This window comes from Paracoccus sp. (in: a-proteobacteria) (assembly GCF_030538755.1).
Lineage (GTDB): Bacteria > Pseudomonadota > Alphaproteobacteria > Rhodobacterales > Rhodobacteraceae > Paracoccus.
Genome location: NZ_JAUNTJ010000007.1, coordinates 1 through 110,348, shown reverse-complemented (window position 1 = coordinate 110,348; position 110,348 = coordinate 1). Strand labels below are relative to the sequence as shown.

The window sequence follows — 110,348 nt, the reverse complement described above, 5'->3', positions numbered from 1 at the left end:
GCTTTGCCCATCCGGTGACGGGGGCGCCTCTGGAATTTGACAGCCCGCTGCCCGCTGATATGGCTGCATTGCTGGCTGTGTTGCGCGAACCGGAACCATAACCGCCCTTCTGCGTTAAGAACCCACCCGCGAAAGTTGTTGTCATGGCCAATTATACCAGTCTTCCCGCACCCAGCCCCGAACAGGGGCTGAACCGCTATCTTCAGGAAATCCGGCGCTTTCCGCTGCTGGAACCGGAACAAGAATACATGCTGGCCAAGGCATGGGTCGATCACGAAGACAAGGACGCCGCGCACAAGCTGGTCACGTCGCACCTGCGGCTGGCGGCGAAAATCGCCATGGGCTATCGCGGCTATGGCCTGCCGCAAGCCGAGGTGATTTCCGAAGCGAACGTCGGTCTGATGCAGGCGGTCAAGCGGTTCGACCCGGAAAAGGGCTTTCGGCTGGCGACCTATGCGATGTGGTGGATCAGGGCCTCGATTCAGGAATATATCCTGCGGTCGTGGTCGCTGGTGAAGATGGGCACGACCAGTGCGCAGAAAAAGCTGTTCTTCAATCTGCGCAAGGCCAAATCCCGCATCGGCGCGCTGGAAGAAGGCGATCTGCGCCCCGAAAACGTCGCCCAGATCGCGCATGACCTGAACGTGACCGAGCAAGAGGTCATCGACATGAACCGCCGCCTGTCGGGCGGCGATGCCTCGCTGAACGCTCAGGTCGGGTCGGGGGATGGCGAATCGACCGCACAATGGCAGGACTGGCTGGAGGATGAAGACGCCAATCAGGCCGAATCCTATGCCGAAGCGGACGAGCTGGGCACCCGGCGCGAAATGCTGGTTCAGGCGATGGACGTGCTGACCGACCGCGAACGCGACATCCTGATGGAGCGCCGCCTGCGCGACGACCCGATGACGCTGGAGGACCTGTCCGGCCGCTATGACGTGTCGCGCGAACGCATCCGCCAGATCGAGGTTCGCGCCTTTGAAAAATTGCAGGACCGGATGCGCGTTCTGGCCCGCGACAAGGGCATGAGCGTTCCCGAATCCGACTGAGGTCGCGCCCGAAGGTGCGTATTTAAGCAAACAGGAAGCGGCTGGCGGCGCCCGATTGACCCCGCGCCTTGGCTGGTTATGGTCGGGGCGGGGTTGATGACGGGGCGAAAGACCTTGCGGGCATGACGGCGCTGACGGAATTCGAACGGCTGGAAGCGGCTGGCAACTGGCGCGTTACGCCAGAGGCGCGGGCGCGTGAGGTGGTGGTTTCCGTTGGTGATGCCACGCTGATCCTGAAAGACCCGAAATCCGAAACGCCGCTGTCGCATTGGTCTTTGCCTGCGGTGACTCGGCTGAACCCCGGTCGTTTGCCTGCTGTTTATGGCCCCGGTGGCGAAGGCCGCGATGAGCGGTTGGAAATCGACGATGAGCTGATGATCGGCGCGATCGAGCGGGTGCATAAAGCGATCGAGACGCGGCGCGCTCATCCGGGGCGGGTTCGCGGCGGTTTGACCGCGCTGGCAGCGGTGGCAATGCTGCTGGCAGCGGTGTTGTGGCTGCCAAATGCACTGGTGCGCCACGCCGCCCGGATCGCGCCGCCCGCGCAGGCTGCCGAAATCGGGCGCCAGGTTCTGACCGAGATCGAGCGATCCACCGGGGCGGCATGTCACCGCGATGGGGGTGATGCCGTTCTGGCACATCTGGGGCCGCGTCTGTTGGGGCAGCGCGCGCGTGTGCTGGTTGTGCCAGCGCAGATCACCGGCGCGCGGCGTTTGCCAGGCGAAATATTCGTGATCGGGAATAACGTGATCGCCGGGGATTCTTCGGTTGATGCGCTGGCCGGGCATCTGCTGGCCGCTGCGCTGGAAACTTCGGACCATGATGTGCTGTTGGAGACCTTGCAATATGCTGGCCCGCGGGCGGCGCTGATGCTGTTGACTTCGGGGCAATTGCCCAAGGGGGCGCTGGCCGGTTATGGCGAGCAGATCTTGTCGCGCCCTGCCCCGCGCCCCGATGATGAGATAATGCTTGCCGCGTTTACGGCGGCGGGCATTTCCAGCCAGCCCTATGCGCGATCATTGGACCCAAGCGGCGAAACGGTGCTGGGGCTGATCGAGGCTGATCCGATCCGGCCCGGCACGATTACCGTGCCGCTGTTGACCGAACCGCAGTGGCAGGGATTGCAGCAGATCTGCGGTTAAGGGTCACTGCGCCACTGCGCTGCGATAACCGCGCGCGCGCAAGTCGTTCAGCGCCGCGATCACGGATTGACGATCCCGCAGCGGACCGGCCAGAACCGCGACCGCCTCAGCCCCATTCACCCGAGATTTGCCACGGGACACGGGATAGCCGAACGAGCTCAGCCGGGTGATCGTCGCATCGGCGCTGGTCGGGTTGGTGAAGCGGCCAATCAGCACATAGCGGGCAGAGGCGGGCACCATTTCCGGGGCGCTCTGCTGCGGGCGCGGTTGCGGCGCCGGGGCTGGTTTGGCGGCTGCGCGTTGCGGCGCGGCCGTCTGGCGCGGCGGGGCTGATGGTGCAGGGCCAGCGGATGTGGCGGCGGGGTGCGCCGTTGTCGTGGGGGCAGCCGCCTGTGTGCGGGCGATGCGACTGGCGGTGGTGGGCATGGGTGCCAGTTCCGGCGCGGTCATGCCGGCGCAAAAGCCCTGCGTCACGTCATGACCCAACGTCGGCAAGCGCCGCCCCTGCCCCTGATAGCCCAGCAAATCGCAAAGACGGTCGTTCGGGCGCAGCCCGGCGGTCATATCGGCGCGCAGCGCGGGGGCGGCGGCGACCATCGCATCCAGTTCGGCCAAGGGGCCGCCAGAGGGGCGCGGTGCCGGGGCGGCAGGACGGATTTCTTCGCGCTGCGCACGATCATCCGTCAGTTCGCCATCGCGCAGGCCAGCCGCAAGCGTGGCCATCAGCCGTTGTTCGGGGCTGACCGGCGCGGGTTCGGGGATGCGGGGCAAACCCGCCGATACCACAGAAACCGTGCGGCGCATCGCGGTCGAGGGCGGGAAACCGCAAACGGGTTGGTCATCCGGTCCCAGCCGCGCGCGCCAGCGGCCATCCTGACGCTGAAAGACGCAGCCACGGCTGTCGATATATTGCGCACCGGCAAAATCAGGCGGCGGCATTTCGGCCGGGCGTGGTTCAGCCCAAGCCGCCACGCCCCAGCACACAGCCATTGCCGCCAAGATGATTCCGCACACACGCCCCAACACGCCCAGCCCACCTGATTCGTTCCACTTGGATCAGGCTTAGGGCAAAAGCGATAAGCAGGGGTTAACGCGGCCTATTTCGTGCCGAACATCCGGTCGCCCGCATCGCCCAGACCGGGCACGATATAGCCATGATCGTTCAGTTTTTCATCCAGAGCGGCTGTAAAGATCGGCACGTCCGGGTGGGCTTGCCGCATCCGCTCCACCCCCTCGGGCGCGGCCAGAAGGCACAGAAAACGCAGGTTTTTCGCCCCCTCGGCCTTGAGCATATCCAGCGCCGCAACCGAGGAATTTCCGGTGGCCAGCATCGGATCGACGACGATGGTCATGCGGGCATCAAGTTCTTTTGGAACTTTTGAGTAATATTTGACGGGTTGCAGCGTTTCCGGGTCGCGATACAGCCCGATAAAGCCGACGCGCGCCGCCGGGATCAGTTCCAAAATCCCGTCCAGCAGCCCGTTCCCCGCGCGCAAAATGGACACCAGCGCCAGCTTTTTGCCCTCGATCTGGGGGGCGTCCATGGCGCACATGGGGGTTTCGATGCGGGTGGTGGTCAGTTCCAGTTCGCGCGTGATCTCGTAGGCCAGCAGCAGGCTGATTTCGCGCAAAAGACGGCGAAAACCGCTGGTCGAAGTATCCTTTTGCCGCATGATGGTCAGCTTGTGCTGCACCAGCGGGTGGTCGATCACGGTCAGATGAGGGGTGGTCATTCGAACTCCTTTCGCAAGCGGTCGCGGGTGGCGGCATCACAGAAGGCCGCATCGGCAGCCCATTGATTGATCTGGCGAAATTCGGCCTCGGCCCAGCCAAAGGCGGTGGCCAGCCGGTCGTATTCATGCGCCATATCGGTGTGAAAGAACGGCGGATCGTCGGTCGATACGGTCACGCGCACCCCGGCATCGGCCAGCCGCGCGATGGGGTGCGCGGACCAGTCGGGGTAAAGGCCAAGGGCGATGTTCGACCCCGGACAGACTTCGAGCGTGATGCCCTGTTCCGCCAGATCGCGCACCAGCGCCGGGTCTTGAATGGCGCGCACCCCATGGCCGATACGGCTGACGCCAAGTGCCATCGCCTGCCGGATGCTGTCGGGGCCGCCCCATTCGCCCGCATGGCAGGTCAGCCCCAGCCCCGCCTCGCGCGCGCAATCAAAGCTCCATGCGAAATCAGTGGCCTGGCCGACGGTTTCCGCGCCCGCAAGCCCCAACCCGGCAACCCATCCGCCACAGGTTTCCGCCGCGCAGATCGCCGATTTCCGCGCGCGTTCGGGGCCGAAATGGCGGATCGGCGTCACGATGGCGCGGCTGTCGATGCCAAGGGCGCGCATCCGGTCGGCGGTTTCCTGCATCGCGGCCAGATAGTCGCGCCATGCCGACAGATCGGCCCCGCCGCAAAACTCGGGCGAGACGAAAAGTTCAGCATAGATCACCCCGTTTTCGGCGCAGTTTTCCAGCACAATGGCCAAAAGGCGGGCGTAATCCTGCGGGGTCTGGATCAGCGCGGTTGCGGCCTCGTAAACGCGCAGGAAATCGTTGAAATCCTGATAGCGATAATTGCCGCGATCATCTAAAATTGCAGGCAGATCGGCACGCTTTTCCGCCGCAAGGCCGCGGATAAAGGCCGGCGGGGCCGCGCCTTCCAGATGCAGGTGCAGCTCGATTTTCCTGACGCTTTTCACAGGAAAGACCGCCCATGCGCAGGCGCGGGCAGGCCCAGATGCGCCATGACCGAGGCCCCGATGTCGGCATAGCCCACCTGCCCGATGGCGCGTGCCCCGACGCCCGCACCCAGCACCGGCACCCTTTCGCGGGTGTGGTCGGTGCCGTGCCATGTCGGATCGTTGCCGTGATCGGCGGTGAAGATCGCCAGATCGCCGGGGCGCAGCGCCGCGATCAGCCGTCCGGCTACGGCGTCGAACCATTCCAGCGCCTGCGCATAGCCCTGCACGTCGCGGCGGTGGCCATAGAGAGTGTCAAACTCGACGAAATTGGCAAAGGTCAGGCTGCCGGGCGCGGCCTGATCGGCCAGCCGGATCAGATGATCGGCCAGATCGGCATCTGACCGGCCCTTATGCAACTGGCCGATGCCGCGATGGCTGAAAATATCGCCGATCTTGCCGATGGCGTGGGTTTCGCGCCCCGCCGCTGCGGCGATGTCCAGAATGGTGTCGCCGGGCGGCGCGATGGCGTAATCGTGCCGGTCGGGGGTGCGGCGAAAGGCACCGGGGGCACCTTCGAACGGGCGGGCGATGACGCGGCCGACGCGCATGGCGTGAACCGTGGGGGCCAGCGTTTCGCACAGGTGCAGCAGCCGCTCTAACCCAAAGCGATCCACATGCGCGGCGATCTGCAACACGCTGTCCACCGAGGTGTAGCAGATCGGCCAGCCGGTCCGCAGGTGCTCTTGGCCCAGGGTGTCGATCACCTCGGTCCCCGAGGCATAGCGGTTGCCCAGAATGCCCTCGGTCCCGGCCAGTTCGCAGATGCGCGCGGTCAGCTCGGGCGGAAAGGCGGGCCGGGTGTCGGGAAAGACGTGCCAATCCCACGGCACCGGCACCCCGGCGATTTCCCAATGGCCCGAGGGCGTGTCCTTGCCCATGGAAACCTCGGTCGCGGCCCCCCACAGCCCCTGCGGCGGCGCGCCAAGGCCGGGCGCATCGCCCCCCGAGGCCAGCCGGATCGCCGCGCCAAGGCCCAGCCGGTCGAGGTTGGGCATGTGCAGCGGGCGCGCCTGCGCGATATGGCCGATGGTGTTGGCACCAGTATCGGGGCGGCCATCGTTAAAGAACTGGTCGGCATCGGGTGCGCCGCCGATACCGGCAGAATCCATCACAACAAGGAATGCGCGGGTCATTGGTGTTGCTTTCATGGGGTTTGGGGCAGGCAGGAAACGGTCATGCCGTGATCCGGTCAAGGATCAGCGGCGCGGGCGGCACCGGGTCGGGCGACAGCCTATAGCATTCTTGCAGTTGCCGGGCAAAGCCCTGCGCCTTGGCAGCGGCATTGGTGCAGACGCAGCCAAGCGAGGCATCAGCCGCCACCACATCGCCAACGCGGGCAAGCTGCGTCAGGCTGGTGCCGTGCTCGATCCGGTCGCCGCTGCGCAGCCGCCCGCCGCCCATCTGCACCACCAGCTCGCCCAGGGCGCGGGTGTTGATCGCGGCAACATGGCCCGCTGCGGCAGGCGGAACCGGGTGCGGGCCGGCTTGCTTGAGATAGTTGTGCGGCGTGTCGATCAGATCGGCGGGGCCACCCAGGGCGGCGACCATCCGGGCAAAGCGTTCTGCCGTCTGACCGCTGCGAAGGCTGTCCATGATCCGCGCCTGCCCCGCCGCAGGCGTATCGGCAAGACTGCACAGGGCCAATGCCTCGCCACCCAGAATGCAGGTCAGTTGCATCAATTCGGGATGAGCGTTGTCGTCAGGGCGCGTCATCACCTCGATGGCCGCGCAAACCTCGACCGCGTTTCCGGCGCTGCGGGCCAGCGGGCTGCTCATATCGGTTATCAGCGCCATGGTGCGGCAACCCGCCCCCTGGGCGGTGTCAACCAGCGACCGGGCCAGCGCGCGCGCCGCGCCCTGATCGGGCATAAAGGCCCCGCTGCCGCATTTCACATCCAGCACCAGCGCATCCAGCCCCGCCGCCAGCTTTTTCGACAGGATCGAGGCGGTAATCAGGTCGATGCTTTCGACCGTGCCGGAAATATCGCGGATCGCATACAGGCGGCGGTCGGCGGGGGCAATGTCATCGGTGGCCCCGATGATGGCGCAGCCCGCCTGACGCAGCACATCGTTCAGCGTGGCGCGGTCGATATTGGTGCGATAGCCGGGGATGGCCTCCATCTTGTCCAGCGTGCCGCCGGTATGGCCCAGCCCCCGCCCCGAGATCATCGGCACATAGGCCCCACAGGCCGCCAGCGCAGGCGCAAGGATCAGGCTGACGGTATCGCCCACCCCGCCGGTGGAATGCTTGTCCACCACCGGGCCGGGCAGATCCCACGTCAGCACCTGCCCGGAATCGCGCATCGCCTGCGTCAGCGCCACGCGCCCCGCATCATCCAGCCCGCGCAGGAAAACCGCCATGGCAAAGGCCCCGGCCTGCGCGTCATCGACGCTGCCATCGGCCAGACCGCGCGCGAACCAGCGGGCATCCGCCGCATCCAGCCCGCGCCCGTCACGGATCGCGGCGATGATGCTGCGCGCATCGGTCATTATTCAGCGCCGCTCATATGCGCGACCTCGAACCGGCCGGGCAGCAGCTCGCTTATGGTGGTGGCCAGGGTCGCGCCGCCGGTGGTGGCCAGCAGCACGGGCGTATCGCCGCGCCCGAATTCGGCCAGCTTTTGCCGGCAACCGCCGCAGGGCGGGCATGGCGCCGGGGCGTCGGCGATCACGGCGACTTCGGTCAGTTCGGTTTCCCCCGCCGCGATCATGGCGGCGATGGCGCCTGCCTCGGCGCAGGTGCCTTCGGGATAGGCGACGTTTTCGACATTGCAACCGGCGTAAATGCGCCCCGAAGCGCCGCGCACCGCCGCGCCGACCTTGAAATTCGAATAGGGCGCATAAGCGACCTCGCGCACATTGCGTGCTGCATCCACAAGCGACATGACAAACCCCCGCTGTTCATCCCGCGATCTTGCGCCGCACACAAGCCGGGCGCAAGCGGCAGAGCCATATTCACGTCTGCGCCATTATCGTTTAACGGTGAACTATCGGCACAGCAGGAGGCGCAGATGGAAGATCGCGATCAGGACGTAAACCAGCATCCGGCGCTGAATTATCACGAATTTCCCCGACCCGGAAAGCTGGAAGTCCGCGCGACCAAGCCGATGGCCAACGGGCGCGATCTGGCACTGGCCTATTCGCCCGGCGTCGCCGAGGCCTGTCTGGAAATCAAGGCCAACCCCGCCGATGCCGCCCGCTATACCGCGCGGGGCAATCTGGTGGCCGTGGTGTCCAATGGCACCGCGGTTCTGGGGCTTGGCAATATCGGCGCTCTGGCCAGCAAACCCGTGATGGAGGGCAAGGCGGTTCTGTTCAAGAAATTCGCCAATATCGACTGTTTCGACATCGAGGTGAACGAATCCGATCCCGAAAAGCTGGCCGATATCGTCTGCGCGCTGGAACCGACCTTTGGTGCCATCAACCTTGAGGACATCAAGGCCCCCGACTGTTTCATCGTCGAAAAGCTGTGCCGTGAACGGATGAACATTCCGGTGTTCCACGACGATCAGCACGGCACCGCCATCGTCGTCGGCGCGGCGGCAACCAACGCGCTGCGCATCGCGCGCAAGCGGTTCGAGGACATCAAGATCGTTTCCACCGGCGGCGGCGCGGCGGGCATCGCCTGTCTGAACATGCTGCTGAAACTGGGGTTGCGGCGCGAAAACGTCTGGCTGTGCGATATTCACGGGCTGGTCTATCAGGGGCGCGAGGTGGACATGAACCCGCAAAAGGCCGCCTTCGCCCAGGCCACCGATCTGCGCACGCTGGATCAGGTGATCGAGGGGGCCGACATGTTCCTGGGCCTGTCCGGCCCCGGTGTGCTGAAACCGGAAATGGTGGCGAAAATGACCGACCGCCCCATCGTCTTTGCGCTGGCGAACCCGACGCCAGAAATCCTGCCCGATCAGGTGCGCGAGGTGGCCCCGACCGCCATCATCGCCACCGGGCGCAGCGACTTTCCCAATCAGGTCAATAATGTGCTGTGCTTTCCCTTCATCTTTCGCGGCGCGCTGGATGTGGGGGCGACGACCATCAACGACGAAATGCAGATCGCCTGTATCGAAGGCATCGCCGCACTGGCCCGCGCCACCACCAGCGCCGAGGCCGCCGCCGCCTATCGCGGCGAACGGATGAGCTTTGGTCCCGATTACCTGATCCCGAAACCCTTTGACCCGCGTCTGATCGGCGTGGTCTCCAGCGCCGTGGCCCGTGCGGCGATGGAAACCGGCGTGGCGACGCGCCCGATTGCGGATCTGGACGGTTACAAACGGCGGCTGGATGGCTCGGTCTTCCGGTCGGCGCTGATTATGCGCCCGGTGTTCGAGGCGGCGGCAACGGTCCACCGCCGCATCGTCTTTGCCGAGGGCGAGGACGAGCGCGTCCTGCGCGCCGCCAATGCCATGATCGAGGAAACCACCGATGTGCCGATCCTGATCGGCCGCCCCGAGGTGATCGCCACCCGCTGCGAACGCGCGGGCCTGCCGATCCGCCCCGGCACCGATTTTCAGGTGGTGAACCCCGAAAACGACCCGCGCTATCGCGATTATTGGGAAACCTATCATGGCCTGATGGCGCGGCGCGGCGTGACGCCCGACATCGCGCGGGCGATCATGCGCACCAACACCACCGCCATCGGCACGATCATGGTTCACCGCGGCGAGGCCGACAGCCTGATCTGCGGCACCTTTGGCCAATACAGCTGGCATCTGAAATATGTGCGCGAGGTTCTGGCGCGCGGCGGGCTGCATCCGGTCGGTGCGCTGTCGATGATTATTCTGGAAGACGGCCCACTGTTCATTGCCGACACGCAGGTGCATTACGACCCGACCCCCGCCGAGGTGATGGAGACCGTCATCGGTGCCGCGCGCCATGTGCGCCGCTTTGGCCTGACGCCGCGGATTGCCTTGTGCAGCCATTCGCAGTTCGGCAACCTCGACACCGAATCGGGCCGCAAGATGCGCGAGGCCATGGCCATGCTGGACGCGCGCGAGGTCGATTTCATGTTCGACGGCGAAATGCACGTCGATGCCGCGCTGGACCCGGCGGTGCGCGAACGCATCTTCCCCGGATCGCGGCTGGAGGGGCCGGCGAACGTGCTGGTCTTTGCCGGCACCGACGCCGCATCCGCCGTGCGCAACGCGCTGAAGATGAAGGCCAACGGGCTGGAGGTCGGGCCGATCCTGATGGGCATGGCCAACCGCGCCCATATCGTCACGCCGTCCATCACCGCGCGCGGCCTGCTGAACATGAGCGCGCTGGCCGGCACCCCGCTGGCGCATTACAGTTGATTGCGTCCCGCGACAGCCGGGGGGCCAGCCCCCCGGACCCCCCGGGATATTTGGAAACGAAAGACGGGCTGGCTATGGACAGGGGCGGTTCGCCGGGCCAAGACAGCGCCAAGTTTTGAAGGAGCGTTCCATGTCGCATTCTGCTGAGCCACGTCCGATGACTGCCCGTATCTCGGGTCCGCTGCGTGGGACGGCGCAGGTGCCCGGTGACAAGTCGATCAGCCATCGCGCCTTGATCCTGGGGGCGCTGTCGGTGGGCGAGACCCGGATCAGCGGCCTGCTGGAGGGGCAGGATGTGCTGGACACCGCCAAGGCCATGGCGGCATTCGGGGCGCAGGTGGAACGACTGGGGCCGGGCGAATGGTCGGTTCATGGCGTGGGTGTGGGCGGTTTTTCCGAACCGGCCAGTGTGATCGACTGTGGCAATTCCGGCACCGGGGTGCGGCTGATTATGGGGGCGATGGCCACGACGCCGATCACCGCCACCTTTACCGGCGATGCCAGCCTGTCACGGCGGCCGATGGCGCGGGTCACGGACCCTCTGACGCTGTTCGGCTGTCAGATCGACGCGCGCGAGGGCGGGCGGCTGCCGATCACCATTCGCGGTGTCTCGGACCCGGTTCCGGTGCGCTATCGCACGCCTGTCGCCAGTGCGCAGATCAAGTCGGCTGTTCTGCTGGCCGGGCTGAACGCGCCGGGTGAAACCGTCGTGATCGAGGCAGAACCGACGCGCGATCACTCGGAACGGATGCTGCGCGGTTTTGGTGCCGACATCCGCACCGAGACCACCGAGGAAGGTCATGTCATCACTCTGCGCGGTCGTCCCGAATTGCGGGCGCAGCGGGTGGCTGTGCCGCGCGATCCGTCTTCGGCGGCATTTCCGGTGGCGGCGGCGCTGATCGTGCCGGGATCAGAGGTGCGTGTGCCCGGCGTCAGCCGCAACCCCACGCGCGACGGGCTGTATATCACCCTGCGCGAGATGGGCGCCGACATCACCTTTGAAAACGAGCGCGAAGAAGGCGGCGAGCCGGTGGCCGATCTGCTGGTGCGCCATTCGCCGCTGAAGGGCGTTTCCGTTCCGGCAGAGCGCGCGGCCAGCATGATTGACGAATTCCCGATCCTGTCGGTCGTCGCGGCCTTTGCCCAAGGCGCGACGGTGATGAACGGCGTGGCCGAATTGCGGGTCAAGGAAAGCGACCGGATCGACGCCATGGCCGTGGGGCTGCGTACCAACGGGGTGCGGGTCGAGGATACGCCCGACAGCATGACCGTTCATGGCATGGATGCCGTGCCGGGCGGGGCGCAGGTGGAAACGCATCTGGATCACCGCATCGCCATGTCGTTTCTGGTGCTGGGTCTGGCCGCGCAAGCGCCGGTGACGGTCGATGACGGCAGCCCGATCGACACCTCTTTCCCCGATTTCCGGCCGCTGATGCAGGCTTTGGGCGCGGACCTGTAACCCACCTGTGACCCAAGGGTCGCAGGTCCATAGCATTTGAACGATTTCGGATGTGCTTTTCGCTGCGGCTTGCGCTAGGAACCGCTGCGGTGGGGCATGAAAGGATTCGGATGCAGCGCGTTCATGCTTGTCACGCGGCCCTTGTGGCTTGTCTTTTTGTTGCGGCCTGTGGTGGTGGCGGTGGGTCTTCGGTCACGCCGGTTGATCCGGTCGCGCCCAGCTTTAACGCGCTGATGGCAGAAAGCCGGGCGTTTTACGGCACCTATGCCGGCGACGGCAAACTGTCGGACAATCTGACCCCGCAGATGCCGGTGGCCGGAAATTTCAATTATCAGGGCACGGCCCTGCTGTGGACCGGCGACAAGATCAACAACACCTCGCTGGACACGCCGGATATGGATACGGTGGTCGCCGCCGGACGGTTGAGCGCAACCGCCGACATCGCCGGGAACAGCATCACCGGGCAGATCACTGACTTCAAATCCGCGACGGGGCAGCCGATGGTATCGGGCAGCGTCGGCGTTGGCGGCACGATCAGCGACAACAGCTATATCGGCACCCCGACCGGGCAGCTGAACATCGGCATCAACCGCTATAACGTCACGGGCGGTTCGGTGATCGGCCATTTCGTCGGCGATTATGCCAGGGGCACCGCTGGTATCGTCGCAGGCAATCTGAATGAGGGGGCCGAAACCTTCATGATGACCTACACGGGCGAACGGTAAGGATGACGGCCCGGCCTGTCGTTGCAGCGGCCTTTGCCGCAGCCCTTACCGCATGGGGCGGGACCGCGGCGGCGGATCAACTGCCCGGATGGGCCGCCGCCATGGCTTCGGGCAACGACCGGCTGGCGCTGTATGCGCTGGAACGCGCGCGTCCTGCCGGGTCGGAAATGTATCGCGCCAATATGGCCCGCCGCCTGGGTGCCCTGCACCCGGATGGTGGCGGCCTCGTATTGCTGGGGCGACAGGCGGATGTCTGGCCGATCCTGTCATGGTCGCGCAATTTCAACGGTGGCGTGCCGGGTTCGACGATCATGATCGGCGATCTGGAATGGACCATCGACGACGCCGACCGCGCGCGATCCGGCATCGTTATCGGCGGCGGCGCGGGGGCGGTGGCCCGGTTCAGCTATGCGCGCGGGTCGGTGCTGACGGCGGGGGTCAGCGCCTCGGTCAGCACCCTTGCGGGTGAGGGGATCAGCCGCAGCGAGGCGGGGGCCAGCCTGTGCGCCTCGCAGCATCTGCGCGGCTTTGTCTGGCTGGACGGCTGCGCGGCGCTGGTTGGCGCGCGGCAAAGCGGGCGCGATGACGTGGTGGAACGCAGTCTCAGCCTGACGCCGGTGGTGGTTACGCATCTGGGCAATGTCGATCAACAGTTTTCGGCCACGCTGCGGCGCAAAATGCGCAATGATTACAACCAGAACAGCCTGTCGGTGGATTGGACCGGCGCCATCCCCGATCTGGGCGCGCTGTCATTCGGGGTCGAGGGGGCGCAGCGCGTTCAGGGGCAGAACACGGTGCTTCGCGGGATGCGCGCGGGTCTGGCGCGGCCGGTTGCGGGGCGGATGATACGGGTGCAGGCGTCATGGTATGAGACCGGCGGCAGCGCCATCTTTGGCACCGCACGCACAGACCGTGTTGCCAGCCTGTCGGCGGAAACGGTTGCAACGCCCTGGCTGGCGGTATCGGCAACCATCGGGCGGCGCGATTCCAACTTTGACACCTATGACGAAATGCTGGGCGGCGTCGGGCTGCGCTGGTTGCGGCGTTAATCGGTCAGCCGAATGGCCGGGGCCGACCTTTGGCGCACCCGCTCATCCGCCTTGGCTTCGATATTATTGCCATCAGGATCAAGCAGATAAGCCGCGTAGCAACCGGGATGGTAATTGCGCAGCCCCGGCGCACCGTTATCGCGCCCGCCCGCCGCCAGACCAGCCGCATGGAACCGCTGCACCGCCGCACGATCAGCGGCCTGAAAGCACAAATGCACCAAAGACGGCGACTGCCCCGGCGCGCATCCCTCTATGAACAGCTCGTCAAGTTCCAGCCAGTCGCGCCCGCCCTGCATCTGATCCTGAAGCCCAAGCGCCTGAAAGACGGCCAGATAAAAATCGCAGGCGCGGTCAAAATCGGTGACGCGCAGGTGGATGTGGTCGATCAGACGACCCTGATGATACAGCATAACGCCCTCCCTTCGGGTTAACGCAGGCGAGGTGGGCAAGGTTCGATTGATAAAAGCAGTTCAGAACAGAAAATCGTCGGCGCCAAGCTGATCGACGGTCAGCCCGCGCAGCACCAGAACGTCTCCGTCAGGGTCGCGCAGTTCGACGTTATCGCCCACCTGCACCAGATTGCGTAAAACCAGATCCATATCGGTCAAGGTCGTGCTGCCACGCAGGACAATCTTTTCGCCCGACAGACCGGGGTTGAAATCGGTGATCGTATCGCGCCCGTCGCCCTTGCCGCGAAAGATAAAGTGATCCGCCCCCGGCCCGCCGGTATAGGTATCGTCGCCGCGCTTGCCATCGAACTGATCGCGGCCCCGGCCCCCGTGGAAATGGTTGTTCGCGGCATTGCCGATGAAACGGTCGTCGCCCGTGCCACCCTTGGCCGCCTCGATCAGCGAGCGGCGGTCACCGCCGACTTGCAGCGCGTTATAGATGTTCCCGGCGGCCTTGCGCCCCTCGCCCAGATCGGCCAGTTGCGCGGTGGCGAAGACGCTGCTGCTGCCGGGGCGCAGGTCGATACGCAGGCCGGCGGTAAAGGCCGACAGGTCGTAGGTATCGAACCCGCCGCCATCCCAGATCGTCGCAAAGATCGTATCGCCCGGACTGTCGATCGCCCGCTTGCCATTGACCCAGGTATCGCCCTGCCCCGGCTTCCAGCTATAGGTGGTGCGCCCGGCGTTGGTGGTGAAATCGGCACCATAGGCGTGCTGCAACGCCCGGATGTCCAGCATCATCCAGGTTTGCGCATGGTCGAATCGTGCATTGCCGCCGATGGATGCGGCCTTTTCCCCGGCGTAAGAGTTATAGCTCATCACCGTATATTCCATCGCATCCCATTTCGCGGGCAAAGCGCCGTGGCGGTCGCCATTGGGCATGGTCGAGATGTCGCGCGGATGTTTCAACCCGATGGCATGGCCGATTTCATGCAAGGTCACATAATGCGACAGGGTGCCGGGGCGGGCATCCTTGAACCAGCCGCTTTTGAACCAGACATCGCCCGCGCGGTCGTCGGGAATGGTGCCGCCGGGGTTGGCATAGCCGATCTCGCCATATTTCGGCATCGCGGTCTGACCAAAGCGGTAATGCGTGCTCAACGTCCCGCTGACCGGGGTGACAAGGGTGAAATCGGCGCGGGTAAAGCCTTCGACGCCAAAGCCTTGGCCACCAGGCGTCGCGCTCTCTAGCCCAAAGCGGACGGCGGTGCGGGTAGCGGCGGTGACGGGCTGAAACGTCGCCAGCTCGCCGGGGCGTCCGCCGCCGGGCAGGCTGTAATCGCTGCCGTAATTCGATGCCGAGGCCGCGAAACCATAGCTGAAATCGCGCCCGGCATAGCGCGCGCCAAAGGTCAGCCCGTCAATGCGCGCATCGCCTGACAGCGGAACATATCTGCCTGAAAAACCAGCCATGGCACACCCTGGAAAGAATCGCGCCACCCAGTCACGGCGGCCAGCGCGCGTTATCCCCTAAGGTGGCGCGTCCCGGCGGTCAAATCACGATCACAGGGGGAAAGTGGATCGTATCCTTGACGCACCGGGATCAGCTTGCCGGTGCTGTCACACCGGCAAACCCTTGGGGTGAGGGAGGTTGGGCGTTCCCCGGCGGGTGGCGATGATCGCGGCTGCGACCAGCATCCCCACCCCACCGGCGAACAGACAGGCCGGAAAAATCAGCGGGACGCCCAGGCCCGGCAGCACAGCACCCAGTGCCGCGCTGCCGCCTGACATCATCCCCAAAATGACCAGCACGATCATCATCGCCACAACATCCTTTCAGCGCAGCCAAACCGCTGCGCCCCCTGTTTTGCCGCCCCACAGCAAGCCGAAACCGAACTGCCCAGTCACGCTTTCGTAGTTAATGTTGTATAGCACCGCCTTGTCTTGGCAACGGAAACCAGTGTGCGTGGAGCGTAGCTTGCTCTGCATAAATGCACAGCGGGCGGGCGGCCTTGCAACGCTGTGCAAATTGAATTGCCCAATGGTTGCGATTTGCTGGAAAATTCACCTGAATCGTGCCAGATCCTACATGCCGTGCAGCGCCGCGCCTTTGGCCCTTGCCGTTTCGCACAGCGGCCGCCAAGACTGCCGCATCACCGCCGCCCCCGAGGGACCATGCCCACAAACAACTGGGACGAGATAAAGTCCGCGCTGTATGTCGCCCGGCATGGCGCCCTGACCCATGCCGCGCAAAGGCTGGGCGTGCATCACAGCACCGTCCTGCGCCATGTCGAGGCGCTGGAGCAGCGGTTGGGCACGCGGCTGTTCTATCGCCACAACCGCGGCTATACGCTGACCCCTGCCGGACGGCGTTTCATGGATGTGGCCGACCGGATGGAGCAGACCGCCGCCGAAATCGTCATGGCCGCCGAGCTGGAGCAGGATGTGCAGGGCGCGCTGGTGATGACGACCGTACCCATTCTCAGCGGTATCGTTGCCGATGCAGCGGATTATCTGCTGCGCGATCATCCCGGCCTGAGCGTGCGGGCCGTCACGGTAACGCAACTGCTGCGGCTGGAAATGGGCGAGGCCGACATCGCCTTGCGCCCCGGTCAACGCCCCGAGGAACAGGATTATGTCGTCACCCCGATGCCCCCGGTGGCCTTTGCGCTTTATGCCTCGCGCCTGTATCCCGAACGGCATCCGGGGCTGACCAACCGCCCGCTGAGCGCACAACGCTATATCAGCACCGAGGGCGAAGAATTGCGGGCCGATCACTATCGCTGGCTGTCAGATCATGTGCCGCCCGAACAGATCGTCGCAGTCAGCGCCGATCCGGCGACGCGGCTGCAAATTCTGGTGCGCGGGGCGGGCTGCGGCTTTTTGCCGGTCAGGACCGCGGATCGCGTCGGAACGCTGATCCAGCTTGCGCCGCCGCGCCGGGAATGGGCCTTGCCGATGTGGCTGCTGACGCATCGCGACACCCACCGCACGGCACGCGTTTCGGCGGCAGTGCGGGTTCTGAAACGCTGCATCCAGAACTATAGCCTGCCCCAGGATGACGGCTGACCCATGAAAACGCCGCCGGAAGCCCGGCGGCGTCGATGCGGTGGCGGTGGCGTCAGTCCTTGCCGTAGCCCGCGCCCTTCAGCACCCCGGCGATTTCGTCCAGGATCACCGGATCGTCGATGGTGGCGGGCATCTTGAATTCCTCGCCATCGGCGATCTTGGCCATGGTCGCACGCAGGATCTTGCCTGAACGGGTTTTCGGCAGGCGATCCACGATCAGCGCCGATTTGAAGGCGGCAACCGGGCCGATGCGGTCGCGCACCATCTTGACCACCTCTTTGATGACCTGATCTTCGGGCGTCGAGACCCCTTTCTTGAGGCACAGGAAGCCCAGCGGCATCTGCCCTTTCAGCGTGTCGGCCACACCGATCACCGCACATTCCGCCACGGCCGGATGGCTGGACAGCACCTCCTCCATCGCGCCGGTGGACAGGCGGTGGCCGGCGACGTTGATGACGTCATCGGTGCGCGCCATGATGTAGAGATAGCCGTCTTCGTCGATATAGCCCGCATCGCCGGTTTCGTAATAGCCGGGGAAATGCGACAGGTAGGATTTCCTGAAGCGATCCTCGGCGTTCCACAGCGTCGGCAAGGTGCCGGGCGGCAGCGGCATCTTGATCGCGATGGCACCCAGAACCCCGGCTTCGACCGGGTGGCCCGCTTCGTCCAGCACCTGCACATCATGGCCCGGCATCGGCACCGAGGGGCTGCCCTTTTTCACCGGCATCAGCTCGATCCCGAACGGGTTGGCCGCAATCGCCCAGCCGGTTTCAGTCTGCCACCAGTGGTCGATGACCGGCAGGTTCAGCTTGTCTTCCAGCCACTGGATCGTGTCGGGGTCGGCCCGTTCGCCAGCAAGAAAGATCGCCTGAAGGTTTTTCAGGTTATAATCCTTGATAAGCTCGCCATCGGGGTCTTCGCGCTTGACGGCGCGGATGGCGGTGGGGGCGGTGAAGAACGACTTGACCTTGTGGTTCTGGCACACCCGCCAGAATGTGCCCGCATCGGGGGTGCCGACCGGCTTGCCCTCGAACACGAGGGTCGTCGCCCCGGCGATCAGCGGGCCATAGCAGATATAGCTGTGCCCCACGACCCAGCCCACATCGGATGCGGCCCAGAACACATCGCCCGCATTGATGCCGTAGATGTTCGGCATGGTCCAGTTCAGCGCAACCAACTGCCCCGCCGTATGCCGCACCACGCCCTTGGGCTGGCCCGTCGTCCCCGAGGTATACAGCACATAGGCCGGATGGTTGCCCTCGACCGGAACGCAATCGGCAGGCTCGACGCCATACTGGAACGAGTGCCAGGCGACATCGCGCCCCTCGATCAGTTCGGCGACCTCTTGTTCGCGCTGAAAGACGACGCAGAAATCGGGCTTGTGCGTGGCCAGATCAATCGCCTTGTCCAGCAGCGGTTTATAGTGAACGACGCGCCCCGGTTCCAACCCGCAGGACGCCGCGATCAGCGCCTTGGGCTTGGCATCGTCGATCCGCACCGCCAGTTCATTCGCCGCAAAGCCGCCAAACACGACCGAGTGGATCGCGCCCAGCCGGGCACAGGCCAGCATCGCCTCGAGCGCCTCGGGGATCATCGGCATATAGATGATGACGCGATCGCCCTTTTCGATGCCCTTGGCGCGCAGCGCGCCCGCCAGGCTGGCCACGCGGTCACGCAATTCGCGATAGGTGATGCCGCGATAGGAATGCGTGATCGGGCTGTCGTGGATGATGGCAAGCTGGTCGCCGCGCCCTGCCTCGACATGGCGATCAACCGCGTTCCAGCAGGTGTTCACCATGGCGTCGGCAAACCATTCGCCCGCCGGTCCCTGATCGAAGAACGCTTTGCTGGGCGGCTTGATCCAGTCGATCCCCCCGGCCGCCTGCATCCAGAAATCTTCCGGGTTGGCTTTCCAGCTTTCGTAAACGTCTTTGTATGCCATGATATTCCCCCTCTACTTTTGCTTTTGTTACGGGGGCCGCGACGCTGGCGCAATGTTCTTGCACCCCCTGATGGCGATAACATTTGCTGCGATGCAGCATTTTTACCGTCGAGGGGCGAAAATCCGGCGATTTTCCGCGTGAATCGTCAATCGACCCTATGCGTCATCGGGTTCACCGGCACCGGCAGGCCGTTCAGAATGCGCAACTGACGTTCGACCTCGGAATTGATTTCGGCGCCCATCATCACCACCATGCTGGCGATCCACAGCCACATCATCAGCAGGATGACCGCCCCAAGCGAGCCATAGGTTTCGTTGTAATCCGCGAAATTCGCCGCATACCACGAAAACAGCATCGAGGCGACCATCAGCCCCAAAGCGGCAAAGATCGCGCCGGGTGAAATCCATTGCCAGCGGGAATCGGCCTTGTTCGGCCCCCAACGATACAGCGCCGACAGCGCCAGCATCAGCAGCGCCAGCATGATCGGCCAGCGCACGATGAACAGCGCCCATTCCGCCGCACGGGTCATCGGCACCCAGGCCAGAATCGCCGGGATGACGGCAATCACGCCGATCATCATCACGATCATCAGCATCCCGCCCAGGGTAAAGGCCATCGCGGTCAGGTTCAGCTTGATAAAGCTGCGGGTCTCGGCCTTGAAAAAGGCGACGTTCAGCGCCTCGATAATGGCCTTCATGCCGCCGTTGGCGGAATAGAACGCCATCCCAAGCGCGAAAAGGCTGGCAATCGACAGCGAAACAGCCGGCGCCGAGGTGATCTTTTCGACCTGCGTGGCAATGATGGCAATCGCGTCTTCGGGCAGAAAATCGCGCAGAAGGTCCAGATTTTCGCTGATCCTGACCGGATCGGCGAACAGGCCGAACAGCGACACCAGCGCCGTGATTGCCGGAAACAGCGCCAGCAGCCCGAAAAAGGTCACGCCGCCGGCGACCGACATCACGCGATCTTCGCCGATCTGGGCAAAAGTGCGCTTGCCCACCTGCCACCAATCGCCGCGCGTGAACTGCCACGGCGTCTGCGCGGCATCGGGCCGGGCGGGGGCGACGACCTGTCGCGGCAGCTTGTCGCTGCGGGTCGCGCGCTCCTCGGCCGAGCGGGCCCTGGTTTCGGCGCGCGTCTGTTCGCCCTTGCCGATGCCAAAGCGGTGCCGCGTGGCGTCATCCAGATCACCGAACAGCGCGCCGGTGACATCGGACCAATCTGACCTGCTGCTGCTCATGTTACAGGTTATGCGTGCGGCGGGCGGCATCATCGCGGCGGTGCGGGTCGGTGCCGTCGCGGTCGTGATTGCGGTCGCGCCCGTCGCGATCCAGAAACGACCGCACGACCTGCGCGGCATCGGAAAACTCGCGCATGATGCCGCCTGCCTGCGCGGCCACGCTGCGGAACCCGGCAAAGGCCGCCATCAGGCCATTCAGGCTGCCCGACACCTGATCGGCGCGCTGCGTCAGGCTTTGCGCCGCATTCGGGCGCGGGCCAAAGCGGTCGCGCGACGCCTGCGCCCGCATCCGCGCCACCTCGCGCGCATCGGCACGGGCCTGTTCGCGGACACGGCGGCGAATCGCCTCGCGTTCGTCGTCATCCAGATCGGCAAAGCCGGGGGCCACGCGGGGGCGGTGATAACGATCCGTCTCATCCGGGCCGCTGATAAGCCCCGCCACCTTGCGCGCCGCCAGAACCACGCCCGCCGTCGCCGCCGCAGCCATGATCGCCGCGCCGCCATAAACCACCACCTGCGAGGTCAGGCCCGGCTGCGGCCATTCGCGATCCCCATCAGGCGACACCTCACCCGAGGGCGGAATCCGCCGCGATTCCAGCCGATGGGCACCACGCGCGGCCTTGCCGATGGGCGGGCGCGGACCAAAGCGGGTGTGGCTGACTTCATGCGCTTCTTGACCGGGGGTATAGTTATCGCGATTGCTCATGGCTTTCCCTTTGGGTTGGGTTTCATCCCTAACCCCGCAAGGGTGCAAACTGTTCCGCAGATGTAACAAATCTTGCCCCCGTGCCGTGCGGGGTCTATCCCCGGCGCAACCCAAGGACAGGAGGCCCTGATGATCCCGCGCTATGCCCGCCCCGAGATGACCGCCATCTGGTCGCCGGAAACCAAGTTCCGCATCTGGTTCGAGATCGAAGCCCACGCCTGCGACGCACAGGCCGATCTGGGTGTGATCCCGCGCGAAAACGCCCAGGCCGTGTGGAAGGCGAAGGACGTCGAATTCGACGTGGCCCGCATCGACGAAATCGAGGCCGTGACCAAGCATGACGTCATCGCCTTTCTGACCCATCTGGCCGAACATGTCGGTTCGGAACAGGCCCGCTTCGTGCATCAGGGCATGACCAGTTCCGACGTGCTGGACACCACGCTGAACGTCCAGCTTGTGCGCGCCGCCGATATTTTGCTGGCCGACATGGATCGCGTGCTGGAGGCGCTGAAACGCCGCGCCTATGAACATAAAGACACGGTTCGCATTGGCCGCAGCCACGGCATTCACGCCGAACCCACCACGATGGGCCTGACCTTCGCCCGGTTCTACGCCGAAATGGCCCGCGGCAAGGCGAGGCTTCAGGCCGCGCGGGCCGAGGTGGCGACCGGCGCGATTTCCGGCGCGGTCGGCACCTTTGCCAATATTGATCCGGCGGTCGAAGAACATGTCTGCGCCCAGATGGGTCTGCGCCCGGAACCGATCAGCACGCAGGTGATCCCGCGCGACCGCCATGCGATGTTCTTTGCCACGCTGGGGGTGATCGCCTCGTCGATCGAAAACATCGCCATCGAGATCCGCCACATGCAGCGCACCGAAGTGCTTGAGGCCGAAGAATATTTCAGCCCCGGCCAGAAAGGTTCGTCGGCCATGCCGCACAAACGCAACCCGGTGCTGACCGAAAACCTGACGGGTCTGGCGCGGCTGGTGCGCATGGCCGTGGTGCCCGCGATGGAAAACGTCGCGCTGTGGCATGAACGCGATATTTCCCATTCCTCGGTCGAACGCGGAATCGCGCCCGATGCCACGATCACGCTGGATTTCGCACTGAACCGTCTGGCCGGCGTCATCGACAAGCTGGTCGTTTACCCCGAAAACATGCTGCGGAATATGAACAAGTTTAAGGGCCTGGTGATGAGCCAGCGCGTCCTGCTGGCGCTGACGCAGGCCGGGGTATCGCGCGAGGACGCCTATCGGCTGGTGCAGCGAAACGCCATGAAGGTCTGGGAACAGGGCGCTGATTTCAAAACCGAATTGCTGGCCGATGCCGAGGTGACGGCGGCGCTGTCCCCCGCCGAGATCGAGGAAAAATTCGATCTGGGCTATCACACCAAACATGTCGATACGATCTTCCGCCGCGTATTCGATGAAAATGCGGTGTAAAATTCTGCTGCGGCTAACCTGTCGTTAGCAAAGTTCTGCCATTGTTCCCCTGACGAGACAGATTCGGACGGACAGGGGAATGATGGCACATACGGCGCTTAACCCGCGGCAAAAGGCGGCGATCATCGTGCGGCTTTTGATGAACGGCGACGATGACATGAACCTGTCATCGCTGGACAAGGATCATCAAGCCGCGCTTGCGCAGGAAATGGCGGGCATGGACCTGATCGACCGCGCCACCCGCGACGCGGTGATCTCGGAATTCTGCGATTCGCTGGAATCGGTGGGCGTTACCTTTCCCGGCGGGCTGGATGGCACGCTGGATATGCTGGGCGGTTCGCTGTCGGATGACACGGCCAATCAGTTGCGCCGCATCGCCGCGCTGACCGGCAAGGGCGATCCCTGGGAACGCATCGCCGCGCTGTCGGTGGACAAGATCATCGCACTGGCCAATCAAGAGGCGGTGGAAATCGCCGCGCTGATGTTTTCCAAGCTGCCGGTCTCCAAGGCGTCCGAGGCGTTTACCGCGCTTGGCCCGACGCGGGCGCGGGCGGTGGCTCATGCCATGTCGATGACCGGCGGCGTCACGATCGAGGCGCTGCACCGCGTGGGTCAGGTGCTGCTGCGCGCCGCCGACGCCCTGCCCCGCCCCGCCATCGAAAAGCCCGCCGTTGACCGCGTGGGGGCGATCTTGAACTTTGCCAGCGCCGAAATTCGCGATTCCGTGCTGCAAGGGCTGGATGATGATGACGCCGATTTCGCCGTCGATGTGCGCAAGGCGATCTTTACCTTTGCGCATATTCCAACCCGTATCCAGCCGCGCGACGTGCCGCGCATCGTGCGCGAAATCGAAACGCCGGTCCTGCTGCGTGCCCTGGCCGGGGCAAGCGAAACCAATGCCGCATCGGCGGAATTCATCCTGTCGAACATCTCGCAGCGCATGGCCGAGGGGCTGCGCGACGAAATCGGCACCGTCGGCAAACAGAAGCAAAAAGACATCGAAGACGCGATGAGCGTGGTCGTCGCCGCCATCCGCGAGCTGGAGGCAGCGGGTGAACTGGTGATGGTGGTGCCCGATGATGAGGGCTGACAGATCTTGCATCCCGGCTTGTGAACCGCGACACATCGTCCCATGAACACCCGGATCGCCGCCTTTATCGTCTGCCTGTTCGCCGCCGTCCTGCTGGCCGATGCGATCTGGCTGGACGGCACATTGCCTGTCTATCTGATCCGGCAGATGGTCGCGCTGGTGGATTGGGTGGCGTTCTGGAACTGACCGCCCCGCCGGATTAACCAGCCGGACAGCTTTTCGATCAGACCGCGCACTGGCATTTGCATCCTGCGGCGAAGGGGGCTATCCAAAGCCAGCATCATCTGGGTGGGAGTTCAGTCATGGCAGTCAAGGTTGCAATCAACGGCTTCGGTCGCATCGGTCGGAACGTGCTGCGTGCGATCATCGAATCGGGCCGTACCGATATCGAGGTCGTTGCGATCAACGATCTGGGACCGGTCGAAACCAACGCGCATCTGCTGCGCTATGACAGCGTTCACGGTCGCTTTCCGGCCAAGGTCACGGTGTCTGGCGACACCATCGACGTGGGCCGTGGCCCGATCAAGGTTTCGGCCGAACGCAACCCCGCCGACCTGCCTTGGGGCGACGTGGATGTGGTGATGGAATGCACCGGCATCTTCACCAGCAAGGAAAAAGCCTCGGCGCACCTGCAAAACGGCGCGAAACGTGTGCTGATTTCGGCCCCCGGCGACAACGCCGACAAGACCATCGTGTTCGGCGTCAACGATGACACGCTGACCGGCAACGACATCGTGGTGTCGAATGCGTCCTGCACCACCAACTGCCTGTCTCCGGTGGCCAAGGTGCTGAACGACACCGTTGGCATCACCCGTGGCTTTATGACCACGATCCACAGCTATACCGGCGATCAGCCGACGCTGGACACCATGCACAAGGATCTGTATCGCGCCCGCGCCGCTGCGCTGTCGATGATCCCGACCTCGACTGGTGCGGCCAAGGCCGTTGGTCTGGTGCTGCCGGAACTCAAGGGCAAGCTGGACGGTGTGGCCATCCGCGTGCCGACGCCGAACGTCTCGGTCGTTGATCTGGTGTTCGAAGCCGGTCGCGATACTACGGTCGAAGAAATCAACGCCGCGATCAAGGCCGCAGCCGATGGCCCGATGAAGGGTATCCTCGGTTACACCGAAGAATCGCTGGTCTCGACCGATTTTAACCACGATCCGCATTCGTCGGTGTTCCACATGGACCAAACCAAGGTCATGGAAGGCAAACTGGTCCGCATCCTGACCTGGTATGACAACGAATGGGGCTTCTCGAACCGCATGTCCGACACCGCCGTGGCAATGGGCAAGCTGATCTGAGATCGCTTTGGAATCGACAAGGGCCGTCCGATTGGGCGGCCCTTTTGCTTTGGGGGCTGAAACTGATCGTGGCCCCGGCACATTGGTGCAAACCCGCACGGCCATCACGCAGATCAGCGCCGCTGTTGGGGACAGCTGCCCCGGTTCAGCCGCGGCGCTTGGGCTTGCTGCGATACAGGCGCCGCGAATTGGCGCGGGTGCGGCGGCCATAGGGGCGCAGCGCGTCGGACAGGATCTCGTCCGGCGCCTCGCCACGCCACATGGCATGATAGGCGGCCTGCGCCGATTCCATAACCGCCTGCTGTTTTTCCGTGACCATGCGCAACGGCTCGGTCGGGGATTGGGCGGTCAGGCCCATCATGCCCGCCATCCGCATGGCGATCACCGCCTGCGATTCGAAGCCGATCCGCGCCATCTGCGCCATCAGCATCAGATGTGCCGCCGGATTGGCGAAAGAGTTGAAGGATTTAAGCATATGCTGCCCCATAACCGCAGGCTGAACCAATCATTATAGTTTGCGACAGAATGTCACACAAGCAGAACCTTGGCCGTTCATCATGACACAGCGATCCGCTTGGCAATGCCGCATGTCGCGTTATACACCATCCCCATGAACAAATCACTGACGCTGACGGTTCCCGACGACTGGCATCTTCATCTGCGCGATGGGGCGATGCTGCACGCTGTTGCAGCCCATTCCGCTGGCTTTGGCCGTGCGATCATCATGCCGAATCTGGTGCCCCCGGTCGTCACAGGGGCGCAGGCCGCCGCCTATCGCGACCGGATTCTGGCCGCCCTACCGCCCGGCGCGCGGCTGCAACCGCAGATGACGCTGTATCTGACCGATTCGACCGATCCGGCTGATGTGGTGGCCGCGCATCAGGCAGGTCTCATCCGCGCCGTGAAACTGTATCCCGCAGGCGCGACCACCAACAGCGCCAGCGGCGTGACCGATTTCGACCGCGTGCGCCCCGTGCTGGAAGCCATGGCCCAGGCCGGGATTCCGCTGTGCGTTCATGGCGAAGTCACTGATCCGGCTGTCGATATTTTCGACCGCGAGGCCGTGTTCATCGACCGTGTGCTGGACCCGATCCGGCGCGCCACCCCCGGCCTGCGCGTGGTGATGGAACATATCACCACCGCCGAGGGCGTCGCCTATGCCCGCAGCGGCGGCGGCGATCTGGGCGCGACGATCACCACGCATCATCTGGTCATCAACCGCAACGCCATTCTGGCCGGGGGCATCCGGCCGCATTATTACTGCCTGCCGGTGGCCAAGCGTGAAACCCATCGTCTGGCGTTGCGACAGGCCGCGACCAGCGGCGAAGCGCGGTTCTTTCTGGGCACCGACAGCGCGCCGCATCCCGACAGCGCCAAGCTGCAACCCTGCGGTTGCGCCGGATGCTTTACGGCGCCCAACACCATGTCGATTCTGGCGCAGGTGTTCGAAGACGACGGCGCGCTTGACCGGCTTGAGGCGTTTACCAGCCTGAACGGCGCTGCCTTTTATGGCCTGCCGCCGAACGCGGGTAAAATCCGCCTGACCCGGCGCGATACCCCCGCCGAATACCCGGCGCAGATCACGGCGGGCGATGAAACCGTCACCGTCTTTGACCCCGGCTTTCCGCTTTACTGGCATCAGGAGGACGTATGAGCCTGCCCTACCCCTCGCGCGAGGAAATCGCCCGCCTGTCCGCCCGGATGTTGTTGGAAATCAAGGCGGTCGATTTCAACGCCGCGCAGCCCTTTACCTATGCGTCGGGCCTGAAGGGGCCGACCTATGTGGACTGTCGCCGCATCATCAGCTTTCCGCGGGTGCGTGCCACGCTGATGGATTTTCTGGCCGCAACCGTGCTGCGCGACGCCGGGTTCGAGGCGTTCGATAACGTCGCGGGCGGCGAAACGGCGGGCATCCCCTTTGCCGCCATGGTGGCCGAACGGCTGTCGCTGCCGATGACCTATGTTCGCAAGAAACCAAAGGGTTACGGTCGCAATGCCCGGATCGAGGGGGCCATGACCGAAGGTCAGCGCGTGTTGCTGGTCGAGGATCTGACCACCGACGGCGGCAGCAAGCTGTCTTTTGTCGATGCGATCCGCGAAACCGGGGCAACCTGCGCGCATACCGCCGTTATCTTTTATTACGGCATCTTCCCCGAAACCATCAACCGGCTGGGCGATCATGGCGTGACGCTGCACCATCTTTGCACCTGGTGGGACGTGCTGGCCGAGGCGCGGGCGCAAGCGTCTTTTGACGCCGCGACGCTGGATGAGGTCGAGGCGTTCCTGCGTAATCCGCGCGCGTGGCAGGCGGCGCATCCGTAACTTATCCACAGAACCGCCCCCCGCTATTTTTCGCCGCCGGATTCCCTCGGGCGGCAAAATGCGGTAGGCAGATGCTTTGCCAAGGGAACCCGCATGACCGAGATTCGCGCCCTCAGCCCCGCCCCGCAGCAGCCCGAGGCGGACCAGCAGACCGTGCCCTTCTCGATCGAGGCGGAACAGCAATTGCTGGGCGCCCTGCTGACCAATAACGACGTGTTCGACCGGATCAGCCAGACCATCAAGGCGGATCATTTCTATGAACCCGTCCACGCCCGCATCTTCGAGATTTGTTCCGAACGCATCCGCCGCAATGCGCTGGCCAGCCCGGTCACGATCAAGGCCTTTATGGAACAGGACGCCGGGCTAAAGGATCTGGGCGGCCCTGCCTATCTGGCGCGGATGGCGGCGGGCGCGATCAGCGCCTATGCCGCGCGCGACTATGCCCAGATGATCCGTGAATTCGCCCTGCGGCGCGAGCTGATTACACTGGGGCAGGATATTGCCGCGCGGGCGGGCACCGTGGCTGTCGATGACGACGCCGAAGAACAGATCAAGGCCGCCGAACAGACGCTTTACAAGCTGGGCGAACAAGGCGTGGCCGAGCGCGGGTTTCAAAGCTTTCTCAAGGCCGTTACCGGCGCGGTCGAGGCGGCAAACGCCGCCTATCAGCGCGATGGCGAGTTGTCGGGCATTTCGACCGGGCTGATTGATCTCGACAAAAAGATGGGCGGGCTGAACAATTCCGACCTGATTATTCTGGCCGGTCGTCCCTCGATGGGCAAAACCTCGCTGGCGACGAACATCGCCTTCAACGTCGCCAAGGCGCATCAGATGGGCGAAAAGCCCGATGGCACCACCGGCACCGTGGCGGGCGGGATCGTCGGTTTCTTTTCGCTGGAGATGTCGGCCGAACAGCTTGCCGCCCGGATTCTGTCCGAGGCGGCCGAGGTGCCGTCGGAACGCATCCGCCGCGGCGATATGGACGAATCCGAATTCCGCCGCTTTGTCGAGGCGGCGCACGCCTTGCAGAACTGCCCGCTGTATATCGACGACACCCCCGCCCTGCCGATCAACCAGCTTGCCGCCCGCGCGCGCAAGCTGAAACGCACGCATGGGCTGGACGTGCTGATGGTGGACTATCTGCAACTGCTCAAGGCGGCGTCGGCCAAGGACAGCCGGGTGAACGAGGTGTCGGAAATCACCCAGGGCCTGAAGGCCATCGCCAAGGAACTGAACATCCCCGTCATCGCCCTGTCGCAGCTAAGCCGTCAGGTCGAAAACCGCGAAGACAAGCGCCCACAACTGTCGGACCTGCGCGAATCCGGCTCGATCGAGCAGGACGCCGACATCGTGATGTTCGTTTTCCGCGAGGAATATTACCGCGAACGCGAAAAGCCGTCCGACAGCGATCTGGACGCCATGGCCAAGTGGCAGCAGATCATGGAGGCCGTCCATGGCAAGGCCGAGGTCATCATCGGCAAGCAGCGTCATGGCCCCATCGGCACCGTCGAACTGGCGTTCGAGGGGCAGTTCACGCGCTTTGGCAACCTTGCCCGCGAAAGCCAGTCGCAATGGTAAACCTGCCCGTGCCGGTGCTGACGGTGGGCCTGCTGATCGCGTCGAACGTCTTTATGACGGTCGCGTGGTATGGCCACCTGAAATTCAAGACGGCCCCCTTGCTGCTGGTGATTTTCGTCGGCTGGGGCATCGCGCTGTTCGAATATATGATGCGGGTGCCCGCCAACCGCATCGGCCACGGGCATTTCAGCGCCGCGCAGTTGAAAACCATCCAAGAGGTCGTCAGCCTGTCCGTTTTCGCTTTGTTTTCATGGCTTTATCTGGTCAAAAAGCTGGGCTGGCAGCATGGCGCCGGCTTTGCGCTGATCTGCCTTGGCGCATGGTTTGTGTTCCATGACCGGGATTAAGGCACCCTCGCTGCTGACGCTGGTGGCCATGGCCGGGCTGGGGGCACTGGCCACGAACATCTTTTTGCCGTCGCTGCCGCATATGGCGCAGGATTTCGGCACCGATTACGCCACGATCCAGCTTTCGGTGTCGGGTTATCTGGCGACCAGCGCGGTGCTGCAACTGATGATCGGGCCGATCAGCGACCGCTTTGGCCGCCGCCCGGTGATGATCGGCGCGCTGCTGATCTTTCTGCTGGCGACATGCGGCGCGCTGATGGCCACGAATATCTGGCTGTTTCTGCTGTTTCGGATGGCGCAGGCCGTTTCGGCGGCGGGCATGGTGCTGTCGCGCGCGGTGATCCGCGACCTGTCCGGGCCGGATCAGGCCGCCAGCCGCCTTGGCTATGTGACCATGGGCATGTCGGTGGTGCCGATGATGGCCCCCGCTTTGGGCGGCATTCTGGAAGAAAGCATCGGCTGGCACGGCAGTTTCGCCGTCATGCTGGGCGCGGGCGTCATCGTGCTGATTCTGGTCTGGACGGACCTCAGCGAAACCGCGCAGGGCGGAGGGATACCGCTGCGGCAGCAGATGGCGGGCTATCCGGTGCTGGCGCGCTCGGTTCGGTTCTGGGGCTATGCGCTGGCCGCGACCACATCTTCGGGCGCGTTCTTTGCCTATCTGGGCGGCGCGCCCTTCGTGGGGCAGGAAATCTATGGCCTGACGCCGGGGCAGTTGGGCTGGTGGTTCGGCGCGCCCTCGGTCGGCTATTTTCTTGGCAATTATATCTCGGGGCGCTGGTCGGTGCGGTTCGGGATCAACCTGATGGTGCTGGCCGGGTCGATCATCGTGGCCGCCGCGCTGCTGGTCGGGCTGGCACTGGATCTTTGGGGGCTGCGCACGCCGCTGGCCTTCTTTGGGCCGGTGGTGGTGATGGGGCTGGGCAACGGGCTGGTCCTGCCAAGCGCCAACGCCGGCATGATGAGCGTGCGCCCCGAACTGGCCGGCACCGCCTCGGGGCTTGGCGGCGCGATGGCGATTGCCGGCGGCGCGTTTCTGGCGGCACTGGCCGCACGGATGCTGGACAAAGAGGCAGGCGCCGCGCCGCTGCTGACGATCATGGTCGCCTCGGCGCTTGGCACCATCGTCGCCATCCTGTGGGGCATGGCGAGAGAGCGGCAAATTCTGCGGTCAGGCTGACCAAACCGGCGCGGATCAACCATTTCTTAGGCTTTATCGCCCAAAGATGGGCCATGATCGCGAATCTTGGGTCTTTTTTGTTAAGCATGATGGCGGTGATCGGTCTGGGCATCGCCCTGCTGATCCCGGCACCAACGCTGCGGCCCGCACTGGTGGGCTGTGCGCCTTCGGCTGCGCCCGCGCAGGCGTGGCCCGACCTGCCCCGGCTTGTCATGGCCAGCGGGGCGCAACCTCTTGCCGAGGATTGTTTGCAAAGGTTACAGCCGGATTTGCAAACCAAGGGGGCGATCATGGCCTTGCAAAAGATCTATGGCGGCGCGGCTTTGCGGGAAACGCGGGCGCGCGCCTCGCTGTCGCAACGCGCCTTTGCCGAACGGCTGGGGGTGTCGTTGCCCTATCTGTCGCAGATGGAAAACAACCATCGCCCGATTTCCGCCGGGGTTCTGCTGCGGCTGGCGCAGGAATTCGGCACCGATCTGGCCTCGCTGGCGGCAGGTGATGCGGAACGCATGGTCATCGACCTGCAAGAAGCACTGGCCGATCCCCTGTTCGACAGCGCCCCGCCCCTAGCCGATCTGCGGCTGGCGGCCACCAATACGCCGATGCTGTCGCGCGCCTTTCTGGACCTTTACCGCGCCCATCGTCAGGGGCAGGAACGGCTGGCCGCGCTGGACGAAGCCTTGGGCAACGCCGGGCAAAACGCCATGGCCACCCCGTGGGAGGAAGTGCGCGACTTTTTCCACTATTGCGACAACTATATCGACGCCGTGGACCGCGCGGCGGAACGCTTTGCCTGCCCCGACGGGCAGCGGGCCGACCCGTGGCAAACGGCGGTTCTTGCGCTGGCGGCGCATGGCATTCAGGTGCAACTGGCCGATCTGCCGCCGGGGGCCGTCTTTCGACGCGAGGGGCGGCAGATCATCATGAACGCGGCTGCCGATGCGCCCACCCGCAGCTTTCAACTGCTGCATCAGGTGGCACTGGAACAACAGCACGATCTGTTAGAGGCGACGCTGGATCTGGCCCGGTTTCGCAGCACAACGGCGCGGGATGTGGCGCGGCTGGGGCTGGCCAACTATTTCGCCGGAGCGGCGCTGATGCCCTATCGCAGCTTTCTGGCCGCGGCGCGGGCCGAACGGCACGATCTGGAGCGGCTGGCCTATCAGTTCGGCGCCTCGCTGGAGCAGGTGGCGCACCGCCTGTCCACGATGCAGCGCCCCGGCGACAAGGGCGTGCCGTTCTTTTTCGTGCGCGTCGATCAGGCGGGCACCATCACCAAGCGGCATTCGGCGACGCGGCTTCAGTTCGCGCGCTTTGGCGGGGCCTGTCCGCTGTGGAACGTGCATCAGGCGTTCGAACAGCCGGGCCGCTTTCTGCGGCAACTGGCGCAGACGCCCGATGGCGCGCGCTATCTGTTACTCGCGCGGGACGTGTCGAAACCGGCGGGGTCATTCGCCGCGCCGATCCGCCGTTTTGCCATCGGGCTGGGCTGCGAAATCAGCCACGCGGGCGCGATGGTGCAGGCCGACGGGCTGGATATGAGCAACCCGCGCGCCTTTGAACCCATTGGCATCTCATGCCGAATCTGCCCGCGCACCGACTGCCACCAACGCGCCGTGCCCCCCATCGACCGGCCGCTGCGGATACCAAACGACCGATCCGGCCCCCTGCCCTATGATATTTCCTAGGGATTTATCCACAATTTGGGCGAGAATCCGCCGGAACGGGCGCCTCTTTGCGCATCGGCAGACCGCCGGGACCAACGCATGTTGCTATTCAGGCACACATCCCTTTTATCCGTCTGAATATCGAACCAAAGGCGCGCAGGGAAACCGCGCCGCCGAACCTGGGGACGCCCTGATTTGCCCGGACGCATTCTGAACCGCCTGAATACCTCGCTTGAACGCTGGCTGCCCGAACAACGGCTGTTTCTTCGTTCCGACAACGCGACGCGCTTTGTCCGGCTGCGTCCGCTGACGCAAGTTGTTGCCTTTGGCGGCACGGCGCTGGTGTTCGGCTGGTCGATCTTTGCCAGTTCAATCCTTGTCATCGACGCCATCAGCGCCGGTTCATCGCGCGACGACATCCTGCGTGCGCAATCCGCGTTCGAGGATCGTCTGGATCAGCTGTCCGCCGAACGCGATGCCCGCGCGGCCGAAGCGGTGGCGGCACAGCGGCGGTTCGCAGTCGCGCTGGATCAGGTGTCGCAGATGCAGTCGCAACTGCTGTCCTCGGAAGAGCGCCGCCGCGAGCTGGAAACCGGCATGGGCGCGGTGCAGACCACCCTGCGCGATGCGATTGTGGAACGCGACAGCGCCCAGTCCGAGGCTCGCAACCTGACCGCCGCGATTGAGGAACAGAACGGCGCGCCCCTTGGCCAAGCCGGTCGCGCCAAGGAATTTTCGGTTGCGCTGGACATCCTGTCGGGCGAGTTGAAAACCGCCGCCGCCCAACGCAGCGATGCCGTGCAGCAGGCGCAGGATGCCCGCCTGACCGCCGAACAACTGGCCGTCGAGCGGGATCAGATTCTGGCCCGTCAGGACGAAATCTTTACCCAGCTTGAAGACGCCGTTGCCCTGTCGGTCGAGCCGCTGAACCGCGTGTTCCGGCAGGCTGGCATCGACCCCGACGAAGTGCTGCGGCTGGTGCGTCGCGGCTATTCCGGTCAGGGCGGCCCGCTGACGCCGATTTCCTATTCCAGCAGCGGCAATGCCGCAATCTCCGAAGGCGAAACCCGCGCCAACAAGATCCTGATTACGCTGGATCAGGCCAACACCTATCGCATCGCGCTGGAAAAGGTGCCGCTGGCGATGCCGGTGAAATCATCGTTCCGCTATACTTCGGGCTTTGGCCGCCGCTGGGGCCGTGCGCATGAAGGGATCGACATGGCCGGGCCGGTCGGCACCCCGATTCATTCGACCGCGGACGGCGTTGTGACCTTTGCAGGCTGGCAGGGGGCCTATGGCAACCTGATCAAGATCCAGCACGAACTTGGCACCGAAACCCGCTATGCCCATCTGAGCAAAATCAACGTGCGCGTCGGCCAAAGGGTGTCGCAAGGCGACCGGATTGGTGATATGGGCAATACTGGACGCTCGACCGGGCCGCATCTGCACTATGAGGTGCGCGTTAACGGGCGGGCCGTAAACCCCATGGAATTCATCAAGGCGGCAAGCAATGTTTTCTAAAACCCGAGTGACTGAAACCGGCAACCGCAGCCAGACCCCGGCGGAAACCCATGTTCCGCCGACGCCCGAACGTGCCGAAGCCCCGGCACCGCAGGCCCCGCGCAACCGGCAGGCGCCCTCGGTTCTGTCATCCGACCTGACCGTGACCGGCAACATCCGCACGCAGGGCGATATTCAGGTCGAAGGCACGGTCGAGGGCGACATCCGCGCCCATCAGCTGACCATCGGCGAAACCGCGACCGTCAAGGGCGAGGTTGTGGCAGATGAGGTTATCATCAACGGTCGGATCGTCGGCCGCGTTCGCGGGCTGAAGGTGCGCCTGTCGGCCACCGCCCGTGTCGAGGGCGACATCATCCACAAGACCATCGCCATCGAATCGGGCGCGCATTTCGAAGGCTCGGTTCAGCGGCAGGAAGACCCGCTGCAAGGCGGCAGCGCGAAAAAGTTGCCTCCGCCGTCGGCCAGCGACGCCGAATAAGAAAAGGGGCCGCAAGGCCCCTTTTTGTTGCGCCACGGAGTCGGTGCCTTGTCGTCGGCCCCTGCCCTGTTGCGGATCAATGTTCAGCGGCAACGATCTGTCTGGCCACCAGCCAGGAAACCGGCACCGACAGCACCGCGCCGACAGCAGCGCCAATGATAATCGGCCAGGCGCCGCTAAAGCCCGCGACCAGCACAACGATCACGCCGACACCGGCCAGCGTGCCCATGGCAATGCTCAGGATCAAAAGGAAAAGTCGCGGCATGGTGGCCCCCTTGGTTATGCGCTGTTGGCTTACAGCGATCACCCGCGCTGCGCCTTGATACCGATCAAACTTGCCGCAAAAGTGTGCAGTCGGGGCCACCCACAAGGAATTATCGCAGCCGAATGGCCGGAATCAGGGCGCGCAGGCGGCGCAGAAGGGCGTATCGGGCAGCAATTCCAGCCGGGCGGCGGCGATATCGTTGCCGCATTTGGTGCAGGCACCGTATTCACCCTCGGCGATGCGGTCCAGCGCGGCGTCGATGCGACGCACCTCGGCCTGTTCCTGATGACCAAGCGCCTGCAACACCTCGTCATCCTGCCGTTCGACCGCGCGTTCTTCCCAATCGGCGGGCGGCGTTTCGTCCAGCCGGTCCTCGATCTCGTTCAGATTCGACAGCAATTCGCGGCGGCGCGCGGTCAGTAGTTTGCGGGCGGCTTCGGGGGTCATGGCTGCTCCTGTTGGCAATTGACCAAGGTTAGATACGGGCGGTGCTGCGAACTTTGATATGGGTCAACATTGCACAAAAACTGGCAGAGGGTTGCCCCTCTGCCGCATTTTAACCACATATGGCGATCTTAGAAATGGATCGCGCGACCATAGGCATCCAGCACGGATTCGTGCATCATTTCCGACAGGGTGGGGTGCGGGAATACCGTTTCCATCAGATCCTGCTCGGTCGTTTCCAGCTTGCGACCGATGACATAGCCCTGAATCAGTTCCGTCACCTCGGCGCCGACCATATGCGCGCCCAGCAATTCGCCGGTTTTCGCGTCAAAGATGGTTTTCACCAGACCATCGGGTTCGCCCAAGGCAATCGCCTTGCCGTTGCCGATAAAGGGGAAGCGGCCAACCTTGATGTCATAGCCCGCCTCTTTCGCCTTGGCCTCGGTCAGGCCGACGCTGGCGACCTGCGGGTGGCAATAGGTGCAGCCCGCAATCGCCGACGGCTTGACCGGATGCGGATGCTGACCGGCGATCAGTTCGGCAACCATCACGCCTTCGTGGCTGGCCTTGTGCGCCAGCCAGGGCGCGCCCGCCACGTCGCCGATGGCGTAAACACCATCCACCCCGGTGCGGCAGTATTCATCAGTGACGATATGGCTGCGGTCCACCTTGATCCCCAAGGCCTCAAGCCCAAGGTTTTCGACATTGCCGACGATGCCGACAGCGGAAATCACCGTGTCGAAATCCTGCGTTTCGGTCTTGCCGCCGACCTCGATATGAGCGGTCACGGTGCTGCCCTTGCGGTCCAGCTTTTTGACCGTGGCCTTTTCGACGATCTTCATGCCCTGCTTGACGAACTGCTTTTTCGCAAAGGCGCTGATTTCGGCATCCTCGACCGGCAAAACGCGGTCCATCACCTCGACCACGGTGGTATCGGCGCCAAGGGTGTTAAAGAACGACGCGAATTCGATGCCAATCGCGCCCGAACCGATGACCAGCAGCTTTTTCGGCATATGCGGCGGCTTGAGCGCGTGTTTGTAGTTCCAGACCAGCTTGCCATCGGGTTCCAGCCCCGGCAGTTCGCGCGCGCGCGCGCCGGTGGCGATGATGATCGACTTGGCGGTGATGTCTTCGCTGCCCTTGTCGGTTTTCACGCTGATCTTGCCGGGGGCGACCAGCCTGGCCTCGCCCATGATGGTGGTGACTTTGTTCTTTTTGAACAGATGGCCGATGCCGCCCGACAGTTGCTTTGCCACCCCGCGCGAACGATCAACGACCTTGCCCAGATCAAAGCCGATCTTGTCGGCGGACAGGCCGAAATCCTTGGCGCGGTGCATCAGGTGGAACACCTCGGCCGAGCGCAGCATCGCCTTGGTCGGGATGCAGCCCCAGTTCAGGCAGATACCGCCCAGATGCTCGCGCTCGATACAGGCGACCTTCAGCCCCAGTTGCGCGCCGCGGATCGCGGCAACATAGCCGCCCGGCCCCGCCCCGATCACCATCATATCGAAATTCTGAGCCATGTCTTCGTCCCCCGGTTCAAAGATGGTTCAGCGTTAAATCAATTCTTACAGGTCATCAAGCGACAGCGTGCCCGACACCAGCGCCCCATATCCGCCCGCATCCATAAGCCGTTGTTCCGCATCCGCAGGGGCACGCCCCAGCGCGGCATTACGCCACGGGAAGCGGCCAAAGCGGGCAATGGTGTCGCGGTGCAGTTCCGCATGGCGCAGGTTTTCGCCGGGCATCCGTTCCGCGAACAGGGTGACGGCGCGGTTTTGCAGGTCAATATCCTCGGCATGTTCGAAGGGCATATAGAAAAACTGCCGCATCGGTTCGGGCGTCTGCATGTCGAACCCGGCGGCTATCGCGCGTTCGGCGATCTGCACCGCCAGATCATCGGTGGCAAAGGCGCGCGGGTCATCGCGGAACATGTTGCGCGGGAACTGATCGGTCAGGATCAGCGCGGCCAGCGCGCCCTCTGCCGTGGTTTCCCAGGTGCGGGTCAGCGACTCGGCATCGTGCCAGTCGGCCATAAAGCGTTCGCGGATGGTCTGATCCAGCGTGTCAGATTGCTGATACCAGCCTTTTGGCCCGATTTCCGCCCAGAAATCCAGAATCTGTCGCATGTGGTCTGGTGCATCCTCGCTTTCCGTGGCCGGATCGGGGTTATCCTCCAGCGCGACCTCAACCGCAACGCGCGTTGCCGTGGGCGAGATCACCGAATAGCTGCCCGCCGCCTCGATCGCGGCGCGGCGCGTCATCCGCCAGCCGGCATAACCCGCCAGCAGCGCCAGCAGCAGGCCCATATAGATCCAGAAGCCATCCGGCCCCGCCATCCCCATCAGCCAGCCGGTGATCGGCGGCCCCGACATCGCACCGACGCCGTTGATGAACAGCAGCCCCGCCGAAGCGGCGGCCATGTCGGCGGTATCCAGATAATCGTTGGTATAGGCCAGCAGCAGCGCATAGACCGGGTTGGCCACGCCGCCCAACACCGCGCCCGCCAGCGTCAGCCCCAGAATGCCCGGCCCGGTCAAGACCACCAGGACCACCGTCACCACCCCCAGCACCGCCAGCGCCAGCACCAGCACGCGCCGGTCCATCCGGTCCGACAGCCAGCCGACCGGGAATTGCAGCGCCAGCCCGCCGATATAGATGGCGGCGACAAAGGACGAAATCTCGGCCACGCTCATCCCTGTTGCGGTGCCCCAGACCGAGGCCATGCCGAACAGCGCCGAAAACACCCCGCCCATCAGAAAGATACCGACGCAACCCAAGGGCGAGGCGCGGAACAGCCGTCCAAAGGACATGCGCTGGATGGTCTGGAACTGCGGCGCGGGCGTGGCCGACAACAGGATCGGCGTAAAGGCCAGCGACACCAGCACCGAGGGGATGACGAACAGCATAAACCCGGCCGGGTCCGCCGCGTTCAGCAGCAGTTGCGCGGTGATGATGCCGACCATCTGCACGATCATATAGGCCGACAGCGCCTGGCCCCGGTTTTCGTTGGTGGCACTGGCGTTCAGCCAGCTTTCGGCGGTGATATAGACCCCGCAGAACGAAAACCCGATCAGGAACCGCAGCGCCGACCAGACGATCCAGTCCGGCGCCACCGGATAGAGGATCAGCACCGCCGAAATCATCGAGCCAAGCGCGGCAAAGACGCGCACATGCCCGACGCCCTGAATCAGCCGGGGCACCAGCAGGCTGCCCGCCAGAAAGCCGCCGAAATAGGCCGCCATGACGACCGACATGTAAAAGGTGCCGATCCCCTCGATCCCGCCGCGGATACCCAGCAGGGTACCCTGCATCCCGTTACCGACCATCAAAAGCAGAATACCCAGCAAAAGCGGCCAGGAGGTGCGCAGAACCGAAAGCATGTATCAGCCCCTTGTCAGGCGTTGCGGGTCGGGAATCAGCAGTGACGCATCCCCATAGCTGAAGAAACGATAGCCGTTCTCTACCGCGTGACGGTAAATTTTCCGTATCTTTTCCTGCCCCATCAGTGCCGATACCAGCATCAGCAGGGTCGATTTGGGCAGGTGAAAGTTGGTCATCAGCGCATCGGCCACGCGAAACCGATAGCCCGGATAGATAAAGATGTCGGTTTCCGCCGCAAAGGGCGCGACGGTGCCATCGGCGCGCGCAGCCGATTCGATCAGCCTCAGCGCCGTGGTGCCCACGGGAATGATCCGCCCGCCCGCCGCCCGCGCGGCATTGATCGCCTGCGCGGCCTGCGGCGTCACCTCGCCCCATTCGGCGTGCATCTTGTGGGTGGTGACGTCATCGACCTTGACGGGCAAAAACGTGCCCGCGCCGACATGCAGGGTGACATGGGTCATGCCAACACCGCGCGCGGCAATCGCATTCAGCAGCGGCTGGTCGAAATGCAGGCTGGCGGTGGGCGCGGCCACGGCGCCGGATCGCGCGGCCCAAACCGTCTGGTAATCGGTGCGGTCCTGATCGTCGGGCGCGCGCAGCGCCGCGATATAAGGCGGCAGAGGCATCTGCCCTGCCCGGTCCAGCGCCGCATCGAAATCGGCCCCCTGCGCGTCGAAATGCAGCGTTAGTTCGGCGTTTTCGATGCTGGCGACGGTGGCGGACAGGGCGTCGGAAAACCGGATCACCTCGCCCTGCCGCAGCTTGCGCAGCGGTTTGGCCAGCGCACGCCAGCCTGAGGCGGCGGGCTCCAGCAGCGTGACCTCGATCCGGGCCACCGCCTCGCCCTGCGGGGTCGTGCGGGTGCGGGTGCCGGTCAGCCGGGCCGGGATCACGCGGGTATCATTCAGCACCAGCAGATCGCCGGGGCGCAGGAAACCGGGCAGGTCGGCCACCCGCTGATCGGCAATGCCATCCCCCTGCGCCACCAGCAGCCGGGCCGAGGACCGGGGCCGCGCGGGTCGTGTGGCGATCAGCCCCTCGGGCAGATGAAAGTCGAAATCATCCAGCTTCATCCGGGTGTTTTCCGCATCGTGCCGGGCGAGGTCAAGCAGATGTGCTTTCAGATGGAATTTGTCGGGTTTACATTGCTGACTGTTATGGTAGGAATTTCTAATCGCAGGGAGCGCGCCATGATTATCTGTCACTGCACTGGCATCACCGACCACCAGATCCGCAGCGCCGTTGACTGGATGCGCGCATCGGATGCGGACACGATCATTACACCGGGCAAGATTTACCGCGCCCTTGGCTATCGCGCCGATTGCGGAGGCTGTTTACCGCTGTTTATGGACACTATGCGTGGATGCGATAATATAGGCGTCGCACCGCCAGTGTTGCGGACACATAAGTCACTTAAACAACGGAGCGATCCCCATGAAGGGCGACAGCAAGGTCATAGAGTATCTAAACGCCGCACTGCGGTCTGAGCTGACGGCCGTCAGCCAGTATTGGCTGCATTACCGGCTGCAAGAGGACTGGGGCTATGGCCACATCGCCGACAAGTCGCGGGCCGAATCCATCGAGGAAATGAACCACGCCGACCGCCTGATCCAGCGAATCATTTTCCTGGAAGGGCACCCGAATCTGCAAAAGCTGGACCCTCTGCGCATCGGGCAGAACCTGAAAGAAACGCTTGAGGCCGATCTGGCTGGCGAACACGACGCCCGCACCCTGTATATCGAAGCGCGCGAGCATTGCGAAAAGGTTGGCGATTACGTCAGCAAAGCCTTGTTCGAGGATCTGATCGCCGATGAGGAAGGTCACATCGACTTTCTGGAGACCCAGATCGACCTGCACGACACGCTGGGTGCCGAGAAATACGGCCTGCTCAACGCCAAACCGGCCAACCAGGCGGAATAATGGCGCTGCCGGACCGGGGGCCAGCCCCCGGACCCCCGGCGTATTTAAGCAAACAGGAAGGGGCTTGGCGGCCCCTTTTTTCATTTGAGCCAGTCGGCGGCCAGATCGGGCAGATCGTCGAAATGGTGCAGCAGGGCGTCGGGGGCAAGGCGTCTGATCGCCTCGCCTTCGGGACCGAATGTCACAAGGGCAACCGGCACTCTGGCAGCGGCGGCGGTTTTCCGGTCGGTTTCGGTATCGCCGACAAGAAAGGACTTTGCGCCGGGGCGGGCGCGATCGACTGCGGCCTGATAGGGCCGCGGGTCGGGCTTGCGCACCGGCAGCGTGTCGGCACCGATCAGGCTGGCGAAGGCCTGCCGGATACCCAGTTCACGCAGCAGGGTCTCAGCCAGCCCCTGGGGTTTGTTGGTGCAGACGGCCAATGTGTGGCCCTGCCCCGCCAGCCGTTCCAGCGCGCTTTCGACGCCGGGATAAAGGTGGGTATGGGTGGCAATGGCCGCGCCGTAATGGTCCAGCAGGCGGGGGAAATCCTGTTCCTCGGCATCGGGTGGCAGCAGCCAGCCTTGGGGAATGCGGGCGTAACCTGCCCGCAGCATCGCCCGCCCGCCGTGGAAGGCCGTCAGCGCATCTGCCACCGGGTCCAGCAGCGCCGGCAGGCCGCGCGCGGTAAAGCAGGCATTCGCCGCCGCGATCAGATCGCCCGAGGTATCGGCCAGCGTTCCGTCAAGGTCGAACACCACAACGCCCGTCATTTCCGTAACCTTCCGTCAAGATAAGTGATCGCTCGGGACTTTCGTCCCGTCGCCGCCGTGGTTAGAACGCCCGCGACAGAAGTTCAAACGGCGGGATAGTTGATGCGTGATAAACCTGTTGCACTGATCGTGCTGGCGGCGGGGCAAGGCAGCCGGATGCAATCCGATCTGCCCAAGGTGCTGCACCGGCTGGGCGCTGTGCCCTTGGTCGGGCATGCGCTGTCTGCTGGCCGCTCGCTGGGGCCGGAACAGGTGATCGTGGTCGCCGGTCATGGTGCCGATCTGGTCCGCAAGGCGGTGGCCAGGCTGGACCCGGATGCGCAGATCGCCTTGCAGGAACAGCAGCTTGGCACGGGCCATGCCGTGCAGCAGGCGATGCCCTTGCTGGAAGGGTTCGGCGGGCGGGTGATCGTGCTGTATGGCGACACCCCCTTTATCAGCCAGGATACGCTGGCCCGGCTGGCGGCGCATGATGCCGATGTCGTCGTGCTGGGGTTCGAGGCCGCCGATCCGGGCCGCTATGGCCGCCTGCTGGTTTCCGACAAGGGGCTGGAACGGATCGTCGAATACAAGGACGCGACCGAGGCAGAGCGCGACATTGCGCTGTGCAATTCCGGCGTGATGGCGCTGGACGCCGACTTGCTGCGGGCGCTGATCGGGCAGTTGCGGGCGGAAAACGCCGCCGGGGAATACTACCTGACCGATCTGGTCGCACTGGCCCGCGACGCCGGGCGGCAGGTCGATGTCGTCACCTGCGACGAGGCCGAGACACTGGGCATCAACACCCGAGCCGAGCTTGCCGCCGCCGAAACGGCATTTCAGACCCGCGCCCGCGCCGCCGCGATGGATAACGGCGTGACGCTGACCGATCCGGCCAGTGTGTGGTTCGCACAGGATACCGCCATCGGTCGCGATGCCGTCATCGGGCCGAATGTGGTGTTCGGGCCGGGGGTCACGGTGGAAAGTGGCGCGGAAATCCTGCCCTTCTGCCATCTGGAAGGCTGCCATGTCAGCGCCGGTGCCACGGTGGGGCCATTCGCGCGGCTGCGCCCCGGTGCGGAGCTGGGGGCCGATGTGCATGTCGGCAACTTTGTGGAAATCAAGAACTCGGTGCTGGACGAAGGCGTCAAGGTCGGCCATCTGACCTATCTGGGCGATGCCCATGTCGGCGAGGCGACCAATATCGGCGCGGGCACCGTCACCTGCAATTATGACGGTGTGGGCAAGCATCGCACCGAAATCGGCGCGCGCGCCTTTATCGGATCGGATACGATGCTGGTGGCGCCTGTGCGGGTCGGCGATGATGCGATGACCGGATCGGGCAGCACCATCACCGAAGACGTGCCGGATGGCGCATTGGCCATCGGCCGGGCGCGTCAGGTCAACAAACCGGGGCTGGCGCTGCGCCTGATGGCGGCGCTGCGGTTGAAAAAGGGTCAGTAACATGTGTGGTATCGTCGGCATTCTGGGCAATCACGAGGTCGCCCCGCAATTGGTCGAGGCGCTGAAACGGCTGGAATATCGCGGCTATGACAGCGCCGGGATCGCAACGCTGGACGACAGCGGCACGCTGGATCGCCGCCGCGCCGTGGGCAAGCTGGTCAACCTGTCCGACCGTCTGGTGCACCAGCCGCTGACCGGCCGCGCCGGGATCGGCCACACCCGTTGGGCCACCCACGGCCCCGCGACCGAAGGAAACGCCCACCCGCACCGTTTCGGCCCGGTCGCCGTGGTCCATAACGGGATCATCGAAAACTTTCGCGATCTGCGCGCGGAACTGGCCAGCCTCGGCATTCAGGCGCAGACCGAAACCGACACCGAAACCGTCGCGCTGCTGACCGGGCATCACATGGCGCAGGGCATGTCCCCGCTGGATGCCGCACGGGCCACGCTGGCACGGCTGCACGGGGCCTTTGCTCTGGCCTTTCTGTTCGATGGCCAGGGCGATCTGATGATCGTCGCCCGCAAAGGCAGCCCGCTGGCCATCGGCCATGGCCAAGGAGAAATGTTCGTCGGCTCTGATGCCATCGCGCTGGCCCCCTTTACCGACAAGATCACCTATCTCGAAGATGGCGATCACGCCGTGCTGACCCGCGCCGGGGCCGAGATTTACGATACCAACGGCAACCGCGCCAACCGCGACATGGCCCGCATCGACGTGGGCGCAACCGCCATCGACAAGGGCGGCTATCGCCACTTCATGGCCAAGGAAATCGCCCAGCAGCCCGCCGTTCTGGGCGATGTGCTGTCGCATTACGTCAAGGGTGACCGGATCGTGCTGCCCGATGCGGTCGATTTCACCAGCGTGGACCGGGTGATTCTGGTCGGCTGCGGCACGGCGCATCTGGCGGGGCATGTGGCGAAATACTGGTTCGAACAGATCGCCGGCCTGCCCTGCGACATCGACATCGCGTCCGAGTTCCGCTATCGCGAGCCGCCCCTGTCGGACCGCAGCTTTGCGATTTTCGTCAGCCAGTCGGGCGAAACCGCCGACACGCTGGCCGCGCTGCATTACGCACAAGACAAGGTGGCCAAGACATTGGGCGTGGTCAATGTCGGCACCTCGGCCATCGCGCGCGAATCCGACATCGCCCTGCCGACACTGGCCGGGATCGAGGTTTGCGTGGCCTCCTCCAAGGCGTTCACCTGCCAGTTGGCGGTGCTGGCGGTGCTGGCGCTCAAGGCGGCGGCGGATCGCGGCCGGCTGGACGATGCCGCACTGGCCGCCCATCTGGATGACCTGCGCGCCATCCCCGGCCTGCTGAATCAGGCACTGGCCGTAGCGGACGATTGCCGCGCACTGGCCGACTGGCTGGCCGAGGCGCAGGACGTTCTGTATCTGGGCCGCGGCGCGCTGTATCCGGTGGCACTGGAAGGCGCGCTCAAACTGAAAGAACTGTCCTATATCCACGCCGAGGGCTATGCCTCGGGCGAACTCAAGCACGGCCCCATCGCGCTGATCGACCGCAATGTGCCGGTGGTGGTGCTGGCCCCGCGCGACGCGCTGTTCGAAAAAACCGTGTCCAACATGCAAGAGGTCATGGCCCGCCACGGTCAGGTCTTGCTGATCTCTGACGCCGATGGCGTGGCCGAGGCGGGCCAGGGCGTCCACGCGGCAATCACCATGCCTGCGGGCGGCGGTGCCTTTGCGGCAATCCTTTACGCGGTGCCGATGCAATATCTGGCCTATTACACGGCCGTCGCCAAAGGCACCGATGTGGACCAGCCGCGCAATCTGGCCAAATCGGTGACGGTGGAATAAACCGCAAACCGGGCGCGGCCACAAAACCGCGCCCGGCTTCCTGTTTGCCCAAATACGCACCTTGGGGCACGCCGCGCTCCGCTTAACCCTTGGTTACTCCGGCTGGTGGCGTCACCACCCGCCCCCTGCCCCGCGACTCGCGCCAGGTGATATAGGTAATCGCCCCGATCATCAGCGCGCCACCAAAGATAACCCAGCCGTCCAGCGGCTCGTGAAAAACGAACCACCCCAGCAGCGCCGCCCAGATCAGTTGCAGAAACGTCACCGGCTGCGTCACGGTCAGCGGGGCTGCGGCAAAGGCGCGGGCCATCGTGTAATGCCCCAGCGTGGCGAAAACCGCGACCAGCCCCAGCCCGACGACCTGCATCAAGGTCGGCGGCACCCAGACCACAGCGGCCAGCGGGGCCAGACCAACCGTCACCGTCAGCGACAGCATCGCCACCACCACTGCCGGAGAAGCCAGCAAAGACAACCGCTTGGCGACCAGATATGAGGTGCCGAAACAAACCGCTGCCGCAATCTGCGCCAGATGGCCGGGGTCCAGCGTGCGGATGCCGGGGCGCAGTACGATCACCGCACCCAGAACCGCCACCGCAATCGCAGCGATACGGCGGGTCGAAATCCGCTCGCCCATGAACAGCGCCGCGCCGACCGTCACCACCACCGGGTTAAGGTATCCGATGGCCGTCACCTCGGCGACAGGAATGCGCGACATCGCATAAAACCACGCCAGAACCGCCGCCACATGCAGCGCCCCGCGCAACCCGAACAGCTGCCAGACCGAGGCGGAAAACCCGGCCCGCAGCGCCGGGGCCAATGCCGGGCCCAGAAAAACGATACCGAAACAGAACCGGATGAACGCCGCCTGCGCAGCAGGCAAGGCCCCGTCCAGCGCGCGCACGATGCCGCTGACGGCAACAAAGCTCAGCCCTGTCGCCACCATCCAGCCGATCCCGATCAGGTCGCGGCGCGTATTGCCCTGGTCCTGCACGGGCGCGACCTTGCAGGGAAACGGCACAGGCAGCAAGCCTCAGCCATTCAGGATCAGGGCCAGCGCAATCGACCACATCACCAGCCCGATCAACACGTCCAGCACCTGCCACGCGCGCGGACGTGCAAATAACGGCGCCAACCAGCGCGCACCATAACCCAATGAAAAGAAAAATAAAAACGACCCGCTCATGGCCCCGGCGGCAAAGGCACCCTTGTCAGCGAAGCGCGCCGAAACCGCCCCCAACAGCACCACCGTATCCAGATAGACATGCGGATTCAGCCAGGTCAGCGCCGCGACAGTCGCCAGCGCAGCCCCCAGACTGCCCGCACCACCCGCCGCCCTCAGCGCCGATTGCCCCGTCGCCGCCGCCCGAAAGGCGCGCGCCCCATACCAGATCAGAAACGCCGCGCCACCCCAACGCATCAACGGCAAAAACCACGGCACCGCCTGCGCCAATGCGCCCGCCCCGGCAACCCCGGCAGCAATCAGCAACGCATCGGAAACCGCACAGAACAGACAAACGGCAAAGACATGACTGCGCAGCAGCCCCTGCTTCAGCACAAAAGCGTTCTGCGCCCCGATGGCAACGATCAGCGACAGCCCCGTACCAAGCCCCGTGAAAAATGCCGGTCCCATATGCGATCCTCTCATCCGTCACTTGCCAGTCGCACAATCGGGCGATTTAATCCAATTAATATCCCTGACCCTGATTAAGCTAGCCTTATGCTCGACTACCCCGCCCTTGCCGCCCTCGCCCAGGTCATCCGCCGCGGCTCGTTCGAATCCGCAGCCGCCGCCCTGCATGTGACCCCCTCAGCCATTTCCCAGCGGATCAAAGGGTTAGAGGAAAAAATGGGCGCCGTCCTGATCCACCGCGGCCCGCCCGCCACCGGCACAGCGCAGGGGCTGCGGCTGATGCAGCATCTCGATCAGGTGCAACTGCTGGAACGGGGGCTGACCAACGACGCCAGCCCGGCCATCCTGCGCATCGCAGTCAACGCCGACAGCCTTGCGACCTGGTTCCCGCCAGTCCTCACCGCACTCGACGCGCTTTATGATCTGGTGATCGACGATCAGGACCACGCCCGCGACTGGCTGCGCAAAGGCGAGGTCTCAGCCGCCCTGACCTCCAGCCCCGATCCGGTGCCGGGCTGCGACGTCATCGCCTTGGGCAAAATGCGCTATCTGGCCATGGCCCGCCCGGATTTCATCGCCCGCCACTTCGCAGAGGGTGTCACCGCAGCAACACTCAGCAAGGCACCGACCGTGATCTTCAACGCCAAGGACAGCGCGCAATCGCAATGGGCCAAGGCCATGACAGGCGAAAAACCGCACCTGACCGGCCACCTGATCCCCTCGTCCGAAGCATTCGCCCGCGCCGTCGAACTGGGCCTCGGCTGGGGCATGATCCCCGAAGCGATGGCCAGCCCAAACCTGATCCCACTCGCCCCGCTGCCGCTGAATATCCCGCTTTACTGGCAGGTCCAGCGCGCCATGAAACCCGCCCTCGGCCCCCTGACCGCCGCCATCAAGAAAAAGGCCGCAGACTCGCTGCGACCCTAGGTATCTTTGGTCAGAAAATATCCCGGGGGTCTGGGGGCTGGCCCCCAGTCCCGGACGTGCCATCAAAGCTGCGCCGCAACCTCGTCCGACAGCTCAAAATTGCCGGTGACGTTCTGAACGTCGTCATCGTCCTCCAGCGCCTCGATCAGCTTCATCAGCTTTTGCGCGGTCTCAAGGTCGATCTCGGTCGGGGCCTGCGGCTTCCAGACCAGCTTGGCGGTCTCGGATTCGCCCAAAGCCGCCTCCAGCGCGGTGGATACCTCGTTCAGATCGGTGTCGGCACAGTAAATCCAATGCCCGTCCTCATCCGATTCGACATCCTCGGCCCCGGCCTCGATGGCGGCCATCATCACCGTATCGGCGTCGCCGGCACTGGCGGGATACATGATCTCACCCTTGCGGTCGAACATGAAGGCCACCGAACCCGATTGCCCCAGATCGCCGCCATGCTTGGTAAAATAGGACCGCACGTTCGAAGCGGTGCGGTTGCGGTTGTCGGTCATCGCCTCGACCATGATGGCGATGCCGTTGGGGCCGTAACCCTCATAACGGATCTCGTCATAGTTTTCCGCATCGCCGCCCAAGGATTTCTTGATCGCGCGGTCGATCACATCCTTGGGGACCGAATTCGACTTGGCCTCTTTCACGGCCAGCCGCAGGCGCGGGTTCTTTTCGGGGTCGGGGTCGCCCATCTTGGCGGCCACGGTAATTTCCTTGGCCAGCTTGGAAAACAGTTTCGATCGGATCGCATCCTGCCGCCCTTTGCGGTGCTGGATGTTGGCCCATTTGGAATGGCCTGCCATTGGTTCGTCCTTGCCATCATCATGGAAAATCGCGCTGTATTTAGCCAGACATGCGCCTTGCTGCAAGCAACCCTTTGTGGCCCGCGCGCGTTAAGCGCGATAACCCCTGACAACCGCACAGGAAAAACGCGCCATGACCACACCGCAGATCACCCTGTTCGCGATCTTTGGCGCCGTGATGATCCTGATGATCTGGGGCAAATGGCGCCACGACCTGATCGCCTTCGCCGGGCTGATGACCGGAGTCCTGACCGGAGTCGTCCCCGCAGGCGAGGCGTTCAGCGGCTTTGGCCATCCGGCCACCATGGTTGTGGCGCTGGTGCTGGTGGCCTCGGCGGGGCTGGTGCGGTCGGGGGCGGTGTCCTTGCTGACGAAATTCCTGTCGCGGCCGAACTGGCCGGTGACGCTGCATCTTGCCGTGATCGGCGGGGTCGGCACCGTGCTGTCGGGCTTTATGAACAACATCGCCGCTCTGGCGATTCTGATGCCGACCGATATGCAGGTGGCACGCAAGGCAGGGCGTGCCGCCGCGCTGACGCTGATGCCGCTGGCCTTCACCACGATTCTGGGCGGAATGCTGACCATGATCGGCACCCCGCCCAACCTGCTGGTGTCCGGCTTCCGCGAAGATGTCATCGGCGAGCCGTTCCGCATGTTCGACTTTCTGCCCGTAGGCGGGGCGGTTGCGGCGGCGGGGCTGATCTTTGTCGCCCTGATCGGCTGGCGTCTGATCCCCAGCCGCGCCACTGAAACCCCCGCCGCCGATGCCGAGGCAAAGGTGCGCGACTATATGGCCGAACTGGTTGTCCCCGAGGGATCGTCCGCCATCGGCAAGATGGTGGCCGAACTGGACAGCAACGCCGAAAAGGCAGACGTCGCCATTCTGGCCGTGCGCCGGGGCGACATGCGCCTGTCTGGCCTGACCCGCGCCATCACCCTGCAACAGGGCGACAGCCTGCTGGTCGAGGCCGCGCCGGCGGCGCTGGACGAATTCCGCTCGGACCTGCGGCTGGCCTTCCCCGACGGGCACGGCGACAGCATCCCCCGCGCCGGCGGCGAGGGGCAGTCGCTGGTCGAATGCGTCGTCCCCGAAAACGCGCGCGTCGTCGGCCACACCGCCCGCAGCCTGCGCCTGTCCAGCCAGTTCAACACCGTGCTGATGGGCATTCAGCGCCGGGGCCGCACCATCCGGCAGAACCTGCGGCAAGTCCGCATCGAGGCCGGCGACATTCTGCTGTTGCTGGTCCCCGAGGATCGCGACGAGGAAATCATCGCCGATCTGGGCTGCCTGCCGCTGGACGGCGCGTGGCTGACCGTGACCAAGGAAAACCGCATGTGGCTGGCGCTCGGGCTGTTTCTGGTGGCCATCGGCGCGACCTCGATGGGCTGGGTGACGATGCCTATCGCGCTTGGCTGCGTCACGGTCTGCTATGTGCTGTTCAAGATCCTGTCGCTGGACGAAATCTATACCCATATCGACTGGCCCGTGATCGTTCTGCTGGGCGCGATGATCCCGCTGGGGCTGGCGCTGGACACCACCGGAGGATCGGCGCTGCTGGCATCCGGGCTGGCGACGATCACGCAGGGCTATCCGGCATGGGTGGCGCTGGTCTTGCTGATGATTGCCACGATGATGCTGTCGGATGTGCTGAACAACAATGCCACCACCATTCTGGCCGCACCCGTCGGCATCCGCCTGGCCGAGCAGTTGAACGTGAACCCCGACGCCTTTCTGATGGGCGTGGCCGTGTCGGCATCCTGCGCGTTTCTGACACCTATCGGGCATCAGAACAACACGCTGATCCTTGGCCCCGGCGGCTATCGCTTTGGCGATTACTGGCGCATGGGCCTGCCGCTTGAGGTGCTGGTCATGGCCGTATCGGTGCCGATGCTGCTGATCGTCTGGCCGCTGTGACCGTCACGGATACAGTGGAAAAACGATTGGAATCATCACCGACCCGACAAGCGCCAGCAGGATATTCAGCGGCAGCCCGACCTTGATGAAGTCGGCAAAGCGATAGCCGCCCGGCCCGTAAACCAGCGTGTTGGTCTGGTATCCGATCGGCGTCGCGAACGCGGCCGAGGCCCCGAACATCACCGCCACGATCAGCGGGCGCGGATCAACGCCAAGCTGCGTTGCCAGCGAAATTGCCACCGGGGTCAGGATGATCGCCACGGCATTATTCGTCACCATTTCCGTCAGCACCGTGGACAGCAGATAGACGCACAGCACCAGCATCCACGGCGAAAGCTGCGTCATATAGGGGGCCACGCGCGTCACGATCAGTTCGACCGCGCCAGAATTTTCCAGCCCCGCGCCCACTGCCAGCATGGCAAAGATCAGCGCCAGCAACCGGCCATCGACGAATCCCAACGCCTCGTCCGCGTCGATGCAGCGGGTCGCCAGCACGATGGCCACGCCGATAAAGGACAGCAGCAGAATCGGCGCCATCTCCAGCGCGGAAAGGGTAACAACCCCCGCCAGCACCGCCACGACGATGGGCGCGTGGCTGCGGCGATAGGCGCGGTCGCTGGGGGCGCTGACCTCGACCATTTCCATGTCTTTGGACAGCCGCTGGATGTCGCCCGCCGCCCCTTCCAGCAGCAGCGTGTCGCCGACCCGCACCACCAGATCGTCCAGCTGCCGCCCGATGTTCTGGTTCTTGCGATGCGCCGCCAGCACATAAACGCCATAGCGCCGCCGCAGCCGCATCGACCCCAGACTGCGCCCGATCATGTGGCAACCGGGGGTAATCAGCACCTCGACCGTCGAGGTCTGGACGGATGACAGCTTGTCCGCGATACGCAGATCCTTGTTGTTTTGCAGGCCAAGGATTTCCGACATCGGCGTGCGCAGCACCACCCGGTCGCCCGCCTGCAAACGCACCGCATCCAGATCACGGCGCAGCGAATCGTCGCCCCGCAGCACGTCGATCACCCGCGCATTGTCGCGGTTAAAGATCAAGATTTCCGACAGCGCCTTGCCGACAAGCTGCGAATCTTCGGGGATGGCGACTTCGGTAAAGAACTTCATCCGCGCCCGGCTGCCCCCCAGCAGCGCCGCCATGGAATCGCGGTCGGGCAGCACACGGGGGGCCACGATCAGCAGATACAGAATGCCCACCGCCGCCATCGGCAAACCGACCGGAGTGATTTCGAAAATGGTAAAGTGGCGCTGCCCGGCATTGGCCGCAACCCCATCGACCAGCAGGTTGGTCGAGGTGCCGATCATCGTCATCGTGCCGCCCAGAATCGACAGATAAGACAGCGGAATCAGCATCTTGGATGGCGCCATCGACAATTCTTGCGCCAGCCGCATAAAGATCGGCATCATCACCACAACCAGCGGCGTATTGTTAACGAAAGCCGACAGGCTGCACACGACACAAGACACCATGGCCAGCGTGATCGCGGGGCGGGCCACGGCATGTTTCGCGGCCTTTTGCCCGACGTAATCCAGCGCCCCGGTTCGCACCAGGCCGCCCACGATGATGAACATGAACGCAATCGTCCAGGGGGCCGGGTTCGACAGCACGCCCGCGATCTGACCGGGGTTCAGGATACCCGTCGCCAGCAAGACAACCGCGCCCAAAATAGCCGTAACTTCAGGAGGATAGGTTTCGCGGATGAACAGGGTCAGCATCCCGCCAATCAGCAGTATCGTAAAGATCGCTGCGGTCAGGCCGGTCAATTCAAAACCAAACATCCAGTCCCATTCCTTCTGCCACGCCACGCCGGGCGTCAGGCCGAATTTTTCCCAACATCGCGTGTCATGCAAGTGCCATGCCGGTCACGGCAACACGGGCGAGGGCTGCAACCGGCCCCCGCTGCGCACCATGTGCATCGCCTTGGCCATCCCGCTGCGGTCATCGGTTTCAACCAGCACCCCGCTCAACGTTGCCTCACCCTCGGCGGGGGTAAAGCGGTCGCGCGACATGCCTGTCAGAAAGCGGCGCATCGGCTCGGCCTTGTCCATGCCGATAACGCTGTCATAATCGCCGCACATTCCCGCATCGGTCAGATAGCCGGTGCCGCGCGCCAGAACCTGCGCATCGGCGGTCGGCACATGGGTATGCGTGCCCACCACCAGACTGGCGCGCCCGTCGCAATAATGCCCCATCGCCATCTTTTCGCTGGTCGCCTCGGCGTGAATATCCAGCACGGCGGCCTGCACCAGCCCGCCCGAGGGATAGGCGCGCAGCACCTGATCGACGGCGCTGAACGGATCGTCAAAGGGGCGTTTCATGAACACCTGCCCCAGTGCCTGCAACACCAGCACCTTGCGCCCGCGCGCATCACTGAACACGCCATGCCCACGGCCCGGCGCCTCGCGCGAGAAATTCAACGGGCGGATAATGCGCGGTTCGCGATCAATAAAAGACAGCATATCCTTTTGATCGAAGGCGTGATCGCCCAGCGTCAGACAATCCGCGCCGGCATCCAGCAGCAGTTGCGCATGACCCGCGGTCAACCCCATGCCACCGCTGGCGTTTTCGCCGTTCACGATAACGAAATCCGCCCGCAGCCGCGCGCGCAGATCCGTCAGCCCTTCGGTGATGGCCCGACGCCCGGCCCGGCCCATCACATCGCCCAGAAAAAGAATTCTCATGCCCTTTGGGTAGGGCAAGCCACGGGCGCGCTCAAGTAAAAAACAGATAAAATGAAAAACTTTCAAATTCAATGTGTTAAGAAAATTTTTGCCGCTTCCGTGCAATATGGACAGGTGCAGCTTGCGATGCGGGGGGATCATGCGCCTGTTTGTTTTTCTGATTGCTCTTTTCACGGCTTCCGCCACATGGGCAGGCTGCACGCCCGGCGGCGCACCGACCTTGATCGCCGATCTGGGCCGCGCCACAAACGCGATGCGCGGCCAGACGGGCACCCGGCCACTGGCCATAGAAGCCGCCCTCAGCCGCGTGGCGCAGGATCACGCCTGCGATCTTGCCCGGCGCAGCACCGTCTCGCACCGCGACGGGTCGGGACGGCTGCCGATGCAGCGCCTGCGCCGTGCCGGGCTGACAGTGTGCTATTCTGCGGAAAACGTCGCCATGGGCACAGCCGACGCGGCGGGCACAGTGGCGGCATGGCAAACCTCGCCCGGCCACGCCCGCAACCAGCAAAGCGCCCGCGCCCGCGCCATGGGCGTCGGTGTCGCCCGTGGACAGGACGGACGGCTTTTATGGGTGGCGCTTTATGTGGCAGGCTGCGACCGGATGGCCTCGCAAAAGCGGATGATCTGGTGAAACGCCCGCCGATGGCGAGGGATTGTAGTTACAACATATGGCGCGGACAGAAACGAAACGCGCATTCGCCACGCTCTGCAAACGTGGGCCAAGCAAACTGAATATAGGAAAAGTGGTGCCCGGAGGCGGATTCGAACCACCGACACGCGGATTTTCAATCCGCTGCTCTACCAACTGAGCTATCCGGGCCGCCTTTGCGGTGAAGGGTGTTTACGGGCGGGGGCGGGCACTGTCCAGCCCCTTTCGACGGAAAATTATGTTAATCTGCCTCTTGATCCTCGGGGCGGTCGGCGGGCGGGCCGGGGATGACGTAATCGCCACGCAGCCAATGCGCCAGATCGACATCGGCGCAGCGTTTGGAACAAAACGGGCGATAGCGATCTTGTGCGGGCTTGCCGCAGATGGGGCATTTGATCGCCATCACATGCCCCGCGCCGCAGCGGCAAGCCGGGCCAACGGCAGGCGGTCGCGCTTGCGGTTCAGCTCGAACAGGCCCATCGCCGTCCAGCCCGACAGCACGGTTTCGGCAGCCTCGCCCTTGAACGAGGCGCGCAGCACCTGATCCAGAACCGCGCGGTCGCGTTTGGGCATCGGCGCAAAGTCGATCACCACCTGCCCGCCCAGTCCGCGCAGCCGCAACTGGCGCGGCAGATCACGGGCGACCGCGATATTCGCCTTGAGCGCAGCAGCGGGCGAGGTATCCGCGCCGGTGTTCACATCGACCGCGACCAGAGCGCGCGTCGGCTCGATCATGGCCGAAGCGCCGCCGGGCAACGAAATCTCGGCGTGCAGCAATGCGTCAACGGCATCCAGCACGCCATGCAGTTCGAACGCATTCTCGCCCTCGTCCACCTGATCCGGGGGCGGGTCGTTCCACTCCATCCAGGCCTGATCCCAAGGGGTGGTCGCGTCCAGCAACAGTTCGGGCGGACCGTCGCGATCCGCCAGCAACTGGTCGGCCAAATCCGCCAAGGGGGCGATGTCGTCACGGATTTCGTCATCGGCGGCATCGCCGCAGGCGCTGCGCAGGATCAGCCCGTGCGCGCGCCCGTCCAGCACCGATTCGCCCAGCGTGGTCAGCCGGTCGCGCAGATCGGGGTCGCGCAACCGGCGCGAGACGTTCACGCCGGGGGCCGCGGGGGTGACGATGCCAAACCGGCCTTTCAGCAACAGCCGGTTCGTCACCGGGATCGCCTTGCCGTCCTCGGCCGCACCTGTGACCTGCACAATGACGATCTGGCCTTCGCCGACACCCGCGCGGTCACGCAGCCAGCCGCGCGCGCCATCGGGCAGGCGCACGAAAACGCCGCCCTGCCCTTTCATCAGCCGTTCGACCTTGCCACGCAGGATCGCGCCGGGGGCCAGCGAGGCGACCGGGGCCGGGTCGGCGATCAGATCATGCAACTGCCCGTCGATCACCAGCGCCGCAGCTTCGGCACCGAACAGATGGCCCAGAACGATTTGACGGCCCTTCATCGCGGTTCTCCGATAATGCCGACGGCGCCCAGCAGCGCGGCCGTTTCTGACAGGGGCAAACCGACAACTGCGGTGAAAGACCCCTGAATCCATGGGATAAATTCGGCCGCCGCGCCCTGGATGGCATAGCCGCCCGCCTTGCCCTGCCAATCACCGGCAGCAATATAACGATCCAGCGCACGGGCATCCAGCGGGCGCATCCGCACCTGCGTTTCGACCAGACGTTCGCGCGTCACGCCGCCGTGGCGCAGCGCGACGGCGGTCAGCACGCGGTGACGCCGACCGGACATCAGGCGCATAAAGGCCCGCGCCTCGTCCTCGTCTTCGGGTTTTCCCAGAATGCGGCGCCCCACAGACACGGTTGTGTCGGCGCACAGCACCGCCTCGCCCTCGGACAGCGGCACGGCGGCGGCCTTTTCAGTGGCCATGCGGCGCACATAATCGCGTGCGGTTTCGCCGCGCAGGGGCGTTTCGTCGATGTCCGCCGGGCGGATCGCATCGGGGCGGATACCGATCTGCGCCAGCAGTTCCAGCCGCCGCGGACTGGCCGAGCCGAGAATCAGCCGGGGCCGCGCCGTGCCGGTCATTGCCGCGCCACCCGGATCACTTGAAGCGATAGTTGATGCGCCCCTTGGTCAGGTCATAGGTGTTCATTTCCACCTGCACCTTGTCGCCGGCCAGAACGCGGATGCGGTTTTTCCGCATCTTTCCTGCCATATGCGCGATGATTTCATGGCCATTCTCAAGCTCGACCTTGAACGTCGCATTCGGCAGGAGTTCCTTCACGACGCCGGGGAATTCGAGCATTTCTTCCTTGGCCATGGTCACTCCGTCAAAAATAACCCGCGCGTGGGCGGGGACGATGCTACATGCGGCGGCGGCGCGGTTTTTTCAAGGGAAAAGCGCGCCGCAGCGGCCAGACGCCGCAATATGGCCCCCAAAAGCGGCCAGATCAGGCCACGGCGGTGCGAAAACCGTCGGGTTGGGCCAGATCGCCGATTGGCGGCTCCTCCACCGGATACCCCACATCCGCGCCGCGTGACAGCGCCGCCAAAGCCTCGGTCGTGCTGTGTTCGGGCGGCAGGTTCAGATTCTCTGCCGCCGGGTCATGCAAGCGGATGGCATGGCAGCCTTCGGATTCGCCCAGCTTGCCATGGGCCAGAACCTGCCCCTGCCGGGTTTCAAGGCGCGCATCCAGCAGGCTGACGCGCGGCAGCGGCAGCAGCTTGCCGGGGTGCAGCGCGCGCAATTCGCCCAGCGACACCTTGCGGCGGCACAGGATGCCCAGCAGCTCGACCGGCGCATCCTGCATCGCCGCGCCCAGATCGGGGCCATCCGACGCAGGCTCAACCGCCGCCACCTTGGCCTGAGCCGTGATCCCCGCGCGCAGCGAGGGTTGCGGCGCGGGCAAGGCCCCTGCCGGGCGCTGTTGCGGCAAGGCGACGAAAACCCGCCCCTCGCGCCGGGCATCACCGGCACCGAACGTCACCGACATGCCCAGAGTGCGATAGCCGGTATCTTCCAGCATCAGCATCAGCGGGCGCGGGTCATCGAGGTGGCTGGCATAGGCAAAGCCGCGATAGCCCTCATACCCGTCCAGCGCCCCGATTTCGGTCTGCAATTCGGCCAGCAGCCGGTTCACGAAATCGGCGCAGATCATCGCATCGCTGCGGGTCGGGCGGCGGGTTTCGACCGGGCGCGTGGTCAGACGGCCCAGAGCCTGCACCTCGATCAGGGCGGTATAGCAGGCCGGGTCCATCGCCACGACGCCAACCACATCGCCCGGCCCGGCAACCACCGCCAGCAGCGCCGGTTCGGGCAGCAGTTCCGGCAATTCGGCCAGCGTCTGCGCCCCCGTCACCACGGAAACGGCGCGGGCGGGCAGATTATACAGTTCTTCGGCCGCGCGGCCCAAGGCCACCGCCGCCCCGCGCGCGGGGGTTTGCGGCAGGTTTTGCGGCATCCCCGGTGCCTGCCCGGCATCCACGCGCGAAACGTTGCGCCCCCGCAAAAGCCGCCGCAGGATCGCCCCCTGCGCCACATTGCCCTGTGCTGTCGAATCGTTTGTCATGGCCCGCCCGAATCTGTCGTCTGCGGGCAATCTTTCAGAAAGAGGTTTAGAATTGGTTACCCGCCCCCGTTCGCCGCATCCTCATCAGGCCGGCGCACCGGCGGACGGGCGGGCAGGCTGATGCGGAACGCCGCCCCGCCCTGCCCCGGCAAATAGTCGATGCTGCCGCCCAGTGCCTCCATGATCTCGCGGCAGATGGCCAGCCCCAGCCCCGCGCCACCCGCCCGCGCCGGATCGTTCAGCCGCGCGAATTTTTCAAAGATCAGCCCCTGCCGGTCGGATTCGATACCCGATCCGTTGTCGATAATGTCGATCTCTGGCCCCTGCCCCTGCGGCTTGCGGGCGCGGATCGTCAGCACCGGGCGTTCGGCGTCGCAATATTTCCGCGCGTTCGAGATGACGTTGATGATGACCTGCAACAGCCGGTCAGCGTCGGTGATAACCGGCATATGTTCCGCCAGAGGCTGCCGGTCGATCATAAAGCTGCGCTCGGGGCGGGTGGCGGATGCGGCGGCGACGGCGCGTTCGATCAGGTCGTGCAGGTTGCTGACCGAAACCGTCAGCGTGGCGCGGCCCGCCTCTAGCACGGACAGGTCCAGCAGGTCATCCAGCAGCCGGGTCAGGCGGGCGGCCTCGGCATGGATGATCCCGGCAAAGCGCACGCGGTCGGCGTCGGGCAGATCGTCGGTTTTCAGAATATCCGAAAACGCCCGGATCGAGGTCATCGGCGTGCGCAATTCATGGCTGATCTGGCCCAGAAAGGCGTCCTTTTGCACCGACAGCGCCGTCAGCTTTTCGTTGGCCTCGCGCAACTGGCCTGCCGTGCGTTCCAGTTCGGCACTGGCGATTTCCAGCCTGCGGGTTTCCTCTTGCGCGCGGCGGGCCTCGCCCGCGACCTGCATCAGATCGGCAACCGACAGCGCCGAGCCGCCCGCCACGCGGTCGATCATCGCATGGGCTGTGGCCGCGCCCACCGACCCGGCCAGACGCCGTTCCAGCCGGGTCAGGAAGCGCGCGGTCAGATCGGGCAGAAAGCCGGATTTGCCCTGCGCCGCCGCCTCGGTCTGGAAAAAGCGCAGCGCGGGGTCGGCGCCCCAGACATCGCGGGCCAGCGCCAGCAGCGGCTCGGCCCCGCCGGTGCGGGCGGCGGCATAGCGCGAGGTCGGCTCGACCGCGTGAACAAAGGACAGCGCCTGCATCCGTTCCACCGGACCGGGAATCACCGCCAGCGATACCGCCACGAAAACCAGCGTATTCAGCGACACCGACACAAAGATGCTGCCCGCCAGCGGGTCCACCCCCTCGGGCCAGACGGGTTGCGGCAGCAGGCCGATCGAGGGCAGGAACACCAGCGCCAGCCACAGCAGCGACCCCAGCCCGATGCCCGCATAGGCCCCCAGCCGGCTGGCGCCGCGCCACAGCAGGCCGCCGACCATCGCGGGCAGCACCTGCGCCATGCCGGTGAAGGCCACCAGCCCCATCGCCGCCAGCGCCGCCAGCCCGCCCGACGCCTGATGATAGGCCCAGCCCGCCACCATCATGCCGATGATCGCGATCCGCCGGGCGTTCAGCACGAAGGCGCGCAGATCCTGCGCGCCCGTCCCGCCTTGCCGCCGCAGGCCCAGCCACAGCGGCACCAGCCAGTGGTTGGAAATCATCGTCGCCAGCGCGATGACGCAGACCACCACCATCGAGGTCGCCGCCGAAAAGCCGCCCAGAAACACCAGCAACGCCAGCCAGTCATTGCCCTGCGACGCGGGCAGGGTCAGCACATACAGATCGGGGTTCGACCCCGGCGGCAGCAGGTCGCGCCCGACCAGCGCAATCGGCATGACGAACAGCGACATGGCCAGCAGATAGGCGGGGAACGCCCAGCCGGCCATGCGCAGCCGGTTTTCGTCGGCGGCCTCGACCACCATCACCTGAAACATGCGCGGCAAGGTCACGATGGCGGCACCCGACACGATAATCAGCGCCGTCCAGCGGTCGGGCCGCAGCAGCCAGCCCTGCGCCGTGGCGGGATCATCGCGGGCGGCGGCCAGCCGCGCGATGATGTCGCCCGGACCATCGGCCAGCCCCCAAACCACGAACACGCCCAGCGCCAGAAACGCCAGCAGCTTGACCACCGCTTCCAGCGCGATGGCGGTGACGACGCCGTGATGCCTTTCGTCGGCGTCCAGATGGCGGGTGCCGAACAGGATGGTGAACAGCGCCAGCCCGACCGCCAGCCACAGCGCGGTCAGCCCCGGTTCCGTCGTCTGATCGGTGGTAAACGCGGCGAAGGACAGGGTGACAGACTGCAATTGCAGTGCGACATAGGGCGTGGCCGCCACCACGGCCAGCGCCGTCACCATCGCCGCCAGCGGGTTCGATTTGCCGAACCGGGCCGAGATCAGGTCGGCGATCGAGGTGACATGATGTGTCCGCGCCACCCGCACCAGCCGCCGCAACCCCCACCACGCCCCGGCGAACACCACGGTCGGGCCAAGGTAGATGGTGGCGAACTCCAGCCCCGAGCGGCTGGCATAGCCGACGGCGCCGTAAAACGTCCAGGCGCTGCAATAGACCGACAGCGACAGCGTATAGACCAGCGGATGATCCAGCCAGCGCACACGCCCGCCCTGCGCGGCGCGGTCGGCGGCAAAGGCCACGCTGAACATCAGCGCGACATAGGCAAGGCAGGCCAGAACCAGCGCCTCAAACGGCATGGCGCGCCCCCCTTTGTCGCCGCTTATTCCTCATCGGGCATGTTCCCGAGGCGGGCGGCTTCGGCCTCGCGCACCGCGCGGTCGGCGCGGATCAGCGCGCGGTGCAGCAGCGCGATGGCCGCAACCAGCGCGGCCCACAGCACAAAGAACCAGATGGTGCCGCCCGCGAAACTGGCGCTGCCCGGGATCAGCCAGACCGGCAGGATCACCGCCAGAAAGGCCAGCACCGGCAAGACGCGGGCGGCGTCGCGCAGGCGGCGGCGGCGATAGGCGGTGTTTTCCAGAAACAGCGGCCCCTCAGGCATCGCGCCCCCCTGCCCCCTGTTCGCCCAGCAGGCGGCCGACCAGATCGCGCAATTCGTCATTGGCAAAGGGCTTGGCCAGATAGGCATCGGCCCCCGGCGCGCTGTTTTCCGGCTGGCCACGCGCCGTCAGCATCAGCACCCGCGTCGAGGCCAGATCCGCGTCGGCATCGGCGCGCAGACGGGCCAGCACCTCGGCCCCCGACAGGCCGGGCAGCATCAGGTCCAGAATGACCAGCCGCGGCCGGGTTGCGCGCAGCAGATCGTTCGCGCCCTCGCCGTCATGATGCTGCCGCACCCGCCAGCCCGCGCGCGACAGGATAAAGGTCAGGGCGACGGCGATATTGGTGTCATCCTCGACCAGCAGGATATCGATGGCCTGCGGCACGCTGCTATCCTCCTGCTTCCTCCGTGTTTTACTATGCGCGCGGCGATGCGGCCTGTCAAAGCGCGGGTTGCGCCCTGCGGTCAGATCGGGGCCAGAATCGACGGCTCGCGACGGGCGGGGCATGTGCCGCGCGGGCAGATGCGGCAGGTCGGGCCGATGCCGGTGACAGGGCCGGACGACGCCACGGCGGACGCGGGCGTGGGCAGAATCAGCATCTGCGCACGGGTCAGAACCGGGCCGTCCAGCCCGCGCGGCTGACTGCGCCGGGCATAGGAATAGGTGTCGAACCGCTGCCCCTCGGGCGCGTCAACGATGGCGCGGATGATGACATGCGGCTGCGCCAGCGCCTGATAGATCGGCAGCACCGCGCAATCGTCGCCCAGCCGGGCCAGCGGAAACCCCGGCGGAGGGCAACGCTGCACCAGCACGCCCGCCCCGTCACAGGCCAGCAGCCCCGCCTGCGCAAAGCCCGCAGGACGCAGCGCCAGCAGCCGGCGCATCACCAGATCGGGCGCGCAATCCAGCGCCACCGCCAGCGCGGGCAGATCGCCGTGATCGTCCAGCGCCGCCAGCAGCGCGGCATCCGGCAATGCCTCGCGGTCGCGGTGCTGATCGGCCAGATGCGCGCGGGCCATGGCGCGCGCCGCATCGGATGCCAGATCGGCACTGTCAGCAACCAGAGGCATTCCGGCAGCCATCCATGCCTCGACTTCTTCGGTGGGGGTAAAGGTGGCGCCCTCGGCCTCGAACGTGTCCAGATGCGCGGCGACGGCCTGCACGGTGGCCGACAGCCGGTCGCTGTCCTCTTGCAGATTGGCGCGGAAACGGGCGCCCCATTCGGCGGGCAGATCGCCGCCCTCGGCCAGAATCGAGGCCGACGCCCGCAGCGATGTGACCGCCGACAGCACTTCGTGCAGCGCGGCGGGCAGATAAGGGTCGTGCGACATGCGGTCGGACATGTGGATCAGCCGCCGCTCGATCAGGTCGGCGCGCTGCGACAGCCCGGTCAGCACAGCCGCCCAGCCGGGGAAGCGCGCCAGAAATTCGGCAGCCTGATCGACCTCGGCCGGGGTGCCGGGCTGGCGGGCAGCGGCTTCGCGCAGGGCGGCGATGCGGGCTTCTTCGCGGCCCGAGGCCAGCTCCTCGGGCGGGACATCCAGCGCCTGCGCCAGCCGCGCGATCAGATCGGCGCTGACGGGGCGGCGGTTGTGTTCGATCAGGTTCAGATAGGCCGCCGAAATCCCCGCCGCCCGCGCCACATCCGCCTGCCGCCGCGACAGCGACAGCCGCCGTTCGCGGATACGGGTGCCCGTCAGGCCAGAGGCGGCGGCGGGGCTGGCGGCAGGGCTGCGCATAGACATGCCGCATTCAAGCGCGCGCCGCGGCGCAGGTCAATTCACCCCGCCCCGCCGCGAAACATCACGCCGCGCTTTACCGTCGCGGCGTCGCGCGCTAGCGTCGCGGCCATGTTGCGATACCTGATCCGCCGCCTGATTTCCCTTGGCATCAGCCTGCTGGTGGCCTCGGCGCTGATTTTTTCGGTGGTGGCGCTGGTTCCCGGCGATCCGGCCAGCTTTATGCTGGGCACCGGCGCGCAGCCCGAAACGCTGGCCGCGCTGCGGGCGCAGATGGGCCTGGATCAGCCCTGGCCGGTGCGCTATGCCGCCTGGCTGGGCGGCGTGCTGAGCGGTGATCTGGGGCAAAGTTTCACCTATAAAACCCCCGTCGCCGGGCTGATCGCCGAGCGGTTGCAGGTGTCGCTGCCGCTGGCGCTGATGGCGCTGCTGCTGGCGGTGGCGATCGCCTTTCCCGCCGGCATGTATGCCGCCAGCCGCCGGGGCCGGGCCGGGGATGCGGCGGTGATCGGCGCAACGCAGGTGGGCATCGCGCTGCCGAATTTCTGGTTCGCCATGCTGCTGGTGCTGCTGTTCGCGGTGAACCTGCGGCTGCTGCCCGCCGGTGGCTTTCCGGGCTGGGGCAATCCCGCCGCTGCGCTGAAATCGCTGATCCTGCCCGCCGTGGCACTGGCGCTGCCACAGGCGGCGATTCTGGCGCGCGTGCTGCGGTCGGCCCTGATCGAGACGCTGGGGCAGGATTACATCCGCACGGCGCGGGCCAAGGGGCTGACGCGCGGCCAGACCCTGCGCCGCCACGGGCTGCGCAATGCGCTGATCCCGGTGCTGACGATCATGGGGATGCAGTTTTCCTTTCTGCTGGCCGGGGCGATCATCATTGAGAACGTGTTCTACCTGCCCGGCCTTGGGCGGCTGATCTTTCAGGCGATCACCCAGCGCGATCTGATCGTGGTGCAATCGGCGGTGCTGGTCATGGTGGCGGCGGTGATCCTTGTGACCTTCCTCGTCGATCTGGCCTATGCCGCCGTGGACCCAAGGCTGCGCGCGCGATGAGATGGGGGCTGATCCTTGGCGGCCTGCTGGCCGGGCTGGCGCTGATCGCGGCGGCGGTGTCGCTGGTCTGGACGCCGGGCGATGTCGCGGCGCTGAACATCGCCGGACGGCTGGCCCCGCCATCCGCCGCGCATGTCTTTGGCACCGATCATCTGGGGCGCGACATCCTGTCGATGGTGATGGTGGGGGCGCGCACCTCGATCGCGGTAGCGCTGGTTGCGGTGGGCATCGGCATGGGCGCGGGCGTGCCGCTGGGGCTGATCGCGGCGGCCAACCGGGGCGGCTGGCTGGACGAGGTGGTGATGCGGGGCAATGACCTGATCTTCGCCTTTCCCGCGCTGGTCATCGCCATCCTGCTGACCGCCGTTCTGGGGCCAGGCGCGGTGAATGCGATCATCGCCATCGGCATCTTTAACATCCCCGTCTTTGCGCGGGTGACGCGCGGCGGTGCCTTGCCGATCTGGGTGCTGGATTACATCCGCGCCGCGCAGGTGGCGGGCAAGGGCGCGACCCGGATCAGCGTGGAACATATCCTGCCCAATATCGCCAACCTGCTGATCGTGCAGGGCACCATCCAGTTCAGCCTTGGCATCCTGGCCGAGGCCGGCCTGTCCTATGTCGGCCTCGGCGCGCAGCCGCCCACCCCAAGCTGGGGCCGGATGCTGGCCGAGGCGCAGACCATGGTCACGCTGGCCCCGCATGTCGCGGTCATCCCCGGCCTGTGCATCGTGCTGACCGTTCTGGGGCTGAACCTGCTGGGCGACGGCTTGCGCGACTGGCTGGACCCAAGGCTGAGGGTGATGCGGTGATCGAGGTCTCCGATCTGGCCGTGACCATCGGCGATGCGCCAGTGCTGCGCGACGTGGACCTGCGGCTTGCGCCCGGCACCATCACCGGGCTGGTGGGGGAATCGGGCAGCGGCAAGTCGATGACGGCACTGGCGATCATGGGGCTGCTGCCGCATGGCGCGCGCGCCTCGGGCGCGGTGCGGCTGGACGGGCGCGATCTGCTGACCCTGCCCGAACGCGAGCTGTGCGCCCTGCGCGGGCGGCGCATCGGGATGATCTTTCAGGAACCGATGACGGCGCTGAATCCGCTGATGACCATCGGCGATCAGGTGGCCGAGGCGGCGCGTCTGCACGGCATGGACCGCGCGGCAGCCATGGCACGCGCACGCGAGCGGCTGGACCGGGTGGGGCTGACCGCGCCGCGCTTTCCGCTGAGCCTGTATCCGCATCAACTGTCGGGCGGGCAGCGTCAGCGGGTGGCCATTGCACTGGCCATTGCCGAGCGCCCTGATCTGCTGATCGCGGACGAGCCGACCACCGCGCTGGATGTGACGACGCAGGCGCAGATCCTCGACCTGCTGCGCGGGCTGGTGCGGGACGAAGGCATGGCGCTGCTGCTGGTCACGCATGATCTGGCCGTGGTGGCAGGCATGGCCGATCAGGTGGCGGTGATGCAGGCGGGCCGCATCGTCGAAACCGGCCCCGCCGAAACCGTGTTCCGCAACCAGAGCCACCCCTATACGCGCGCGCTGTTCGCGGCATCCAGCCATGTGCCGCACCGGGTGGCGGTGGCCCGCGATGCCGCGCCGGTGCTGCGGGTGCAGGATGCCGTGCGCGACTATGGCGGGCTGCGGGCGGTGGATGGCGTCAGCGTGAGTATCGCGGCGGGCGAAAGCGTCGGGCTGGTCGGCGGATCAGGCTGCGGAAAATCGACGCTGACGCGGCTGATACTGGGGCTGGACCCGCTGGCCGCAGGGCGCATCTGGCTGGGCGGGGACGAGGTGCGGGCCGGGCGCGCCATGCCCGCAGCGGTGCGCGCGCGGGTGCAGGTGGTGTTTCAGGACCCGTTCGGCAGCTTTAACCCTCGCTGGCGGGTCGAGCGGCTGGTGGCCGAGCCGTTTCATCTGGTGGGCCGCCCCGACGACTGGCGGCGGCGCGTGGGTGCCGCGCTGGAGGCGGTCGGGCTGTCGGCCCGCGACGGGCGCAAATACATCCACGAATTTTCGGGCGGCCAGCGGCAGCGGATCGCGATTGCCCGTGCCTTGATTATTCATCCAAAGCTGATCGTGCTGGACGAGGCAGTTTCGGCGCTGGATGTGCAGGTGCGGGCCAAGGTGCTGGATCTGCTGGCGGATCTGCGCGCCAGCCACGGGCTGTCTTATCTGTTCATCAGCCATGACCTGTCGGTGGTGCGCGGCATCACCGACAGGGTGCTGGTGATGGACGCCGGGCGCATCGTCGAAACAGGCGACACCGCAGCGGTGATGGACGCGCCGCAGCATCCGGTCACGCAGGCTTTGATGGCAGCGGTGCCGCAGATCCCTGCCGATTGGCGGGTGTAAACGATGGACGGTGGCGCGTGATGGCACGGCCGAATGCGTATTTGGGCAAACAGGAAGCGGACGATGGACAAGGCATGGTTTGACACGGCGCAATATCTGATCGGCGGGCACTGGCTGGACGCGGGGGCGCATCTGCCGGTGGTGAACCCCTCGACGGGCGAAACGATGGGGCGGATCGCCCGCTGCGGCGCGCCCGAGGTTGATGCGGCGGTGGCTGCGGCAGAGGCTGCGTTGGCCGGCGAATGGGGCGCGATGACGGCGGCGGAACGCGGGCGCGTGCTGACCCGCATCGGGATACTGGTCGCGCAGCGGGCCGAGGAGCTGGCCCAGATGGAAGCTCTGGACGTGGGCAAGCCCTTGCGGCAGGCGCGGGCCGACGCCCTTGCCCTGGCGCGCTATTGCGAGTTTTACGGCGGCGCGGCCGACAAGCTGATGGGCGAGACCATCCCCTATCAGAACGGCTATACCGTCTATACCCTGCGTGAGCCGCATGGGGTGACGGGCCATATCATCCCTTGGAACTATCCGATGCAGATCATCGGGCGGTCCGTCGGCGCGGCACTGGCCATGGGCAATGCGGCGGTGCTGAAACCGGCCGAGGACGCCTCGCTGACGGCACTGGCCTTTGGCCGCATCGCGGTTGAGGCGGGCCTGCCCGCCGGGGCGCTGAACATCGTGCCGGGCCTGGGTGCCGACGCCGGGGCGGCGCTGTCGGCGCATCCGGGCGTGCGGCATCTGTCCTTTACCGGCTCGGTCGGGGTGGGGCGGCTGATCCAGGAAACGGCGGCGCGCCATATCGTGCCGGTCACGCTGGAACTGGGCGGCAAGTCGCCGCAGATCGTGTTCGATGACGCTGATCTGGACCGGGCCTTGCCGTTTCTGGTCAATGCGGGGGTGCAGAACGCCGGGCAGACCTGTTCCGCCGCCAGCCGGATTCTGGTGCAGCGCGGGGTTTACGATCAGGTCGTGGCGCGCATGGCCAAGGCCTATGGCGCGCTGCGGGTCGGGCCTGCCGTCGATGATTACGAGGTCGGCCCGCTGATTTCCGCCCGCCAGCGTCAGGTGGTGGCCGGCTATCTGGACCGGGGCGGCGATCTGACCGTGGCGGCGCAAGGTCGCATGGTCGAAGGCGCGCCCGAGGGCGGGTTCTATGTGCCGCCCACCCTGCTGACCGGCGCCGCGCCCGATCACCCGCTGGCGCAAGAGGAAATCTTTGGTCCGGTGCAGGTTGTCATCCCCTTTGCCGACGAGGCCGAGGCCGTACAGATCGCCAATGGCACCGCATATGGCCTTGTTGTCGGGGTCTGGACGGAAAACGGCAGCCGGGCCATGCGGCTGGCGCGGGCGGTGCGCTCTGGTCAGGTGTTTCTGAACAACTATGGCGCAGGCGGCGGGGTCGAGCTGCCCTTTGGCGGCAGCGGCCTGTCGGGGCACGGGCGCGAAAAAGGGTTCGAGGCACTGTATGGTTTTTCGGTGCTGAAAACCGTTGCGGCCTGGCACGGATAGGCGCCGCCCTGCCCCAAGATGCGTATTTGGACAAACAGGAAGCCCGCTGTCAGTGCGGGATTTCCATCTTGCCGCGCAGGGGGATGTCGTCGGCGGGGGTGACGTTGTGGCGTTCGATCATGCGGTGGACATGTGGGTCGCCGTCGCCACGGTGCAGGGCGCGCAGGGACTCGGTCACTTCGGCGTCGGTTTTGGTGCGTCGCAGGTTGTGGCGGACGTATTCGTCCCATGTGGCGATGTGATAGCTTTCCGACCACATGGCCGGGTTTTCCAGATCGCGCAGCAAGGCCCAGTTGCGCGCCCCGTCGCGGCGGCGGATGGCGCGGCGCAGACGCATCAGGCGCAGGAACTCGGGCACGTCGGGCTGGTCGATCTGGTAATCGACCATCACCATGATCGGCCCCGACCTGCCCCGCAGATCAAGGCTGAGCTGCGGTTCCTGAAAGCGGTTCGCCGGGTCCAGATCGACGGCGCCGAATTCGGGCGCGGTGAACCAGAACCCGATCAGCGCCCCCAGTGCCAGCAGCCCCGCCGCCGACAGGAATGCGGTTTCGATCCCGTAAACGCCCGCCGTCATGCCCCAGACCCACGCCCCGGCGGCCATGCCCCCGAACACCGCCGTCTGATACATGGCCAGCGCGCGGGCCACGACCCAGCGCGGTGTGGACAGTTGCACGGTGACGTTGAACAGCGACAGCGCCAGCACCCATGAGGCCCCGGCGGGCAGCATCGCGGCGGCCTGCACCCAGATCGAATCGCTCAGCCCCAGCGTCGCCACCGCCAGCGCGAATCCGGCAAAGGCGGTGCGGATCACGTTTTCATTGTTGAACCGCGCCCGGATGCGCGGGTTCAGCAGCGCGCCGCCGATGGCTCCGATCCCGTAACAGCCCAGCAGCGCGCCCAGCACCAGCGAGCCGCCCTCGGGGTGGCGGGCGGCGACCAGCGGCAGCAGCGCCAGCACTGCGATGGCCGCAAAACCGAACAGCGCCCCGCGCGCGATGACCCGCATCAGGTTCGGCGACAGCGCGACATAGCGCAGCCCGGCGCCAACGGCGGCAAAGAACGGTTCCGGCGTCATGGTGCGCGGCACGGCTTGCGGACGCCAGCGGATCAGCGCCCCGATCAGCGGCAGATAGCTGAGCGCGTTGATGACAAAGGCCACCGGCGCACCAAAGGCCGCGGTGATGAACCCGCCCGCCGCCGGACCGACGCTGCGCATCAGATTGAACCCGACCGAGTTCAGCGACACCGCCGCAGGCAGATCGCGCCGGGGCACCAGATCGCCCTGCGACGCCTGCCACGGCGGGTTATAGACCGCCTGCCCCGCCCCGATCAGAAAGGTAAAGCCCAACAGCATCCACGGCGTAACCCCGCCATGCCATGCCACCACCGCCAGCAGGATCGACACCAGCGCCATGAACCCCTGCGCCAGCAACAGCAGCCGCCTGCGGTCAAAGATGTCGGCCAGCGCGCCCGACACCAGCGCCAGCGCCATGATCGGCAAGGTGTTCGACGCCTGCACCAGCGCGATCAGCGTGGCGCTGTCGGTCAGTTGCGTCATCAGCCATGCCGCCCCCACCGCCTGCACCATACCGCCGAAGTTAGAGACCAGCGTCGCCCCCCACAGGTTGCGAAAGGCCGGATAGCGCAGCGGCGCAAGAGCAGAGGCACGTTCAGTCATGGCGCGACGTTAGGCCGCAGCGCGGCGGGCTGCAACGCCCTTGAGCCACCGAAGATTCGCCTTCGCTGCGCCGCAATAACCGGGATATGTTTCGCATAAAGGCAATCATTCGCAGAATATTCCGGCAAGGTGGCCGCAAGACCGAATATCCTTCGATAAACCTGCCTGCGACACTCTGTCTTTGGAATTTCATTTCAGCACGTTCGGCTATCCTTTCGGGAACAACAGGGAAAGGTGCAAGCCATGAAGATCGTCATTCTGGGTGCCGGCGTCATCGGCGTGACCTCGGCCTGGTATCTGGCCCGCGCTGGTCACGATGTCACCGTGATCGACCGCCAGACCGGCCCGGCACTGGAAACCAGCTTTGCCAACGCGGGCGAGGTGTCGCCGGGCTATTCCTCGCCCTGGGCCGCGCCGGGTGTGCCGATGAAGGCGCTGAAATGGATGTTCCAGCGCCATGCGCCGCTGGTCGTGCAACCCAAACTGGACCGGCAGCGGATCGGCTGGATGATGCAGATGCTGGCCAACTGCACCACATCTGCCTATCAGATCAACAAAAGCCGCATGGTTCGACTGGCCGAATACAGCCGCGACTGTCTGGGCGAATTGCGCGCCGAAACCGGCATTTCCTATGATGAACGGACGCAAGGCACCTTGCAACTGTTCCGCAGCCAGAAACAGGTCGATGCCGCCGCCAAAGACATCGAGGTTCTGCGCGCCGATGGCGTCCCGTTTCAGATGCTGGACCGCGCCGGTTGCATCGCCGCCGAACCGGGGCTGGCGGATGCGGCGAACCTGATCGCGGGCGGGCTGCGCCTGCCGGGGGACGAGACCGGCGATTGCTTCAAATTCACCAACCGCCTGGCCGAAATGGCCACGGCGGCAGGCGTAACCTTTCGCTGGGGCGTCGATATTCAGGCACTCGAAGCGACAGGCGACCGCATCACCGCCGTGCGCACAGGCGAGGGCCGGATCACCGCCGACCGCTATGTGCTGGCGCTTGGCAGCTATTCCCCGCTGATGGTGCGGCGCTTCGGGATCAAACTGCCGGTCTATCCGCTGAAAGGCTATTCGCTGACCATCGACATCCACGACCAGACGCGCGCGCCGGTTTCGACCGTAATGGACGAAACCTACAAGGTCGCGATCACCCGCCTTGGCGACCGCATCCGCGTAGGCGGGCTGGCCGAAATCGCCGGCTTCGACCTCAGCCTGAACCCGCGCCGCCGCGAAACGCTGGCGCTGTCAGTGGGCGAGATGTTCGGCGGGGCGGGCGACCTGAACACCGCCGCCTTCTGGACAGGACTGCGCCCGATGACCCCAGACGGGACGCCGATCGTGGGTGCCACGCCGATCGGCAACCTGTTCCTGAACACCGGCCACGGCACCTTGGGCTGGACCATGGCCGCCGGGTCGGGCCGCCTGCTGGCCGACCTGATCTCGGGCCGGGCAACCGACATTCGCGCCGACGATCTGGGCTATGCGCGCTATCAACGCGGCAACCGCCTGACTGCCGCACCGGCACGGCAACCGGCACACGCCTGACCCATCCCCAAAACAAACAAACCCCGCAGCATGACCTGCGGGGCCTCGGGCGACAAATGGCTTCCTGTTTGCCCAAATACGCCCCTTGGGGCACGAGTTTGCAAAACAAAAACCCCGCAGATTTCTCTGCGGGGCCTCTCGTCCGGCTATCGCGCCAATCAGGCGGCTTTTTCGCCCTTGCGACGACGCAGCATCGCGGTGGCGCCAACAGCGCCCAGCAGCAGCAGGCCGGTGGCCGGCAGCGGGATCGGAGCCACTTCGAAGGTGACATCCGGGTTCATCTGCGACTGTGCAGCCGTGGTCGGCACCAGCAGCGAATCCCATTGCAGCAGCAGGGTTTGCGTCAGCGGGTTGCCGCCGCCAAAGCTCGTGGCCAGCGTGTTGTTCCCGGCGCCAAGGCCAGCGGTGGCCAGCACGGCATTGGTGGCGGTATCCAGCCACGAAACCGTCAGGCCGGTGAACAGGCTGGCACCATAATTGGTCAGGGCCAGTTCGCCAACACCACTGCCCGAGGTCAGAATGGTGAAATCGGCGCTGATCTGGCCGGGACCAGTCAGAGTGCCGGGCGCACCAGCCAGCCACAGATCCATGGTGCCGGAAAAGACACCCGATTGCGTGACGGTGTAGGAACCGCCGTCAACGATGGTCTGGGTTGCAGCCTGAGCAGCAGGCGCAGCAACAGCCAGAGTCACTGCAGTAGCAGCAGCAAAAGCAGAGAATTTCAGTTTTTCGAACATGGGGACCCCCTTAAGCGAACATTGCGCGTCCGTATGCAGCACTTTAATAAACTGTTATGTATTTGGGAAGTGGACAGTGTAAGAATTGGTTAATTTGTGCAAGCTATTGATCTTGAGCAGCTTTAATTTTCACCTGACGAATAGCGCATACATATATGCACGTCAGGCAAAAAAAAGCCCCGCAGATTGCTCTGCGGGGCTTCTTTTCAGTGCGGCCTTAAATCAGGCAGCCTGCGCGCCTTTACGGCGGCGCAGCATCGCGGTGGCACCGACAGCGCCGACCAGCAGCAGGCCGGTGGCCGGCAGCGGAACCGGGGCAACGTCGAAGGTGACGTTCGGGTTCAGCGCCGACTGGGCGACCGTGGTCGGAACGCTCAGCGAGCTCCAGCTCAGAACCAGGGTCTGGGCCAGCGAGCCGGGACCGAAGGTCGAGGACAGAACGTTGTTGCCAGCGGTCAGCGCCGTGCTGGACAGCAGGGCGTTGGTCGCGCTGTCAACCCAGGATGCCGTCAGGCCGGTGAACAGGCTGGCGGCATAGTTGGTCAGCGCCAGCTCGGCCAGCGCGCTGCCCGAGGTCAGCACGGTGAAATCGGCACGGATGCTGTCCGGGCCGGTCAGCGTGCCCAGCGAGCCAGCCAGCGTCAGGTCCATGACACCCGCATAGGTGTCGGATCCGGTGACGGTGTAGGAACCACCGTCAACCATGTCGTAGGTTGCTGCATATGCCTGCGGCGCGGCCACTGCCAGCGTAACGGCAGCGACGGCACCCAGGGCCGCAGCTTTCAGATTGTCGAACATTGAAGACTCCTTCAAATAGCACACAAGACGTTCGCGCAGCTAATTTAACGGATTAACCAAACGTCAGAAAGCGAAAGTTAACCATCATAGGCTGATTTTAGCAAACCACTGTTATTGCGTCATTTTTATTTTGTTACAGGAAAACCTCAGGTATTTGTGCAATATGTCACATCAACTGATGGTTGTTAATAGCTGATATTTGATGCGACTCAAATCCGCTGCGCCGCAGCATGAGTTGCATCTTGACCGGCGCAGGCATCGCGCTATCCTGTCTGGACGGTCGCGGCGATGGCGTCGCCGCATCCTTGGCCGATCCGTCCTGCACGCCGGGAAGTCTTGCGGGGCTTCCTTGCGGCCCCGAATGTCAGGGGGACCGCGATGGAGCGTCCGCAGAACTATCGTTTCCACAATGGCCACAAGGCACCTCTGCCCTTTACGGCAGACGAATACGACACGCGGCTGGCCGGGCTGCGCGCCGCGATGGATCAGGCCGGGGTGCAGGCGGTCGTGCTGACCTCGATGCAGAACATCGCCTATTATTCCGGCTTTCTCTATTGCAGCTTTGGCCGCCCCTATGGGCTGGTGGTGACACCTGACACCAGCGTGACCATCAGCGCCGGCATCGACGCGGGCCAGCCGTGGCGGCGCTGCCATGGTGACAACATCACCTTTACCGACTGGGGGCGCGATAACTTCTGGCTTACGGTGGCCGGGATCACCGGCACCGGCAAGCATATCGGGTTCGAGGCCGATCACCTGACCATCGAACGCCACGCCCAGATGCAGGCGGCGCTGAACCCGGCGCAACTGACCGACATCGCCCCCGCCACCATGCGCCAGCGGATGCTGAAATCTCCGGCGGAAATCGCACTGATCCGCGCCGGGGCCGGGGTGGCGGATGTGGGCGGCTATGCGATCCGCGATGCGGTGCGGGCGGGCGCGCGCGAAATCGACGTGGCCATCGCCGGGCGCGACGCGATGGAGCTGGAAATCAGCCGCCGCTTTCCCGATGCGGAATACCGTGACACATGGGTCTGGTTCCAGTCGGGCATCAACACCGATGGCGCGCATAACCCCGTCACCTCGCGCAGGCTGGAACGCGGCGACATTCTGTCGCTGAACACCTTTCCGATGATCTCGGGCTATTACACTGCGCTGGAACGCACGATGTTCGTCGAAACCGTCGATGACGCCTCGCTGGCGATCTGGCAGGCCAATGTCGCCGCGCATGAATACGGCATCAGCCTGCTGAAACCCGGTGTTTCCTGCGCCGAGGTGACGGCCAAAATCAACGCCTTCTTTGCCGAACGCGACCTGTTGCAATACCGCACCTTTGGCTATGGCCATTCCTTCGGGGTGCTGTCGCATTACTATGGCCGCGAAGCCGGGCTGGAGCTGCGCGAGGACATCGACACCGTTCTGCGCCCCGGCATGGTCATCAGCATGGAGCCGATGCTGACCATCGCCAACGGCCAGCCCGGCGCGGGCGGATACCGGGAACATGACATTCTGGTCATCACCGAGGATGGCAACGAAAACATCACCGGCTATCCCTATGGTCCCGATTTCAACGTCGTGGGCTGATGAAAGGCCCCGCCCCCGGTTGCAGGGGGCGGGGCGTAAATCTGAAACGAAACACTAAATACAGGTCACGGACTGCGATCAGGCGCGGTTTACCAGCCGCACGATCAACAGCAGGATGACGGCGCCGATGGTCGAAAAGATGATCGCGCCCAGAACCCCGCCCAATGCGACGCTGCCGATGCCGATGGCCGGAAACAGGAACCCGGCGATCACCGCGCCGATGATGCCGACGACGATATTCATCAGCACGCCCTGCCCGTGGCCCTTGACGATCTGACCGGCCAGCCAGCCTGCAATAGCACCGATAATCAGCGCAACGATAAGAGTGGTCATAGTGCTTACCCCTTTGAAAAGCCGCCGATGCGCGGCCCCAGATACAGGGCTAACGAGCCGTCCGGCGGCAAAGTTCCGCCAATAAACAAACATGAAACAAACATGCAGCCGCGCCACAGGCCGGAAACGAATTAACCACCTCACGAAATCGAGGGGTTGACGATCAGACCCCGCATTATGCTGATGGGCACCGGCTTGAACACCGCGCGGCTGGTGCTGATGCGGTTTTCGCGATATTTCGCTGACCTATGATTGCCGCGGGCGGTTCTGCCGCCGTCCGCCGCCGATACAAGGAAGACACAAGATGCGCCTCGCGCCCCTCTGCCTTGCCATGACCCTGGGTCTGGCTGCCTGCGGCTCACCCGACAGCCGCAACCCCTCGACCGGCTCGGCCGAACCTGCTGCCGCGCCCGCGTCCGAACTGTGGATGTATCAGGCCCGCACCGATGTCGGCCCGCAAGGGGAACCGATCGAAATCTCGGCCGTGCGTCAGGGCTATCTGAACGAACGCAACCGCCGTCAGCAGGTGGCCTATAACGGCCCCGAACCCAAGGATACCATCGTCGTCGATCCCTATGCCCGTGTGCTGTATCACGTTCTGGGCAACGGTCAGGCGATGCGCTTTGGCGTGGCCGTGGGCCGTGCCGGTCGCGGCTTCGCGGGCGAGGCGACGATCCGCCGCAAGGCCGCATGGCCCAGCTGGACGCCGACCGCCAACATGGTCCGCACCGAACCGGAACTGTATTACGACGTCCGCCACGGCCTGCCGGGCGGCCTGCAAAACCCGCTGGGCGCGCGCGCGCTGTATCTGTATCAGGGCGGCACCGACACGATGTATCGCATCCACGGCACCATGGACCCGTCCTCGATCGGCAAGGCCACCTCGGCGGGCTGCATCCGCCTGTTCCAGCAGGACATCATGGACCTGTATGACGAACTGCCGCTGGGTGCCCCGGTCAAGGTGCGCAGCCAGGCCGAAAGCCTGCGTCTGGAAGGCCCGATGATCGAGACCCCGCAGGGCTATATGGTTCCGGCCCCGCAGGCCCCGGTTCAGGCCGCCCCGGCAACCGCGCCCGTGCAGGCCAGTGCCAGCACCACGATCAACCCCTACGCCGGCTCGCCGGTCGAAAGCGCCGTGCCCTCGCGGTTCTAAGCGCGCTTTTGCCGCAACGAAATCCAAAGCCCCGGCCCTCTGGCCGGGGCTTTGACGTTGCAATCACGGGGCGGCTGACGCACATTCGCGCCAGATTGCAGATGTGCAGCGGGGCAAATCATGCCAAACTATTCCAAGGCAGAACAAAAGCTTTTGTCGGAAAGCGACCGGGCGCTGACCGCCCGCAGCCGTGGTTCGGACCTGACGCAGATGGCCGATGCGGCGCTGATGGAACTGATCGCCGAACTCGATACCGCGCGCAAGGATGCGGGCCAGCCGGGCGGCCCCGGAAACCGCAACCGCTATGACCTGCTGAACGCCGCGCTGCGCCGCTGCAATGACGAACGCCGCGCGCGCGGTCTGAAACCCGATGGCAGCAAACCGGCCCGCGCCGCGGCCAAGACAACCGCGCCTGTCAGGCCGGGGGCAGCAGGACCGGCAGCCCACCCCACCGGCAAGCCCGCGCCGGCCAAGGGGCGCAACGCCACCAAGCGCGGCGGCCAGCCGCGCAAGGATGGCCAGCCCGTGGACAAACGCACCGGCCCGCGCCGCATCCCCAAGGCCAAGCCGCCGGTAGCCTCTGCCGCTGCGGTGGCGACACCGGCACCCGCCGCCCCAGCAGCAGCCGTTGCCCCGGCGCAGGCCCCCGGCACCGCCAAGCCCACCAAGGGGCCAAAGCCCGACAAGGCCGCGCTGAGGGCGCAGCGCAAGGCCGACAAACAGGCCGCGAAAGAGGCAGAAAAAGCCGCGCGCAAGGCAGAACGCAAAGCCGCAAAAGAGGCCGAAAAGGCTGCGCGCAAGGCCGAACGTCAGGCCGCCCGCAAGGCGGAAAGGCAGGCAGCCAAGGGCAAAAAGGCCAAAGACGCCTGACCTGCCCCGCGCCTTGCCGCCGTGATGCGGTTTCCAAGGCCGGGCGCGGGTGCTATGGACGGCGCATATCCTTGGGGGTTGTCGTGCTGCGCCGCTGTCTTTCGCTGATCTTCGCCTGCGTGATGCTGGCCGCCCCCGCGCAGGCCCGCCCGGCGGTGGATGCGATCCACGGCCGCCCGCCCCCCATCCTGCACGACAAGGTCCGCTGCACCGACGATGGCCGCGACTGCATCCGGCTGGAGCATTACGTTCTGGACGTCTGCACCATGATCGAGCGGAACGCCGCCGATCATCAGCTGGACCCGAACTTTCTGGCCCGCCTGCTGTGGAAGGAAAGCCGGTTCGAGCCGTCCGCCGTCAGCCCGGCGGGCGCGCAGGGGATCGCGCAGTTCATGCCCGGCACCGCGCGGCTGTATCGTCTGGACGATCCCTTCAACCCGGCGCAGGCTATTGCAAAATCGGCGTGGTATCTGCGCTATCTGACCGACATGTTCGGCAATGTCGGGCTGGCCGCCGTGGCCTATAACGGCGGAGAAAACCGGGCGCAGCGGTTCATCAATGAAATGACCGTGCTGCCCTATGAGACGCAGGATTACGTTCAGTCGATCACCGGCCATAACGCCTGGGCCTGGCGCGACAATCCGCCCGGCGGCGACGCGCTGAAGCTGGCGCTGGATGACGCGCTGCCCTTTCACGATGCCTGCGTCAAGCTGGCCGGCAACCGCAGCCTGCGCGAATTTACCGTGCCGCAGAGGGTGTTTCCGTGGGGCGTTCTGGTCGCCTCGCATCCCACGCAATCCGGCGCACAGCAGCAGGTGCAGCGGCTGAACCGGACGCTGCGCCCGATCCTTGGCGGGCAGCAGGTCGGCTTTGTCCGCCGCCCGCTGCGCAACGGCACGCGCCCGGTGTTCACCGCGCAGGTCGGCTTTCAGTCGCGCGGTGAGGCCGGGGCCTTTTGCAACCGGCTGCGGGCGGCAGGTGGCACCTGCATCGTGCTGCGGAATTAAGTTGCGCCCAAAGGCCGGGGGTTTCACCCCCGGACCCCCAGGATATTTTCGGACCAAAGATGAGGGGGGGCGGGGGTCAGAGGAAGCTTTGTGGGTCGATGTCCACGGACAGGCGCAGGTTTGTTGGGGGTTTGTGCGGGGCCAGCCATGTTGCGATGGCGGATTGCAGCGGGGCCTGACGTGGGGCGCGGATCAGCATCCGCATCCGGTGGCGGCCTCGGATACGGGCGATGGGGGCGGGGGCCGGGCCCCACAGTTCCGCGCCTGCGGCGTGGATCGGGGTGGCGGCGCCCGCCAGCTTTTGCGCAAAGGCGGCGACGGTTTCCAGGTCGGGGTGTGACAGGATGATGCCTGCCAGCCGCCCGAACGGCGGCATTCCGGCGGCTTGGCGGCCTGCGGCCTCGGCGTTCCAGAAATCTTCGTCGCGGCCAGACAGGATGGCACGGATCACCGGGTGGTCGGGCTGATGCGTTTGCAGCAGGGCGACGCCGGGCCGGTCGCCCGATTGCCGCCCCGCCCGGCCCGCCACCTGCCGCATCAGTTGGAACGAGCGTTCCGCCGCGCGCAGGTCGGCCCCTTGCAGGCCAAGGTCGGCGTCGATCACCCCGACCAGCGTCAGGTCGGGGAAGTTGTGCCCCTTGGCCACGATCTGGGTGCCGATAATGATGTCGGTGCCGCCATTGCCGATCTGGGCAATCGTTTCTTTCAGCGCGCGGGCCGAGTGGAACAGGTCCGAGGACAGCACCGTGGCACGGGCTTCGGGGAAGGTGGCAGCGACCTCTTCGGCCAGACGCTCGACTCCGGGGCCGAGGGCGGCCATCCGCCCCTCGACCCCGCAAGAGGGGCAGGCGGTGGGAATCGGGCGGGTTTCGCCGCATTGGTGGCAGACGAGGCGGTTCTGAAAGCGATGTTCCACCATCCGCGCATCGCAGTGATCGCAGCCGACCTGCTGGCCGCAGGCACGGCAGACGGTGACGGGCGCATAGCCGCGCCGGTTCAGGAACAGCAGCGACTGTTCCCCCCGCGCCAGCCGCTGCGTCACCGCCGCCGCCAGCGCGGGCGAGATCCAGCGCCCGCCCGGCATATCCTGCGCGCGCAGGTCGATGGCGGCCATATCCGGAAGGTCGGCATCACCATAGCGGGTGGTCAGGTCCAGCCGCGCATATTTGCCCTGCGCCGCGTTGACCCAGCTTTCCAGCGACGGTGTGGCCGATGCCAGCACCACCTGCGCGCCCGACAGGCTGGCCCGCAGCACCGCCATGTCGCGGGCGCTGTAATAGACGGTATCTTCCTGTTTATAGCTGGAATCATGTTCCTCATCGACGACGATCAGGCCAAGGTCGCGGAACGGCAGGAACAGGGACGAGCGCGCCCCCACCACCATCTGCACCTGCCCGCTGGCCGCCATATGCCACAGCCGCCGCCGTTCCGACGTGGTGATGCCGGAATGCCATTCGCCGGGGCGCGCGCCGAAACGCGCCTCGACCCGGTTCAGGAACTCGGCCGACAGGGCGATTTCGGGCAGCAGGACCAGCGCCTGACGGCCCGTGCGCAGGGTTTCGGCCACGGCTTCCAGATAGACCTCGGTCTTGCCCGATCCGGTGACGCCGCGCAGCAGGGTGGTGCCATACCTGCCGCCACGGATACCCGCGCGCAGCGCATCTGCCGCCGTCGCCTGATCGGGGGCCAGCGGCTTGCCGGGCAGCGACGGGTCCAGCGGCGGAAAGGGCAGATCGCGCGGCGCGGCGATGTCGGCCAGCGTGCCCGCCGCGACCAGCCCGCGAATGACTCCGCTGCCGACCCCGGCCAGATGCGCCAGTTCGCCCGGCGCCATCGGTGCGCCCGCGTGATCGGCGATCACCTGCATGACGCGGGCGCGCGCCTCGGTCATGCGGGGGGGCGGGTCACCTGCGGGCACGATCACCCGGCGCGCAGCGGGCGGCTGATCCAGCCCCGGCGCGCGCAGCGCCATGCGCAGCATCAGCGGCAGCGGGGTCAGCGTGTAATCGGCGGCGCGGGCCAGAAAATCGGCAAAGGCCGGGGTAAAGGCGGGCACGTCCAGCGCACGGATCACCGGGCGCAGCCGGGCCGCATCGAAGCCGCCCTGCCCCGCGCCCCAGACCAGCCCCATCACCCGGCGCGGCCCCAGCGGGCACAGCACCAACTGCCCCTGCACCACACCAGTTTCGGGCGCAAGGTAATCCAGCACCCCGACGGGTTCGGCGGTCAGCACCGCAATGCGGGCACCGGGGGGGAAGAAGGCGGGCAAGGTCATGCGGTGGTGGTAGCCGCACAACCGCGCGCCGACAATGCCAAGGCGCAGGGTGCGCCGCTTTTGGGCAGGCCGGCAAACGCCACGCCGATGGTTCTGCCCTTTCGGCAGGGCGCGGCTTGCGCTATCACAAGGCCAACGCAAGAATGGGAGCCTGCGATGCAATTCTTTGTCGATACCGCCGATGTGGATGCCATCCGCGAACTGAACGATCTGGGGATGGTTGATGGCGTCACCACCAACCCCTCGCTGATCCTGAAATCGGGGCGCGACATCATCGAAGTCACGCGCGAGATCTGCGAGATGGTCGATGGCCCCGTCTCGGCCGAGGTGGTGGCCGAAAAGGCCGAGGACATGATCCGCGAAGGCAAAAAGCTGGCCGAAATCGCGCCCAATATCGCCGTCAAGGTGCCGCTGACATGGGACGGGCTGCGCGCCTGCAAAACCCTGTCGGATGACGGGCATATGGTGAACGTGACCCTGTGCTTTTCCGCCGCGCAGGCGATTCTGGCGGCCAAGGCCGGGGCGACCTTTATCAGCCCGTTCATCGGGCGGCTGGACGACGTCAATCTGGACGGGCTGGAACTGATCCAGTCTATCCGCGAGATTTATGACAACTATGGCTTTGATACGCAGGTGCTGGCGGCCTCGATCCGGTCGGTGAACCATATCACCGATTGCGCGCTGATCGGTGCCGATGTCATCACCGCGCCGCCCAATGTCATCAAGGCGATGGCCAACCATGTGCTGACCGACAAGGGCCTGGCGCAGTTCAACGCCGACTGGGCCAAGACCGGGCAGAAGATCGGCTGAGCCATGGCCGGACTGGACCCCGACCTGCGCGCCCGCCTGCTGGCCGACCCCTCGGCGCTGCTGGACGACCGCGAGGTGATGCGCGCCCTGATCGCCGCCCGCGATGCCGACATCGGCGACAATGTGATCGACATTCGCGGCCGGGCGATGGCGGCACTGGAATCGCGGCTGGACCGGCTGGAGGCGGCGCATGAAACCGTCATCGCCGCCGCATGGGACAACCAGTCCGGCACCGCCACCGTTCACCGCGCGGTTCTGGCCCTGCTTGAGCCGATGGACATTACCGGCTTCATCGCCGGTTTGCAGGCCGATGTCGCGCCGCTGTTGCGGGTCGAGACCATGGCTCTGGCGGTCGAGGGCACATGGCCGGGGCTGCCCGGTGCGGTTTCTCTGCCGCCGGGGGCCATCGGGCAGGTTCTGGCCGCAGGGCGCCGGACGCCGCGCGGGGACGACATCGTGCTGCGCCGCGCCGATCCGGTGGCCGACCCGCTGCATGGCGGCATCGCCGTCGCTTCCGAGGCGCTGATCCCGCTGGATCTTGGCCCCGGCCAGCCCTCGGCCCTGCTGGTGATGGGCAGCGCCGATCCGGCGCGCTTTACCCCGGCGCAGGGCACCGACCTGCTGCGGTTCTTTGCGCAGGCGTTTCGTCTGGCGCTGATCGGCTGGCTGAACAGATGACCGGCGCGCCGCCGCTGGCCTTGGCCCCGGCGATGTCGGATGCGCTGGACCGCTGGCTGACGACCGAAGCGGCCACGCGCGGGCGATCCGACCATTCGCTGCGCGCCTATCGCACCGATGTGACGGCATTTCTGGCGTTTCTGGGCAGGCATCACGGCACGCCCGCGCTGCCCGGCACGCTGGCCGGACTGGCGCAGACCGACATGCGCGCCTTTGCCGCCGCCGAACGGGCGCGGGGCCTGGGGGCGCGGTCTCTGGCGCGGCGGCAATCGGCGGTGCGCAGCTTTTTGCGGTGGCTGTCGGATCGCGAGGGGGTTGACCTGTCGCCCGCCCTGTCGGCGCGCAGCCCGAAATACGCCCGCAGCCTGCCCCGCCCGCTGGCCGAAACTCAGGCGCGCGAGGTGCTGGACATGGCCGGCGTCAGCCATGACACGCCATGGATCGCCGCCCGTGATCTGGCGGTGCTGACGCTGCTTTATGGCTGCGGGCTGCGGATTTCCGAGGCTCTGGCCCTGAACGGCGAGGACGTGCCTTTGGGCGATGCCCTGCTGATCCGCGGCAAGGGCGGGCGCGAACGGCAGGTGCCGGTGCTGCCCGCAGCCAAGGCGGCTGTGGCCGATTATCTGCGGCTGTGCCCCTGGCCGATGGCGCGCGGCGAGGCGCTGTTTCGCGGCGCGCGCGGCGGGCGGCTGAACCCCGGCCTGATCGCCCGCACCATGGCGCAGGCCCGCGCCAGCCTTGGTCTGCCGGCCAGCGCGACGCCCCATGCCCTGCGGCATTCCTTTGCCACCCATCTGCTGGCCAGTGGCGGCGATCTGCGTGCGATACAGGAATTGCTGGGCCATGCGCGCCTGTCCACCACGCAGGTTTATACCGGCGTGGATGATGCGCATCTGCTGGAAATCTATCGCAGCGCCCATCCGCGCGGCTGACCGGGGGTTTCACCCCCGGACCCCCGAGGATATTTAGAAACGAAAGACAGGCCGCGCGTCGGAACCCGTGGCGGGGGGATGCGGGTTATGTTGCATCGACAGGAAAGGGTTTGTGATGGAACATGCGATTTTCAAGCGTCCTCTGGGCGTTCCGGTGCCCAAGGGGCTGGATCAGGCGGTTTTCGGCATGGGCTGTTACTGGGGCGTCGAGCGGCTGTTCTGGCAGCAGGATGGCATCTGGCTGACCGAGGTGGGCTTTGCGGGCGGGCATGTGGACAACCCCACCTACAAGCAGGTCTGCGCCGGTGGCACCGGCCATGCCGAGGTGGTGCGGGTGATCTTTGACAGTTCGCGCGTCAGCTATGACCATTTGCTGAAGATGTTCTGGGAAAACCACGATCCGACGCAGGGCAACCGGCAGGGCAATGACATCGGCGACCAGTATCGCAGCCTTATCATGGCCTTTTCCCCCACCCAGCGATCATTGGCCGAGGCGTCGCGCGCCGACTATGGCAACCGGCTGGCCTTGCAGGGCTTTGGCGAGATCACGACCGACATCATCGACGAAGCGCCCTTCTGGCTGGCCCCCGAGGAAGATCACCAGCAATATCTGCACAAGATTCCCGATGGTTATTGCAACCTGCGCGGCACCGGGATAGCCGCTTCCATGCCACAGCCGGAGTAAGCGATGCCCACCTGGACCGCCCTGACCCAGACCACCAACCGCGACGACGCCGAAGCCCTTGCCCAGGCCTGCGAGGCCTTGCAGCCCGAACCGATGGGCACCGGCTTTTTCGAGATCGAGGACGGGTCGGACCGGTGGGAGGTGGGGGCCTATTTCACCGAAAGCCCGGATGAGGTCGGCCTTGCCCTGCTGGCCGCCGCCCATAACGCGCAGCCGTTTCTGGTATCGGAACTGCCCGAGGTCGATTGGGTCGCCCATGTCCGGCGCGAGCTGGCCCCCGTCGTCGCCGGGCGGTTTTTCGTGCATGGTGCCCATGACGCCGACAAGGTGCCGCAGGGGTCCGAAGCCCTGTGCATCGAGGCGGCGATGGCCTTTGGCACCGGCCACCATGCCACCACCAAAGGCTGCCTGCTGGCGCTGGACCGGCTGGCCGTGGACGGGTTCACCCCTGCCCGTATCGCCGACATCGGCTGCGGCACCGCCGTTCTGGCGATGGCGGCGGCGCGGTTATGGCCGGATGCCCCGCCGGTTCTGGCCAGCGACATCGACCCGGTGGCGGTGGACACCGCCGCCGCCAATGTCGCCGCCAATGGGCTGGACGGGCGCGTGACCTGTCTTGAGGCGGCGGGCTTTGACGCCCCTGCCCTGCGCGATGGCGCGCCCTATGATCTGGTGCTGGCCAATATCCTGAAACAACCGCTGATCGACCTTGCCCCCGATATGGCCGCCAGCGTGGCGCAAGGCGGGCGGGTGGTGCTGTCGGGCATCCTGACCACCCAAGCGGACGAGGTGATCGCCGCCTATACCGCCGCCGGTTTCAGCGATCCCCGGCGTCAGGATGCGGGCGACTGGTCTGCGCTGGTGATGACGCGCGGCTAAGCTGCGTGGGGCACGGGCCGATCACCCCTTGGGCGCGGTGATCCACAGGATGTTCAGATCGGCGTCGGGAGTGAAATCCTTGCGCCGTATCTCGAACGTGGTGGGCGAGGTTTTCGTGACGCCGCTGCCGCAAAAGGACAGCAGCGCATTCGCGGCGGGCTTTTCCACCGTCAGCCGGAAATCGGCGATCGGGCCGCGCCAGTTGCCGCCCGTCGTCAGGATATAGCCAACCGTCTGGGCCAGCCCATAGCCCCCGCGCTGCATCAGCCGGTCGGCACCGGCGATGAAATCGGCCTCGGGGCAGAACTGCGCCCAATAGGGGGTGCTGGCGTCGATCTCGCCCGGCGTCATCAGCGCGCCCCTCGCCATCGGGCGGTATTCATGCGAAACGGCGATGGTCTTGCCCGCCGGAAAGGTCTGTTGCCAGTGGAACAGGCTTTCATAGCTCCACCCCGGCCAGCCATCGGTCATCAGCGCCTGCGGGGCGGGTGCATCCGGGGCGGGCGTGTCCATCCGATAGGGGTTCAGCGGCAGGCCAGCCGCCAGCACATCATCGGTGACATCGCGCCCGTTCAGGGTCGCGCGTTCCTGATGCACGGTCGTGACCGGCTGGCCATCCACGGTGACGGCAAAGCGGATCGGCGCGCCGTCCTTGGCCTGATAGTTGTAATAATTCAGCGGCATACCGGGATCGAACCGCAGGTCCGGCATCGGGAAGGCGACGGTGATGGTCGCGTCCTGATCGCCGTGATTGACGAACTGGTAATCCACCCGCACCCGGTCAACCGAGATATACAGATCCTCGGACAGCATCTGGATCTGGTCGTTCTGGCGCAGTTCAAAGACCAGACCGCCCGCTGACAGCCCGGCCTCGCTGTCATTGGCCAAGGCCGGGGCTGCGGGCAGCAGGGCGGCAAATGCCGCGACAAGGGCACAGCGGCCCGTCATTCACCCTGCTTGCGCCGCGCCAGCTTGGCCTCGATATAGTGGCGCAGTTCCTCGACCTCGGTGCGGCTTTCGCGCAGGCCGTCCATGGCGGTGCGCAATTCGGCCTCGGCCCCCAGCAGGCGGCGGGTCAGGTCGGCTTCGCGGGTTTCCAGTTCCAGCACGGCGGCGGCGCGTTCTTCTTCGGCTTCGTGCAGTTGCTGGGCCATCTTGTCCAGTTCCGACATGTCGGCGCGGGTGGGGCGCGTCAGCCGGTGGATCAGCCAGCTTGCGAACCAGCCCAGCACAAAGGCGGCGAACAGGATAATCGCGGTAACGGTGATGAATTCGCTGCGGTTCATGGTTCTGCGCCGTCTGGTCCGGTCAGCCGCTGCCGTCTGGCCGGGGCTGAGGCCGGGGTGTGTCGTCGTCCGGGGTCTGCACCGGGACCGTAACGGATTCCTCCCCAAGGTCCAGCCCATCCGGCACCGGACCAACGCTTTCCGACACCCCCACGACCGAGGGCGGGATCGTCGGCGGGCCGGTTTCCGCCGCATCGGCACCGGGGGCACCGGGGGCGGCGGGCATGGCGGCCAGCGGCGCGGGCAGCAGCGGGCCAGATGCCGCATCCTCGGGCACCAGCACATCGGGCAGCAGCGGGCCGATCAGGCCAACGGCCGTGGCTGCGGCGGCGGCGACAGGCGCGGGTGCAGGTGCCGGGGTCTCGCCGGTGACGCCGCTGGTCACTTGCGGCGCGGGCAAGGTGCCCTGCGTTACCGGCAGTTCGGACAGCAGGCGGAATTCGATGCGGCGGTTCGCCTCGCGCCCTTCGTCGGTTTCATTGGTCGCAATGGGCTGGCTTTCGCCATAGCCGCGCGCGGTCATGCTGCCGGTATCCACGCCCGCGCCGTCCAGCGCCGCCAGCACCGCCTGCGCCCGATTGCGCGACAGTTCGGCATTCCACGCATCCGAGCCTTGCGAATCGGTGTGGCCGCCGATCTCGATGCGGAAATCGGCGCAGTTTTCCATCACCCCGGCCAGGCTGGCCAGCGTCGGGGCCGGGTCGCCGGCGATGACCGATTTGTTCGGCTCGAACCCGATGGCCGATTCGGCCATGATCGTGTTCATCTGCGCCACGCATTCCGGCCCGTCCGGCAACCCCAGCGAAGCATCCAGCCGCCGGTCATAGCGCACCGACATTTCGTAATGCGCCCCCGCGCCAAGCCGGTCGGCCAGCACCGCCGCCGCCCGGTCGGAGGCCTGCTGATCGCCCGACACGCCGCTGATGCGGATCATATCGGGCGTCACCGTGACCGAGCCGGTTTTCAGCGGCGCCATCGCCTCTAGCCCGGCGATGACGCGCACGGTCCAGCCGCCGGGCACATCGGGATCGGCGCGCAGGCTGGAATCCACCTGCGCAAAGCGCGCCCCGGCAAAGCTGTCCACGGCGTCGCGCATCCGGTCATCGGTGATCCGCCCGCGCAGGGTGACGGTGCCGTCATGGCCCACGCTGGCGGAAAATTCGGCCGGGCCAAGGTTGGCGGTTTCAGGGCGTTCGTGTTCGGCGCTCAGGGAAAAGCCACGCGGCAGGGCCGATTCCAGCCGCCCCACCGTATCATCATATTGCGCCGCGCTGACCGAGGCGGGCACCAGCAGCGCCACATCGGTATCGGACAGGGTAACGGTGCCGCCCCCCACCGCCGCCACCGCGCCGATGCCAGCCACCGCCGCGCGATCCCATTCGGGCGATGGCGCGCCAAGGCCAATGGTGCAACCCGTCCCCTGCCCCGCACCCGCCCGAACGGCGGCAGCCAGAATGCGGTCGCGCGCGGCATCACTGTCGGCAGAGCAGGCGTCAAAGCGCGCGCCGTCCTCATCCAGCACAAAGCGCAGCACAAAGGGCGCGATCACCGGGCGGGGCGCGGAAATATCGGTCGTCAGCGTCACCAGGGCGGGCCGCACCCGGTTCAGCGCCGTTTCCAGCCGGGCCTTGTCATCGGCGCTGTCGGTCAGGGCCGTCACCGCCACATGCCCGGCGCTGATCGAGATCTTGGACCGGGGCGCCATCTGCGCCACCCGCAGCCCATAATCCAGCGCCGCCTGCCAGCCGTCGGGCACCGGATAATCGGCCCCTTCCAGCAGGTCGGCCACCTGCGGCGCTCCGGTGCCGTTGCGCAGGTTGCGCACCAGCGTTTCGCGGTCGAGACCTGCCGGAACCAGCCCGATCAGCGAAATGCCCTGATCGTTGCGCAGCAGCTCGACCCCGAAATCGGGCGGAGTCAGCGTCTCGGTGCTGGCCACGGCCACATCGTCGATGATGCGGCTGGCGTCCACCACCGCCGACACATCGGTCATGGCGCGGAACCGCTGCACCTCGGACGGGGCGGTGCCGGTCAGGCGCACGCGCAGCCCGTCGGTTTCCACCTGCGCCCAGTCATGGCCGCCCGTGGTCAGCGCCAGCCGCACATCCTGCCGCGACCGCGTTTCGATGAAATCCGCCGCACTGGTGGCCACCGCCCAGCAGGCCGCCCCCGCGCCGCCAAGGGCAAGGACGGTCACAAGGGCAGTGGTCATGCGGCTGGCCATCGGCGCGCCTTCCGGTTGTTCAAGGATCGTTCCGACTTAATTCCCGCCCGGCGGGGGTGCAATCAAACGATTGCGTCAATGGCAAGAAACAGCGCAAGGATCAGCCCGGCATCGCGGTTGGCGCGGAACAGCCGCAGGCAGACCGCCGGGCTGTCGGGGCGGAACACCCGCCATTGCCACGCCAGATGCAGCGTGAACCCGGCCAGCCCGACCCATGCCAGCAGCCCGCCCCCCGCCGCCGCAATCGCCAACGCCAGCGCCAGCACGGCCAGCCCGCCGAACAGCGCGATCCAGCGCGGGCTGTCGGCCGCGAACAGGCGAGCGGTGGATTTCACGCCGATCAGGGCGTCGTCCTCGGTATCCTGATGGGCATAGATGGTGTCGTAAAAGATCGTCCACGCGATCCCTCCGGCATAGGCCAGCAGCGGCGGCCAGCCGATACCGCCCATATGCGCCGCCCATGCCAGCAGCACGCCCCAGTTGAAGGCCAGCCCCAGAAACACCTGCGGCCACCATGTGAACCGCTTGGCAAAGGGATAGATCGCCACCAAAGCCAACGAGGCCACGCCCAGCCCGATCGCCGCCCAGCCCAGCGTCAGCAGCACCGCCAGCCCGACCAGCGCCTGCACCGCCATCCAGATCAGCGCGCCGCGCACCGTCACCTGCCCCGACGGGATCGGCCGCGACCGGGTGCGCGCCACCTGCGCATCGAAATCGCGGTCGGTGATGTCATTCCAGGTGCAGCCCGCCCCGCGCATCACCACCGCGCCGATACCGCAGGCCAGCGCGATCCACGCATCGCGCCACATCGGCACATCGGCGATCATCGCCAGCCCGATGCCCCACCAGCAGGGCAGCAGCAACAGCCATGTGCCGATGGGCCGGTCGGCGCGCGACAGCCGCAGCCAGGGCCTCGATGTGGGCGGGGCCAGCCGGTCCACCCAGTTATCTTCGGGCGCGTCCACGACGCGATCTGGCGTTTTCTGCGGGGCTTGCATAACCTGCGGCCTGTCATGGCAAAGATCAGACTGTTCATAGATCACCCGCTGGCCGGGGGACAAGCCGCCGATCTGAACGCGGATCAGGCGCATTACCTGTGCAGCGTGATGCGGCTGGGTCCGGGGGCCGAAATCGCGGTTTTCAACGGCCGCGACGGCGAGTGGCTGGCCCGGATCGCGCAGGCGGGCAAGCGCAGCGCCGTGATCGAGGTTCTGCGCCAGACCGCGCCTCAGCGCGATGCCCCGGATCTGTGGCTGATGTTTGCGCCGATCAAAAAGGCGCGCACCGATTTCATCGTCGAAAAGGCGGCGGAACTGGGCGCGGCGCGCATCCTGCCGGTGCAGACTGAGTTTACCAACGCCGAACGTATCCGGCAGGACCGGCTGCAAGCCCACGCCATCGAGGCCGCCGAACAATGCGGCGGCACCTTTGTGCCTCAGGTGGCCGCGCTGTGCCCTCTGCCCCGGCTGCTGGACGGGTGGGACGAATCGCGCCGCATCCTGTGGGCCGACGAGGCCGCCGCCGGGCCTGCCGAATCGCTGGCGGGCCTGCCTGCGGGGCCTTGGGCGGTGCTGATCGGGCCAGAGGGCGGCTTTTCCCCGGCTGAACGTGACAGGCTGCGCGCCCTGCCCTTTGTTAACCGGATCAGCCTTGGTCCGCGCATCCTGCGGGCCGATACGGCGGCAGTTGCGGCGCTGACACTGTGGCAGGCGGCGCTTGGCGACTGGAAATAACCCGGAACGCCGGGGCATACGTTATTTTCTTGCGCACAGGGTTGACGAAAAAAAGACGGCAAATTAATCGCTTATGCGGCGCCCGCATAGCAGTCATGCGGTTGAGGGCGTTCCTTGCGGCCTTGGCCTGATCTATATGCAGGGCATCCCGTAAACCGCCCGATGACTGGGCAATCTTTTAACAGGTGAAAAAATGGCTGCGTTTGACACGAACCGCGCACAGGCCGGTGCGCGTCCCTTTGGTTTCGGCTTGACCCGCGTCATCGCGGCGTTTGCGGCCTGGAACGATGCACGCCGCACCCGGAACGCCCTGAACCGTCTGTCCGATCACGAACTGGATGACATCGGGCTGTGCCGTGGCGACATCGACCGGATCGCCCGCGGCCTGTAAGGCGCGGCACCGGCGGCCCGTGCGGCGGGCAGCATACGGATCAACCCCCGACCCAAGCGGCGGGGGTTTTTTCATGGCCGGGTGCCAGCCCCTCCGCAACCGCCGCCCCCGCAACCGCGTCGCGCCGCATCAACAGCACCGGCCCGCCCCACGGCCAGCCAAAGCGGCCACGCCCGGTTTCCACAAACCCCGCCGCCTGCCAGAACCTGACGGCACCCGCATTGCGCCGCGCCACCTCGGCCCGCAGGCCGGGATGGCCGCCTTGCGCGGCGCGCGCCAAAGCCCCGGCGACCAGCGCCTGACCGACCCCATGCCGACGATGCGCGGCAGCCACGGCGATGCCGTCGATCACCAGATCATCGGTCGGCGGCGCAGGGCGGAACAGCGGGTCCAGCAGGCCGGGCCGCAGGCGCAGCCAGCCGCCGCCCACGTCGCGCAGCCCGGCCACGCCGATGACCGCGCCATCCTGCCCCACCGCCACAAGACCGCGCCGCCCGTCAGCCCCCAGCGGCCCCTCGCCGCCCAAGGGGCGCACGGCGCGGCCAAAGCTGGCCCACCACAGCGCCACCGCCGGCATCAGCAAATCGTCGGGGATCGGGGTTGCGATTCTCATGCGCCTCTTGTGCCTGCGCCGCCCGCGTGACAGCAAGAGCGGGAAGCAGCGCGACCCCGACATGACCCAGCCCCCCGATCCCCCCGCACCGGACCTGCCCCCCGCCGCCGCGCGTGCCCTTGCGCGCAGCCCGGCGCAGGCGTTCTGGCACGGCGCGGTGCAATCCTCGCCCTTTCTGCTGGTGATCCTGCCCTTTGCGCTGCTGTTTGGGGTCGTGGCCACCGATGCGGGCATGGATCTGGCGCAGACCATGGGCTTTTCGGTGCTGGTGCTGGCGGGGGCGTCGCAGTTCACCGCCGTGCAACTGCTGTCGGATCACGTCCCGGCGGTTCTGGTGATCGTGTCGGCCCTGGCGGTGAACCTGCGGATGGCGATGTATTCGGCATCCATGGTGCCCTGGCTGGGGGCCGCCACCATGCGCGAGCGGATGGCCGTGGCCTATCTGCTGATCGACCAGACCTATGCCCTGTCGATCCAGCATTACGAGCTGCACCCAAGGCTAAGCCTGCGCCAAAGGCTGAGCTATTTCCTTGGCACCGCGCTTGTCATGTGCCTGCCGTGGATGGTGTTCACATGGATCGGAGCGACCATCGGGCGGGCGATCCCGGCCAGCATCCCGTTGGATTTCGCGGTGCCGATCACCTTTATGGCGATGATCGCGCCAATGCTGCGCACGCCTGCGCAACTGGCCGCCTGCACCGTCGCCGTCATCGCCGGGCTGGCCTTTGCCGGGCTGCCCAACGGGCTTGGCCTGCTGATCGCCGCGCCCCTGGGCATGGCGGCGGGTGCATGGGTGGACATCCGAACCGAAAGGCGCGCAGGATGAGCGATCTGAGCATCTGGGCCGTCATCCTTGTGACCGGCATCGGCACGTTTCTGCTGCGGTTTTCGTTTCTGGGGGCCTTGGGGCGGCGCAGTATGCCGCCGATGGTGCTGCGGCTGCTGCGCTTCACGCCGGTTGCGGTGCTGCCTGCGCTGTCGGCACCCTTGGTTGTGTGGCCCGCCGCGACCGGGGGCCATACCGACCCGGCGCGCCTGACCGCCGCCATCGTGACGGTGGCGGTCGGGATTCTGACCCGCAACGTGCTGGCCGCGATCCTTGCGGGCGCGACCACGCTGGGGCTGATGGTTTATCTGGTCTGAAACCGCGCGCGATAGCCGGTATAGTTGCCGTCGCGCTGCTGGATCAGCACATCGTGGTTATTCGCCGGATCGCCGTCATAGTGGCGTTTCGACTGCACCCCCGGCAGCGTCATGAACCATTCGCGCAGCTTGAGCGGGGCAAAGCCGGTCGGCGCGCCGGCAAAGCCGGGCGTGTCGCGCAGCACCTGACCGCTGGCTACGGCGCAGAACGCCTTGTTCACCGCGCCCTGCTGTTCGGCCCGCGCGATGGCCCGGTCGGCAACCTCGCGGCTGACAAAGACGGTATCTTCGGCCACCCAATAGGTGCTGCGGGCGTGGTAATCTATGTAGAAGTTCTTGAAGTTCGGCGTAATCCCATACAGCACATCGTTACGCTCGGGGATATTCGGATGCTGCCAGCTGCCTGCCGGGTCAAAGATCACCCGCTGGCTGCCGTTAATCATCAATGCGGAATGCCCGCCCTCGCCACGCGGAATGCCGATGACGGTGAACAGGGTGATCGACGGCGGCTCGTCCGAGGTATAGCGCGCGGCGCGCACCCGCTCATCAGGTGCCCAGATGCGTTCGGCACCACAGGCGGCAACAAGAAACGGCAGGCCCGCGGCCAGAAAGAAACGACGCTGCATGGAATCGGATCAGGCGTTGGCCAGGGCCATGAAGATCAGGACGACCGTGGCAATAATCACGGTCCAGACGCAAAAGCGCATAAATCCGTGAAAAGTGCGCTGCTGTTCGCGGATGTCCATTTCGCCGATCGTGTGGGTCGTCACGTCATCTTGGGCCATGCCTGTTCCTCCGGGTGTTGGCTGGTTTCGGGATAGCGGATGCGCAACCTCATGTCACGCCCCACAGCACGGCACCATCCCTTTCGCCGAGCGGCTGTGCCCGTCCGGTGACGGCCAGCCGGTTCAGATGGGCCACCGCCTCGACCAGAGCGAGGCCGTATTCCCCTGCCCCGATCTCGCGCCGATACAGGGCCGGGAAACACTCGGCGGCGCTGCGCGGGCGGTCGGCCAGCGCGGCGGCCAGACGGTCCAGCGCGCGTTCGTGGTTCTGCGTCATCTGCACCAGCCGCAGCGGCAGGCCGCTAAAGGGCAGCTTGTGCCCCGGCAGCACCAGATGGCCGGGCCGCGCCAAGGCGGACAGGCGGTGACAGGCGGCCAGCCAGTCGCCCACCGGGTCGGCGTCGGGTTCGGTCGGATAGACGCCAAGGTTGGGCGAGATGCCGGGCAGCAACTGATCGCCGCCGATGACCAGATCATCCGACAGCGACCACAGCGTGACATGTTCGGGCGCATGGCCGTCACCCATGGCCACACGCCAGTCGCGCCCGCCAAAGCGGAGCTGCTGCCCCTCGGTCAGGCGGGTATAGCCCAGCGGCAGCGGATGCACCGTATCGGCAAAGTTGAACGGGCGCTGCCCCGCGCGTTCGGCCAGCAGCGCGGCAGGCATCCCGGCGCGACGCCAGAAGGCCAGCGTTTCAGGCGGCGGGCGGTCCTGTTCGTCCAGCACCAGCATCCGCGCCATCAGCCATGCGGTGCGGCTGGTCCACAGCGACGCCCCCTGTGCCATGAACCAGCCCGCAAGGCCGATGTGGTCGGGATGGTGATGCGTGGCGATGACCCGGCGCACCGGCCGCCCGGCCAAGGGACCGGCCAGCGCCGTGTCCCAGATGGCGCGGCTGCGGCCGGTGTCAAAGCCGGTGTCGATCACTGTCCAGCCACCGCCCTCTGCCGCATCATCGGCAAAGGCAAAGACGTTGACGTGATCCAGCGCCATCGGCAGCGGCAGGCGCAGCCACAGCACGCCATCGGCGATCTGCACCGCCTGCCCCGGCGCGGGCGGATCGGGCCACGGGTGGCTGATGCCGGGAGGTTCGCGCGTCTCGGGCAGGTTCACGCCGGGGCTGCCCCGGCCAGAGCCTCGTCGGGGATCGCGTCCAGATCGGCGACACCGGCGCGGGCCTCGGCCAGATCGGCGTGCATCCGGGGCAAGACCCGGCTGATATAGACGCGGGCCAGCTTGCGTTCCGCCTCGCCCCCGTTTTCGGCGGCGCGGATGTGGTAAACCGCGCCCAGCACCCGCGCAAAGGCGTGCAGATAGGGCACCGCCCCGGCAAAGCGGTCGGACATGCCCGAATCGAGCATGGCCTGCGTGCCCTCGCGCAGCGCCTCGGTCGCCTGCCAGACCAGATCGGCCATTTCGGGGCAGATCGCATGTGCCTTGCGGGCGTCATCCCCCGCCTCGTCCAGCAGGCGCAGTGCTGCATCGCCGCCATCGGCCAGCTTGCGGCCCACAAGGTCCATCGCCTGAATGCCGTTGGTGCCTTCGTAGATCGGCGTGATCCGCACATCGCGCAGATATTGGGCGGCGCCGGTTTCCTCGATATAGCCCATGCCGCCGTGGACCTGCACACCGGCATCGGCCACGCGGCAACCGACATCGGTGCCGTAAGCCTTGGCAATCGGCGTCAGAAAGGCGGCGCGGGCGGCCCAATCGTCGTCGCCGGTGGCGCGGGCCATATCAATCGCCGTGGCGCAGGCCAGACAGAGGGCGCGGGCGGCAAACACCTCGGCCCGCGCGGTGGCCAGCATCCGGCGCACATCGGGATGGCCGATGATCGGCCCCATCTGGTTGCGGTCCTGCGCATAGGCGACGGCCTGTTGCAGCGCCGCCTCGGCCACGCCGACGCCTTGCGTGCCAACCCCCAGACGGGCAGCGTTCATCATGGTGAACATGGCGGCCATACCCTTGTGTTCCTCGCCCACCAGCCAGCCTTTGGCGCCGTCAAAGGACATCACGCACGTCGGGCTGCCATGGATGCCCAGCTTGTGTTCCAGCGAGACGACATGCAGGCTGTTGCGGGCGCCCGGATCGCCGTTTTCATCAGGGATGAATTTCGGCACCATGAACAGACTGATGCCACGAGTGCCGGGCGCGGCATCGGGCAGGCGAGCCAGCACCAGATGGCAGACATTGGCGGTCACATCGCTGTCGCCCCAGGTGATAAAGATCTTTTGCCCGGTCACGCGATAGGTGCCGTCGCCCGCCGGTTCCGCCCGCGTGGTCAGCGCCCCCACATCGCTGCCGGCCTGCGGCTCGGTCAGGTTCATGCTGCCGGACCAGTCGCCGCTGGTCAGGCGCGGCAGATACAGCGCCTTGAGTTCGTCGCTGGCGTGATGTTCCAGCGCCTCGATCTGGCCCTGCGTCAGCAGCGGGTTCAGTTGCAGCGCAAGGCAGGCCCCCGACATCATGTCGGCCACCGCCGTATTCAGCGCCTGCGGCAGGCCCATGCCGCCATATTCGGGATCGGCCGACAGCCCGACCCAGCCGCCTTCGGCAATGGCGCGGAACCCCTCGGCATAGCCCGGCGAGGATCGCAGCACACCGTTTTCCAGCCGCGCCGGGGTCAGATCGCCGTTGCGGTTCAGCGGCGCGATGACGTTGCTGGTCAGCTTGCCCGCCTCGGAGAGGATGGCGCTGACGGTTTCGGGCGTCGCCTCGGCATAGCGGTCGGTGTCGGCCAGACGCCCGAACGGCACCACATGATTCAGGATGAACGCGATCTGTTCGACCGGAGCGCGATAAGCCATGATTTCCCCCCTTATATCAGGTGCGGCTTGGCAAAGATTACCCGCACGATTATCTGATCGTTTTCGCATATCCCTTGACTTCGCAAGCCCCCACAGACCGGAACTCTACGTCACCGATGCAAACACAGCGCCTGACAGCCGACCCGCAAGGGGTTTCCGCCGCCGCAAGACTGCTGGCCGGGGGATACCCGGTGGCGATCCCGACCGAGACGGTTTACGGGCTGGCCGCCGATGCCCGCAATGGTGCGGCGGTGGCGGCGGTCTATGCGGCCAAGGGGCGGCCCGCCTTCAACCCGCTGATCCTGCATGTCGCCGATCTGGCGGCGGCGCGGGCACTGGTCGATCTGCCGGATGCGGCCGAGGCTTTGGCCGCCGCCTTTTGGCCTGGTGCGCTGACGCTGGTGGCGCCGCTGCGGGCCGATGCGGGGGTGGCGTCTTTGGTAACGGCGGGGCTGACCACGGCGGCCGTGCGGGTGCCCGCGCATCCGGTGGCGCAGGCGGTTCTGCGCGCCTTTGGCGGGCCTTTGGCCGCGCCCTCGGCCAATGTCTCGGGGCGGGTCAGCCCGACGACGGCGGATCATGTGCTGGCCCCCCGCGCCGGGCTGGGCGGGCGGATCGCGGCGGTTCTGGACGGCGGCCCCTGCCCGGTCGGGGTGGAATCGACGATCATCGGCTGGGACGGCACGCAGCCGGTGCTGATGCGCCCCGGCGGCGTCGCGGCAGAGGCAATCGAGGCGCTTCTGGCCAGCCCGCTGCGGCGCGGACCAGACCCCGCCAGCCCGCAGGCTCCGGGGCAATTGGCCAGCCATTACGCCCCGCAAGCGGCGGTTCGGCTGAACGCCGAAACCGCGCGAACGGGCGAGGTTTACATCGGTTTTGGCAGCGACGGCCCGTTGAGCCTGTCGCCCGGCGGTGATCTGGCCGAGGCGGCGGCGCGCCTGTTCGACGTGCTGCGCCGCGCCGATGAGCTGGGTCAGCCAATCGCCGTTGCGCCGGTGCCGGAACATGGTTTGGGCGCAGCGATCAACGACCGGCTGCGGCGCGCGGCGGCACCGCGGTAAGTGGGGGTTTCACACCCCCACACCCCCGTGGGATATTTAGGGACCAAAGATGCCTGTCAGGCGTAGCGGGTGGTGAAATTGGCGAGGATCTGGCCTGATGTTTCGGTTTGGGCCTCTGCGATGGCGGCGGTCAGGGCATCGGCTGTATCCGGCGGGAAATAGCCCTTGTTGCGATAGATGCGGATGCGCAGGGCAAAGCTGTTGCCATCGGATTCGGGGTGGAACTGTGTGGCGTAGATGTTTTGCCGGTGGCGGATCATCTGGAACGGGCAGGCATCGCCCGCCAGCAGATGCGCGGTGTCGGCGGGCAGGTGTTCCAGCGCCTCTTTATGGCCGACGAGGGCGGTGAATTGCTGCGGCAGGCCGTTTAGCAGCGGCTCGGTGGCGGCCTGTGGTGTCTGGCGGACGGTGACGGCCCCGACCGCTTCGCCGTAGCGGGATTTGCCCACCGGCGCATTCAGCGCGCGGCCAAGGATGCCGATGCCATAGCAGCAGCCCAGAAACGGGAAATCCGCCGCGATCACCTGCGGCATCAGCGACAGGATCGCCGCTTCGATCCGGGCCTCGGTCGGGGTTTTCTGTGTGGGCGGGTCGGATACGCAGCCGGGGCCGCCGCCGACGATCAGGCCCGCGTAATCGTGCAGGATCAGCGTGGCGGGCAGGCTGTCGCGGTCCAGCCGGATGCGGCGGGTCTGATCGGCGCGCAACCGGCCCCGGCGCAGGATCGAGGCGTATTCTTCGTCGGCGGCCTCGTCCTCGGGGCGGAGTTGCAGGATCAGGAACGGCTTCATCAGATCCCCGCCAGAACCGCCGCCATGGCCAGCACCGCCGGCATTGTTTGCACCAGCAGGATACGGCGGCTGACGGTGGCCGCGCCGAACAGCCCGGCGACCGCCACGCAGGTCAGGAAGAACAGCACCACGCCCTGATCGCCGCGCCACAGCCCCCAGATCAGCCCTGCCGCCAGAAAGCCGTTATACAGCCCCTGATTGGCCGCCATGACCCGCGTTCTGGCCGCGAAATCGGCATCCAGCCCGCCAAATGTGGCGCGGGTGCGCGGGGCCTGCCAGCGGAACATTTCAAGCCACAGGATATACAGGTGCAGCGCCGCGATCAGCCCCGTCAGCACCGTGCCGATCATGCGGCGGGCATCCGCGATTCCACCATGCCCGCATACCAGCTGGAGCCAAAGGGGATCGCCTCGTCGCTGAAGTTATAGGCCGGGTGATGCACCATCGCCGTATCGCCGTTGCCGACAAAGATATACGCGCCGGGCCGCGATTCCAGCATATAGCTGAAATCCTCGCCGCCCATCATCGGGTCGATATTCGTGTCCACCTCGGGCGAGATGCTGCGCGCGACGGCGACGGCATAGTTGGTTTCCGCCGGGTGGTTGCGCGTGACCGGATAGCCGCGATGGTAATCGACCACGGCGCTTGCCCCGAAGGCGGCGGCGGTATGGGTGGCGACGCGGGTGATCCCCTGTTCCAGCAGGTCGCGGATGTCGTCATCCAGGCTGCGGGCGGTGCCCTTGATCTTGACCACCTGCGGGATCACGTTATGCGCCGTGGAATCGGTGGTCACGACGCAGGCCGAGACCACGCCGTTCTTCAGCGGATCGACATTGCGCGACACGATGGATTGCAGCGCGGTGATGATATGCGCCGTCACCACTACCGTATCGACCACCTCTTGCGGTTTGGCGGCGTGGCCGCCCTTGCCGGTCACGGTGATCTCGAACTGGTCGGCGGCGGCCATGATCCCGCCTTCGCGGATGGCAAAGCTGCCGACCGGGATGCCGGGCATATTGTGCATCCCGTAGTATTCCTGAATGCCCCAACGCTCGGTCAGCCCGTCCTGAATCATCGCCAGACCGCCGGCGCCACCTTCTTCGGCGGGCTGAAAGACCACCACGGCGGTGCCGTCGAAATTTCTGGTTTCCGCCAGATACCTGGCCGCGCCCAGCAACATGGCGGTGTGGCCGTCATGGCCGCAGGCGTGCATCTTGCCCGGCGTTTTCGAGGCATATTCCAGCCCGGTCTGTTCGTTGATCGGCAGCGCGTCCATATCGGCGCGCAGGCCGATGACGCGGCCCTGCGTATCGCTGCGGCCCCGGATCACGCCGACGACGCCGGTCTGGCCGATGCCCGTCGTCACCTCGTCGCAGCCGAATTCGCGCAGCAACTCTGCCACGCGGTCGGCGGTGCGGTGGACGTCATATTGCAATTCGGGGTGTTCGTGAAAGTCGCGGCGCCAGGCGGTGATCTCGGGCAGCAGTTCGGCGAAGCGGTTTTTGATCGGCATGATGGGGACTCCTTCAGGGGGAAAGGTATGGCAGCGAGGGGCGTTGCGCAACGGGGCGCGCGTTGCACGGGCCGGGCGCGGCAACGCCGATGCCGCAATCGCCAGCAAATGCCGGGTTCAGGGCGGCACAACCCGTGCACAGCGCGTGCACCGCCTGTGCACAAACCGTGCACAACCTGTCGCGCGCTCATGGTTAACGGGGCGTTAACCCGTGCCGGGCAGGATGCCGCCATCAGACCAGGGGGGCGGATCATGGCGATCAGCAAAGCCGAAGCGGCGCGGCGGCAGAATTACCACTATATGGCCGATGCCATGCGGATGCTGGAATGGGACCTGCACAACACCCTGCTGACGCAGATGCGCATTCCCGCCGAATGGCACGAGATCGCCCGCGACAAGGGGCCGGGCAAGACCCGCCGCGTCACCATCCGGCTGGACGAGGACATCGTGCGCTTTTTCCAGTCGATGGGCGCGAACTGGCAGCCGCGGATGAACCGGGTGCTGTCGGTCTGGATGCACGCCCGTCTGGCCGGGCTGATCGGCGGGGCCGAGACGATGGACTATCTGCGCCGCACCGAGGACGACCCGATGAATTTCGACGGCCCGCGCCCGTGGTGGGCCGACGAGCCGCGCGAGATGGTCGCCGCCGGCCTGAGCGAGGACATGGCCTGGAGCGGCAGCGGCAAGGGCGTGCCGCTGGGCGAGGAAAGCAGCGAGATGGCACGGTTCAAGGCCGAGGGACGGGTGCGGCTGGCACGGATGCGCGAGGGGCGGGGGTGATTTGTTAAATATTATCAGCTATCACGAACTGAAGACACCAGCCATTGGGAACAGAATCAGTGTTAAACGCGATCTTACGCAGCAAATCTGGAAGACTGCGGGTCGGCGACGAAATTTCGATCAGTTGGCGCGAGCTTTTCCGTGCAAATGAAGATCTGGTATCAGCCACAATTTTGGAACGTCTTAGCTATTTAACCCCTGCAACAGCTTGGACTTTGCTGGTCGAGGCTGCATCAGGACAATTGCCGTTCTACCGCACAGCGCAACTGAACGGGATCGATTTTTGGCCAATATGGGCCACAGATAACAGGCAACGCGGCGTCGAGCCGGATGCTTTCATCCAGCTGGAACTGGGCGATCCGGCAATAAAAATGCATATCATCGTCGAAGCCAAGCGCGGTGGGCATCAGAATCTTGGGCAATGGGCCAATGAGATCGGCGGCTGGGTTGAAAATACCGATGATGAAATGCCTGACCATCTGGTTCTGCTGGCTTTGGGCGGGAACGCCGATACGCGCCAGAGAGACGAGATGCGACAGCAATTCCTGTCTTCCATGCGCGCGCATCATAGCAGGCTGCCAAAGCTGAGTTTGGCAATGATCGAATGGCACGACATCGCCCGCGCCTGCACCGTCCTGACGGCGCTGCCGGATCACGAAAAGCGTATTGTCGCGGACATCGCAGAGGGCCTGGCGTTATGCGGTCACTATCACTTGGTGACACCCCGGCAACTGGAGAAGTTAAAGCCGCTGAGGTTCCCGGATGCTTCGCTTAATAAACTAACAGCAATAAACGAACGCATCGCCAGACAGAGTGCAGGCCATGACTGAAGTCGATTATGAAACCCTGTTGACGGATGTGCGTCAGGCATGGCGCATCGTGGTGGCTTATCAGAAACGTGTCTTGTTTCTTCTGCAAGAAATAGAAGCGGGCTTTCCCGAGTTGGCAGCCTCGTCATGGGAGCCTGGTCTCTATGCACGCCCCCCTCGCGGCCAGACTCAACCTTGGAAAAAATGGGCATGGGACGGCTTGTCGTATTTCGCCACAATCAATTGGTTTACACTGCCTGACACCAGAAAATGGGACGCATTTCCCCCCGGAAACTGGTTTATTGTTACGCGCATCATCGCAGACGATGGCTATCATGCGGCTTACAAAAACAAAGCAGGATCGATTTACGGCCCCGACCCGGCACAGATGCCGCCAGCAGATACCAGTAAGAGCTATTTGGAACTCATGGTCTATAAGGCAGGGAAGGATGTGGAGCAGGGCCTGACGCCGTATAAGATATGGAAAAGCGACCCTTATGACAATGATGCGGAAACCGGAGTATGGGTTCCCCTTGGCAACAGCGCAACCCGGCGAATTTGGTGGGATGTTTCCCTTGCCGATTTGTTCACCGAAACCGGAACAGCCGATTTTATCTTAAAGGTGAGGGAGGAGCTAAAAAAGGAAGGGGTAATCAAGGCTGCCCCCTAACACCCTCACCCTTCCACCAAAACCTTATGCCCCGGCGCGATCTCGTGATAGACGGATGGTGCCGGTTGGTAATCCAGCGGGTGGATGGGCGATGGAATGGGCCGGAAGTTCAGGTCTTCGCTGATTTTCTTTTGGCGGGGGTCGGCGACGGGGACGGCGCTCATCAACTGGCGGGTATAGGAATGCTGCGGGTTTTCGAAAACCTGCTGGCGGGTGCCGATTTCGACGATGCGGCCCAGATACATGACCGCGACCTGATGGCTGACCCGTTCGACCACGGCCATGTCGTGGCTGATGAACAGCATGGAGATGCCAAGGTCTTGCTGTAGCTCCATCAGCAGGTTCAGCACCTGCGCCTGAACGGATACGTCCAGCGCCGATACGGCCTCGTCGGCGATAATCAGTTTCGGGTTCAGGGCCAGCGCGCGGGCGATGGCGATGCGCTGGCGCTGGCCGCCCGACATTTCATGCGGATAGCGGCGCATGAAGTGGCGCGGCAGCTCGACCCGGTCGAACAGGGCGGCGATGCGATCCTCGCGTTCGCTGCGGGTGCCGATGCCGAAATTGCGCATCGGCTCGGCCACCTGGTCGAACAGCTTCATATGCGGGTCGAGGCTGGCGAACGGGTCTTGAAAGATCATCTGCATGTCGCGGCGGGCACGGCGCAGCGCGCCCGGCGACAGGGCGCGAATGTCGGTGCCATCCAGGTCGATGCTGCCCGATTCGGGTTCCACCAGCCGCAGGATCGAGCGCCCGCAGGTGGATTTGCCGCAGCCCGATTCGCCGACCAGCGACAGGGTTTCGCCGCCGTTCAGGGTGAAGGACACGTCCTCGACCGCGTGGACCCGCGCGACGGTGCGGCGCAGGATGCCGCCCTTGACGGCAAAGCGGGTGACAAGGTTTTTCACCGTCAGCAGCGGTTTCGGGTCGGCCACGATGATCGGGCGCGGCGCGGCCCCCTCGTCGCGCATCAGGCGCATGGGTTCGGGCGCGGGCCTGCCGCGCATCTCGCCCAGACGGGGGACGGCGGCCAGCAGCATCTTGGTGTAATCTTCGCGTGGGTTTTCAAAGATTTGCGCGACAGGGCCTTCCTCGACCTTATTGCCGCGGAACATCACCACCACGCGGTCGGCCATCTGCGCCACAACCGCCATGTCATGGGTGATGAACAGCACCGCCATGCCGTTTTCGCGTTTCAGCCGGTCGATCAGCGCAAGGATTTCCGCCTGAATCGTCACGTCCAGCGCGGTGGTGGGTTCGTCGCAGATCAGCAGGCGCGGCTCGCAGGCCATGGCCATGGCGATCACGACACGCTGCCGCATCCCGCCCGACAGCTCGTGCGGATACTGGTTCAGCCGCCGTTCGGGTTCGGGGATGCGGACCTCGCGCAAGATCTCCAGCGCGCGGGCGCGGGCCTGCGCGCGCGACATGCCGCGATGGACGATCAGCCCCTCGGTCAACTGGTCGCCGACGGTGAAAACCGGGTTCAGCGCGGTCATCGGCTCTTGAAAGATCATGCCGATCTGGTTGCCGCGAATGTCGCGCATGGTGCCGCTGCCCTGACGGGCGATGTCGATGGGCGCGCCGTCGCCCCGGTCGAACATCAGCCGCCCGCCCGCGATCTGCCCGCCGCCGAACTCGACCAGACGCATCAGCGCCAGCGAGGACACCGACTTGCCCGACCCCGATTCGCCCACGACGCAGACACATTCGCCGGGCTTGATGTCAAAGGAAATGTCGTTGACGCCCACCACGACGCCATCGTTGGTTTCAAACTCGACCCGCAGATTGCTGATGGAAACGAGGGGTTTGCTGTCCAGCATCTGCGGTTTCCTTTTTATTTACCGGGACCATGCGATAGTGCAGGCTAAAGCGATTGTTGCGGATGTCAAAGCGCGATCTTGGAGGCGGATGATGCGGTTCTGGGCACTGATCGGGATGTTGATGATGCCGGCACCCGTGCTGGCGGCGGGGGCAGAGCTGCCGCCGGTGCCGCCAGCGATGGATTGCGCCGCGCTGGCGCAACAGGATTTCAGCACGGCCGGGGCGCCGGCAACCATCACCAGCGCCGCCGAATCGCAGGTCGATGGCCACAGGATGTGCGTGGTCGAGGGGGTGATCTCGCCGCGTGTGCAGTTCCGGGTGCAGATGCCGGTCAGCGGCTGGACTCAGCGTTATCTGCAAACCGGCTGCGGCGGGCTGTGCGGGCGGCTGGGCATCGAATCGCCACAGCGCGACTGCCCGGCGATCACGAATGGCGAATTTGCCATGGCATCGACCGATATGGGGCATGACACCTCGGGCGGGCTGTGGGCGGCCAGCGATATGCAGCTGCGGGTCGATTTCGGCTATCGCGCCGTGCATGTGACCAGCGTGACCGCAAAACGCATCATCGCCGCCTATTACGGGCAGGACCCGCGGTTTTCCTATTTCAGCGGCTGTTCCGACGGCGGACGCGAGGCGCTGATGGCGGCGCAGCGTTACCCCGGCGATTTCGACGGCATCGCGGCGGGGGCGGCGGCGCTGAACTTTTTGGTGCAGAACAGCTTCTATCACGCATGGAACGCGGATGTCGTGCAACCGCTGTCCGACGACCCAAGCCTGAGCGCGGATGACCTGCCAGTGCTGCATCAGGCCGCGCTGGATGCCTGCGACACGCGCGACGGTGTGCAGGACGGGCTGATCTCTGACCCGTTCGGCTGCGATTTCGACCCGCTGACGCTGGCCGGAAACGGGCTGTCCGACAGGGCGGCGCAGGCGGCGGCTGACCTGTATCGCGGCCCCCATGACGGCGATCAGCGGCTGGTCGTGGGCGCGCTGCTGCCGGGGTCGGAACTGAACTGGGCCGGTGTCGCGGTGGCCGGTCCGCCCCCCGGCGGGCTGGCCAAGGCGCAGGCACAGGATGACAGCGCCGCAACCCCGGCAATGGACCAGATCGTGACCTCGGCCCCGGCGGGCGGGCGCTTTGCCATGTCGCCGATGGCGGCATCCGACATGATCCCCGGCATGGCCTATACCACCCCCTTCGACCCCAATTGGACGCTGACGGATTTCACCTTCACCACCGCGCAGCTTGAACTGATGCGGCCCATGCACGCCATCTATGACGCGACGAATCCCGATATCTCCGCCTTTGCCGACCGGGGCGGCAAGCTGATCGTCTGGCACGGGCTGGCCGATCCGCATATCTCGCCCGCCAATTCCGTCGCCTGGGTGCAGGCGGTGCGCGCGCTTGGCGGCGACAGCATGGACGACAGCCTGCGCCTGTTCCTGATCCCCGGCATGGGCCATTGCAGCGGAGGGCAGGGGCTGACCAGCATCGACGTCATGTCGCCGCTGATGGATTGGGTGGAAAACGGCACCGCCCCCGACCGGCTGATCGCATCCGCCGATGATGCCGCGGCGCAGGCGGGTCAGGGCCGCAGCCTGTTCCCCTTCCCCGCCACAGCCACCTTGCGGCAAGGCGGCAATGCCGACACCCCGGCCGACTGGCACCCCGGCGCCGATATGCAGGTCGCCCCGGCGCTGTGGCAAAACTGGGCGGGTGCCGATTATTTCCGCCCCGGTTTTCAGCAGGACTGCGGCTTTGAAGGGTTAAACTTTGTCTGCCGCCCACACCAACCCTGACGCAAACCCCATCTTTGGTCCCCAAATATCCTCGGGGGGTCCGGGGGGCGAAGCGCCCCCGGCGGTCGCGGGACGCAATAATCCTCTTGCCAAGGGGGGAAATGGGCCGGAAACTGTCTGCATTCCGCCCGGTCAAGAGGCGGGGCAAACAGACGGACGGGGAACCTTACAACATGCAGCGACCGCGCCTGTTCCCCTGCCCGTTCCCGGTCATCCAACAGGAGGAAAAGGCAATCATGAAGATCAGAACAGCCCTGATGGGCGCCGCGGCCTCGCTGGCGCTGGCACCTGCGGCCATGGCCGAACGCGGCAGCGACGGGCAGGTGAACATCATCATGTGGCAGGCGCCCTCGACGATGAACGCCTATCTGTCGGGCGGCACCAAGGAAATCATCGCCGCCAGCATGACGCTGGAACCGCTGGCCAGCTTTACCCCCGCGGGCGAGTTGGTGCCGCGTCTGGCCGCCGAAATTCCGACGCTGGAAAACGGCGGCATTTCCGAAGACCTGACCACCCTCACCTGGAAACTGCGCGAGGGCATCAAATGGTCGGACGGTTCGGATTTCACCGCCGATGATGTGGTCTTTACCGCGCAATATTGTATGCACCCCGAAGGCGGCTGCGCGCAATTGTCGAAATTCGAGGGCATCGCCAGCGTCGAGGCGGTGGACCCGCTGACCGTCCGCGTCACCTTTACCGCCCCGCGCCCCGATCCGTTTTCGGCCTTTGTCGCCGGGCAGTCGCCGATCATCCAGAAGGCGCAGTTCGAAAACTGCATCGGTGCGGCGGCCCCCACCTGCACCGATCAGAACTTCAGGCCCATCGGCACCGGCCCGTTCCGCGTCACCGATTTCCGCACCAATGATGTGATCTCGTTCGAAGCGAATCCCGAATACCGCGACCCGGCCAAGCCCGCCTTTGCGACGCTGGTGATGAAGGGCGGCGGCGATGCGGCTTCGGCCGCGCGCTCGGTTCTGGAATCGGGCGAGTTCGACTATGCGTGGAACACGATGCTGGCCCCCGACGTGCTGGCCAGCATGGAGGGCGCGGGCCGGGGCAAGGTCGATGCCGCCTTCGGCAGCCTGCTGGAACGGCTGGAAGTGAACCTGACCGACCCGTCATCCTCGCTGCCCGAGGGTGAACGCTCGACCCGCGCGCATCCGCATCCGATCCTGTCGGACGCGCGCGTGCGCGAGGCGCTGTCCAAGGCCATCGACCGCGAAATGCTGGTGGAAATCGGCTATGGTCCCGCCGGTCAGGTGACGTGCAATCTGGTCCCCGCCCCCGAGGCATGGGCATCCGACAACACCGGCTGCGCCACGCAGGACATCGAGGGCGCCAGGGCGCTGCTGGACGAAGCGGGCTGGACGGTCGGCGGCGACGGCATCCGCGAAAAGGACGGGGTCAAGCTGCGGCTGCTGTTCCAGACCTCGGTCAATGCCGTGCGGCAGGATTTTCAGGCGCTGATCAAACAGTGGTGGTCGGAAATCGGCGTCGATGCCGAACTGAAGGTCGTCGATGCCTCGGTGTTCTTTGGCAGCGATCCGGGCAGCCCGGACACGTTCCAGAAATTCTATGCCGATGTGCAGATGTATGCCAACAACTTTGAAGGCGGGAACCCCGAACCCTATCTGGCGAAATACACCTGCGATCAGGCCCCCGGCCCCGCAAACCAGTGGCAGGGCGAAAACATCAACCGCTTTTGCGACCCCGCCTATGATGAGATGGTCGCGCGCATGACCCAGATCACCGACGCGACCGAGCGCGCCACCCTGGGCCGGCAGATGAACGACATGCTGACCAAGGACAGCTTCACGGTGATTCCGCTGGTCTATCGCGGCACCGCATCCGCCTATCTGAACAGCCTTGGCGGGGTCGAACTGAACGCCTGGGATACCGAGCTGTGGAACGTCGCCGACTGGTATCGCATCAAGGAATAATCCGATACTGACACCGGGCCGGCCCTGCGCGCGGGGCCGGTTCACCCTGATTTCAGAAAGGTTTTCACATGCGTCGCCTGTCCGTCCTAATGTCCACGCTGTGCCTGTTCCCCGCCGCCCCCGCTTTGGCCGAACGGGGTGACGCCGGGGATCTGCGGGTGATCTATTGGCAGGCGTCCTCGACGCTGAACCCTTACCTGTCCACCTCGGGCAAGGATGTGGACCCGGCCTCGCTGGCGCTGGAGCCGCTGGCGGGCATCGACGGCGAGGGCAACCTGTTCCCGCGTCTGGCCGCCGAGGTTCCCACCGTCGCCAATGGCGGCATCGCGCCCGACCACAGCGCGATCACATGGCGGCTGAAGCCGGGGCTGGTCTGGTCGGATGGCAGCCCGGTGACGGCTGCGGATGTGAAATTCACCGCCGATTATTGCATGGCCGAAGGGTTCGGCTGCGCCGTCGCCGCGCGCTTTCAGGGCATTTCCAGCGTCGAGGTGGTGGACGATCTGACCGTGACCATCCATTTCGACAGCCCGAAATTCGCGCCTTATCAAGCCTTTGTCGGCTCGCGCGTGCCGGTGTTGCAGGCGGCGCAGTTTGCGGATTGCCTTGGCCCGGCAGGCGCGGCCTGCACGGCGCAGAACTTTGCCCCCATCGGCACCGGCCCCTTTGTGGTGACAGATTTCCGCCCCAATGACGTGGCCACGTTCGAGGCGAACCCGAATTACCGCGACGCCGCCCTGCCCCGCTTTGCCCGCGTCATCGTCAAGGGCGGCGGCGATCCGGCGGGCGCGGCGCGTGCCGTGCTGGAAACCGGCGAATATGATTTCGGCTGGAACCTGATGCTGGCGCCGGAAATTCTGGCGCAGATGGAGCAGGCCGGGCGCGGCCAGACCTTTGCCAGTTTCGGCACCATGGTCGAGCGGATCGAGCTGAACCAGACCGACCCCTCGGCCGATCTGGGGGCCGAGCGATCCACGCTGGCGCATCCGCATCCGTTCCTGACCGATCCGGCCGTGCGCGCCGCGCTGTCGATGGCGATCGACCGGGAATTGCTGGTGGAAATCGGCTATGGTATGGCGGGCCGGGCGACCTGCAACATCGTGCCCGCCCCCGCCGCCTTTGTATCCGACAACACCGGCTGTCTGACGCAGGACATTGCGGGCGCCAATGCCTTGCTGGATCAGGCCGGCTGGCTGCCCGGTCCGGACGGCATCCGGCAAAAGGACGGGGTGCGGCTGCATGTGCTGTTCCAATCCTCGGCCAGTCAGGTGCGGCAGGATATTCAGGCGCTGGTCAAGCAATGGTGGCGCGAGATCGGCGTGGAAACCGATCTGAAGGTGGTCGATGGCAGCGTGTTCTTTGGCGGCGATCCGGCCAGCCCGGACACGATCCAGAAACTGTTCGCCGATGTGCAGATGTATACCAACAGCTTTGACAACCCCGACCCCGAGGCGTTCATGGGCAACCTGACCTGCGCCCGCATCCCCAGCCCGGAAAACCAGTGGCAGGGCAACAACTTTGCCCGGTTCTGCGAAACCGCCTATGACGAGGGTGTGGCCAGACTGCGCCAGACCGCCGACCCCGACGAACGCGCGGCGCTGGTGAAAATGCTGAACGACATGCCGACGAAAGACAGCAACATCCTGATTCCGCTGGTTTATCGCGGCATGGTATCGGGCCATGTCAACAGCCTGACCGGGGTGCAGCCGAACGCTTGGGAAAGCGATCTGTGGAACATCCAGGACTGGAACCGCAGCGAATGATCCGGGGCGCGTGACATGCTGAACTTTGCCATCCGCCGCGCCTTGCTGGCGATTCCGACGCTGCTGTTCATCTCGCTGGTGATCTTTCTGCTGCTTGAGGCATCGCCCGGCAGCCCCCTGGGCGACATCCCCCTGACCGTCCCGCCCGAGGTCCGCGCCCGCATGATCGCCGCGCTGGGGCTGAACGATCCGTGGTATGTGCGTTATCTGCTGTGGCTGCGGCAGTTTTTCTGGGTCGAGCCGCTGCACTGGATCGACCAGCTGACCGGCACCGCATTTGCAGCGGGTGAACAGCGGATCATCAGCTTTCAATCGCGCAGCCCGGTGTTCGACGTAATCGCGCAACGCCTGCCGCAAACGCTGACCGTGGTGGGCATGTCCTATCTGATCGGGGTGCTGATCGCGATTCCCATCGGGATCATCTCGGCCTATCGGCAATATTCGTGGTTCGACCAGATCGGCACATTCGTGTCGATGGTCGGCTTTTCGATGCCGACCTTTTTCACCGGGGTGGTGCTGATCGTGGTGTTCGCGGTGAACCTGCAATGGTTCCCGATGATCTATGACACCACCCATCGCGTCACCGACTGGAACAGTTTCGTCGTGCAGGTGCGGCAGATGGTGATGCCGGTGACGGTGCTGGCGCTGTATAACGCGGCGCAGATCAGCCGCTATATGCGCGCCTCGATGCTGAACAATCTCAGCCAGGATTACGTCCGCACCGCCCGCGCCAAGGGTCTGTCGGAATGGCGGGTGGTGCTGAAACATGTGCTGCGCAACAGCCTGATCCCGGTGGTGACGGTGATCGCGCTTGGCCTGCCCGCCGTGTTCGGCGGCGCCATCATCACCGAGCAGGTGTTCAAGGTGAACGGGCTGGGGCAGTTGCTGATTATGTCGATCCACGCCAACGACATCCCGATGGTGATGACGCTGACCTTCATCTTTGCGATCCTGATCGTAACCTTTACCCTGATCGCCGACATTCTGTATGGCGTGCTTGACCCGCGGATCCGCTATGACTGACGCCCCCCGCACGCCCCCCGGCCCCGAACAGGAAACCGCGCTGGCCAGTGCCGCCAATGCCGCCGCAACCAGCGCCCTGCCACCCGATGCGCCGGTGGCCGCCGCTTCGGAAACCCGCAGCCAGTGGCGCGACGTCTGGCGGCAGTTCCGACGCAGCCGGGGCGCGATGATCGCGCTGGTGCTGTTCATCGGCATTCTGCTGTTCGTGTCGGTCGGGCCGTATATCTGGACCATTGACCCGACCTATGTGGACATCCGCGCCCGCAACTCGGGCTTTAGCGCCGCGCACCCCCTGGGCACCGATCAGCTTGGCCGCGACATGCTGGCGCGGCTGATGTTCGGCGGGCGGGTGTCCATTGCCGTCGGGCTGACGGCGATGGTGCTGGCGATCACGCTGGGGTCGCTGATCGGCGTGCTGTCGGGCTATTTCCGCCGGCTTGACGCGCCGCTGATGCGGGTGACCGAACTGTTCCTTGCCCTGCCGCTGCTGCCCTTGCTGCTGCTGATGGTGACGCTGTTCCGCGAGCCGCTGTCCAAGAACTTTGGCTCGGCCATGGGGATATTCCTGCTGATCGTCAGCGCCATCGGCGCGACAAGCTGGATGCAGTCGGCCCGCATCGTGCGCGGCGAGGTTCTGGCCCTGAAAGAACGCGAGTTCATTCTGGCCGCAAGGTCCATCGGCACCTCGCCCGCCGCGATGATCCGCCGCCATATCCTGCCCAACGTGCTGTCTCCGATCATGGTCGCCGCGACGCTGGGCATCGCCACCGCGATCATCACCGAATCGGCGCTGTCCTTTCTGGGCCTCGGCTTTCCGCCGGATTTCCCGACATGGGGGCGGCTGCTGAACGATGCGGTGGATCAGATGCAGATGTATCCGGCGCGGGTGATCCTGCCGGGCATCCTGATTTCGATGACGGTGCTGTGCGTGAACTATATCGGCGACGGCCTGCGCGACGCCATGGACCCACGGATCAGAGGGCGCTGAGGGCGGCGCAGCACAGGCCGGGCGACCGCCCTGCCCTGCGCGCCCCAGGCCCGACGAAAAAAGCCGCCCCAAAGGACGGCCCGCTTGAATGGAAAAGGCCGGGTTTCCCCGGCCGGTTTCTTATTCTTTTTCTTCGATGATGACCGCCAGATGCGGGATCGAGTTCACCATGCCGCGGATCGCAGGGGTATCTTCCAGCTCGCGCGTGCGGTGCATCTTGTTCAGGCCCAGACCTTTCAGCGTAGCGCGCTGGATGGCGGGGCGGCGGATCGGCGAGCCGATCTGCTTGACGACGATGGTTTTAGCCATTCTTGCCTCTCCTTACGCTTCGACCGCTTCGGCGGGCTTGTCCGAGGGCAGGATGTCGGCCACCTTCTTGCCGCGACGCTGCGCGACCGAACGGGGGCTGGCTTCCTTGGTCAGGCCGTCGATGGTGGCGCGGATCATGTTGTAGGGGTTCTGCGAACCCAGCGATTTCGCCACAACGTCCTGAACGCCCAGCATTTCGAACACGGCGCGCATCGGACCACCGGCGATGATCCCGGTCCCCGGAACGGCGGTGCGCATCACGACCTTACCAGCGCCGTGGCGGCCTTCCATGTCGTGGTGCAGCGTGCGGCCATCGCGCAGCGGCACGCGGACCAGACTGCGCTTCGCCTGTTCGGTCGCCTTGCGGATCGCTTCGGGCACTTCTTTGGCTTTACCTTTGCCAAAGCCGACACGACCACGCTGATCGCCAACCACGACAAGCGCGGCAAAGCCAAAGCGCTTACCACCCTTGACGGTTTTCGACACGCGGTTGATCGCAACCAGACGATCGGCGAATTCCGGGGTTTCTTCGCGCTCGCGACGGTCGTCGCGGCGATCCCGGCGGTTTTCACGTTCTGCCATAAGGCATCCTTTTCAAAAGTGGCGCGCGCGGCGCCGTTTTAGCCGATCCATGGTGGAATGCCCGACAAAGCAGACATCCCCCGGATCATCGGGGGGGCGCGAACGCCACCCGCAGAAATCAGAACTTCAGCCCGCCTTCACGCGCTGCGTCGGCCAAAGCCTTGATTTTCCCGTGGAACAGGAAACCACCGCGGTCGAACACAACGTTCTCGACGCCCGCCTGCTTGGCGCGCTCGGCGATGGCTGCGCCTATTTTGGCGGCAGCTTCGACGTTGTTCTTGCCAACAACGCCCAGATCCTTTTCCAGCGAGCTGGCCGAAGCCAGCGTCACGCCCTTGGCATCGTCGATGACCTGCACCGAGATGTTCTTGGACGAACGGTGAACCGACAGACGCGGGCGGCCATCGGCCGTTTTCCGCAGTTTGTTCCGAACGCGCAGGCGGCGCTTCTGGAACAGCTCTTGCTTTTTCAGTGCCATATCATGCGCCCCTTACTTCTTCTTGCCTTCCTTGCGGAAGACATACTCGCCCTTGTAGCGGATGCCCTTGCCTTTATACGGCTCGGGACGACGCCACTCGCGGATGTTTGCCGCAACCTGACCGACCAGCTGCTGGTCGATGCCTTCGACGATGATTTCGGTCTGCTTGGGCGCGGTGATCGTCACCCCGTCCGGCGTTTCGAAGTTCACGTCGTGGCTGTAGCCAAGCGCCAGTTTCAGGGTTTTGCCCTGCATGGTGGCACGATAGCCAACACCCTGGATTTCCAGCTCTTTCTTGAAACCTTCCGACACACCGACGGTCAGGTTTTCAATCATCGAGCGGGTCATCCCCCACTGCTGGCGCGCGCGCTTGGACTGGCCGCGCGGCTTGACGCTGACAGCGCCTTCTTCCAGCACCAGATCCACGTCATCGGTCGCGGTAAAGCTGCGCGAGCCTTTAGGGCCTTTGACCTCAATGGTCTGGCCCTTGATCTCGGCCGTCACGCCTTTCGGCAGTTCGACAGGCCGTTTACCAATACGAGACATTGCGGCCCCCTTAGAATACGGTGCAGAGGACTTCGCCGCCAACATTGGCGTTGCGAGCCGCTGCATCCGACATGACGCCTTTCGGCGTGGACACGATCGAGACACCCAGACCCTGGCGGACCTGCGGAATTTCCTTGGCGCCGGCATACACACGACGGCCCGGCTTGGACACGCGCGACAATTCGCGGATGACCGGCTGGCCTTCGAAGTATTTCAGGCTGATTTCCAGTTCCTTATGGCCGGTGGCCACAGTCACTTCTTCATAGCCGCGGATGTAACCTTCGGCTTTCAGCACATCCAGCACCCAGGCGCGCAGCTTGGAAGCGGGGGTGCGAACGGTCGATTTGCCGCGCATCTGTGCGTTGCGGATGCGGGTCAGCATATCGCCGAGAGGATCGTTCATCGACATGTTTGCCCCCTTACCAGCTGGATTTGACCATGCCGGGGATCTGACCGAACGAGCCAAGCTCGCGCAGCATGATCCGCGACAGTTTCAGTTTGCGGTAATACGCATGCGGACGGCCGGTCAGCTGGCACCGGTTGTGCAGGCGTGTCGCCGAAGAGTTGCGCGGCAGTTCAGCCAGTTTCAGGCTGGCCTTGAAACGCTCTTCCATCGGCTTGGACTGGTCGTGAATGATCTCGTTCAGAGCGGCGCGCTTGGCGGCGTATTTCTGAACCAGTTTCTCGCGCTTTTTCTCGCGCTCAATCATGGATTTTTTAGCCATATCAATATCCTCGCGCGATCAGCTGTTGAACGGCATGTTGAAGTGCTTCAGCAGCGACTTCGCCTCGGCGTCGGTTTTCGCGGTAGTGCAGATGATGATGTCCATCCCCAGCACTTCGTCCACCTTGTCGAAGTTAATCTCGGGGAACACGATGTGTTCCTTGAGACCCATGGCGTAGTTGCCGCGGCCATCAAACGCCGTGCCTTTCACGCCGCGGAAGTC

The 110,348-nt window shown here is 65.4% G+C and carries 110 protein-coding genes, 1 tRNA gene and 3 pseudogenes (1 of these 114 running past the window's edge); 54 read left to right on the top strand and 60 right to left on the bottom strand.

The window, feature by feature from the left end:
* The 3 genes from Q4G14_RS06500 to Q4G14_RS06490 all read left to right on the top strand — a co-directional run.
* On the top strand, positions 1 to 101 hold the 3' portion of the coding sequence (locus tag Q4G14_RS06500; protein ID WP_303360921.1) for an RluA family pseudouridine synthase. Its footprint begins 925 nt before the window's first position; 101 of the gene's 1,026 nt are visible here — the last part of the coding sequence; the start codon falls outside the window, past its left edge; its stop codon occupies positions 99 to 101.
* A gap of 42 nt (positions 102 to 143) precedes the next feature.
* A complete protein-coding gene (gene rpoH / locus Q4G14_RS06495) occupies positions 144 to 1,049 on the top strand; it encodes an RNA polymerase sigma factor RpoH (RefSeq protein ID WP_303360920.1) in 906 nt (301 codons plus the stop codon).
* Between the two features lie 122 nt (positions 1,050 to 1,171).
* Positions 1,172 to 2,191, top strand: coding sequence for a hypothetical protein (locus Q4G14_RS06490; RefSeq protein ID WP_303360919.1), 1,020 nt, complete (start codon positions 1,172 to 1,174; stop codon positions 2,189 to 2,191).
* A 3-nt stretch (positions 2,192 to 2,194) separates the two neighbouring features.
* On the opposite strand, the gene Q4G14_RS06485 is transcribed toward Q4G14_RS06490, so the two are convergent.
* From Q4G14_RS06485 to Q4G14_RS06460, 6 genes are all read right to left on the bottom strand, one after another.
* The gene (locus tag Q4G14_RS06485) at positions 2,195 to 3,181 is read right to left on the bottom strand and encodes an SPOR domain-containing protein (RefSeq protein WP_303360918.1); all 987 of its coding nucleotides are present in this window, start codon (positions 3,179 to 3,181) and stop codon (positions 2,195 to 2,197) included.
* Between the two features lie 107 nt (positions 3,182 to 3,288).
* A complete protein-coding gene (gene upp / locus Q4G14_RS06480; protein ID WP_303360917.1) occupies positions 3,289 to 3,924 on the bottom strand; it encodes a uracil phosphoribosyltransferase in 636 nt (211 codons plus the stop codon).
* Positions 3,921 to 4,889, bottom strand: a complete 969-nt coding sequence (locus tag Q4G14_RS06475) for an adenosine deaminase (RefSeq protein ID WP_303360916.1) — start codon at positions 4,887 to 4,889, stop codon at positions 3,921 to 3,923. Before Q4G14_RS06475 ends, upp begins: the two co-directional genes overlap by 4 nt.
* Positions 4,886 to 6,064, bottom strand: coding sequence for a phosphopentomutase (locus Q4G14_RS06470; protein WP_303360915.1), 1,179 nt, complete (start codon positions 6,062 to 6,064; stop codon positions 4,886 to 4,888). The genes Q4G14_RS06475 and Q4G14_RS06470 overlap by 4 nt, the downstream gene beginning before the upstream one ends.
* 40 nt (positions 6,065 to 6,104) lie before the next feature.
* Positions 6,105 to 7,421 carry a thymidine phosphorylase gene (locus Q4G14_RS06465; RefSeq protein WP_303360914.1) on the bottom strand — a complete coding sequence of 439 codons (1,317 nt, stop codon included), beginning with the start codon at positions 7,419 to 7,421 and terminating at the stop codon, positions 6,105 to 6,107.
* Positions 7,421 to 7,816, bottom strand: coding sequence for a cytidine deaminase (locus tag Q4G14_RS06460; protein WP_303360913.1), 396 nt, complete (start codon positions 7,814 to 7,816; stop codon positions 7,421 to 7,423). Before Q4G14_RS06460 ends, Q4G14_RS06465 begins: the two co-directional genes overlap by 1 nt.
* A 126-nt stretch (positions 7,817 to 7,942) precedes the next feature.
* On the opposite strand from Q4G14_RS06460, the gene Q4G14_RS06455 reads away from it, so the two are divergent.
* The 4 genes from Q4G14_RS06455 to Q4G14_RS06440 all read left to right on the top strand — a co-directional run bounded on the left by Q4G14_RS06455 (position 7,943) and on the right by Q4G14_RS06440 (position 13,455).
* Complete coding sequence (locus Q4G14_RS06455; RefSeq protein ID WP_303360912.1) at positions 7,943 to 10,222, top strand: NADP-dependent malic enzyme; 2,280 nt, start codon at positions 7,943 to 7,945, stop codon at positions 10,220 to 10,222.
* A 130-nt stretch (positions 10,223 to 10,352) separates the two neighbouring features.
* Positions 10,353 to 11,681, top strand: a complete 1,329-nt coding sequence (gene aroA / locus Q4G14_RS06450; protein WP_303360911.1) for a 3-phosphoshikimate 1-carboxyvinyltransferase — start codon at positions 10,353 to 10,355, stop codon at positions 11,679 to 11,681.
* 143 nt (positions 11,682 to 11,824) lie between these two features.
* Positions 11,825 to 12,406: a transferrin-binding protein-like solute binding protein gene (locus tag Q4G14_RS06445; protein WP_303360910.1), complete on the top strand. Its 582-nt coding sequence runs from the start codon at positions 11,825 to 11,827 to the stop codon at positions 12,404 to 12,406.
* A gap of 2 nt (positions 12,407 to 12,408) precedes the next feature.
* On the top strand, positions 12,409 to 13,455 hold the full coding sequence (locus tag Q4G14_RS06440) for a hypothetical protein (protein WP_303360909.1): 1,047 nt from the start codon (positions 12,409 to 12,411) through the stop codon (positions 13,453 to 13,455).
* Here Q4G14_RS06440 and Q4G14_RS06435 read toward each other — a convergent pair.
* The 3 genes from Q4G14_RS06435 to Q4G14_RS06425 form a co-directional block, all read right to left on the bottom strand.
* A complete protein-coding gene (locus Q4G14_RS06435; protein WP_303360908.1) occupies positions 13,452 to 13,865 on the bottom strand; it encodes a VOC family protein in 414 nt (137 codons plus the stop codon). The genes Q4G14_RS06440 and Q4G14_RS06435 overlap by 4 nt on opposite strands.
* A gap of 60 nt (positions 13,866 to 13,925) precedes the next feature.
* Positions 13,926 to 15,317, bottom strand: a complete 1,392-nt coding sequence (locus Q4G14_RS06430; protein ID WP_303360907.1) for a M10 family metallopeptidase C-terminal domain-containing protein — start codon at positions 15,315 to 15,317, stop codon at positions 13,926 to 13,928.
* A gap of 147 nt (positions 15,318 to 15,464) precedes the next feature.
* On the bottom strand, positions 15,465 to 15,665 hold the full coding sequence (locus Q4G14_RS06425) for a hypothetical protein (protein ID WP_303360906.1): 201 nt from the start codon (positions 15,663 to 15,665) through the stop codon (positions 15,465 to 15,467).
* Positions 15,666 to 16,019: 354 nt separating this feature from the next.
* Between Q4G14_RS06425 and Q4G14_RS06420 the strand changes: the two genes are divergently transcribed.
* Entirely contained in the window at positions 16,020 to 16,913 is an 894-nt protein-coding gene (locus tag Q4G14_RS06420) for a LysR family transcriptional regulator (protein WP_303360905.1), read from the top strand.
* 52 nt (positions 16,914 to 16,965) lie between these two features.
* Here the strand turns inward: Q4G14_RS06420 and Q4G14_RS06415 are convergent, their stop codons facing one another.
* From Q4G14_RS06415 to Q4G14_RS06405, 3 genes are all read right to left on the bottom strand, one after another.
* Positions 16,966 to 18,855, bottom strand: coding sequence for a propionyl-CoA synthetase (locus Q4G14_RS06415; protein WP_303360904.1), 1,890 nt, complete (start codon positions 18,853 to 18,855; stop codon positions 16,966 to 16,968).
* A 146-nt stretch (positions 18,856 to 19,001) separates the two neighbouring features.
* Positions 19,002 to 20,096: a YihY/virulence factor BrkB family protein gene (locus tag Q4G14_RS06410; RefSeq protein WP_303360903.1), complete on the bottom strand. Its 1,095-nt coding sequence runs from the start codon at positions 20,094 to 20,096 to the stop codon at positions 19,002 to 19,004.
* Position 20,097: 1 nt separating this feature from the next.
* Entirely contained in the window at positions 20,098 to 20,802 is a 705-nt protein-coding gene (locus tag Q4G14_RS06405) for a hypothetical protein (RefSeq protein WP_303360902.1), read from the bottom strand.
* 129 nt (positions 20,803 to 20,931) lie between these two features.
* Here Q4G14_RS06405 and purB point away from each other — a divergent pair, with 129 nt between their 5' ends.
* From purB to gap, 4 genes are all read left to right on the top strand, one after another.
* Complete coding sequence (gene purB / locus Q4G14_RS06400; RefSeq protein WP_303360901.1) at positions 20,932 to 22,245, top strand: adenylosuccinate lyase; 1,314 nt, start codon at positions 20,932 to 20,934, stop codon at positions 22,243 to 22,245.
* 79 nt (positions 22,246 to 22,324) lie between these two features.
* Positions 22,325 to 23,335, top strand: coding sequence for a FliG C-terminal domain-containing protein (locus tag Q4G14_RS06395; protein ID WP_303360900.1), 1,011 nt, complete (start codon positions 22,325 to 22,327; stop codon positions 23,333 to 23,335).
* Between the two features lie 42 nt (positions 23,336 to 23,377).
* Complete coding sequence (locus Q4G14_RS06390; protein WP_303360899.1) at positions 23,378 to 23,521, top strand: hypothetical protein; 144 nt, start codon at positions 23,378 to 23,380, stop codon at positions 23,519 to 23,521.
* Positions 23,522 to 23,637: 116 nt separating this feature from the next.
* The gene (gene gap / locus Q4G14_RS06385; protein ID WP_303360898.1) at positions 23,638 to 24,639 is read left to right on the top strand and encodes a type I glyceraldehyde-3-phosphate dehydrogenase; all 1,002 of its coding nucleotides are present in this window, start codon (positions 23,638 to 23,640) and stop codon (positions 24,637 to 24,639) included.
* Between the two features lie 145 nt (positions 24,640 to 24,784).
* Here the strand turns inward: gap and Q4G14_RS06380 are convergent, their stop codons facing one another.
* Positions 24,785 to 25,114, bottom strand: a complete 330-nt coding sequence (locus Q4G14_RS06380; protein WP_303360897.1) for an antibiotic ABC transporter — start codon at positions 25,112 to 25,114, stop codon at positions 24,785 to 24,787.
* 135 nt (positions 25,115 to 25,249) lie between these two features.
* On the opposite strand from Q4G14_RS06380, the gene pyrC reads away from it, so the two are divergent.
* The 8 genes from pyrC (at position 25,250) to Q4G14_RS06340 (ending at position 33,732) form a co-directional block, all read left to right on the top strand.
* The gene (gene pyrC, locus Q4G14_RS06375; protein ID WP_303360896.1) at positions 25,250 to 26,293 is read left to right on the top strand and encodes a dihydroorotase; all 1,044 of its coding nucleotides are present in this window, start codon (positions 25,250 to 25,252) and stop codon (positions 26,291 to 26,293) included.
* Complete coding sequence (locus Q4G14_RS06370; RefSeq protein WP_303360895.1) at positions 26,290 to 26,961, top strand: orotate phosphoribosyltransferase; 672 nt, start codon at positions 26,290 to 26,292, stop codon at positions 26,959 to 26,961. Before pyrC ends, Q4G14_RS06370 begins: the two co-directional genes overlap by 4 nt.
* Before the next feature lie 93 nt (positions 26,962 to 27,054).
* Positions 27,055 to 28,539 (top strand): replicative DNA helicase, encoded by a 1,485-nt coding sequence (locus Q4G14_RS06365; protein ID WP_303360894.1) that lies wholly within the window; start codon positions 27,055 to 27,057, stop codon positions 28,537 to 28,539.
* Complete coding sequence (locus Q4G14_RS06360) at positions 28,533 to 28,886, top strand: DMT family protein (RefSeq protein WP_303360893.1); 354 nt, start codon at positions 28,533 to 28,535, stop codon at positions 28,884 to 28,886. Before Q4G14_RS06365 ends, Q4G14_RS06360 begins: the two co-directional genes overlap by 7 nt.
* Positions 28,873 to 30,066, top strand: coding sequence for a multidrug effflux MFS transporter (locus Q4G14_RS06355; RefSeq protein ID WP_303360892.1), 1,194 nt, complete (start codon positions 28,873 to 28,875; stop codon positions 30,064 to 30,066). Before Q4G14_RS06360 ends, Q4G14_RS06355 begins: the two co-directional genes overlap by 14 nt.
* 290 nt (positions 30,067 to 30,356) lie before the next feature.
* Positions 30,357 to 31,754, top strand: a complete 1,398-nt coding sequence (locus Q4G14_RS06350) for a short-chain fatty acyl-CoA regulator family protein (protein ID WP_303360942.1) — start codon at positions 30,357 to 30,359, stop codon at positions 31,752 to 31,754.
* 174 nt (positions 31,755 to 31,928) lie between these two features.
* Complete coding sequence (locus Q4G14_RS06345) at positions 31,929 to 33,254, top strand: M23 family metallopeptidase (protein ID WP_303360891.1); 1,326 nt, start codon at positions 31,929 to 31,931, stop codon at positions 33,252 to 33,254.
* Positions 33,244 to 33,732, top strand: a complete 489-nt coding sequence (locus Q4G14_RS06340; protein ID WP_303360890.1) for a polymer-forming cytoskeletal protein — start codon at positions 33,244 to 33,246, stop codon at positions 33,730 to 33,732. The genes Q4G14_RS06345 and Q4G14_RS06340 overlap by 11 nt, the downstream gene beginning before the upstream one ends.
* Before the next feature lie 76 nt (positions 33,733 to 33,808).
* Here Q4G14_RS06340 and Q4G14_RS06335 read toward each other — a convergent pair whose 3' ends face one another.
* The 6 genes and pseudogenes from Q4G14_RS06335 to queA all read right to left on the bottom strand — a co-directional run bounded on the left by Q4G14_RS06335 (position 33,809) and on the right by queA (position 38,898).
* Positions 33,809 to 33,997, bottom strand: coding sequence for a CTP synthetase (locus tag Q4G14_RS06335; protein ID WP_303360889.1), 189 nt, complete (start codon positions 33,995 to 33,997; stop codon positions 33,809 to 33,811).
* A 132-nt stretch (positions 33,998 to 34,129) separates the two neighbouring features.
* A complete protein-coding gene (locus tag Q4G14_RS06330) occupies positions 34,130 to 34,444 on the bottom strand; it encodes a TraR/DksA C4-type zinc finger protein (RefSeq protein WP_303360888.1) in 315 nt (104 codons plus the stop codon).
* Between the two features lie 128 nt (positions 34,445 to 34,572).
* Entirely contained in the window at positions 34,573 to 35,964 is a 1,392-nt protein-coding gene (gene lpdA / locus Q4G14_RS06325) for a dihydrolipoyl dehydrogenase (protein WP_303360887.1), read from the bottom strand.
* Positions 35,965 to 36,009: 45 nt separating this feature from the next.
* A pseudogene (locus tag Q4G14_RS06320) lies at positions 36,010 to 36,549 on the bottom strand (DUF924 family protein); the annotation flags it as partial.
* A 72-nt stretch (positions 36,550 to 36,621) separates the two neighbouring features.
* Positions 36,622 to 37,824 (bottom strand): annotated as a pseudogene (locus Q4G14_RS06315) (MFS transporter); the annotation flags it as partial.
* Between the two features lie 3 nt (positions 37,825 to 37,827).
* A complete protein-coding gene (gene queA, locus Q4G14_RS06310) occupies positions 37,828 to 38,898 on the bottom strand; it encodes a tRNA preQ1(34) S-adenosylmethionine ribosyltransferase-isomerase QueA (RefSeq protein ID WP_303360886.1) in 1,071 nt (356 codons plus the stop codon).
* Positions 38,899 to 39,015: 117 nt separating this feature from the next.
* Between queA and Q4G14_RS06305 the strand changes: the two genes are divergently transcribed.
* Both Q4G14_RS06305 and bfr read left to right on the top strand, forming a co-directional pair.
* A complete protein-coding gene (locus tag Q4G14_RS06305) occupies positions 39,016 to 39,312 on the top strand; it encodes a bacterioferritin-associated ferredoxin (RefSeq protein WP_303360940.1) in 297 nt (98 codons plus the stop codon).
* Positions 39,260 to 39,745, top strand: coding sequence for a bacterioferritin (gene bfr, locus Q4G14_RS06300; RefSeq protein WP_303360885.1), 486 nt, complete (start codon positions 39,260 to 39,262; stop codon positions 39,743 to 39,745). Before Q4G14_RS06305 ends, bfr begins: the two co-directional genes overlap by 53 nt.
* An 80-nt stretch (positions 39,746 to 39,825) precedes the next feature.
* Here the strand turns inward: bfr and Q4G14_RS06295 are convergent, their stop codons facing one another.
* A complete protein-coding gene (locus tag Q4G14_RS06295; RefSeq protein ID WP_303360884.1) occupies positions 39,826 to 40,497 on the bottom strand; it encodes an HAD-IA family hydrolase in 672 nt (223 codons plus the stop codon).
* 102 nt (positions 40,498 to 40,599) lie between these two features.
* Between Q4G14_RS06295 and glmU the strand changes: the two genes are divergently transcribed.
* Positions 40,600 to 41,940, top strand: a complete 1,341-nt coding sequence (glmU, locus tag Q4G14_RS06290) for a bifunctional UDP-N-acetylglucosamine diphosphorylase/glucosamine-1-phosphate N-acetyltransferase GlmU (RefSeq protein WP_303360883.1) — start codon at positions 40,600 to 40,602, stop codon at positions 41,938 to 41,940.
* A 1-nt stretch (position 41,941) separates the two neighbouring features.
* On the top strand, positions 41,942 to 43,759 hold the full coding sequence (glmS, locus tag Q4G14_RS06285; protein WP_303360882.1) for a glutamine--fructose-6-phosphate transaminase (isomerizing): 1,818 nt from the start codon (positions 41,942 to 41,944) through the stop codon (positions 43,757 to 43,759).
* 82 nt (positions 43,760 to 43,841) lie between these two features.
* Here glmS and Q4G14_RS06280 read toward each other — a convergent pair whose 3' ends face one another.
* Positions 43,842 to 44,750, bottom strand: coding sequence for a DMT family transporter (locus Q4G14_RS06280; RefSeq protein WP_303360881.1), 909 nt, complete (start codon positions 44,748 to 44,750; stop codon positions 43,842 to 43,844).
* Between the two features lie 39 nt (positions 44,751 to 44,789).
* The gene (locus Q4G14_RS06275; RefSeq protein WP_303360880.1) at positions 44,790 to 45,389 is read right to left on the bottom strand and encodes a LysE/ArgO family amino acid transporter; all 600 of its coding nucleotides are present in this window, start codon (positions 45,387 to 45,389) and stop codon (positions 44,790 to 44,792) included.
* A gap of 87 nt (positions 45,390 to 45,476) precedes the next feature.
* Here Q4G14_RS06275 and Q4G14_RS06270 point away from each other — a divergent pair, with 87 nt between their 5' ends.
* The gene (locus Q4G14_RS06270) at positions 45,477 to 46,316 is read left to right on the top strand and encodes a LysR family transcriptional regulator ArgP (RefSeq protein WP_303360879.1); all 840 of its coding nucleotides are present in this window, start codon (positions 45,477 to 45,479) and stop codon (positions 46,314 to 46,316) included.
* A 62-nt stretch (positions 46,317 to 46,378) separates the two neighbouring features.
* On the opposite strand, the gene Q4G14_RS06265 is transcribed toward Q4G14_RS06270, so the two are convergent.
* Entirely contained in the window at positions 46,379 to 47,119 is a 741-nt protein-coding gene (locus tag Q4G14_RS06265) for a YebC/PmpR family DNA-binding transcriptional regulator (protein ID WP_303360878.1), read from the bottom strand.
* A gap of 133 nt (positions 47,120 to 47,252) precedes the next feature.
* On the opposite strand from Q4G14_RS06265, the gene Q4G14_RS06260 reads away from it, so the two are divergent.
* On the top strand, positions 47,253 to 49,034 hold the full coding sequence (locus Q4G14_RS06260) for an SLC13 family permease (protein ID WP_303360877.1): 1,782 nt from the start codon (positions 47,253 to 47,255) through the stop codon (positions 49,032 to 49,034).
* A gap of 3 nt (positions 49,035 to 49,037) precedes the next feature.
* On the opposite strand, the gene Q4G14_RS06255 is transcribed toward Q4G14_RS06260, so the two are convergent.
* A complete protein-coding gene (locus tag Q4G14_RS06255) occupies positions 49,038 to 50,825 on the bottom strand; it encodes an SLC13 family permease (RefSeq protein ID WP_303360876.1) in 1,788 nt (595 codons plus the stop codon).
* 84 nt (positions 50,826 to 50,909) lie between these two features.
* Positions 50,910 to 51,728 (bottom strand): TIGR00282 family metallophosphoesterase, encoded by an 819-nt coding sequence (locus Q4G14_RS06250; RefSeq protein ID WP_303360875.1) that lies wholly within the window; start codon positions 51,726 to 51,728, stop codon positions 50,910 to 50,912.
* A gap of 139 nt (positions 51,729 to 51,867) precedes the next feature.
* Here Q4G14_RS06250 and Q4G14_RS06245 point away from each other — a divergent pair, with 139 nt between their 5' ends.
* Positions 51,868 to 52,362: a CAP domain-containing protein gene (locus Q4G14_RS06245; RefSeq protein ID WP_303360874.1), complete on the top strand. Its 495-nt coding sequence runs from the start codon at positions 51,868 to 51,870 to the stop codon at positions 52,360 to 52,362.
* Positions 52,363 to 52,475: 113 nt separating this feature from the next.
* Here the strand turns inward: Q4G14_RS06245 and Q4G14_RS06240 are convergent.
* The 10 genes from Q4G14_RS06240 to Q4G14_RS06195 form a co-directional block, all read right to left on the bottom strand.
* Positions 52,476 to 52,551: transfer RNA gene (locus Q4G14_RS06240), tRNA-Phe, on the bottom strand.
* Positions 52,552 to 52,621: 70 nt separating this feature from the next.
* On the bottom strand, positions 52,622 to 52,777 hold the full coding sequence (locus tag Q4G14_RS06235; RefSeq protein WP_303360939.1) for a DNA gyrase inhibitor YacG: 156 nt from the start codon (positions 52,775 to 52,777) through the stop codon (positions 52,622 to 52,624).
* A gap of 5 nt (positions 52,778 to 52,782) precedes the next feature.
* Complete coding sequence (locus Q4G14_RS06230; RefSeq protein ID WP_303360873.1) at positions 52,783 to 53,838, bottom strand: ribonuclease E/G; 1,056 nt, start codon at positions 53,836 to 53,838, stop codon at positions 52,783 to 52,785.
* Positions 53,835 to 54,425: a nucleoside triphosphate pyrophosphatase gene (locus Q4G14_RS06225; RefSeq protein ID WP_303360872.1), complete on the bottom strand. Its 591-nt coding sequence runs from the start codon at positions 54,423 to 54,425 to the stop codon at positions 53,835 to 53,837. The genes Q4G14_RS06230 and Q4G14_RS06225 overlap by 4 nt, the downstream gene beginning before the upstream one ends.
* Positions 54,426 to 54,441: 16 nt before the next feature.
* The gene (gene infA / locus Q4G14_RS06220; RefSeq protein ID WP_036716789.1) at positions 54,442 to 54,660 is read right to left on the bottom strand and encodes a translation initiation factor IF-1; all 219 of its coding nucleotides are present in this window, start codon (positions 54,658 to 54,660) and stop codon (positions 54,442 to 54,444) included.
* 130 nt (positions 54,661 to 54,790) lie between these two features.
* Positions 54,791 to 55,909 carry a FliM/FliN family flagellar motor C-terminal domain-containing protein gene (locus Q4G14_RS06215; RefSeq protein WP_303360871.1) on the bottom strand — a complete coding sequence of 373 codons (1,119 nt, stop codon included), beginning with the start codon at positions 55,907 to 55,909 and terminating at the stop codon, positions 54,791 to 54,793.
* A 56-nt stretch (positions 55,910 to 55,965) separates the two neighbouring features.
* Complete coding sequence (locus Q4G14_RS06210) at positions 55,966 to 58,617, bottom strand: ATP-binding protein (protein ID WP_303360870.1); 2,652 nt, start codon at positions 58,615 to 58,617, stop codon at positions 55,966 to 55,968.
* Between the two features lie 23 nt (positions 58,618 to 58,640).
* Positions 58,641 to 58,922, bottom strand: a complete 282-nt coding sequence (locus tag Q4G14_RS06205; RefSeq protein WP_303360869.1) for a hypothetical protein — start codon at positions 58,920 to 58,922, stop codon at positions 58,641 to 58,643.
* Positions 58,915 to 59,307, bottom strand: a complete 393-nt coding sequence (locus tag Q4G14_RS06200) for a response regulator transcription factor (RefSeq protein WP_303360868.1) — start codon at positions 59,305 to 59,307, stop codon at positions 58,915 to 58,917. Before Q4G14_RS06200 ends, Q4G14_RS06205 begins: the two co-directional genes overlap by 8 nt.
* A gap of 80 nt (positions 59,308 to 59,387) precedes the next feature.
* Complete coding sequence (locus tag Q4G14_RS06195; protein WP_303360867.1) at positions 59,388 to 60,668, bottom strand: short-chain fatty acyl-CoA regulator family protein; 1,281 nt, start codon at positions 60,666 to 60,668, stop codon at positions 59,388 to 59,390.
* Between the two features lie 105 nt (positions 60,669 to 60,773).
* Between Q4G14_RS06195 and Q4G14_RS06190 the strand changes: the two genes are divergently transcribed.
* The 4 genes from Q4G14_RS06190 (at position 60,774) to Q4G14_RS06175 (ending at position 65,571) form a co-directional block, all read left to right on the top strand.
* On the top strand, positions 60,774 to 61,715 hold the full coding sequence (locus tag Q4G14_RS06190) for an ABC transporter permease (protein WP_303360866.1): 942 nt from the start codon (positions 60,774 to 60,776) through the stop codon (positions 61,713 to 61,715).
* Positions 61,712 to 62,524 (top strand): ABC transporter permease, encoded by an 813-nt coding sequence (locus Q4G14_RS06185; RefSeq protein ID WP_303360865.1) that lies wholly within the window; start codon positions 61,712 to 61,714, stop codon positions 62,522 to 62,524. Before Q4G14_RS06190 ends, Q4G14_RS06185 begins: the two co-directional genes overlap by 4 nt.
* Positions 62,521 to 64,065, top strand: a complete 1,545-nt coding sequence (locus Q4G14_RS06180; RefSeq protein WP_303360864.1) for an ABC transporter ATP-binding protein — start codon at positions 62,521 to 62,523, stop codon at positions 64,063 to 64,065. Before Q4G14_RS06185 ends, Q4G14_RS06180 begins: the two co-directional genes overlap by 4 nt.
* 63 nt (positions 64,066 to 64,128) lie before the next feature.
* Complete coding sequence (locus Q4G14_RS06175) at positions 64,129 to 65,571, top strand: aldehyde dehydrogenase family protein (RefSeq protein WP_303360863.1); 1,443 nt, start codon at positions 64,129 to 64,131, stop codon at positions 65,569 to 65,571.
* 49 nt (positions 65,572 to 65,620) lie between these two features.
* On the opposite strand, the gene Q4G14_RS06170 is transcribed toward Q4G14_RS06175, so the two are convergent.
* Complete coding sequence (locus Q4G14_RS06170) at positions 65,621 to 67,252, bottom strand: MFS transporter (protein ID WP_303360862.1); 1,632 nt, start codon at positions 67,250 to 67,252, stop codon at positions 65,621 to 65,623.
* A gap of 243 nt (positions 67,253 to 67,495) precedes the next feature.
* Between Q4G14_RS06170 and Q4G14_RS06165 the strand changes: the two genes are divergently transcribed.
* Complete coding sequence (locus Q4G14_RS06165; RefSeq protein ID WP_303360861.1) at positions 67,496 to 68,797, top strand: D-amino acid dehydrogenase; 1,302 nt, start codon at positions 67,496 to 67,498, stop codon at positions 68,795 to 68,797.
* A 158-nt stretch (positions 68,798 to 68,955) separates the two neighbouring features.
* Here Q4G14_RS06165 and Q4G14_RS06160 read toward each other — a convergent pair whose 3' ends face one another.
* A complete protein-coding gene (locus Q4G14_RS06160) occupies positions 68,956 to 69,534 on the bottom strand; it encodes a VPLPA-CTERM sorting domain-containing protein (protein WP_303360860.1) in 579 nt (192 codons plus the stop codon).
* Positions 69,535 to 69,756: 222 nt separating this feature from the next.
* Positions 69,757 to 70,332 carry a VPLPA-CTERM sorting domain-containing protein gene (locus tag Q4G14_RS06155; RefSeq protein WP_303360859.1) on the bottom strand — a complete coding sequence of 192 codons (576 nt, stop codon included), beginning with the start codon at positions 70,330 to 70,332 and terminating at the stop codon, positions 69,757 to 69,759.
* Positions 70,333 to 70,710: 378 nt separating this feature from the next.
* Here Q4G14_RS06155 and Q4G14_RS06150 point away from each other — a divergent pair, with 378 nt between their 5' ends.
* Positions 70,711 to 71,916, top strand: a complete 1,206-nt coding sequence (locus Q4G14_RS06150) for an aminopeptidase P family protein (RefSeq protein ID WP_303360858.1) — start codon at positions 70,711 to 70,713, stop codon at positions 71,914 to 71,916.
* Positions 71,917 to 71,994: 78 nt separating this feature from the next.
* Here Q4G14_RS06150 and Q4G14_RS06145 read toward each other — a convergent pair whose 3' ends face one another.
* Positions 71,995 to 72,249, bottom strand: a complete 255-nt coding sequence (locus Q4G14_RS06145) for a GlsB/YeaQ/YmgE family stress response membrane protein (protein ID WP_303360857.1) — start codon at positions 72,247 to 72,249, stop codon at positions 71,995 to 71,997.
* A gap of 304 nt (positions 72,250 to 72,553) precedes the next feature.
* Between Q4G14_RS06145 and Q4G14_RS06140 the strand changes: the two genes are divergently transcribed.
* The 3 genes from Q4G14_RS06140 to Q4G14_RS06130 all read left to right on the top strand — a co-directional run bounded on the left by Q4G14_RS06140 (position 72,554) and on the right by Q4G14_RS06130 (position 75,279).
* Entirely contained in the window at positions 72,554 to 73,402 is an 849-nt protein-coding gene (locus Q4G14_RS06140) for a L,D-transpeptidase (RefSeq protein ID WP_303360856.1), read from the top strand.
* A gap of 120 nt (positions 73,403 to 73,522) precedes the next feature.
* Entirely contained in the window at positions 73,523 to 74,272 is a 750-nt protein-coding gene (locus tag Q4G14_RS06135) for a hypothetical protein (protein ID WP_303360855.1), read from the top strand.
* 71 nt (positions 74,273 to 74,343) lie between these two features.
* Positions 74,344 to 75,279, top strand: a complete 936-nt coding sequence (locus Q4G14_RS06130) for a lytic transglycosylase domain-containing protein (protein ID WP_303360854.1) — start codon at positions 74,344 to 74,346, stop codon at positions 75,277 to 75,279.
* Between the two features lie 76 nt (positions 75,280 to 75,355).
* Here the strand turns inward: Q4G14_RS06130 and Q4G14_RS06125 are convergent, their stop codons facing one another.
* Positions 75,356 to 77,554: a primosomal protein N' gene (locus Q4G14_RS06125; RefSeq protein ID WP_303360853.1), complete on the bottom strand. Its 2,199-nt coding sequence runs from the start codon at positions 77,552 to 77,554 to the stop codon at positions 75,356 to 75,358.
* Between the two features lie 156 nt (positions 77,555 to 77,710).
* Here Q4G14_RS06125 and fsa point away from each other — a divergent pair, with 156 nt between their 5' ends.
* The 5 genes from fsa to Q4G14_RS06100 all read left to right on the top strand — a co-directional run bounded on the left by fsa (position 77,711) and on the right by Q4G14_RS06100 (position 81,538).
* Entirely contained in the window at positions 77,711 to 78,364 is a 654-nt protein-coding gene (gene fsa / locus Q4G14_RS06120; protein WP_303360852.1) for a fructose-6-phosphate aldolase, read from the top strand.
* Between the two features lie 3 nt (positions 78,365 to 78,367).
* Positions 78,368 to 79,042, top strand: a complete 675-nt coding sequence (locus Q4G14_RS06115) for a DUF484 family protein (protein WP_303360851.1) — start codon at positions 78,368 to 78,370, stop codon at positions 79,040 to 79,042.
* The gene (locus Q4G14_RS06110; protein WP_303360850.1) at positions 79,039 to 79,974 is read left to right on the top strand and encodes a tyrosine recombinase XerC; all 936 of its coding nucleotides are present in this window, start codon (positions 79,039 to 79,041) and stop codon (positions 79,972 to 79,974) included. Before Q4G14_RS06115 ends, Q4G14_RS06110 begins: the two co-directional genes overlap by 4 nt.
* Before the next feature lie 115 nt (positions 79,975 to 80,089).
* A complete protein-coding gene (gene msrA, locus Q4G14_RS06105) occupies positions 80,090 to 80,659 on the top strand; it encodes a peptide-methionine (S)-S-oxide reductase MsrA (protein WP_303360849.1) in 570 nt (189 codons plus the stop codon).
* A gap of 3 nt (positions 80,660 to 80,662) precedes the next feature.
* Entirely contained in the window at positions 80,663 to 81,538 is an 876-nt protein-coding gene (locus Q4G14_RS06100) for a 50S ribosomal protein L11 methyltransferase (protein WP_303360848.1), read from the top strand.
* A 21-nt stretch (positions 81,539 to 81,559) separates the two neighbouring features.
* On the opposite strand, the gene Q4G14_RS06095 is transcribed toward Q4G14_RS06100, so the two are convergent.
* The 4 genes from Q4G14_RS06095 to ubiA all read right to left on the bottom strand — a co-directional run bounded on the left by Q4G14_RS06095 (position 81,560) and on the right by ubiA (position 86,046).
* A complete protein-coding gene (locus Q4G14_RS06095; protein ID WP_303360847.1) occupies positions 81,560 to 82,486 on the bottom strand; it encodes a DUF4424 family protein in 927 nt (308 codons plus the stop codon).
* Positions 82,483 to 82,824, bottom strand: coding sequence for a hypothetical protein (locus tag Q4G14_RS06090; RefSeq protein WP_303360846.1), 342 nt, complete (start codon positions 82,822 to 82,824; stop codon positions 82,483 to 82,485). Before Q4G14_RS06090 ends, Q4G14_RS06095 begins: the two co-directional genes overlap by 4 nt.
* 22 nt (positions 82,825 to 82,846) lie before the next feature.
* Positions 82,847 to 85,036 carry an OmpA family protein gene (locus Q4G14_RS06085; RefSeq protein ID WP_303360845.1) on the bottom strand — a complete coding sequence of 730 codons (2,190 nt, stop codon included), beginning with the start codon at positions 85,034 to 85,036 and terminating at the stop codon, positions 82,847 to 82,849.
* 74 nt (positions 85,037 to 85,110) lie between these two features.
* Positions 85,111 to 86,046, bottom strand: coding sequence for a 4-hydroxybenzoate octaprenyltransferase (ubiA, locus tag Q4G14_RS06080; protein WP_303360844.1), 936 nt, complete (start codon positions 86,044 to 86,046; stop codon positions 85,111 to 85,113).
* A 15-nt stretch (positions 86,047 to 86,061) separates the two neighbouring features.
* Between ubiA and Q4G14_RS06075 the strand changes: the two genes are divergently transcribed.
* Both Q4G14_RS06075 and Q4G14_RS06070 read left to right on the top strand, forming a co-directional pair.
* Positions 86,062 to 86,781, top strand: coding sequence for a 16S rRNA (uracil(1498)-N(3))-methyltransferase (locus tag Q4G14_RS06075; RefSeq protein ID WP_303360843.1), 720 nt, complete (start codon positions 86,062 to 86,064; stop codon positions 86,779 to 86,781).
* Between the two features lie 193 nt (positions 86,782 to 86,974).
* On the top strand, positions 86,975 to 87,172 hold the full coding sequence (locus Q4G14_RS06070) for a DUF1127 domain-containing protein (protein WP_303360842.1): 198 nt from the start codon (positions 86,975 to 86,977) through the stop codon (positions 87,170 to 87,172).
* Between the two features lie 40 nt (positions 87,173 to 87,212).
* Here the strand turns inward: Q4G14_RS06070 and Q4G14_RS06065 are convergent, their stop codons facing one another.
* Positions 87,213 to 87,785 (bottom strand): GNAT family N-acetyltransferase, encoded by a 573-nt coding sequence (locus tag Q4G14_RS06065; RefSeq protein ID WP_303360841.1) that lies wholly within the window; start codon positions 87,783 to 87,785, stop codon positions 87,213 to 87,215.
* A 61-nt stretch (positions 87,786 to 87,846) separates the two neighbouring features.
* Between Q4G14_RS06065 and Q4G14_RS06060 the strand changes: the two genes are divergently transcribed.
* Together Q4G14_RS06060 and Q4G14_RS06055 are read left to right on the top strand one after the other, a co-directional pair.
* Entirely contained in the window at positions 87,847 to 88,611 is a 765-nt protein-coding gene (locus Q4G14_RS06060; protein ID WP_303360840.1) for an AzlC family ABC transporter permease, read from the top strand.
* Positions 88,608 to 88,928: an AzlD domain-containing protein gene (locus Q4G14_RS06055; RefSeq protein WP_303360839.1), complete on the top strand. Its 321-nt coding sequence runs from the start codon at positions 88,608 to 88,610 to the stop codon at positions 88,926 to 88,928. The genes Q4G14_RS06060 and Q4G14_RS06055 overlap by 4 nt, the downstream gene beginning before the upstream one ends.
* Here Q4G14_RS06055 and Q4G14_RS06050 read toward each other — a convergent pair.
* Genes Q4G14_RS06050 through Q4G14_RS06035 form a run of 4 tightly spaced genes read right to left on the bottom strand, consistent with a single transcriptional unit; the run spans position 88,916 to position 92,521 of the window.
* Positions 88,916 to 89,554 (bottom strand): hypothetical protein, encoded by a 639-nt coding sequence (locus Q4G14_RS06050; protein ID WP_303360838.1) that lies wholly within the window; start codon positions 89,552 to 89,554, stop codon positions 88,916 to 88,918. The two genes, Q4G14_RS06055 and Q4G14_RS06050, sit on opposite strands and share 13 nt — an antisense overlap.
* A gap of 9 nt (positions 89,555 to 89,563) precedes the next feature.
* The gene (locus Q4G14_RS06045; protein ID WP_303360837.1) at positions 89,564 to 89,713 is read right to left on the bottom strand and encodes an aa3-type cytochrome c oxidase subunit IV; all 150 of its coding nucleotides are present in this window, start codon (positions 89,711 to 89,713) and stop codon (positions 89,564 to 89,566) included.
* A gap of 49 nt (positions 89,714 to 89,762) precedes the next feature.
* A complete protein-coding gene (locus Q4G14_RS06040) occupies positions 89,763 to 90,821 on the bottom strand; it encodes an MBL fold metallo-hydrolase (protein WP_303360938.1) in 1,059 nt (352 codons plus the stop codon).
* A gap of 2 nt (positions 90,822 to 90,823) precedes the next feature.
* On the bottom strand, positions 90,824 to 92,521 hold the full coding sequence (locus Q4G14_RS06035) for an acyl-CoA dehydrogenase (RefSeq protein ID WP_303360836.1): 1,698 nt from the start codon (positions 92,519 to 92,521) through the stop codon (positions 90,824 to 90,826).
* Between the two features lie 116 nt (positions 92,522 to 92,637).
* On the opposite strand from Q4G14_RS06035, the gene Q4G14_RS06030 reads away from it, so the two are divergent.
* Positions 92,638 to 93,582 (top strand): L-threonylcarbamoyladenylate synthase, encoded by a 945-nt coding sequence (locus Q4G14_RS06030; RefSeq protein ID WP_303360835.1) that lies wholly within the window; start codon positions 92,638 to 92,640, stop codon positions 93,580 to 93,582.
* Positions 93,583 to 93,638: 56 nt separating this feature from the next.
* Here Q4G14_RS06030 and Q4G14_RS06025 read toward each other — a convergent pair whose 3' ends face one another.
* From Q4G14_RS06025 to Q4G14_RS06015, 3 genes are read right to left on the bottom strand one after another with little or no spacing between them, the layout of a single operon-like run.
* A complete protein-coding gene (locus Q4G14_RS06025; RefSeq protein ID WP_303360834.1) occupies positions 93,639 to 94,373 on the bottom strand; it encodes a glutamine amidotransferase in 735 nt (244 codons plus the stop codon).
* Positions 94,373 to 94,723, bottom strand: coding sequence for a DUF1304 domain-containing protein (locus Q4G14_RS06020; protein WP_303360833.1), 351 nt, complete (start codon positions 94,721 to 94,723; stop codon positions 94,373 to 94,375). The genes Q4G14_RS06025 and Q4G14_RS06020 overlap by 1 nt, the downstream gene beginning before the upstream one ends.
* Complete coding sequence (locus Q4G14_RS06015; protein ID WP_303360832.1) at positions 94,720 to 95,886, bottom strand: M20 aminoacylase family protein; 1,167 nt, start codon at positions 95,884 to 95,886, stop codon at positions 94,720 to 94,722. The genes Q4G14_RS06020 and Q4G14_RS06015 overlap by 4 nt, the downstream gene beginning before the upstream one ends.
* 252 nt (positions 95,887 to 96,138) lie before the next feature.
* Here Q4G14_RS06015 and Q4G14_RS06010 point away from each other — a divergent pair, with 252 nt between their 5' ends.
* Genes Q4G14_RS06010 through Q4G14_RS06000 form a run of 3 tightly spaced genes read left to right on the top strand, consistent with a single transcriptional unit; the run spans position 96,139 to position 98,145 of the window.
* Positions 96,139 to 96,666: a BrnA antitoxin family protein gene (locus Q4G14_RS06010; protein ID WP_303360831.1), complete on the top strand. Its 528-nt coding sequence runs from the start codon at positions 96,139 to 96,141 to the stop codon at positions 96,664 to 96,666.
* A gap of 59 nt (positions 96,667 to 96,725) precedes the next feature.
* On the top strand, positions 96,726 to 97,496 hold the full coding sequence (locus tag Q4G14_RS06005; RefSeq protein WP_303360830.1) for a hypothetical protein: 771 nt from the start codon (positions 96,726 to 96,728) through the stop codon (positions 97,494 to 97,496).
* Positions 97,489 to 98,145 (top strand): hypothetical protein, encoded by a 657-nt coding sequence (locus tag Q4G14_RS06000; RefSeq protein WP_303360829.1) that lies wholly within the window; start codon positions 97,489 to 97,491, stop codon positions 98,143 to 98,145. Before Q4G14_RS06005 ends, Q4G14_RS06000 begins: the two co-directional genes overlap by 8 nt.
* Positions 98,146 to 98,150: 5 nt before the next feature.
* Here the strand turns inward: Q4G14_RS06000 and Q4G14_RS05995 are convergent, their stop codons facing one another.
* A complete protein-coding gene (locus Q4G14_RS05995; protein ID WP_303360828.1) occupies positions 98,151 to 99,968 on the bottom strand; it encodes an ABC transporter ATP-binding protein in 1,818 nt (605 codons plus the stop codon).
* A gap of 88 nt (positions 99,969 to 100,056) precedes the next feature.
* Here Q4G14_RS05995 and Q4G14_RS05990 point away from each other — a divergent pair, with 88 nt between their 5' ends.
* The 5 genes from Q4G14_RS05990 to Q4G14_RS05970 all read left to right on the top strand — a co-directional run bounded on the left by Q4G14_RS05990 (position 100,057) and on the right by Q4G14_RS05970 (position 107,486).
* Entirely contained in the window at positions 100,057 to 101,772 is a 1,716-nt protein-coding gene (locus Q4G14_RS05990; protein ID WP_303360827.1) for a tannase/feruloyl esterase family alpha/beta hydrolase, read from the top strand.
* Positions 101,773 to 102,008: 236 nt separating this feature from the next.
* Positions 102,009 to 103,712, top strand: coding sequence for a peptide ABC transporter substrate-binding protein (locus Q4G14_RS05985; protein WP_303360826.1), 1,704 nt, complete (start codon positions 102,009 to 102,011; stop codon positions 103,710 to 103,712).
* A 68-nt stretch (positions 103,713 to 103,780) separates the two neighbouring features.
* Positions 103,781 to 105,475, top strand: coding sequence for a peptide ABC transporter substrate-binding protein (locus Q4G14_RS05980; RefSeq protein WP_303360825.1), 1,695 nt, complete (start codon positions 103,781 to 103,783; stop codon positions 105,473 to 105,475).
* Between the two features lie 15 nt (positions 105,476 to 105,490).
* Complete coding sequence (locus Q4G14_RS05975) at positions 105,491 to 106,498, top strand: ABC transporter permease (protein WP_303360824.1); 1,008 nt, start codon at positions 105,491 to 105,493, stop codon at positions 106,496 to 106,498.
* Positions 106,491 to 107,486, top strand: a complete 996-nt coding sequence (locus Q4G14_RS05970) for an ABC transporter permease (protein ID WP_303360823.1) — start codon at positions 106,491 to 106,493, stop codon at positions 107,484 to 107,486. Before Q4G14_RS05975 ends, Q4G14_RS05970 begins: the two co-directional genes overlap by 8 nt.
* Before the next feature lie 120 nt (positions 107,487 to 107,606).
* Here Q4G14_RS05970 and rpmD read toward each other — a convergent pair whose 3' ends face one another.
* The 7 genes and pseudogenes from rpmD to Q4G14_RS05935 all read right to left on the bottom strand — a co-directional run.
* Positions 107,607 to 107,795 carry a 50S ribosomal protein L30 gene (gene rpmD / locus Q4G14_RS05965; protein WP_303360822.1) on the bottom strand — a complete coding sequence of 63 codons (189 nt, stop codon included), beginning with the start codon at positions 107,793 to 107,795 and terminating at the stop codon, positions 107,607 to 107,609.
* A 12-nt stretch (positions 107,796 to 107,807) separates the two neighbouring features.
* Complete coding sequence (rpsE, locus tag Q4G14_RS05960; RefSeq protein ID WP_303360821.1) at positions 107,808 to 108,377, bottom strand: 30S ribosomal protein S5; 570 nt, start codon at positions 108,375 to 108,377, stop codon at positions 107,808 to 107,810.
* 118 nt (positions 108,378 to 108,495) lie between these two features.
* Positions 108,496 to 108,855 carry a 50S ribosomal protein L18 gene (rplR, locus tag Q4G14_RS05955; RefSeq protein ID WP_303360820.1) on the bottom strand — a complete coding sequence of 120 codons (360 nt, stop codon included), beginning with the start codon at positions 108,853 to 108,855 and terminating at the stop codon, positions 108,496 to 108,498.
* A 12-nt stretch (positions 108,856 to 108,867) separates the two neighbouring features.
* Positions 108,868 to 109,401, bottom strand: coding sequence for a 50S ribosomal protein L6 (gene rplF, locus Q4G14_RS05950; protein ID WP_303360819.1), 534 nt, complete (start codon positions 109,399 to 109,401; stop codon positions 108,868 to 108,870).
* A gap of 10 nt (positions 109,402 to 109,411) precedes the next feature.
* Entirely contained in the window at positions 109,412 to 109,810 is a 399-nt protein-coding gene (rpsH, locus tag Q4G14_RS05945; protein WP_303343005.1) for a 30S ribosomal protein S8, read from the bottom strand.
* Positions 109,811 to 109,820: 10 nt separating this feature from the next.
* A complete protein-coding gene (gene rpsN / locus Q4G14_RS05940) occupies positions 109,821 to 110,126 on the bottom strand; it encodes a 30S ribosomal protein S14 (RefSeq protein ID WP_303360818.1) in 306 nt (101 codons plus the stop codon).
* An 18-nt stretch (positions 110,127 to 110,144) separates the two neighbouring features.
* Positions 110,145 to 110,348: pseudogene (locus tag Q4G14_RS05935) on the bottom strand (50S ribosomal protein L5); the annotation flags it as partial.

Bases quoted from the DNA above. Each gene is read 5' to 3' on its own strand.
- ubiA (WP_303360844.1), bottom strand. From the start codon at position 86,046: ATGCAAGCCCCGCAGAAAACGCCAGATCGCGTCGTGGACGCGCCCGAA.
- rpsH (WP_303343005.1), bottom strand. From the start codon at position 109,810: ATGTCGATGAACGATCCTCTCGGCGATATGCTGACCCGCATCCGCAAC.
- Q4G14_RS06030 (WP_303360835.1), top strand. From the start codon at position 92,638: ATGCAAACACAGCGCCTGACAGCCGACCCGCAAGGGGTTTCCGCCGCC.
- aroA (WP_303360911.1), top strand. From the start codon at position 10,353: ATGTCGCATTCTGCTGAGCCACGTCCGATGACTGCCCGTATCTCGGGT.
- Q4G14_RS06365 (WP_303360894.1), top strand. From the start codon at position 27,055: ATGACCGAGATTCGCGCCCTCAGCCCCGCCCCGCAGCAGCCCGAGGCG.
- Q4G14_RS06440 (WP_303360909.1), top strand. From the start codon at position 12,409: ATGACGGCCCGGCCTGTCGTTGCAGCGGCCTTTGCCGCAGCCCTTACC.
- Q4G14_RS06075 (WP_303360843.1), top strand. From the start codon at position 86,062: ATGGCAAAGATCAGACTGTTCATAGATCACCCGCTGGCCGGGGGACAA.
- Q4G14_RS05980 (WP_303360825.1), top strand. From the start codon at position 103,781: ATGCGTCGCCTGTCCGTCCTAATGTCCACGCTGTGCCTGTTCCCCGCC.
- Q4G14_RS06465 (WP_303360914.1), bottom strand. From the start codon at position 7,421: ATGACCGATGCGCGCAGCATCATCGCCGCGATCCGTGACGGGCGCGGG.
- Q4G14_RS06260 (WP_303360877.1), top strand. From the start codon at position 47,253: ATGACCACACCGCAGATCACCCTGTTCGCGATCTTTGGCGCCGTGATG.
- Q4G14_RS06025 (WP_303360834.1), bottom strand. From the start codon at position 94,373: ATGAAGCCGTTCCTGATCCTGCAACTCCGCCCCGAGGACGAGGCCGCC.
- Q4G14_RS06245 (WP_303360874.1), top strand. From the start codon at position 51,868: ATGCGCCTGTTTGTTTTTCTGATTGCTCTTTTCACGGCTTCCGCCACA.
- Q4G14_RS06170 (WP_303360862.1), bottom strand. From the start codon at position 67,252: ATGACTGAACGTGCCTCTGCTCTTGCGCCGCTGCGCTATCCGGCCTTT.
- Q4G14_RS06350 (WP_303360942.1), top strand. From the start codon at position 30,357: ATGGCCTTGCAAAAGATCTATGGCGGCGCGGCTTTGCGGGAAACGCGG.
- queA (WP_303360886.1), bottom strand. From the start codon at position 38,898: ATGAAGCTGGATGATTTCGACTTTCATCTGCCCGAGGGGCTGATCGCC.
- Q4G14_RS06065 (WP_303360841.1), bottom strand. From the start codon at position 87,785: ATGAGAATCGCAACCCCGATCCCCGACGATTTGCTGATGCCGGCGGTG.
- Q4G14_RS06045 (WP_303360837.1), bottom strand. From the start codon at position 89,713: ATGGCCCAAGATGACGTGACGACCCACACGATCGGCGAAATGGACATC.
- Q4G14_RS06000 (WP_303360829.1), top strand. From the start codon at position 97,489: ATGACTGAAGTCGATTATGAAACCCTGTTGACGGATGTGCGTCAGGCA.
- Q4G14_RS06435 (WP_303360908.1), bottom strand. From the start codon at position 13,865: ATGCTGTATCATCAGGGTCGTCTGATCGACCACATCCACCTGCGCGTC.
- Q4G14_RS06340 (WP_303360890.1), top strand. From the start codon at position 33,244: ATGTTTTCTAAAACCCGAGTGACTGAAACCGGCAACCGCAGCCAGACC.
- Q4G14_RS06020 (WP_303360833.1), bottom strand. From the start codon at position 94,723: ATGATCGGCACGGTGCTGACGGGGCTGATCGCGGCGCTGCACCTGTAT.
- bfr (WP_303360885.1), top strand. From the start codon at position 39,260: ATGAAGGGCGACAGCAAGGTCATAGAGTATCTAAACGCCGCACTGCGG.
- Q4G14_RS06395 (WP_303360900.1), top strand. From the start codon at position 22,325: ATGATGGCACATACGGCGCTTAACCCGCGGCAAAAGGCGGCGATCATC.
- Q4G14_RS05985 (WP_303360826.1), top strand. From the start codon at position 102,009: ATGAAGATCAGAACAGCCCTGATGGGCGCCGCGGCCTCGCTGGCGCTG.
- upp (WP_303360917.1), bottom strand. From the start codon at position 3,924: ATGACCACCCCTCATCTGACCGTGATCGACCACCCGCTGGTGCAGCAC.
- Q4G14_RS06125 (WP_303360853.1), bottom strand. From the start codon at position 77,554: ATGACCTTGCCCGCCTTCTTCCCCCCCGGTGCCCGCATTGCGGTGCTG.
- rplF (WP_303360819.1), bottom strand. From the start codon at position 109,401: ATGTCTCGTATTGGTAAACGGCCTGTCGAACTGCCGAAAGGCGTGACG.
- Q4G14_RS06175 (WP_303360863.1), top strand. From the start codon at position 64,129: ATGGACAAGGCATGGTTTGACACGGCGCAATATCTGATCGGCGGGCAC.
- Q4G14_RS06335 (WP_303360889.1), bottom strand. From the start codon at position 33,997: ATGCCGCGACTTTTCCTTTTGATCCTGAGCATTGCCATGGGCACGCTG.
- Q4G14_RS06060 (WP_303360840.1), top strand. From the start codon at position 87,847: ATGACCCAGCCCCCCGATCCCCCCGCACCGGACCTGCCCCCCGCCGCC.
- Q4G14_RS06305 (WP_303360940.1), top strand. From the start codon at position 39,016: ATGATTATCTGTCACTGCACTGGCATCACCGACCACCAGATCCGCAGC.
- Q4G14_RS06150 (WP_303360858.1), top strand. From the start codon at position 70,711: ATGGAGCGTCCGCAGAACTATCGTTTCCACAATGGCCACAAGGCACCT.
- Q4G14_RS06360 (WP_303360893.1), top strand. From the start codon at position 28,533: ATGGTAAACCTGCCCGTGCCGGTGCTGACGGTGGGCCTGCTGATCGCG.
- Q4G14_RS06165 (WP_303360861.1), top strand. From the start codon at position 67,496: ATGAAGATCGTCATTCTGGGTGCCGGCGTCATCGGCGTGACCTCGGCC.
- Q4G14_RS06420 (WP_303360905.1), top strand. From the start codon at position 16,020: ATGCCCACAAACAACTGGGACGAGATAAAGTCCGCGCTGTATGTCGCC.
- Q4G14_RS06225 (WP_303360872.1), bottom strand. From the start codon at position 54,425: ATGACCGGCACGGCGCGGCCCCGGCTGATTCTCGGCTCGGCCAGTCCG.
- gap (WP_303360898.1), top strand. From the start codon at position 23,638: ATGGCAGTCAAGGTTGCAATCAACGGCTTCGGTCGCATCGGTCGGAAC.
- Q4G14_RS06160 (WP_303360860.1), bottom strand. From the start codon at position 69,534: ATGTTCGAAAAACTGAAATTCTCTGCTTTTGCTGCTGCTACTGCAGTG.
- Q4G14_RS06230 (WP_303360873.1), bottom strand. From the start codon at position 53,838: ATGAAGGGCCGTCAAATCGTTCTGGGCCATCTGTTCGGTGCCGAAGCT.
- Q4G14_RS06095 (WP_303360847.1), bottom strand. From the start codon at position 82,486: ATGACGGGCCGCTGTGCCCTTGTCGCGGCATTTGCCGCCCTGCTGCCC.
- Q4G14_RS06115 (WP_303360851.1), top strand. From the start codon at position 78,368: ATGGCCGGACTGGACCCCGACCTGCGCGCCCGCCTGCTGGCCGACCCC.
- Q4G14_RS06100 (WP_303360848.1), top strand. From the start codon at position 80,663: ATGCCCACCTGGACCGCCCTGACCCAGACCACCAACCGCGACGACGCC.
- rpsN (WP_303360818.1), bottom strand. From the start codon at position 110,126: ATGGCTAAAAAATCCATGATTGAGCGCGAGAAAAAGCGCGAGAAACTG.
- Q4G14_RS05995 (WP_303360828.1), bottom strand. From the start codon at position 99,968: ATGCTGGACAGCAAACCCCTCGTTTCCATCAGCAATCTGCGGGTCGAG.
- Q4G14_RS06145 (WP_303360857.1), bottom strand. From the start codon at position 72,249: ATGACCACTCTTATCGTTGCGCTGATTATCGGTGCTATTGCAGGCTGG.
- Q4G14_RS05975 (WP_303360824.1), top strand. From the start codon at position 105,491: ATGCTGAACTTTGCCATCCGCCGCGCCTTGCTGGCGATTCCGACGCTG.
- Q4G14_RS06255 (WP_303360876.1), bottom strand. From the start codon at position 50,825: ATGTTTGGTTTTGAATTGACCGGCCTGACCGCAGCGATCTTTACGATA.
- Q4G14_RS06370 (WP_303360895.1), top strand. From the start codon at position 26,290: ATGAGCCTGCCCTACCCCTCGCGCGAGGAAATCGCCCGCCTGTCCGCC.
- Q4G14_RS06275 (WP_303360880.1), bottom strand. From the start codon at position 45,389: ATGGGACCGGCATTTTTCACGGGGCTTGGTACGGGGCTGTCGCTGATC.
- Q4G14_RS06155 (WP_303360859.1), bottom strand. From the start codon at position 70,332: ATGTTCGACAATCTGAAAGCTGCGGCCCTGGGTGCCGTCGCTGCCGTT.
- Q4G14_RS06190 (WP_303360866.1), top strand. From the start codon at position 60,774: ATGTTGCGATACCTGATCCGCCGCCTGATTTCCCTTGGCATCAGCCTG.
- Q4G14_RS06055 (WP_303360839.1), top strand. From the start codon at position 88,608: ATGAGCGATCTGAGCATCTGGGCCGTCATCCTTGTGACCGGCATCGGC.
- Q4G14_RS06430 (WP_303360907.1), bottom strand. From the start codon at position 15,317: ATGGCTGGTTTTTCAGGCAGATATGTTCCGCTGTCAGGCGATGCGCGC.
- Q4G14_RS06205 (WP_303360869.1), bottom strand. From the start codon at position 58,922: ATGCCTGAGGGGCCGCTGTTTCTGGAAAACACCGCCTATCGCCGCCGC.
- Q4G14_RS06050 (WP_303360838.1), bottom strand. From the start codon at position 89,554: ATGCAGCGTCGTTTCTTTCTGGCCGCGGGCCTGCCGTTTCTTGTTGCC.
- Q4G14_RS06355 (WP_303360892.1), top strand. From the start codon at position 28,873: ATGACCGGGATTAAGGCACCCTCGCTGCTGACGCTGGTGGCCATGGCC.
- Q4G14_RS06390 (WP_303360899.1), top strand. From the start codon at position 23,378: ATGAACACCCGGATCGCCGCCTTTATCGTCTGCCTGTTCGCCGCCGTC.
- Q4G14_RS06415 (WP_303360904.1), bottom strand. From the start codon at position 18,855: ATGGCATACAAAGACGTTTACGAAAGCTGGAAAGCCAACCCGGAAGAT.
- Q4G14_RS06455 (WP_303360912.1), top strand. From the start codon at position 7,943: ATGGAAGATCGCGATCAGGACGTAAACCAGCATCCGGCGCTGAATTAT.
- glmU (WP_303360883.1), top strand. From the start codon at position 40,600: ATGCGTGATAAACCTGTTGCACTGATCGTGCTGGCGGCGGGGCAAGGC.
- Q4G14_RS06460 (WP_303360913.1), bottom strand. From the start codon at position 7,816: ATGTCGCTTGTGGATGCAGCACGCAATGTGCGCGAGGTCGCTTATGCG.
- pyrC (WP_303360896.1), top strand. From the start codon at position 25,250: ATGAACAAATCACTGACGCTGACGGTTCCCGACGACTGGCATCTTCAT.
- Q4G14_RS06410 (WP_303360903.1), bottom strand. From the start codon at position 20,096: ATGAGCAGCAGCAGGTCAGATTGGTCCGATGTCACCGGCGCGCTGTTC.
- glmS (WP_303360882.1), top strand. From the start codon at position 41,942: ATGTGTGGTATCGTCGGCATTCTGGGCAATCACGAGGTCGCCCCGCAA.
- rpsE (WP_303360821.1), bottom strand. From the start codon at position 108,377: ATGGCAGAACGTGAAAACCGCCGGGATCGCCGCGACGACCGTCGCGAG.
- Q4G14_RS06035 (WP_303360836.1), bottom strand. From the start codon at position 92,521: ATGGCTTATCGCGCTCCGGTCGAACAGATCGCGTTCATCCTGAATCAT.
- lpdA (WP_303360887.1), bottom strand. From the start codon at position 35,964: ATGGCTCAGAATTTCGATATGATGGTGATCGGGGCGGGGCCGGGCGGC.
- Q4G14_RS06135 (WP_303360855.1), top strand. From the start codon at position 73,523: ATGCCAAACTATTCCAAGGCAGAACAAAAGCTTTTGTCGGAAAGCGAC.
- Q4G14_RS06185 (WP_303360865.1), top strand. From the start codon at position 61,712: ATGAGATGGGGGCTGATCCTTGGCGGCCTGCTGGCCGGGCTGGCGCTG.
- Q4G14_RS06485 (WP_303360918.1), bottom strand. From the start codon at position 3,181: ATGGCTGTGTGCTGGGGCGTGGCGGCTTGGGCTGAACCACGCCCGGCC.
- Q4G14_RS06210 (WP_303360870.1), bottom strand. From the start codon at position 58,617: ATGCCGTTTGAGGCGCTGGTTCTGGCCTGCCTTGCCTATGTCGCGCTG.
- Q4G14_RS06425 (WP_303360906.1), bottom strand. From the start codon at position 15,665: ATGATGATCGTGCTGGTCATTTTGGGGATGATGTCAGGCGGCAGCGCG.
- Q4G14_RS06010 (WP_303360831.1), top strand. From the start codon at position 96,139: ATGGCGATCAGCAAAGCCGAAGCGGCGCGGCGGCAGAATTACCACTAT.
- Q4G14_RS06015 (WP_303360832.1), bottom strand. From the start codon at position 95,886: ATGCCGATCAAAAACCGCTTCGCCGAACTGCTGCCCGAGATCACCGCC.
- infA (WP_036716789.1), bottom strand. From the start codon at position 54,660: ATGGCCAAGGAAGAAATGCTCGAATTCCCCGGCGTCGTGAAGGAACTC.
- Q4G14_RS06490 (WP_303360919.1), top strand. From the start codon at position 1,172: ATGACGGCGCTGACGGAATTCGAACGGCTGGAAGCGGCTGGCAACTGG.
- Q4G14_RS05990 (WP_303360827.1), top strand. From the start codon at position 100,057: ATGATGCGGTTCTGGGCACTGATCGGGATGTTGATGATGCCGGCACCC.
- Q4G14_RS06470 (WP_303360915.1), bottom strand. From the start codon at position 6,064: ATGACCCGCGCATTCCTTGTTGTGATGGATTCTGCCGGTATCGGCGGC.
- Q4G14_RS06380 (WP_303360897.1), bottom strand. From the start codon at position 25,114: ATGCTTAAATCCTTCAACTCTTTCGCCAATCCGGCGGCACATCTGATG.
- Q4G14_RS06215 (WP_303360871.1), bottom strand. From the start codon at position 55,909: ATGACAAACGATTCGACAGCACAGGGCAATGTGGCGCAGGGGGCGATC.
- Q4G14_RS06405 (WP_303360902.1), bottom strand. From the start codon at position 20,802: ATGAGCAATCGCGATAACTATACCCCCGGTCAAGAAGCGCATGAAGTC.
- Q4G14_RS06295 (WP_303360884.1), bottom strand. From the start codon at position 40,497: ATGACGGGCGTTGTGGTGTTCGACCTTGACGGAACGCTGGCCGATACC.
- Q4G14_RS06250 (WP_303360875.1), bottom strand. From the start codon at position 51,728: ATGAGAATTCTTTTTCTGGGCGATGTGATGGGCCGGGCCGGGCGTCGG.
- Q4G14_RS06195 (WP_303360867.1), bottom strand. From the start codon at position 60,668: ATGTCTATGCGCAGCCCTGCCGCCAGCCCCGCCGCCGCCTCTGGCCTG.
- rplR (WP_303360820.1), bottom strand. From the start codon at position 108,855: ATGGCACTGAAAAAGCAAGAGCTGTTCCAGAAGCGCCGCCTGCGCGTT.
- Q4G14_RS05970 (WP_303360823.1), top strand. From the start codon at position 106,491: ATGACTGACGCCCCCCGCACGCCCCCCGGCCCCGAACAGGAAACCGCG.
- Q4G14_RS06265 (WP_303360878.1), bottom strand. From the start codon at position 47,119: ATGGCAGGCCATTCCAAATGGGCCAACATCCAGCACCGCAAAGGGCGG.
- Q4G14_RS06270 (WP_303360879.1), top strand. From the start codon at position 45,477: ATGCTCGACTACCCCGCCCTTGCCGCCCTCGCCCAGGTCATCCGCCGC.
- Q4G14_RS06090 (WP_303360846.1), bottom strand. From the start codon at position 82,824: ATGAACCGCAGCGAATTCATCACCGTTACCGCGATTATCCTGTTCGCC.
- fsa (WP_303360852.1), top strand. From the start codon at position 77,711: ATGCAATTCTTTGTCGATACCGCCGATGTGGATGCCATCCGCGAACTG.
- rpmD (WP_303360822.1), bottom strand. From the start codon at position 107,795: ATGGCTAAAACCATCGTCGTCAAGCAGATCGGCTCGCCGATCCGCCGC.
- Q4G14_RS06110 (WP_303360850.1), top strand. From the start codon at position 79,039: ATGACCGGCGCGCCGCCGCTGGCCTTGGCCCCGGCGATGTCGGATGCG.
- Q4G14_RS06330 (WP_303360888.1), bottom strand. From the start codon at position 34,444: ATGACCCCCGAAGCCGCCCGCAAACTACTGACCGCGCGCCGCCGCGAA.
- purB (WP_303360901.1), top strand. From the start codon at position 20,932: ATGATCCCGCGCTATGCCCGCCCCGAGATGACCGCCATCTGGTCGCCG.
- rpoH (WP_303360920.1), top strand. From the start codon at position 144: ATGGCCAATTATACCAGTCTTCCCGCACCCAGCCCCGAACAGGGGCTG.
- msrA (WP_303360849.1), top strand. From the start codon at position 80,090: ATGGAACATGCGATTTTCAAGCGTCCTCTGGGCGTTCCGGTGCCCAAG.
- Q4G14_RS06085 (WP_303360845.1), bottom strand. From the start codon at position 85,036: ATGACCACTGCCCTTGTGACCGTCCTTGCCCTTGGCGGCGCGGGGGCG.
- Q4G14_RS06140 (WP_303360856.1), top strand. From the start codon at position 72,554: ATGCGCCTCGCGCCCCTCTGCCTTGCCATGACCCTGGGTCTGGCTGCC.
- Q4G14_RS06070 (WP_303360842.1), top strand. From the start codon at position 86,975: ATGGCTGCGTTTGACACGAACCGCGCACAGGCCGGTGCGCGTCCCTTT.